Here is a 115,343-nt window from a genome sequence, read left to right as displayed (position 1 = left end):
CTTCGAAATCAACGAGGCTCTGTTCGCATTCGATCAGAGCCTGCTGGGCGGCTGAATGGATTTGTCGCCCACCAGGCGACCATGAAATGCTCAGATCCCCCTATACTGTGCTTGTAAACAAAACAACACAGCATAGGGGGAATTTTTATGAAGAACAATTTGACAGAGCTCGTTTTTATCCTGGATTGCAGCGGCTCCATGCAGGGGCTGGAAGGGGACACCATCGGCGGCTTCAACGCCATGATTGAAAAACAGAAGAAGGAGCCGGGCGAGGCCTTCGTCTCCACCGTCCTCTTTGACGATGAGACCGAGGTACTCCATGACCGGATGAAGTTGGGCGAGATTCGCCCCATCACCGAAAAAGAGTACTATGTCCGGGGCTGTACCGCCCTGCTGGACGCCATCGGCGGAGCCATCCATCATATTGGGAACATCCATAAGTACGCCCGGAGCGAGGATGTGCCGGAGCATACCCTGTTCGTCATCACCACCGACGGCATGGAGAATGCCAGCCGCCGCTATTCGGCGCAAAAGGTGAAGGAGATGATCCAGCGGCAGAAAGAAAAATACGGCTGGGAGTTTCTCTTCCTGGGGGCCAACATCGACGCAGTAGAGACGGCGAGCCATCTGGGCATTGCCCCCGACCGGGCGGTGAACTACCACTGCGACAGTGAGGGTACCCGCCTCAACTACGAGGTGGTGGGCCAGGCCGTGGCAGCCGTCCGGTGTAGCGCACCTTTGGATAAACACTGGAAAGACGCCATTGAGGAGGACTTTCAAAAGCGGCAGAAGAAGGGACGGCGGTAATTTGCCGTCAAAACGGATGAGGGACGGAGGCTACGCATCCGTCCCTCATCGATGCTTGGAATATGGGGAGCGGTTGCAACCAGAAATTAAAAAACTTTAGAATTTCCTCTTGACTCTGACGCTCCGTCAACTGGTACTATATTTCCAAGGAGGGATATCTATGGAGTATTCCATTCAGGAACTGTCGCGCCTGTCCGGGGTGACCACCCGCACCTTGCGCTGGTACGACCAGATCGGGCTGCTGAAGCCCAGCCGGGTAGCGGAGAGTGGCTACCGCTATTACGGCGGGGCGGAGGTGGACCGGTTGCAGGACATTCTCTATTACCGGGCCCTCGGGGTGGAGCTGGCCCGGATCAAGGAATGTCTGGACGATCCCTCCTTTGACCGTCTGGCTGTCCTGCGAAACCACCTGGCCGCTTTGGAGGCGGAGCGGGAGCGGCTGGAACAGCTCATCCGGTCGGTGAAAGACACCATCGGAGCAGAAGAAAGGAACGAGATCATGAGCGACGAGCAGAAATTTGAGGCGCTCAAGCAGCGCACGGTAGCCCATAACGAGGAAACTTACGGGGCGGAGATCCGCGCCAAGTATGGCGACCAAGAGGTGGATGAGGCCAACGCCACAGTGATGAACCTGACCCGGGAACAGTACCAGGAGTGGACGGACCTGGGCCGGGAGATTCAGGAGCGGCTGGAGGCCGCTGTTCAGGCCGGGGTGTCTCCGGAGAGCCAGGAGGGCAAGGAAATCTGTACTCTCCACCGCCGGTGGCTCACCACCACCGGAAACCGGTACGACCCGGTCAGACACCGGGGGATTGCGGAGCTGTATGTGATGGATGAGCGATTTACCGCCTACTATGACAAACAGGTACCCGGCTGCGCCCGCTTCCTGCGGAACGCCGTGGCCCATTGGGTAAAGTAAAACACGGTCAGAGGCCTCCGGCTATTCGCCGGGGGCCTCTGACTCTCTTATACCTTTTTCCGCGTCAGGAAAACGCCGACCGCAGCCGCAATCAGGACAAAGGGAGCCAGCCGGACAAAAAGCCATTCAAAGGCGTGATAGACTGTGCCTGCCACGGCGAGCTCCGGGTCATGAAAATCCCAGCCCAGGTAAGGACTGCTGACCGCCAGCATAGCCGCAAACAATACCACAATGATTCCGCATACTGCAATCAGCGACCAGTGCAGCGCAGATCTTCTGAGTGTCTTTCTCCGGGCAAACTGCAAATTGATGATCTCCAGCTTTTCCGAGAGGGCTTTGACGGTATCTGCATCCGACTCCACCACATTCTCTCCAAGCAGCGTGCTCACGGGTGTCTCCAGGGCCTCCGACAGGGCAATGAGCAGATCGGAGTCCGGGACGGACAATCCCTGCTCCCATTTTGAGATGGTCTGCCGCACTACATTCACCTTGACCGCCAGCTCCTGCTGGGAAAGCCCCTTAGATTTCCGGATGGCTTTGATGTTTTCATTGAGCATGTGGGCTCACTCCTTTCGGCCCCATTGTAGGGAAAACGGCCCGTTGCCGCAAGCAACGCAGAGTAACACGGCTTATTTTTGCAGTTCTCGCCGCAAATCGTCCAGATACAGCTTCTGCTGACGCTTTAGATAGCTGGGGACAAAGGGGCGCATCCACCAGTGCTTGGCGTTGACCGTCTCGGTGCAATGGAGCCGGGTACCGCCCTCTGCCGCTTCGAAGATCCCCTCCCAGGAGCCGGACATATTGCCGTTTTCCATGGTGAAGGCCCAGCGGCGAAGTAGCTCCCAGGCCGTGACGGTAAAGTCTGTGGCGTAGCCGCTCTTGGCGTGCTCCACGAAATGGATTTCGTCCAAGATTTCCACCTGGGCCAAATCGCTGCGCCAGGCGGTATTTGTGAGATCAGTTATCGTCTGCCACACCTGTTCCACCGGGCAGGGAAAATACTCTGTCACCCTGGAAGTTGCCATACCAATGCTCCTTTCAAAACCACAATGCCTGCTCTCTCCGGAACACCGGGGTGTCCCCTTGGGCGTAGGGGTCGTAGCGGTTCTCGTTGCAGCCGAATTCCTGCAAAAAGCAGATCTGTCCCGCCTCGTTCCAGCGGATGAGGGAAAGGCCGTCAAAGCTCTGGATGGTGCCGTCCGTCATGGCGCAACGGAAAGCCCACTCCACCACGGTCTGGTCTCCCTTGTGGAAATACTCTCGGATATCCCAGTGTTCCACGGTGCCCCGGGTGTTCCACTCGTCAAACCATAGTTTAATTTTTCTGCTGCCGTGGTACTCCGGCCCCCAGCTTTCGATGTAGACGGCATCGGGGGCAAAGAGTTCCTCAATCCCTGTGTCCTGCTTGTCCAGCCACATGGAAAACCAGCGGCGGACCTGTGCTTCCCTCTGTTCCTGCATATCCATAGCTGCCTCCAACTCCATGACACGCATTTCACCGGCTGTCGGATGACGGTTTTCATCTTTTCCGGCTGGCACCGCCGTACATCGCTCAGGTAGATCTCGTGGTGGAACCGGCCCTGACTGAAATCCAACGCATAGCCCTGTTCCGTGGCATACTCCTCCATGGCCGCCACAGTGGCGGGCTCGTTGTCATAGGGGCCGATGTGCATACACTGGACGCACAGCCCTTCCTCCCAGGAGAAGAACTCCGCTGCGGAGAAGTCCCGCTGCTTTTTCTCTGAGGCCTCCCGGACGGCCCAGCGGAAGGCCTCTTCCGTCACAAACTCCGGCAGGCGGATGAGAGAGATCCATTGGAAGTCCTTCTTGCGGGCGTAGTCCACGCCGTGAATGCCCTCCTGCCACCAAAGACCCTCCAGGGGCGGCACCACATAGTCGAAGTAACCCTCTAGCTGGTGCTTGCCCATCTTGCTCATTTTGATGGTATAGGCCAAGGTATAGAGTAATTCCAGGGCCTGTTTGTAGGCACCGTCCTCCTCATTTGGATCGCCCTGGCCACGCACGGCCAGGAAGTTCATGGCCGGTACCGTGACGATGCTCGGTGTCCTGGGGGGCAGATAAAATTCCTTGTACTCTTTCTTATAGTCAAAGGCCACGGCTATTTCCTACTCTTCTTTGGCTGGGCCTGAAGGGCCAGACAGGTGAGGCGGGTAAGAGCGGTTATGGTGTCCCGGTCGTCCACATCCTCCACCCAGATGTAGTCATTAGCCCCCTCATAGGGTGGAGCCTTGGGCAGATGGGGAAATGCCGCCTCCCCCGCCGGGGTGACCTTGACAAAAAGCTGGTCGTCACAGATGACGGCTAAGAACACCTCGTCGCAGTAGAGACCGTATTCCCCGAACATCTTCCGGCTGCGGATGGCTCCGGCTTCCCGTAGCTGCTCGGCCACATAGTCCACAAAATTCTTATGAGAGGCCATGATGATCCCCCTTTCGGTAACGATGGGCCAGTGTTTCGGTCAGTTCCCGTAGCTGCTCACGTAATTCTGCCGGCTCCAGCAGCTCCGCCTTATCTCCAAAGGTCAAAACCCAGCTGAGCACGCTGTCCCCATCGGGAAACCCGCCGGTGAAGCGCAGCCGTCCGTCTGGCTCTACGGTGAAACAGTCCGCCCCGTATTCCTCCACCAGCCGCCAGCGGCAGGATGGATCAAAGAGAACGGTGACCTGGTATTTTACCGGAAAGACCTGTTCCGGTTCCAGGTTGGGCAGGGGGGCGCAGCGAGGAGCAAAGGCTTCACCGCTGGTAAGCTCCGTCATACGGTTGAGCTTAAACAGGCGGAAATCCTCCCGCATTTGGCACCAGCCCCACACATACCAGGTGGACCAATGAAATACCAGATAGTAGGGTTCTATGGTGCGCACCGATTCCTCCTTGGGAGAGAAGTAGGTGAAACGGATGGTGCGGTGCTGCTCCATGGCCCATTGGATTCGCTCGATTTTTGGTGGCAGACTGGTCTTGTACCAGGAAGCCAGGTCAATGAGTATATGTGCGCCGTCGGCTACCAGTCCGCCTGTCCCAGCAGACAGCTTTTCCATCAGCTGGGCGTAACGCTGGGTGCCACAGACGCTGTCCAGGCTTCGCAGCCCCGCCAGAATAGCCTGCATCTCCGGGTCAGTGAGTACCGTGCGGTCCACCCGGTAGCCCTCCATGATGGAGATGCCGCCCCCAGAACCCTGTGTGGTGGCGATGGGAATGCCTGCCCGGCACAGGGACTCAATGTCACGCTGGATGGTCCGGCGGGACACCTCGAACTGCTCCGCCAGCTCCGGGGCGGTGACCTTCTCCCGCTGGAGTAGGATGGACAGGATACCGATAAGCCGCTCCATTTTCATGGGAACCACCGCCTTTCCTGGTTCTGACTGCATTATAGCACAAGAACACGACAACTGTGTGTCATGTTTCTCAAAGAATTGCAGCGGCTCATATCGTATGGTATCATAGTCCCACTAAGACCGTCGGGAAGAGGATGGATCATGCCATGAAAATCAGAAAAGTGGAAACCGACAAAAAGAGATACCTGGATTTGCTGCTGCTGGCCGACGAGCAGGAGAACATGATCGACCGCTATCTGGAGCGGGGAACCATGTATGTGTTGGAGGACGACGGCGTCAAGGCCGAATGTGTGGTGACAGATGAGGGAGACGGCATTCTGGAACTGAAAAACCTCGCCGTGGAGCCTGCCTTTCAGGGCAGGGGCTACGGAAAGAACATGGTGGACTTCCTTGTCCGTACTTACAAGGAGCAGTATACGGTGCTGCAGGTGGGCACCGGAGACAGCCCGTCCACGATTCCGTTTTATGAATCCTGCGGATTTCGTAGGCACCATCTGGTCAAGAACTTTTTTACTGACCACTACGACCACCCCATCTATGAGTGTGGGGTGCAGCTGGTAGACATGGTGTACCTGCAAAGGGAGCTGAGCCCGTAGGCGTATCAGTTTTTAACAAGCTATAAACAAAGAATAGCGCCTTCCGGAATCTGCGGGTTTCGGAAGGCGCTTCTTAGGCTTATTTTGCAATTTGATACTTGATGCGATTGCCGTATTTTGCAGAGCGCAGCAACCCAAGTTTTTCAAACTTGAGTACAAATCCACGGATGGTTGCGTAGGCCGCATTGCCAAAGTCCTTTTCCAGCTGCTTGGTGGAGAACTGGCCTTCCCCATAAGCGGTGAGGACAAACTGCCACAGGGCCTGTTCTTTTTCTGTGACATCGCCCCGGGACAAAGCGTTCTGGAAGGTTTCTGTGGTGTTGGGATCGGGCAAAGCCGAGACCAGCTTGTGGTACACATTTTCAATGAAATAGGTCAGACAAGGCGTCACATCCATGACTCCGCTGATCTTCGCATTCTGCTCTGCCAATGTGTAGGCGTTGTAGTAACCCCGGCGGCTCTTCTCCACATACTCAGACAGCGGAACAAACAGAGCGGAGGAATACCGCTGCTGCACCAGATACCACAGGTGTATCAGTCGGGCCATTCTGCCGTTGCCGTCAAACCAGGGATGCAGATAAGCAATGTAGAAGTGGATGAGCGCCGCTTTCAGCAGGTCGTTCATGGCGGATTCCTGATGGATAAACTCCACCAGATTCCCCATATACTCCGGAAGCATCTGCCAGGGAAGGCCGGTGTGCTCCACTTTGTCACCCACAATATACACGCTGTCATGGCGGTATTTATGGCCGGGCAGGAGCTGATCCTCCTCCGGTAAAAGCGCCCCAATGGTAAGCTCATAGAGCTGGTGGATGCTCTCCTCGCTGATCGTATGCTGAGGATTACTGATAAACTCCAGACCCTTCTTCATGCCGTAGATACGGTTTTCACTCTCGCTTATGGGGGCGTAGCCGGACAAAATCCTGCGGACGCTGTCCCGTGAGGTGTCGATCTGCTCGATGGAGAAGGTGGAGAGGATTTCGTCCTCCATAGCCTTTCTGCCATAGACCTGGCTGCTGCTCTGGGGTGTCAGCAGCACCTTGGCCGCCGACAGCTGAACCTGGGCAACAGAATCCAGATAGACCAGATTCTTGCCATTGAAATCCTTTAGCGGCAGAGGCTTATAAAAACCGCTGTCAAGCAGCGCCACAAATTCCTTCAGATCCGCCTGAGGGTATTTGTAGCCAAGTTTTTTCAGGTCGATGATGCTTTTGTCGGAGAGCATCTTGGCAAACAATCCGGCATCCATGGTGTTCACCTCTGATATGACATAGTATCAATTAGTATCAGTATAACAAAGGATCTCCACCGTTGCAAGCGTTTATACAAGCATTGTGCCGCTGGATCATCTGTTGATATTCAGCGGGCGGTTACTCGTCGTCATCCAAAATCATGCCGGCTGCCGCCGTTGGAACCCAGTGCCTCAAAGGCACAGACAATTTCCTCGATTTGTTGAAAGCATTCGCTGTCCGCCAATGTGTCATCCTCCAGGATGGCTTTAATTTTGCCCAGGGCCTTGTAGCATTCCAACTCCACAATCTTTGTTACGTCTGTATGGATGAGTTCCGGAAAGGAGACCTGGATTTTTTCGTTTGCCAACACATGACAAAGGATTTCCTGATACAGCTCCATGCAACCACCGCCTTAGTACTTATAAGTTCTACAATCGACATTGTAATGAAAATTTGCGGTATCGTCAATAGTATCAATCAGTACTAAAGGCGGTGGGCGGTATGTTATTTCAACGACTGAGAGATTTGCGGGAGGACAGGGATCTGCGGCAGGAGGATGTGGCGGAAATTTTAGGGATCACCCAGACGGTGTATTCCCGCTACGAGCGTGGCTTTCAGACCATTCCGGTGATTCATCTTCTGAAATTGGCGGACTACTATAAGGTGTCCACGGATTATATCCTCGGGCGAACCAACAACAGCAAGCCGTATGATGTAAAATGAATAATCCCAAATACAAGTTTGATAAAACGCAAAAAATCGCCTGAATAGGCGGCTTTTTAATTAAAATATGGGGTTTCAAACTTCGAATGTCGTCACGCCGAATTATCGTACTTGCTTCATCATTAGTCCGTGGCGATTGCAGTAGCAGTAGAGGTATCCTCTGCCTTGGAAGCGGAATCTGCATTCAGCATTTCCCTCCGGGTAAAGTTTCATCATCTGAAACTTGTTGGATGTCACGTAGGCCAAAAAAGATATGTAGTGGGATTTGTGCATGGGGTGATGGACGGTGATGAACTGCTCATCTTCCACCTGTTCTATCTGGATTTCATGGTGTTCATCCAACGGTTCAGCCTCAAAAGCCGGAAGGGAAACACCGCAGCAGCTGATCACGGTATCGCCCATGGAGTGAATGACGTTGCCGCAGATGGGGCAGACATACAGTTTGGAGCGGAGCAGATTGGCGGACTTATTTTGGTTGATGACGGCATCACCTTTCATCAGCTCCATGACGGAGACACCCAGGGCGGAGGAGAGAGGCTCGATGAGTGAGATGTCCGGCAGTCCTTTGGCAGTTTCCCACTTGGAAATGGTCTTGCTGCTGACATCGATCTTATCTGCAAGTTCTGCCTGCGTCATCTTTTTCTGCTCCCGCAGCTGCTTGATGGTGTTGCCGGTGACATATAAGTTCATGAGTTTGGTCTCCTGTACAAAGATTTTATCGAGATTATAACAGGAGAGGTGCGGCTCCACAACCTACGCAGCGTAGACATACAGCCAGGAACGGCAGAGAATGCCAGCGGCTTCATGGAAACGGCCACGGCCAAGCCGGAACCGCCTATAACGCACGAAAAAGCAAACCTCGCCATATTCAACCAGCAGTTCAATGACAATTGATCAAGTTTGGAGTATGCTTGACCCATCAAATCGTTCCGCCGGGGAGTGACATAGGGAGGTATGATCCATGAATATGAAAGATGCGTTTCGATTCCAGAATAAACTGAAAGGCCTGATGTGTGAGGCCACTGCCATCCTTCAGGACCGACGCAATATCGTCAAGGTCAAGACCACTCATCTTCGGAGCAAGGTCATGTCCGATGCCCAGGATGCTGTAGTGGAGGAAACTGCGCCCAGTGAGTATGCCGGCCATGCCAACCAGGTAGCCGCCTTCCTCATGTCCTTGCTGGAGGAGCGGGAGAAATTGTGCCGGGCTATCCATGCCGCCAAGAACGCATTGGATTTGGATATGGACAGCGAGGTGGGCCTGAACCGGCAGCGTCAGGAGTTGGCTGAGGTATTCCGCCACATGACCATGCTTCGCAACAGTGAAAAGACCATTGCCGGCGGAGGCTCCGGCTTCCGATTCAACGGCGAGGGAAACCAGGTCTCCTACCGCTGTGATGCCACGCAGGTCACCACCATCGACTTTGACCGGAACAAGATCCGAGGCATGGCCACGGCGCTCAGCAAGAGGGCCGACGAGATCTCCATGTCCCTGGACAAGTGTCTGGTCAACACCGAGGTATCCTATGAGCCGCCCTTTGACATGAATGACAGCTTTGAGGACATCCTCAGCGACTTCATCGAAAAGAGCACGGCTGCATAAATGCCGTCACCACACCTTCAGGTGTGGTGGGCGTGGCAGAATGGATAGGCAGTGATGATCGGTTCAGGCGCAGATGAATTATGATGCTGCGCATCCCCCGGCAAAGAATGGACTGCATCTGATGAATGCAACATGAGCTCATAACTCATTGTGAAAGGCTCGTCAGTCGACTCCATCCTCGTCCACCGAAATACTGTCATTTCTAACACACATCCATTGTCAAAAGCAGGATTCGACCTTACGCTTCTCTGATATTTGCCATAATGGCGTGATATTCTCTTTATGAAGTCGCTTGTTCACCCAAGGGCTGCGGCCGTCCGGCAGGATCGCGGCAGGCCTATGGACACAGGCGGATAAGGATCTAAGCGGTTTTGAAATTCTGCCATGCCCACTGTACCTGAAGAAATTTCCACATAAAAAGACCTGAGCAGCAGGCGGCTGCCTGCTGCTCCAAAGAAACGATATGAGAAGTGGAGATGATGATCTCGTTCATCGGCACCTGGAGCAAAGCGCTCAGTGCATAGAGGTTATCTACACTGGGAAGGCTCTGGCCCCGTTGCCATTTGTAGATGGCTTGCGGCTCCTCAAATCCGAAATAGTGCTGGAGATCTCGGACTGTCAGGCCGCGATCCTTCCGGAGTCGGCAGATATTCGCCCCGGTAGCCACAGGATCGATGACAGGAAACTGAATCATGGACATATGGATCGCCTCCATTCATTAGGATGTCTCCGCCTCAGCGGAGTATCTTAGCATACCTGATGTGCTCTGAAATAGCAAGTGATCTTTGCCATTTGTAATGAAATCGTTATAGAGGAGTCTGCTATGGGAACATTCACGGTGCCATCAGTATATCAGCCAGCTATTGCTGCGCTATGCCCTCTGGGGTGATCACACCAAGACAAAAAGAAGGAGATGATCAGCTGTGACGCAGTTGATTCCATTGGACAAACGCAGTAAGAATGCCCGGCGGGAATACCACGCAAAACAGCGTGGCTCCTGGCACGGGGTCAACCCTATCACCCGGACCGTACAGAGCAGGAAGACTTATGACAGAGCAAGAGTTAAACAAGCGGATCGCCGAGATCTTGGGATCTACTAAAAACGAGCCCGGATGTGGTCGACGTTCTGGCCGCCAATATCGCCGCACCCAGTGCGTCAGGCACTCAGACCATCTTCTGTTTTTGATTCAACACAGCAGGTATGCACCAAACATGGGGTATATCAAGGGAGACTATGAGAGATTAAGAACGTTACTTCATTCCGGACTGCACGTTCAGTATATGAAGTCCAGCAATTGTCAACGGTATCTGAAGCGAAGATCCAATCGAAAGGTCCGTAAGTATTTCGGCCTATCGAAGAAGGGCAACCAGTATCGCAAAGTGTTCGAATACTGGTGGACGCTCTATTGAATTTAAGATAGGTCAAAGATTGACTTATAGCAGGAGAAATCCTACTTCACGACCTACGCAGCGTAGACATACGATCAGGAGTAGCCGACAACGGCACCGATAGGAACGGCAAAATGCGGAAGTTTCCCCGTTAGGGATGGGTTAGGGATTTGGCTGTTTCGGCAGCCATCCTCGCTCATGTGCCTGCCGCTGTTTTGGCCCTTGAATCACCACGAAACAGCAAATAGAAAAACTGCAAAAATCGAACAAAAAACGCAGAAAAACCGAATAAATAGGCGGCTTTTCTGCGAAATTTGGTCCGAGTGACAGGATTCGAACCTGCGACATCCTGCTCCCAAAGCAGGCGCGCTACCAACTGCGCTACACCCGGATATGGATTTTTCCAGTTGTGGTCAAACATGTGGTCAACGCCGATTTTTGACCAGTTCCCGGCGAGGGGTAAAAATCCGTCAGTCTTAGCGTCCCAGAGCTTTCCGGGATTTTAAGAAAGTGCGGCTCGATCTCCGGCCTCACGCTCCCAAAGCAGGCGCGCTACCAACTGCGCTACACCCGGATATGGAATTTTCCAATTGTGGTCAAACATGTGGTCAACGCCGGTTTTTGACCAATGGCTTTGGCGGAAATGGTTCCCGCTTCTAGTAGTGTCCCAGCGGGTTGCGGGGTTGCGCTTTATCCCTCATGGATGAAGCCCGCACGCTCCCAAAGCAGGCGCGCTACCAACTGCGCTACACCCGGATATTTTGTTTTGGACGGATTTATATTATAGCGGATTTTCTTGCCCTTGGCAAGAGTTTATGATATGATTTTCTCGACTTTCTTTTCAGTATATGATGAGGTGAGCCCTATGAGAATGCGAAAGAAGAAGAATTTGGACCGGCGCATGGAATCTTGCGCCGAGTTGTGGATTAAAGACCCCACCGCCCAGCGTGGAAAGTGGCGGGAGTTGATGCCTCAGGCCCAGGGGCTGCGGCTGGAGCTGGGCTGCGGCAAGGGCCGGTTTACCGCAGAGACGGCAGCAGCCCACCCTGAGGACCTGTATGTGGCCGTGGAGCGGGTGCCGGATGCCATGGTGATTGCTATGGAACGGTGCCGGGAGAAGGGGCTGCACAACGTCTTTTTCATCGACGGAGACGCCGCCTGTCTCAGCGAATACTTTGCCCCCGACGAGGTAGACCTGCTCTACATCAACTTCTGTGACCCCTGGCCCTCTGTGAAGCACTCCCGCCGTCGCCTGACCCATGAGAACTTTTTGCGCGGCTACCGTCAGGTGCTGCGGGACGGGGGTCAGATCCACTTCAAATCGGACAACCGGGATCTGTACGAGTGGTCTCTGTTCCAGTTTCCTAAGGCAGGTTTTGAATTGTCTGAGGTCACCCGCAACCTGCACGAGCACGGGATTTGTGGCATCATGACCGACTACGAGGAGAAGTTCCACAACCTTGGTACCCCCATCAACCGGTGTGTGGGCACCAAGGTGGCACTGCCCGACGTGCCGGTGCTGGTTGCTTTGGGCCAGCGTCTGCCTCAGTTTGAGATTCACAGCGTGACAGAAGAAGAGTTGCCCGCTGTGTTGGCCCTGATGGAGGGGAATGCCTCTTATTACGACATCCAGGGCCAGGAGAAGCCCTCTCTGCGTAGCATCCGGGAGGATATGGCTTCTCTGCCTCCCCGGTGTGCCCAGCAGGACAAGCACTATGTGGGCCTGTGGAAGGATGGAAAGCTGCACGCTGTGCTGGACCTGGCGGAGGGCTATCCCCGGGAGCGCACCCTTTGGGTGGGCTTTTTCATGGTGGACGCCCAGTTGCATCGCCAGGGCGTCGGCCGTGCTGTGGCCCAGGCTCTGCCTGGAGCGGCAGCCGATGCAGGCATGGACAGCATCCGCTTGGGTTGCCTGAAGGGAAATGTCCAGGGACATGATTTCTGGCTGTCCATGGGCTTCCAGGACCTGCGAGAGGGTGAGGCCCAGGGTGGCAGCGCCGTTTGGATCATGGAACAGCTGGCAGAACATTAAAAAAGTGGCCTTTCCTTATTGGAAAGGCCACTTTTTATAGGATTACAGAGGAAGCAACACGTGATACACCATCATAAAGTGAGCCACCGAGCCCAGCACGATGAACACGTGGAAAATCTCGTGGCAGCCAAACCGGGGATTGTCCCGGGCGGGCCATTTCAGAGCGTACAGCACTCCGCCGATGGTGTACAGGATGCCACCGGACAACAGCCATGCTACTCCAGAAGCCCCCAAGGTGACATAGAGGGGATAAATGGCGATGACGGCCAGCCAACCCATGGCGATATACACCGTGGAGGTGAGCCACCGGGGGCAGTTGATCCACAACAGCGTCATCACCAGACCGGCGATGGCCAGAGCCCAGATGATGCCGAACATGGACCAGCCCCAGGGGCCACGCAGAGCTGTAAGACACACCGGGGTGTAGGTGCCGGCGATGAGAAAGTAGATGGAGGCGTGGTCATATTTGCGCAGGGCGATGCGTTTGCTGGCAGTGGTGTGTACCGAGTGGTAGAGGGTGGAGGCGGTATACAATCCGATCATGGACAGACCATAGATGGAGAAGGACACCAGCTTCCAAATGTCCCCGCCGGTGGCCACAGTCTGAACCAGAAGAATCACAGTGCCAAGGATGGCCAGGGCAGCCCCAATGCCGTGGGTGATGGCGGACCAAGGGCGCAGACCATCGAAGGGGGTGCGTCCGTGCTCCTGAGGGCGTCTCCGAGGACGAGGCAGGGCGTCGAAGGGATCGGGAGTGAGTGCGTGTTCCATAAAGACACCATCCTTTCTGAAGGGTATTATATCATGCCCACCTTAATATATCAAGAAGAATATCATTAAATGTAATGATAAAAATTATATTCCAAAAATAGGTTCGATTGAATTGAGGCGGCAAATGTGGTATCATAACTCTAGAGATGGCTATGATGCTCTGATTCTAGCCGCTTTTCTTGCCCCTTATGGGGCCGCCGAAGGAGGCGATGCTGGCTTGACTGGCATGGCGTCGGCAAAGCAAATTTCCAAGAGCGGGAGGCGAGACTATGGGAGAGTGCTTGGGGTTGTATGTGCACATTCCATTTTGCCGCAGCAAGTGTGATTACTGCGACTTTTATTCGCTGGCGGGTAAGGAAGATCGCATGGACGACTATCAGAAGGCTCTGTTGCGCCATATTGTGGAGAGTGGAGCCGTGGCCCGCAGCTATGCCCTCAACAGCATATACATTGGGGGCGGGACGCCTACCTGGTACGGAGAGAAGCGGCTGGTGGAGCTGTTACGCACCATCAAGCGGCGGTTTTGCCTGTCTAAGGACGTGGAGATCACCCTGGAGGCCAACCCGGACAGCGTGGACGTAAAGATGTTGCGCCACCTGCGGCGGGTGGGTGTGAACCGCATTTCCATGGGCATGCAATCGGGAAACGACCAAGAGCTGTGTGCCATACACCGACCCCACACCTATCAGCAGGTGGTGGAGGCCGTGGCGGCGGTGCGCCAAGCTAAAATTCAAAATTTAAATCTGGATTTGATTTACGGCCTGCCGGGCCAGACCCAGGAGAGCTGGGAGGAGACGGTGGAAAAGGCGTTGGATCTTGCCCCGGAACATCTTTCCTGCTATGGCTTGATGGTGGAAGAGGGTACGCCGCTGGCCCAGCGTGTGGCCCGGGGCGAGACTTTGCCCGATGAAGATCAACAGGCAGCCCTATACCTGTGGACGGTGGAGCGGCTGGCCAAAGCGGGATATGAACAGTACGAGATCTCCAATTTCGCCAAGTCCGGCCGTCAATCCCGGCATAATATGAAGTATTGGATGGGACATCCGTACATGGGGCTGGGGGCCGCGGCCCACTCCGACTTTGGCGGACGGCGCTACTCCTTTGTCTCCGACTTGGATTCCTATATCCAGGGGATGCTCCAAGGGGGCGAAGTGGTGGATGAATCGGAGGAGATCACTCGCCGGGAGCGGGGCAGCGAGTATTTGATGCTGCGCCTGCGTACCGTTCACGGCATTGATGAGTGGGAGTACCGCCGGGAGTACATGATGAATTTTGAGCCCCTTGCGGCCAAACTGGCAGAATTCGAACAACGGGGATGGGCCCGCCGTCGGGGACGCCGATGGCAGTTTACCCCGGAAGGGTTCCTGTTATCCAATCAGCTCATTGGGCAGCTGTTGGAGTTGCAGGAGAATGCCACTCTGGGGGGAACGCTGGAGCGCATTCGCAGACAAAAACAAGAGGAGACCTGATGAAGCGGGTGGACGGTAGAGACGTGTCGTCCACCCGTTTTGATGAATAGAACGGCAGCATCTGGACATACTGGAACGGAGGTGATGTGCCATGAACATGAGCAACGAAGAATATCAACGGTATGTGATGGCCCGGGCCAAATCTTCCCCCACCGGAAAGAATTTGGTTTGGGCGTTTTTGGTGGGCGGCGGCATCTGTGGAGTGGGCCAGGGGCTGAGCACTCTCTACGAGAGCTGGGGGGCTGGGGAAAATGCCCTGGCGTTTGTTTCTCTGACGTGGGTGTTTGTGGCAGCCTTCCTCACGGGAATCGGGGTGTTTGACGACATTGCCCGCCGGGCTGGCGCAGGTACCCTGGTGCCTATCACCGGTTTTTCCAACGCCATGGTGTCCCCGGCTCTGGAATTTCAAAGTGAGGGACGCATCACAGGCACTGGCGCCAAACTGTTTACCGTGGCGGGGCCGGTGCTGGCCTATGGCGTGTTTGCCAGCGTGGTGTACGGCTGTGTGCTGATGGTGTACCGCATGTTTTTCTAAGATGCCTCTTGCCATATTTCCTGGAATCGGGTACTCTGGTGATACGAGAATTTTGGAAGCACCAGAGAAAAGGCAGGGGAATACCCAATGAAACGACTGACCACGGGCATCTTGGCCCATGTGGATGCGGGAAAGACAACCTTAACAGAGGCCATGCTCTATGTCACGGGGAGCATCCGGCACTTGGGCCGGGTGGACCACGGGGACGCCTTTTTGGACACCCAGGAGTTGGAGCGGGAGCGAGGTATCACCATCTATGCCAAGCAGGCCATTCTGCGCCGGGGTGACCTGGAGCTGACTCTGGTGGACACCCCGGGACATGTGGACTTTTCTGCGGAGACAGAGCGGGTATTGCAAGTGCTGGACTGTGCCATTTTGGTGCTCAGCGCTGCCGACGGGGTGCAGGGCCACACGGAAACTCTGTGGCAGCTGCTCACCCAGGCGGGGGTTCCCACCTTTGTCTTTGTCAACAAAATGGACCAGCCCAATGGGGGAAAGACGGCTATCCTCCAGCAGTTGGAGGGACGGCTGGGCCATGGCTTTGTGGATATGGCCGACCCCCAGGCCCGGGGCGAGGGGGCAGCTATGTGCAGCGAGGAACTCATGGAGCGCTACCTGGCCGGGGAGGAATTTACCCAGGAGGAATTGGCGGCGCTGGTGACCCAGCGGCAGCTGTTCCCCGTGTACTTTGGCTCTGCCCTGCAAGTGGACGGGGTGGAAGCGCTGCTGGACGGGGTAGAGCGGTATACTCTGGAACCAGAGTGGCCGGAAGCCTTTGGAGCTCGGGTGTTCAAGATCACCCGGGACGAGAAGGGGGAGCGGCTGACCTGGCTGAAGGTGACGGGAGGGAGACTGCAGGTGCGGGAGGTCCTCCGGGGGAAGCAGTGGGAGGAGAAGGTCAACCAGATCCGGCTGTACTCCGGGGCCAAGTTTACCGCTGTGGATGTAGCCACCGCTGGAACGGTGTGCGCCGTCACCGGCCTGACCCACACCGCAGCCGGGGAAGGTTTGGGCTGTGAAGAGAACTGGAACGGCCCCCAACTGGAGCCGGTGCTGTCCTATCAGGTAATCCCGCCTCAGGGGGTGGACGCCACCACCCTGTTGGAGCGGCTGCGCCGTCTGGAGGAGGAAGATCCCCAGCTACAGGTGGAGTGGGAGCCCCATGGGGAGCAAGTGCGGGTGAAGCTCATGGGCCAGGTGCACCGGGAGGTGCTGGAGCGGGAGCTGTGCCGCCGCTTCGATCTGGACGTGACCTTTGGCCCGGGCAGCATCGTCTACCTGGAAACCCTGGCCAAACCGGTGGAAGGCGTGGGACACTTTGAGCCCCTGCGCCACTACGCCGAGGTACATTTGCTGCTGGAGCCCCTGGAACGGGGGGCGGGCATCCAAATTGATACCGTTTGCCCCGAGGATGTGCTGGACGGAAACTGGCAGCGGCTTATATTGACCCACCTGGTGGAGCGGCAGCATCTGGGGGTGCTCACCGGTTCCCCCATTACGGATGTGAAGTTGACTCTGCTCACCGGCATGGGACACTTGAAGCACACGGAAGGGGGCGACTTCCGCCAGGCCACCTATCGGGCCATCCGCCAGGGCCTGATGATGGGGGAGAGCATCCTGTTGGAGCCCTGGTACACCTTCCGTCTGGAGGTGCCCGGGGAGAGTGTGGGCCGGGCCATGACCGACGTGCAGCGTATGTGCGGCGAGTTTGAAGGTCCCCAGATGCAGGGGGACCGGGCGGTGCTCACGGGATCCCTGCCCGTGTCCGAAGTGGGGGACTACTGGAGCCAAGTGGCGGCCTACACCCAGGGCCGGGGCCGGTTCTCCTGCCGCCTGGACGGGTACCGCCCCTGTCACAACACGCCCCAAGTGGTGGAGGAGCGGGGCTATGACCCGGACCGGGATGTGGACAACCCCTCAGGCTCGGTGTTCTGCGACCATGGAGCGGGCGTGCATATCCCCTGGAACGAGGTGCGCTCCCACATGCACGTGGACAGCGGCTGGAGGCCAGAGGAGGAGCGGGCCCGAAAGGCACAGCCCACCACCCCACCGATGCAACGGGGCTACGCTTCTCAGGTGGCCTTGGATAAGGAGCTGGAGGAGATTTTTGCCCGTACCTATGGTGCGGTAAAGCCCCGGGCCTTTCAGCCGGTGAGAGCGGTGGCCAAACCCAAGGAACGCAAGTGGAAGGGGTTGAAACCCCGCACAGGCAAGGAGTATGTACTGGTGGATGGATACAACATCATCCACGCCTGGGACGACCTGTCCGCTTTGGCCCGAGAGGATTTGGACGGAGCCCGGGCCAAGCTCATTGACCTGCTGCGCAACTATCAGAGTTGGCGAGGCTGCCAGGTGATTGTAGTGTTTGATGCCTACAAAATCAAAGGCGGCAAGGGCTCGGTGGAGAAGTTGGGGGATTTGTACGTGGTGTACACCAAGGAGGCGGAGACCGCCGACATGTACATTGAGCGCACCACCTACCAGCTCAGCCGGGACAACCGGGTGCGGGTGGCCACCTCTGACGGCCTGGAGCAGATGATTATTCTGGGTCACGGAGCACAGCGGATGTCTGCTGCCGAATTAAAATATGAAGTGGATCAGGTGATGGCCCAGATTCGGGACGCCATCCGATAAGAAACACCCCCACAACCGGGCAACCGGTTGTGGGGGTGTTGATTCTTACAGGGACAGCACAAATTGCAGTGCTGTGCGGGGCGTAGTGGAGCCGTGATGCCGTTCCCAGGCAATGGCCTGCTGATGGAGTTGCTCAGGGGGCAAGGTGCACCCCTGCTGTGCGGCCAGCTGGTCCACCAGGGCCAGATACTCGTCCCGGCGCAGCCCTTCGTAAAGGATGCGGATGCCGAAGCGGTCGGCCAGGGAGGTTTTCTCCCGGATGGTCTCGTTGCGGTCCATCTCGTCCCCGGCTCGCTCCGAAATGGTTTGCCGCACCAGGTGGCGGCGGTTGGAGGTGGCGTATACCGCCACATTTTGGGGCCGACGTTCCACGCCGCCCTCCAGGATGGTTTTCAGCACCGAGTAGGTGGGGTCATCCCGGTCGAAGGTGAGGTCGTCAATGAAGATGATAAACTTCAAAGGATGGCCTTCCAAAGAGCGGATGAGAGCGGGAAGGCCGGACAGGTTCTCCTTGTCCGCCTCGATGAGCCGCAGCGGCTCCATTCCAGGCAGGGTGAGCAGGTGCTTGACGGTGGCGGACTTTCCGGTGCCGCTCTCGCCGTAGAGCAGCACGTTGTTGACGTATTTGCCAGCCAGCAGAGCCCGGGTGTTTTGCACCACCTGATCCCGGTGGCGGTCGTATCCCAGCAGCTGCTCACCCGTGGGACAGTCGGGGTTGGCCACGGGGATGAGGGAGCCGTCCTCCCATACAAAGGCTTTGTACCGGGCCAGCAGGCCGATGCCCTCCTGGCGGTAAGCGCGGCTCAAATCTGCAAAGTCAAAGGAGGCCTCCTGGGGCCAGCGGGGAAGGGAAGGTAGGATTTGGTTCGTCTGGGGGGAGAGCGCAAAATGGATGGACATGACCCAGGTGTCACAGGGGATATCCGCCAGCTGCTGAAGGGTGGAGATGTCCTCCTGGGCGGCTCGCTCCAAATGGGGGGGACAGTCTCCCCGGGCGACGGCGGTGGGGTAGGGGCCTTCGGACCAGCGCATAGCCTGGTACAGCCACTCCCCCAGGCTGGAACAGCCCTCCTGGTGTAGCTGGGAAAACAGCTGACAGTATGCGTTGACAGCTGTCAGCCCGTCTTTTTCTTGCAATGCCTGGGTCAGCTGGGACAACGTCACCATGACGGGCCGGTCCAACAAATCCCGATATGCAGACAGCGTGGATAGTTTGATGGAAACATGGGAGAGTTCCATGGTAGTCACCTCATTGCTTCTCTAGTGTGATAAAGTCATTATACAAGTTTTTCCCTCCTATGGCAATGGGGAGAAAAGTGTGCTATACTCAGGGAAACGACAAAGGAGGCTTTGTGGTATGGAACTGATGGAAAAGACACTCACCAGCAAGCTGGTGTATGACGGAGGGCTGTTGAAGGTCCATTATGACACGGTGGAGCTGGTCAACGGGCGCACTTCCTGGCGTGAGGTGATCCGCCACCCCGGGGCTGTGGTTATGGTGCCTGTGGACGATGAGGGTAATGTGTATCTTGTACGGCAGTACCGCTACCCCTATGCCAAGGTGCTCCTGGAGGTGCCCGCAGGCAAGCTGGAGTACGGCGAGGACCCCTTTGAGGCAGCCAAGCGGGAATTGAGCGAGGAGATCGGCGCCGAGGCGAAAGAGTGGATTTCCATGGGGGAGATGCTGCCCACCCCCGGTTTCTGCGATGAGTTGCAGCATGTGTATCTGGCCCGGGGGCTGACCTTCGGGGAGATGCACCCGGACGAGGACGAGTTTTTGGAGCGGGTGAAGATGCCCCTGTCCCAGGCGGTGGAGATGGCCATTGACGGCACTCTGGAGGACAGCAAGACGGTGGCTTCCATCCTGCGGGCAGCGGGACGACTCAAGAAATAATGGGATCTGTGGGCGCGTCGGGCAGTTGTCCGGTGCGCCTGCGGTATTGTATCAGTTCAAACTGGATGAGGGCGGCCAGCAAAATGAGTCCGGCGGCCATCACTTCCCACTGCGCGGCGCACATTTCGGGGGCGTTTGCGGGGTCTGCCTCTTTCAGTCCTTTCAGGGCCTGGGTGAGGAAGAATCCCGAGCTGCCCAGAGTGAGGGCGGACTCGCCGCAGCGCAGAAGATAAAACCCGGTGGTCTGTCCGCGCTCGGCCTGACACAGGGTGTGCAGAGCCATGAGGGCGGCTACAAGAACTGCTATCAGGAAGGAAAAGTCGGAATTGACACTCCAGTCTGGCCCGGTGGGCTGGTCCATGCAGCTACCCCCTTTTTGTCATACTATGCGGCGAAAATGCAAAAAGTTCACATGAAAAATCCCCCTTTCTCATAGGATGTCAATGCCATGAGGAAGGGGGATTTGCTTTTGAATGCCATGTGGACGGGAACGCTGGTTCTCACTGCCACCGGACTGTTTTCTCAACTGGTGGGCTTTTGTTATCGCCTCGTCCTCTCCCGTCTCATTGGGGCAGAGACCATGGGCCTTTACCAACTGGTGATGCCGGTGTACTCCATGTTCATGTCCGTGACTGCGGTAGGGCTGACGGTGGCGGTGTCCACCCGTTCCGCCCGCTGTCATGCCCTGGGGGATGAAGCGGGGGTAGGGCGGGTATTGGGGGCTGGTCTGCGCAGCTTCTTTCTCCTGGCCATTCCCTTGGGGGTGTTGGTGATTTGGTGCTCTGACCCCATTTCGGTCTACCTGCTGGGGGATGCCCGCACCCGGTTGGGGGTGGTGCTGCTGGTGCCGTGTATGCTGCTCACCGGAGTGGAGAACCTGCATAAGCACTGTTTTTACGGCACTGGACGGGTACGAATTCCCGCCACCGTGGAGACCATGGAGCAGCTTATCCGCACCGGGGCGGTGTTGGGGCTTCTCATCTGGTTGCTGCCCCAGAACCAGGAGCGCACCGTGGGGCTCATTGTGCTGGGCATGGTGATTTGCGAGGTGTTTTCGGCGGTGACTCTGGTGGTGCTCTTTCGTCGTACGCAAAGGGAACGTGAAACACGGCAGATACGAACGAGGCAGAAGGAAAAGAGCCTGTGGTCCATTGTCATTCCCGTGGGGCTTACTTCCGTGCTGGGTACGCTGCTGGGCTCAGCCAATGCGGTGCTCATCCCTGCTAAACTGGTGGAGGGAGGGATGGAGGCGGGGGAGGCCATGTCCGCCTTCGGCGTGCTGTGCGGCATGACCATGCCCCTATTGAGCCTGCCCACCGGGTTTATCGGGGCCATGTGTCTGACCATGGTACCCGCCCTGTCTCAGCGCACCGCCCGAGGAGACAGGGGAGCGTCAGCGGGACTTCTCAACCGCATCATGTCGGTGACCATGTTGCTCATGTCCCCAGCCATGGCATTGCTGGTGGTGCTGGGGCCAACTGTGGCCCGTCTGCTCTTCGGGCAGCCCCAGGCAGGGCAGTACATGCTGCTGTTGGCGGTGGGTACCCTGCTGACCTGTGTGCAGTCGGTGCTGGGGGGCGCGCTCAACGGCTTGGGGCTTCAAAGCAAGGGGGCGAGAAACGCCATTGCCAGTGACGTGGTGCAGCTGGGCTTTACCTATGGCACGGTGGCCATCTGGGGGCTGCGGGGCTTTGTGGTGGGCTTTGTTCTCTCCTCTCTGGTGGGGATGGGGCTGAACCTTGCCTCCATCTTGAAGGCCACCGGGCTGCGTCTGCGGCTGTTTGCCTGGTTTGTCCGGCCGGTGTTGTCGGCGGTGTTCACCGGAGTGTGGTGCAACCTGCTGTTTCAGACCATGATCCGGTCCGGAGTCTGGGTGTGGACGGCCTGCGGGGTGTGTCTGGGAGTGGGGGCTGTGTTGTATGTGGGGGTGCTGCTAATGCAGGGCCTATCGGTGTTTGGCTGGTTGTGGGGAAGGAGGAAACACGCGTGAAGGTATCCATTTTAATCTCCACTGGGGGTGGGGATGCCGCCCGGTATTTGGAGGCGGTGGAGCAGGCAGGGGGACAGGGGGACGCGGTGTATCTGCCCCACCCGGATGTGCGTTACGACGGCCTCATTTTGGCGGGAGGCGGAGATATGCACCCCCGGTTTTGGCGCAGTTTTCCCCGGGGCTCCCGCAACGTGGATCAGGCCAGAGACCGGGCGGAGCTGGCCCTTCTGGATGCCTTTGCCGCCGCCCATCGTCCCATTTTGGGCATCTGCCGAGGGCATCAAGTGGTCAATGTGTGGGCGGGGGGAACCCTCATTCAAGACCTAAAGCCCACCCTGGCCCCCTTCCACCAGCAACCTCAAGGGGATTGCTGGCATCCAGTGCGTACCAAAAGCTGCTCCCAGATGGGGGCGTGGTATGGGGAGGTGTGCGCCGTCAACTCCAACCACCACCAAGGGGTGGGCAAGGTGGGGCGTGGATTAGTGGCCACCGCCTGGTCGGAGGGCGGGGTGGTGGAGGCTATGGAGCACCGTACCCTCCCTCTGTGGACGGTGCAGTTTCACCCCGAGCGGATGGGAGAGGTGGGACAGGTGATCTTTTCCCAATTTATCCAGCTGTGTAGACGCTTGAGGGGAGACGGGGAAGTGTGATATACTGAAGGGGATTTTTTGACCTGGAGGTATCCCCATGCAGCCCTTGGAACAACTGCCCATCCCCCTTTTGGAGTGGTACCGGGACAACGCCCGCACTCTGCCCTGGCGAGAGGACCCCACCCCGTACCATGTGTGGGTGTCGGAAATCATGCTCCAGCAGACCCGTGTGGCGGCGGTGCTGGACTACTACACCCGCTTTATGGAGCAACTGCCCGATGTGGCGGCCCTGGCCTCGGTGGAGGAAGGGCGTTTGATGAAGCTGTGGCAGGGGTTGGGCTATTACAGTCGAGCCCGCAACCTTCAGACCGCCGCCCGCCAGATCATGGAGGAGTACGGCGGCGAGTTTCCCACCCAGTATGACCAGGTGCGCGCCTTGAAAGGGGTGGGAGACTACACCGCCGGGGCCATTTGCTCCATCGCCCTGGGCCAGCCCGTCCCGGCGGTGGACGGCAATGTGCTCCGGGTGGTGACCCGCATCAATGGGGACGAGCGGGACATCTTGGCCCAGTCCACCAAACGCGCCATCGCCGACCAGCTGCGGCCCATCATCCCTCTCCATGCTCCGGACAAGTTCACCCAGGCCATGATGGAACTGGGGGCCACGGTGTGCCTGCCCAATGGCGCGCCCCAGTGCCACCGCTGTCCCGCCCGGGACTTTTGCGTGGCCCGCGCCCAGGACAGCTGGAGCCGCATCCCGGTGAAGGCACCCAAACGCCCCCGACGCATGGAGGAGCGCAGAGTTTGGCTGCTGTTCCACCAGGGGCGGGTGGCTCTGCGTCAGCGTCCTTCCAAGGGGCTGTTGGCGGGGCTGTGGGAGTTCCCCAACGAGTTAGGCACCCAGCTGCCCCTGGAGTGGACATGGGACATGCCCCAAGGACATTTCGGCGGAGTGGCCAGGCATATTTTCTCCCATGTGGAGTGGCACCTCACCGCCCAGGTGGTGCACCTGGAGAAGGACGCACTGCCCAAGGGCTGGGTGTGGTGTACCTGGCAGGAACTTGCTGAGATTTACGCTGTGCCCAGCGCCTTTGCCGGAGTGCTGGACGTGGTGAAGGAGGAAATTCAGAGATGATTTGCAATCTGTGTCCCCGCCAGTGCGGGGCGGATCGCACCCCGGAGATGGGAAAGGGCTGGTGCCGCCTGCCCAGCGTGGCCCGTGTGGCCCGGGCGGAATTGCACCATTGGGAGGAGCCCTGCATTTCCGGCACCCGAGGCGCGGGGACGGTGTTTTTCTCCGGTTGCACCCTGGGGTGTGTGTTCTGCCAAAACGGGCCTATCAGCCACGAAAACCAGGGTAGGGATGTGACCGAGGATGAGCTGTACGCCCTGTTTGAAAAGCTGGCTGGGGAGGGAGCCCACAACATCGAACTGGTCACCCCCACCCAGTACATCCATGTGCTGCAAAGAGTGCTCTCCCGCCCCATACCTGGCCATCTGCCAGTGGTGTGGAACAGCGGTGGCTACGAGCGGGTGGAGATTTTAAAAAGCCTGGACGGGAAGGTGGATGTATATCTCCCAGACCTGAAATATGTGACGGAGGAGTTGGCTGAGAAGTACTCCGCTGCCCCGGACTATCCTTCCACCGCAAAGGCTGCCATTGTGGAGATGTTCCGCCAGACGGGCCCGGTGGTGTTGGAGGATGGCCTTTTGAAAAAAGGGGTGGTCATTCGCCATTTGATTCTACCCGGACGCCTCAGTGAGGCCAAGCGGGTGATGGACTGGGTGTCCCAGCAGTTTGCCCCTGGGGAAGTGCTGTTCTCTCTTATGGCCCAGTACACTCCATGTGGAAATCTGGAGCAGTTTCCGGAGTTGCAGCGCACCCTTCGCGCCTCGGAGCTGAAAGCCGCCCGCACCTACATGGATGCCTTGGGGATTCAGGGCTATGTACAGGAGTTGGAGTCGGTGGGGGAGAAGTTCATCCCCGACTGGAATATGAAATAAAAAGCTCCGCAGGATATTTCCTGCGGAGCTTTTTGCTCGAAGTGATTACATCAGGGAGCGATACAGCTGGGCGATCTCATCCACATTGGTGTCCTTGGGGTTGCCGGGGCAGCAGGCGTCGGCAAAGGCGGACTCGGCCAGGAACTGCACGTCTTCCTCCTTCAAGATGCCCTTCAGGTCGGCGGGGATACCCACGTCGGCGCTGAGCTTCTTGACGGCAGCGATGGTGGCGTCCACGGCCTCATCCTGGGTCATCTGATTGATGCCCTCCACGCCCATGGCCTCGCCCACGGCGCGGTAGCGATCACCGGCGGCGTGCTTGTTGTACTCCAGACCGGTGGGCAGGATGATGGCACAGGCCACACCGTGGGGCGTGTCGTACAGGGCGCTCAGGCCGTGAGCCATGGCGTGAACGATGCCCAGACCCACGTTGGAAAAGCCCATGCCGGCGATGTACTGGCCCAGAGCCATGCCTTCCCGGCCCTCATCGGTGTTCTCCACAGCCCCGCGCAGGTGGCGGCTGATGAGGCGGATGGCCTCCAGGTGGAACATGTCGGAAATGGTGCAGTGGCCCTTGGTGATATAGCCCTCAATGGCGTGGGTGAGGGCGTCCATACCGGTGGCGGCGGTGAGGCCGCGGGGCATGCTGCTCATCATGTCGGGGTCCACCACGGCCACTTCGGGGATGTCGTTGGTGTCCACGCACACGAACTTGCGGCGCTTCTCTACGTCGGTAATCACGTAGTTGATGGTGACCTCAGCGGCCGTACCGGCGGTGGTGGGGACGGCGATGGTAAACACGGCGTGGTGCTTGGTGGGGGCAACACCCTCCAGGGAGCGCACGTCGGCAAACTCAGGGTTGGTGATGATGATACCAATGGCCTTGGCGGTGTCCATGCTGGAGCCGCCGCCGATGGTGACGATACAGTCGGCCCCAGACTCCTGGAAGGCAGTCACACCGTGCTGCACGTTCTCAATGGTGGGGTTGGCCTTGATGTCGCTGTACAGAGCGTAAGGGAAGTTGGCAGCTTCCAACAGATCAGTGACCTTGGAGGCCACGCCGAACTTGACCAGATCGGGGTCGGTGCACACAAAGGCCTTTTTGTATCCACGAGCGGTGAGTTCGGGGACGATGTTCTCAATAGCGCCTTTTCCGTGATAGGAAATGGTGTTCAATACAATGCGACTTGCCATAATGAATCTTCCTTTCCGTGTTATGCGGCTGAATCCAGCCCATCTATTGTAGATTATAGCCAAAGGAGGAAGGAAAAGCAAGGAGGTGCGGGGGGAGATGTGCACAATTTTTGCACAGGGGGGAAGGGAGAACTTGGGCTTGACATGGCCGCTTTGGCTCCCTTCGGGATAGAGGGGGGTTATGAGTTTCAGAAAGAAGCCACAGCATAAGATAGCCTGTAAATCCTATGGAATGTTGGGTAGATTACCTTGAAATACATAGAATAGAATGGTAGAATATACAAAAATATTACTATAAGTAGGGAGGAAAATAGAGTGGCGGCACCAAGAGTTTTTATCAGTTCGACATATTACGATTTACGCCAAGTGCGAAACAATATAGGCAATTTTCTTGAAGGATTAGGGTATGAAATAGTAATGCATGAGCGTTCGGGCGTGGCATACACACAGAATCAAGATTTGGAAATAGATTGCTATCAAGAGTTATCTAGCTGTGATATCGTCGTTTGCATTATAGGTAATCACTTTGGGACTGCATCTGCCAGTAATGACGAACTGTCTATTACAATGCACGAAATTCAGGCGGCCATCCGAAATAAAAAGAAAGTGTATGTCTTTATATCACATGACGTGTCAATCGAAAATCGTACCTATGCATTGAACAAAGATAATGAAAATTTCAAATCTGCATATACGGACAATCCCAAAATTCATGAGTTTATCCTTGAACTCAAATCTGAAGTTAAAAATCATCCTATACTAGACTTTGGAACAACGGACGACATTATCAGTGTTCTTAAATCGCAATTTGCTGGACTATTCCAGAATTTGTTGGCTAGAGAGGCTAGTCTTACTGAAGCACAGACAGTGTATAATCTACAAGCTTCAGTGGAACAAATGAAACAGATGATGAATGATTTTTCTATTCAACACGATGACTTTTTTCGTAAGTTTAATGGTACTATATTAGCTTCAAATCGTGTAGTCAATCGTATTTCCAAACATCTAGGATTAGGAAGAGCGGTATTATTTGCAGAGAACATTAATGCATTGGATGATTTTATGACTGCGATGAAGTTTGAAAGCCAAGAAGTTGATGACACTCAGGACATCAGAAAGTATGTAAGAAATGAAATATTCAGTCGGTCAACGCTTGTACTTAAAAACTATCTGTTTGAAGAAAATGGAAGAATAAAGGATGTTCGCTCTAAAACTGAATTGAATGAAGGAATAGTATGGAAATATGAAGATGAATTAGAAAACGAATTGCCATTTTAAATTATGCATAGTGAGCACACTAGATGAAATATAGTTGGAGAGAAGGCATTTGGCATGGGGTTGTTTGGTCCAAGTAAGAAAGAAATAGCACTACAAAATGAGATTGATGAACTGAAACGTAGACTATCACCGGAACAACACGATATTCTCAACTTGCAAGAGCAGATTAACTTGTTGACAGCACAAAAAGAAGCTATTGAGGCTATACTGTCCCAGCAACAAAATGAAACTTTGCGTAGACAGCGTGAAATAGCTCAACTTGACCAAGAAATAGGTGCGAAAAACGGAAAAATCTATTCTTTGGACGAGGAAATCTCCATGCAAGAGTACGGAATCTATAGGCCAACGTATGAATTTGCAAATTCCGACCTGTATGCAGAGAAGTTGAAAGCCATTCGAGATGAGCAGAAGCAATGCATCAAATGTGGTGAAGCATGCCAAGGAAATATGAACTGGACAGTAAACGGGAGTTCCTCAAAGGGGCAGAAAATGCTGAAAGATATGCAAAAACTGTTGCTTAGAGCGTTTAATGTTGAATGTGATGATATTGTTGCTTCTGTGAGAATTTCCAATGTAGATAAGTCCAAAGAGCGTATCTATAGTATTAGCCGGCAAATTTCAAAACTGGGAAGTATGATGTCCATTGCCATCTCACAACGCTATATATCTTTGAAAATTCAGGAATTGTTACTTGCATTGGATTATCGCCAGAAAAAGCAAGAGGAAAAAGAGCGGATAGCAGAGCTAAAGAGACAAGAGAGAGAAGAAAAGAAAGTTCAAAAAGAGATTGAAGAGGCTAGAAAGAAACTAGAAAAAGAACAAGCCCATTACCAGAAAGCGTTGGAAGCGTTGTGCAAACAGATTCAAGCAAATGGTGAAGAACCTGACTTGATGGAAAAGAAACGAAATTTGGAATCGTTGATTACTGATACGAGCAAAGCCATTGCTGACGTTGATTACAGAGAAGCCAACAAAAAAGCGGGATATGTTTACATCATTAGCAATATTGGCGCATTTGGAAAAGATGTCTATAAAATTGGTATGACAAGACGGCTTGAACCGATGGATCGAATCAATGAATTAGGTGATGCATCTGTTCCGTTTAACTTTGATGTTCATGCCTTGATTTTTACTGAGGATGCACCAGCATTGGAAAGTGCCTTACATACTGCATTTGAATCTCAAAAAGTTAATAAGGTTAATAGACGTCGTGAATTTTTCCGAGTTAGCTTGGAGGAAATTAAACGTGTTGTACGCCAAAACTTCGATAAGACAGTTGAATGGGTAGATGTACCCGAAGCAGAACAATACAGACAGTCACTACTCCAAGAATAAACAATATGAACAGACACCCCCCGGACTTCCACAGTCCGGGGGGTGTCTTGTTGAATTTAAATTAAAACTCAGCGTTGCCCACGGTACGGGGATGCAGCTCCACGTCGCGGATGTTGCTGATGCCGGTGAGATACATCACCATGCGCTCGAAGCCCAGGCCGAAACCGGCGTGGCGGCAGGAGCCGTAGCGGCGCAGGTCCAGGTACCACCAGTAGTCCTTGGGGTCCAGGCCCAGCTGGTGCATGCGCTCCTCCAGCACCTCGATACGCTCCTCACGCTGGGAGCCGCCGATGATCTCGCCGATGCCGGGCACCAGGCAGTCGGCAGCGGCCACGGTCTTGCCGTCGTCGTTGAGGCGCATGTAGAAGGCCTTGATGTCCTTGGGATAGTCGGTGACGAACACGGGCTTCTTGTACACCTGCTCGGTGAGGTAACGCTCGTGCTCGGTCTGCAGATCGCAGCCCCACTCCACCTTGAAGTCGAACTTGTCGTTGTTCTTCTTCAGAATCTCGATGGCGTCGGTGTAGGTGATGCGGCCAAACTCGGAGTTTGCCACCAGTTCCAGACGCTCCTTCAGGCCCTTGTCCACAAAGGAGTTGAAGAAGTTGATCTCGTCGGGGCACTTCTCCAGCACGGTGCGGATGATATAGCGAATCATGTCCTCGGCCAGGTTCATGTCGTCGTTGAGGTCGGCAAAGGCGATCTCCGGTTCGATCATCCAGAACTCAGCGGCGTGGCGCTGGGTGTTGGAGTTCTCAGCCCGGAAGGTGGGGCCAAAGGTGTACACGGAGCCAAAGGCCATGGCGAAGTTCTCGGCGTTGAGCTGGCCAGACACGGTGAGGTTGGCCTTCTTGCCAAAGAAGTCCTGGGACCAATCCACGCTGCCGTCGGGCAGGCGGGGCGGGTTGTTCATGTCCAGAGTGGTGACCTGGAACATCTCACCGGCGCCCTCACAGTCGGAGGCGGTGATGATGGGGGTGTGGACATACACAAAGCCACGGTCCTGGAAGAAGCAGTGGATGGCGTGAGCGGCTACGCTACGCACCCGGAAGGCTGCAGAGAACAGGTTGGTGCGGGGGCGCAGGTGCTGAATGGTGCGCAGGTACTCCAAGGTGTGACGCTTCTTTTGCAGGGGGTAGTCGGGGGAGGAAGTACCCTCTACGGCCACAGAGGTGGCCTTGATCTCCAGAGGCTGCTTGGCCTCGGGGGTGAGCACCACAGTGCCGGTGACAATGAGGGCGGCGCCTACGTTCTGGCCGGTGATATCCTTATAATTGTCCAGAACGTTGGCATCCAGCACGATCTGGAGATTCTTAAAGCAAGAGCCGTCATTGAGCTCCACAAATCCAAAGGTTTTCATGTCACGGATGGTGCGGGCCCAACCCATGACGGTGACCGTCTGGCCGGAGAGCTTCTCGCTGTCGGCAAAGACGGAGGCGATGGTGATGCGATCCATACTACTTTCCCTCAATTCTCAAATGATATATCAGGACACAAATGAATTGTGCCAAAGGCGTTGATGGTAGTATACCATTTTCTGAAGATTTTGCAAGGGCTGAGGGAAAAAAGAGGGGAAGCTAGCGGGTATTTTTCCGTCTGGCCCACTTTTTCAGCAGGGTTCCCACCCCGTTGCCCAGCAGGGCGCACACCAGAGAGATGCCAGCGTGAAATAGAGCGGAGTCGTTGAACAACAGAAACACAGCTGCTAAAGAGAACAGGGTGCAGGCCACGGGATACAGGGGGGAGAAGCCATGGCGATGCCCCAGGGACAGACCCGAGCAGAAGGTGCCAATGGGTAGCAGTAGGAAGGGAAAAAACACCCCAGACAGGGCAGGTACGTCCTGAGGGTCTAACAGGCGCAGGAGAGCGGGAAGCCCCAAGCACAGCCCCAGGGCAAACACCAGATAGGGTAGACTTTCCCGCCAGTGAAGGAGAGAGGGCCCAGGGGCCAGTCCCAGCTTGGCCCGGATGGCGGCCACCTCCACATACCAGCCCACCCAGCGGCCAAGCCATATCAGCACATACGCCGAAGCCAGGAGGATAAGGCAGAACACAGCCCCTGATTTGCCGAAGTTCAGCCCGGCCCACAGGGCCACGGTGACCACCATGAGGGCAAAGTGGGCCGCAGTGCGCACGATCAGAGAAGGGCCGCTGTCTGCAAAGGGAAGGGTGGATACTCCAATTTCCGCTCCCAGGAGGGCAAATAGTAGATAGGACAGAAGAATTCCACAGCCCTCAAACGGGGGTGGGAAGGAACAGGTGGGGTAGGAAAACACGGCGGCTACCTCAGAGCCTAAAAAAGCCAGTGTCCCCAATACATACATCAACAGAAAATGAACCGCTATTCCAGCCAGGGCGCCCAGTGTGATGCGGCGCTGTGCTTGCTTTGTGTCGTCAAAGAGCATCCCTTTCCCTCCTCTCATAAATCCAGTGCCTGTTTGATCTTTTTTACATACCGCCGGGAGACGTATACCGTCGTGCCACCCTCCAAAGTCATTTTGATGGTGCCAGTGAGGGACAGGTCCAGGGCAGTGACTCGGTTTAGATTTACCACCTCGGAGTTGGACACCCGTACAAAGCGGGTCCCGGCCAGGTTTTCCTCCAATTCATACAGCCGCTCCCGCACCGTATAGGTCCCTGTGGTGGTCTGGCAGGACACCCCCTTGCCGTCGGCGTAGAAGCGGAGAATATCTGAGAGGGGAAGAAGCCGGGCTTCACCGTCACGGAAGGCGGTAAAAGTGGCGGGAGCGGCCAGTTCTTCCAACTGGCGTACCAACTGTTCCACCTGGGGGGAGCGGGCGGGGGCGTGAATGACCACCTTGGTCTGGGTCAGCTGGGGGTCAATATGCACTTCCACGTTCATGGCGTTCCCTCCCTTCTCTAGGTACTTTGAGTATACGAAAAAAACGAGGGGCTGTCTACAGAACAGAGACGGACGGTCACTTTGAAAGGATAGATGGAAAAACGGGCCGCAAGAACAACTTGCGGCCCGTTGGGGTCAGGATTCAAATGCGCTTGCTACCCGCTGCAACAGTTCCACCACCTCCAGATGCTGGGGACAGGCCCCCTCACACTGGCGGCAGGCCACACAGGCGGAGGCGGGGGCGCCTTGGGCGCACAGCTCCCGGTACTCCTTTTTGTGGGGAAGTCCAGGCTGGCCCAGGGTCCGGTTATACAGAGCAAACAGGGCGGGGATGGGAATGCGCTGGGGGCAGCCGTCGGTGCAGTAGCCACAGGCGGTGCAGGGAATGGTGCCGTCGGCTTGAATCTGCTGGGCGGCTCGTTCGGTTACCGCTACCTCCTCCGGGGAGAGGGGGCGGAAGTCTGCCATATACCCGGTGTTGTCCTCCACCTGCTCCAGGGAGGACATGCCGGAGAGCACCATGAACACATGCTCCAAAGAGGCGGCAAAGCGAATGGCAAAGGAGGAGGGGGAGGCGTTGGGGTCCAGAGCGGCGAACATCTCCCGTACAGTGGGGGAGGGATTGGCCAGCTTGCCGCCCTTCACCGGCTCCATCACCACCACCGGCTTGTGGTGGGCCAACGCCACCTCGTAGCAGCGGCGGGATTGGACCTTGGGATTTTCCCAGTCCAGGTAGTTGATTTGCAGCTGGACAAAATCCACTTCCGGGTGTTGGGTGAGCACTTCCTCCAGCAGTTCCGGGGTGCCGTGGAAGGAGAAGCCTGCCTGACGGATGTACCCTTCCGCCTTCTTCTGCTGGACAAAGGCGAAGCTGTCCAACCGCTGGGCGATCTCGTAGTTCTCGTCGTCGATACAGTGGAGCAGATAGTAGTCAAAAAACTCCACGCCGCACCGCTGCAGTTGCAGTTGGAACGTCTCCTCCTGTTCCTGGGCTGTGGCCTCTTTAAGCTTGACCAGGGGGAGTTTGGTGGCCAGGGTAAAGGAATCCCGGGGATGCCGCTGTACCAGGGCGCGCTTTACTGTTTCCTCGCTGGTGCCGCCGTGGTAGAAAAAAGCGGTGTCAAAGTAGGTAAAGTCCCGCTCCAGGAACAAGTCCACCATCTGGCACACCTGGGGAAAATCAATGGATGTGTTGTCCTCGGGATCGGTGAGGGGGAAACGCATACAGCCAAAACCAAGCTTTTTCATTTCGCGCCCTCCCTGTTACAGCAGAATGACGCCGGCATCCCGGCAGGCTTCCAAGGTCTGGGCGTCCCACACCGAGGCCTGAACTTCGCCAATGTGGGCCTTGCCCAGCAGGTACATGGACACCCGGCTCTGGCCGATACCGCCGCCGATGGTCAAAGGCAGCTTGCCTTCCAGCAGCATTTTGTGGAAGGGCAGCTCCCGGCGGTCGTCACAGCCAGCCATAGTGAGCTGGCGGTCCAGGGATTCAGGGCTGACCCGGATGCCCATGGAGGAAATTTCAAAGGCGCAGCCCAACACGGAGTTCCAAACCAGAAGATCCCCGTTGAGGTTCCAGTCGTCGTAGTCAGGGGCGCGTCCGTCGTGGGGCTTACCAGACTTCAAGGGGGCGCCAATGCCCATGAGGAAGGTGGTGGGGTGATCTTTGACCCAGGCGTTTTCCCGCTCCTTGGGGGAGAGATCCGGCCACAAGTCCTCCAGCTCCTGGGCGGTGACAAAGGACACCTCCCGCTCCAGCAGGGGCAGGGGGGTGAGCTGGGGATAGACCGCCCGGAGGGTGGACTGGGTGTCCGCCAGGGCTGCCACAATGGTGGATACCGTGTTTTTTAAATATGCCTCGTTGCGGTCCCGGGGGGCCAGTACCTTCTCCCAGTCCCACTGGTCCACGTAGACGGAGTGGATGTTGTCCAGATCCTCGTCCCGGCGGATGGCGTTCATATCGGTGTACAGACCCTCGCCCACGGAGAACTGATAGCGGTGCAGGGCCATGCGCTTCCACTTGGCCAGGGAGTGGACCACCTGGGCGTCCCGTCCGGCATCAGGGATGTCAAAGGACACCGCCCGCTCCACGCCGTTGAGGTCGTCGTTGAGGCCGGTGGAGGCCTCCACAAACAGAGGAGCGGACACCCGACGCAGATGCAGAGCCCCGCCCAGATTGTCCTCAAACAGACGCTTGAGCAGGCCGATGGCTTTTTGGGTATCGTACAGGTTCAGACAGGGGGAGTACCCTGGTGGAATGACAGTTTTCAACATGGTGCAAGCACCTCCAGACTTTAATATACAAAAGATTATACTTCATTGCGCTAAAAAATGCAATTTCCGATTTGTATTTTTTTCTGGACGATGTTATAATAAATAAAGTTTCTTGAAATCCCCTTTCTGGGGGAAATGCACAGCGAAAGGAGAACCAACCCTATGGTTCCTAATTTTAAGGAAAAATTGGAAGAATACGCCCATCTCCTGGTGGAAGTTGGGTTAAATATCCAGGCTGGACAGCTGGTGCGCCTGTCCGCTCCTGTGGAGTGTGCACCCCTGGCCCGCCTGTGTGCTCAGGCCGCCCTGGACCGGGGTGCCAAGGACGTGGTGATGGAGTGGACCGACGACTTTGTCACCCGGGAGCGCTACCTGAAGGCAGATGAACAGGTGTTTGAGGAGTTCCCCGCCTACTTGAAAGCCAAGTTTGACTGGATGCTGGAGGAGGGGTGCACCGCTCTGTCCATCATCGGATCGGACCCCGAGATGCTGCGGGGTGTGGACTCTGGCCGCATCCAGGCCTGGCAGCGGGTGTCCGGCGAGAACACCCGGGCCTGGCACGACGCTCTGAGCGCCAACCGCTTCCAGTGGTCTATTGGGGCCCACCCCACCCGTGCCTGGGCAGAGAAGGTGTTCCCCGACAAGAAGGGGGAGGAGGCCATTGACGCACTGTGGGAGGCCATCTTCTCCGTGTGCCGCATCACCGGAGACGGCAAGGGTGTGGAGCGTTGGCGGGAGCACGTGGACGCCACTGCCCGTCGGGCCAAGCTGCTCAACGAGTACAACTTCAAGTCCCTGCACTACACCAACTCTCTGGGTACCGACTTGACCATCACCCTCCCCGACAACCACGTGTGGATGGGCGGCAGTGAGGACACCCCCCGTGGCGTGGAGTTTGTGGCCAACATGCCCACCGAGGAGATTTTCACCGCTCCCCGCTGGGACGGTGTCAATGGCCGGGTGTACGCTGCCATGCCTCTGGCCCTCAACGGCAACTTGGTAAAGAATTTCTATATGGACTTTGAAAATGGCAAGATCGTGGGTGTCCACGCCGAGGAAGGGGAGGAGTACCTGCGCAACTCTGTGAACACCGATGAGGGTGCAGCCTATTTGGGCGAGGTGGCCCTGGTGCCCTACGATTCCCCCATTCGCAACAGCGGTATCCTGTTCTACAATACCCTGTTTGACGAAAACGCCTCTTGTCACCTGGCCTATGGTTCTGCCTATCCCAACTGCGTCAAGGGCGGCGAGGACATGGACGAGGCGGGCCAGAAGGCTGTGGGGCTCAACCAGTCCATGACCCATGTGGACTTCATGGTGGGTACTAAGGATCTGTCCATTGTGGGTACCACCCAGGATGGGAAAGAGATTCCCGTGTTTGTAGATGGCAACTTTGCCTTTTAAACATATACGCTCAATCTTGAGAATTTTGAGGAGGAGTTACTATGGATTACAAAGCTCAGTATCAGCGTTGGCTGGAAAGTCCGGCCCTGTCCCAGGAGGAGAAGGCGGAGCTGACCGCCATTGCCGGGGATGAGAAGGAAATTGAGTCCCGCTTTTTCTCTCAGCTCAGCTTCGGCACTGCCGGTCTCCGCGGTACTATGGGCGTGGGCCTGTATCGGATGAACGTACATGTGGTGCGCCACGCCACCCAGGCTTTTGCCCAGGTGATTTTGGAGGAAGGCCCCGAGGCTGTGGCCAAGGGCGTGGCTGTGTGCTACGACTGCCGCAACAACTCCGATGTGTTTGCCCGTGAGGCTGCCTGCGTCATGGCTGCCAACGGCATCCCCGTGCGTCTGTTTGAGTCCCTGCGCCCCACCCCCGAGCTGTCCTTCGCCATTCGTGAGTATGGCTGCATCGCCGGTATCAACGTCACCGCCAGCCACAACCCCAAGGAGTACAACGGCTACAAGGTGTACTGGTCCGACGGCGCTCAGCTGCCCCCCGCTCCCGCCGACAAGGTGGCGGCCAAGATGCAGGAGCTGGATGTGTTCGACAGCGTCAAGACCATGGATTACGACCAGGCTGTGGCCGAGGGCCGCATCACTATTATGGGTACCGAGACCGACGAGAAGTTCCTGGCCAACGTCATGGAGCAGGTCAACGACCAGGCTGCTGTGGACGCTGTGGCTGACACCTTCAAGATGGTGTTCACCCCCTTCCATGGCACTGGCTACAAGCTCATCCCCGAGGCCCTGCGCCGTCTGGGCATGAAGCACGTGATCTGCGTGCCTCAGCAGATGATCATTGACGGGGACTTCCCCACCGTGGTCTCCCCCAACCCTGAGAATCCCGAGGGCTTTGCTCTGGCTGTGGACATCGCCAAGCGGGAGGGCGCCGACTTTATTCTGGGCTCTGACCCCGATGCTGACCGTGTGGGCATCATGGTGCGCACCAAGGACGACGACTTTGTGGTCATCAGCGGCAACCAGACCGGCGTGCTGCTGCTGGACTACCTCATCGGCGCCAAGACCCGCACCGGCAAGATGCCCGCCAACCCTGTGGCCCTCAAGAGCCTGGTGACCACCGAGATGGCCCGCAAGGTGGCCGAGGACAACGGCCTGAAGTGCTACGATACCTTCACCGGCTTCAAGTTCCTGGCCGAGAAGAAGGATCAGCTGGAGAGCTCCGGCGAGGGCAATGTCATCATGTCCTATGAGGAGTCCTTCGGCTACATGCTGGGCAGCTTCGTCCGGGACAAGGACGCTGTCACTGCTTCTGTGGCCCTCACTGAGATGGCCGCCTGGTATGCCGGCCAGGGCATGACTCTGTACGATGCCCTCCAGGGCCTGTATGAGAAGTATGGCCACTTCGGTGAGCGCACCATGAACCTGGTGATGCCCGGTCTGGACGGCCTGAAGAAGATGGCTCAGCTCATGGCCGACCTGCGCGCCAATCCTCCCAAGAAAGTGGGCGGCACTGCCGTGGCTCAGTGGAAGGACTACCAGGACGGCAGTGTGGTGGATGCCAATACCGGCGCACGCACCACCATGGAGCTGTCCGGTTCCAACGTGCTGCGCTACGAACTGGTGGACGGCACCTCCGTCATCGTCCGTCCCTCTGGTACCGAGCCCAAGGTGAAGGTGTACATCCTGACCCGGGGCGAGAGCCAGGCCGACTGTGCTTCCAAGGTGGAGCGTTACGCCGCCTGGGCTGAGGGCCTGAAGGGCTAACAACATATGAAAAGCGTCCCGCTCCAACTACGGAGCGGGACGTTTTATCTTTGTTCATAGTTTGCGTGGTCGCATTCCTGAGCCGGAAGGGATGCGATTTATGTTACTTCTCGGGGGTGGCCACCAGGAAGCACATGTCGTTGGGCTCGCCGGTGGACGCGTCGAAGAAGTTGTAGAAGGTGAAGTTGTACAGGAAGCGCTCCGCGCCGTACACGCCGTATCCGTCCTGGTTGTGGTCGGTGGTGTCGTAGGCGTCGGCCACGATGATCACGTCGTCCTGGGTGGTCTCAGTGCCCATGGTGTCATAGCCGATGATGACCTGCCAGTGGCCGCCCCAGTCGTTCCAACCCACGATGATGGGCTTGCCTTCGGCCAGGGTCTCCTGGATGTAATCCAGGGTGAACACGTCGTAGACGGAATCCTCGCAGTCCAGGGTGGAGTACACGTCAAAGCCACCCACGCCATCGAAGATCTCCACCAGCTGACTCATGCTGGTGGCCTCGGGAGTCAGACCATTGCTGCGGAATGCAGCCAGGGTTTCCTCGTTGTAGTCGCCCAGAGCGTCGTACCAGTTCAGCACCATCAGGGCGCTGGTGACGCCGCAGCTCCATTCGCTGGTCTGCTGCTGGGTTTTGAAGTGGGAGAGGATGGTCAGGGTGTCGGTGGACTCCATGTTGTAGAAGTCCAGACGGGAGAAGTAGGGGCTTTCCTCATGGTCGCCCTGGCGCTCCACACTGTCGGCCCCGTCTGCTTCGCTCAGGTCGCAGGTGTGCTCAATCTTCATCTCGTCGGTATAGTTGCCGTGGGTGGTTTGCTCCTGGGAAGCGCTGGGATCAGCGGTGGGAGCTGCGCTGTTGTTGGGGGTTGCCTGGCTGGTGCAGCCAGTGAAGGTGAAGAGGCTCACAGAGAGCATCAGAAATACAATTAGTTTTTTCATCGTTGTTCACTCCAATAAAAAAGTAATTGTACTTGCAAACAAACTCGCCTTGAATTGTATTATTTATGCTTGGACAAAACTGTCCTCCCTTTATTTATCCAATGATCCGGTCGTCTTTTTTTGAGTCTATATAGTATGTTGTTCGATCGGGAATCAACAACCTCCACAGAACGGTCTACTTTTACTACTCTCAAGTTGTTTTATACAAGTACTGGCGGGGATGAATTTCCCCCAGGACCTACTCGGTGCAGGGCACCGAGCGCTATAAAAAGGTGAGCCTGCATACAGGCTCCAACAAGAGATCGCGTTCCGGCTCAAGCCTCCTTTCCACGCGCGGCTGCGCCAGTTTTTGGCGCAGTAACCCATATTATACAGGACTGGAGCGGGATCACAAGATGGGATTGTACCTAAATTAGAGAGGTGAAACTGGGAAAATTCCACAAATAAAACAAAAATTCCCGGGTGTGAGAACTCTCTCACACCCGGGAATGGGGAGAACCTTAGTTTAGGTGCCAGATATCGTGGTTGTACTGGGCGATGGTGCGGTCGCTGGAGAAGAAGCCACTCTTGGCGGTGTTCACCAGCATCTTCTTGGACCACTCGGTGCGGTTCTCGAAGTCCTGATACAGGCGGTTGCGCACGGCGGTGTACTCCTCCACATCCAGCAGAGCCATGAACCAATCCTTGTGGGTCATGTCCTGCCACAGAGCCCGCAGGCAGGTCTCGTCGCCGATGGCCAGCATGGTGGGGGAGATGATGAAGTCCACCACTTCCTTGACCCAGGGGCGGTTGTAAAACTCCTGGGGATAGTAGCTGTGGTTGGCGTACATCTGGATGACCCGGTCGCTGGAGGCGCCGAAGGTGTAGATATTCTCCCGGCCCACCAGCTGAGCGATCTCCACATTGGCACCGTCCATGGTGCCCAGGGTGACGGCGCCGTTGGCCATGAACTTCATGTTGCTGGTGCCGGAGGCCTCCTTGGAGGCCAGAGAAATCTGCTCGGAGATGTCGCAGGCGGGGATGAGCTTCTCAGCCCAGCTGACGTTGTAGTTCTCCACCATCACCACGCGCAGCCAGGGGCGCACCTGGGGATCGGATTCAATGAGCTGGCGCAGGCAGAGAATGAGGTGGATGATGTGCTTGGCCATGACATAGGCAGGGGCGGCCTTGGCACCGAAAATCACGGTAATGGGACGGGTGGGCAAGATGCCGCTCTTGATGTCCAGATACTTCTTGATGACAAACAGAGCGTTCATCTGCTGGCGCTTGTACTCGTGCAGACGCTTGACCTGGATGTCAAAGATGGACTGGGGGTCCACCTCCACGTTCTGACGCTGCTTGAGTACCTTGGCCAGCTGCTGCTTGTTCTCGTCCTTGATGTCCAGCACGGCGCTGAGCACCTTGGGGTCCCGGACGAAGGTGGCGAAGTTCTCCAGCTGGCTGGCATCCCGCCGCCAGCCGTCGCCAATGCACTGGTCGATGAGGTCGGCCAGCTTGGGGTTGCACACTTCCAGCCAGCGGCGGAAGGTAACGCCGTTGGTCTTGTTGTTGAACTTGTAGCTGTACACATCGGCAAAGTGCTTCAGCTCGGAGTTTTTTAGAATCTCGGTGTGCAGGGCAGCCACGCCATTGGTGGAGTAGGTGTAGTGAATGTCCATGTGGGCCATGTGCACGGTGTCGTTGTGGTCGATGATGGCCATACGGGGGTCAGGGAAGACGGACTTGGCGCGGGCATCCATCTCGCGGATGATGGGCACCAGCTGGGGAGCCACCCGCTCAATGTAACTCATGGGCCACTTCTCCAGAGCCTCGGCCAGGATGGTGTGGTTGGTGTAGGCACAGGCATGGGCCACCTGGTGGAGGGCGTCGTTCATGGACAGACCACGCTCCAGCAGCAGGCGAGTTAGCTCAGGCAGCACCATGGAGGGATGGGTGTCGTTGATCTGAATGGCCACGTGCTCACACAGATTCCAGGGGGAGATACCCTTCTCGTCCAACTCCTTCAAAATCAGCTGAGCGCCAGCGGAGACCATGAAGTACTGCTGATACACGCGCAGCAGACGACCGGCCTCGTCGCTGTCGTCGGGGTAGAGGAAGGAGGTGAGGTGGTGGGCGATATCACCCTTGTCAAAGTCAATGCCGTGGGAGGGAGCCGCGGCGGGCTTCTCCACGTCAAACAGGTGCAGGCGGTTGGCAATGTCGGTGTTGGCGCCGGGAATGGCGATGTCGTACATCACGGCGTTGAGGGTCTGGTTGCCGAACTGGACGGGGAAGGTGGTACCAGTGGGAATGAGCCAGCCCTCTTCCTCAATCCAGGGGTCGGCCTGCTCCTGCTGCTTGTTCTCCCGCAGGTACTGGTGGAACAGACCATAGTGGTAGTTCAGGCCCACGCCGTCGCCGGGCAGACCCAGAGCGGCCAGGGAGTCCAGGAAGCAGGCGGCCAGACGGCCCAAGCCGCCGTTACCCAGAGAGGGCTCGGGCTCCTGCTCCTCGATTTCCGCCAGAGTGAAGCCGTTTTTCTCCAGCAGCTGGGACACCTCGTTGAAGATGCCCAGAGCCAGCAGGTTGTTGGACAGCAGCTTGCCGATGAGGAACTCAGCGGAGAAGTAATATAGCTTGCGCCCGGTCTCGGGAGCCGGACGCTGAGCAGACAGCTCTTGGGTGAGCTGGAGCAAAGCGTGGTAAACCTGGCCCTTGGAGCACTTGGCCAGGGGCTTGTGATAACGCTGCTTGATGATTTCGTTCAGTCTTGCTTGAAATTCCATGGTGAGATTCGCTCCTTTTGAACTGTATGGTGCTTTTCAATCAACGTGATTTCTGATATGATGACCATAGCCATCACGGGAGGGGACGTTTTTATGGGAGAGAAAAAGGTTACCATGCGCCAGATCGCCAAGGCCTGTGGCTGTTCGCTGGCCACGGTGTCTTATGCGCTGAACCATTCCGGGCAGGGGAAAATCAGCAGCGCCACCCGGTTGCGTGTCATCAACACGGCCAAGCGGCTGAACTACCCCACCACACGGACCACACGGGGAAAGAAGAACCGGGCGGCCATCCTGGTCACCACCGTGGAGGGGGAATCCGCTGGACGGCGGGTCCACCTCACCGACCTGGCCATGCAGCTGGAGGCCGAACTTTTGGCGTTGGGCATCCCCTCGGTAATCCTACGTCTGCGGGATCTGGTGGAGGACTGGCGCAAGGTCTTGGCGGTATCCCCCAGTGTGATCTTCGTCCTGGATGGAGGCTGTCAGGCGGTGGCCCATGTCAATCCTCCCTGTGTCACGCCCATGATCTTCGTGGACTGTGACAACAACGACCCTCTCTATTATAAGATATTGCCTGATTATCCGTCCCTCTTTCTCCAGGCCAGGCAAAGACTGGAGCGGGAGGACCTCTTCCTGGTGGCTGAGCCGGTGCGCAGCGGTCAGCTCATGAGCCTGCTCACCCAGGACTTTGACCCCAGGGAAGTGTTCTTTCACAATGGAAAGAGCTCCCTTGCAGAGTTTCTGGCTTCCCGCCGCGGCCGGAAAGGCATCGTGGTGGGAGATCTCCTGGGGGTAGAGGTGTGCGGCCTGTTTCCTCCTGAGAACCTGGCCGTCATCTGCTCCCTGGACAGCCCGGGATTGCTCCCAACCTCGGCCATTCAACTGTTTGCACCCAACCGGGAAAAAGCCCGGGCGGCGGCGTCGGTGGCCTCGGATTTGCTGACACTGGATTATGACCCAGCCCAGGGCAACCGTATTCTGGTTTGCGGGGATTTTCCGGGGAACGGGTAAAGTTTACTACAGCTGGGCCAAAACGTCAAAGAAAACTGGTGAAAAATACTATACAAGAATGAAAAGTTCAAATTATCGAAAGTGAACAAAGATAGGTGAACAAAAAGTGTTCACCTGAATTTTTAAATAAAACCGTTGCGCTGCAATGGATAGCTGGTGCGAGAAAAAATGTTCACTTCTGGATTCGACTGAACAAAACAGAAAACGAGCTTGGACAAACCAGCCAAAAAGGTTCCAAAAATTCCAAGCGAAAACCTTGTGAAACTAAGAGATTGGTGCGAAGAGAGAAAAAGAGTGAAAAAGGACTTGACAAACTACAAAAGTTCGATATAATAAATGGGTCTGTCCTAGAGGGCAGTAACATCCTTGCCTCTGGCAAAGACCGGGGGCCATATGTCCGTAAGGAGGTGCAAAAAAATGGCAAAAGTGACTGAAAACTACGAGGTGCTCTACGTCATCAACCCCACCCTGGGTGAGGAGGAGACCGCCGCTCTGGTGGAGAAGTTCAAGGCTCTGGCTGAGAACAACGGCACTGTGACCGAGGTGGACGAGTGGGGCAAGCGCAAGCTGGCCTACCCCATCGAGGATCTCACCGAGGGCTACTATGTTCTGATGAGCTTTACCTCTGCTCCCCAGTTCCCCGCTGAGCTGGATCGTCTGATGCGCATCAACACCGGCATCATGCGTTCTCTCATCACCAAGAAGAACGCCTGAGGAGGAGTTGAACCATGCTCAACCGCATCATCCTCATGGGTCGTCTGACCCGAGATCCTGAGCTCCGTCACACCCAGAGTGGCACCGCTGTGGCATCTTTCTCTCTGGCTGTGGATCGGGACTTCAAGAATCGCGACAGTGGCGAGAAGGCTACCGACTTCATTGATGTCGTGGCTTGGCGCAACACTGCTGAGTTCGTTTCCAAGTACTTCACCAAGGGCCGCATGGCTGTGGTGGAGGGCCGCCTTCAGATTCGTGATTGGACGGATCGGGACGGCGGCAAGCGCCGCTCTGCTGAGGTGGTTGCCGACAACGTGTATTTCGGCGACTCCAAGCGTGACGGCGAGAGCGGCGGCAGCTTCAGCCGTCCCGCCGCCCCCGCTCCCGTGGATTACGGGATCCCTGCCGGCGCCGACCAGTTTGCAGAACTGGCCGATGACGACGGCGACCTGCCCTTCTAAACGAAGAGGCACATCATAAGTAAGGAGGTCTGCCATTATGGCTATGGATAATGTGAAGCCCCGCGGCAACCGTAAGCGCCGCAAGGTCTGCGCCTTCTGCGTGGACAAGGTGGAGCACATCGACTACAAGGACGCTGCCAAACTCAAGCGTTTTCTGTCCGAGCGCTCCAAGATCCTGCCCCGCCGCACCACCGGCACCTGCGCCATGCATCAGCGTCAGCTGACTGAGGCCATCAAGCGTGCCCGTCACGTGGCTCTGCTGCCCTACGTCACCGACTAATTTGCAGCTGCAAACCCCCGTCCAACTTGGACGGGGGCTTTTTTGCGTCTTAGAACTGTGATATACTAAATGGGATTTTGACAAGGAGGCGTGGAAGATGTACCGGATTTTAATTGTGGAGGATGACCGGGGGATTGCCGGGGCAGTGCAAACCCAGCTGGAAGCCTGGGGTCTGGAGGCGGCCTGCGTCACCGATTTTCGTAACGTGCTGGGGGAGTTTGCAAGCTATCAGCCCCACCTGGTGCTCATGGACATCGGCCTGCCCTTTTTCAACGGCTTTCACTGGTGCAGCCAGATTCGGACGGTGTCCCAGGTGCCCATCGTCTTTCTCTCCTCGGCCTCGGACAATATGAACCTGGTGATGGCCATGAATATGGGGGCGGACGACTTCATCGCCAAGCCCTTCGACCAAAGTGTGCTCATTGCCAAGGTGCAGGCCATGCTCCGCCGGGCCTACGACTATGCGGGGAGCGTGCCGGTGCTGGAGCACCGGGGGGCCATGCTCAACACCGGGGACGGTACCCTGACTTACCAGGGGCAGAACATTGACCTAACCAAAAATGAATACCGCATTTTGCTGGCCCTGATGAAGCAGAAGGGGACGGTGGTCAGCCGGGAGCGGCTGATGGAACTGCTGTGGGAAGGGGACTGCTTTGTGGATGAAAACACCCTGACGGTGAACGTCAACCGTCTGCGCAAAAAGCTGGACAGCGCGGGTCTTAAGTCCTTCATCACCACCAAATTTGGGGTGGGATACCTGATTTCCTAAGGGGGAAGCTTATGAAAATGGTTTGGACCTATCTCCGAGACCGGAGAAAAGCGGTGGGGATCTTTGTGCTGTTCTCCCTGATTTTCCTGGTGACCTTTTATCTGTATCGTCTGCCTTTGGGGGCGGTGCTCTATCCCATTGGGCTGTGTCTGGTGTTGGGAGGTGTGTTTGTGGGCCTGGATGTGCGGCGGGCCCGGGACAAGCACCGCCGCCTGGAGCAGCTTTCCCAACTGTCCGGGGCGGTGATGGGGGAGTTCCCCACTCCCTTGTGCCAGGATGATCGGGATTATCAGTGCATCATCGCTCACCTGCGCCAGGAGCAGCAGGAGCGGGAGCAGGTGATGCAGCACCGCTATGGGGACATGGTGGACTATTACACCGTATGGGCCCACCAGATCAAAACCCCCATTGCCTCCATGCGCCTGACCTTACAAAGCCAGGATTCCACTTTGGCCCGGCAGCAGTTGGAGGAACTCCAGCGCATTGAGCAGTATGTGGAGATGGTGCTGGCGTTTCTCCGCCTGGACTCCGATTCCACCGACTATCTCTTCCGAGAATATGAGCTGGACCACATGGTGCGGGGAGCGGTGCGCAAGTTTTCCACCCAGTTTATTCGCCGCCGTATGACGCTGCACTACCAGCCCTTAGTGGTGCGGGTGCTCACAGATGAAAAATGGCTGACCTTTGTCCTGGAGCAGGTGCTGTCCAACGCCTTGAAGTATAACCCTGACGGGGGAGAGGTGTGGATAGAACTGGAGGGGGCATCCACTCTGTGCATCCGGGACAACGGCATGGGCATTGCACCGGAAGATTTGCCCCGCATTTTCCAAAAGGGATATACGGGGTATCATGGCCGCCGGGATAAGAAGGCCAGCGGCCTGGGGCTGTACCTGTGTCAGCGCATTTGCACCAACCTGGGCCACACCATCACCGCCCAATCCACCCCAGGGGAGGGAACTACCATCCGCATTGGTTTGGAGCGAGAACAGCGGTGGGTGGAGTGACTTGTGACAAAAGTGTAAGAAGTGGACGGGAAAGTGTAAGGAAATCCCATGGAGAGCCACCGTTGCTCCCGGTATAATAAGCATGTAAACAGCAAAGGAGGAACGGCTCTATGAGTATTTTGAATGTGCAAGGTCTGCAAAAGATCTACACCACCCGCTTTGGCGGCAATCAGGTGCAGGCGTTGCGGGATGTGACCTTCCAGGTGGAGGAAGGGGAATATGTGGCTATCATGGGTGAGTCCGGCTCGGGCAAAACCACCCTGCTGAATATTTTGGCGGCGCTGGATAAGCCCACCAGCGGCAGCGTTAAGCTGGATGGACAGGAGCTGTCCAAAATCCGCGAGTCCGAAGTGGCGGCGTTCCGCCGGGACCACCTGGGCTTTGTGTTCCAGGACTTCAACCTGCTGGACACCTTTTCCTTGGAGGATAACATCTATCTGCCCTTGGTGCTCTCGGGCAAGCAGCCGGCGGAGATGAAGGCCCGCCTGACCCCTCTGGCGGCCCAGCTGGGCATTGCCAATCTGCTGAAGAAGTACCCCTATGAGGTGTCCGGCGGTCAGAAACAGCGGGCCGCCGTGGCCCGGGCTCTCATCACCAATCCACGCCTCATTTTGGCTGACGAGCCCACCGGCGCCTTGGATTCCAAGGCCACTGACGAGCTGCTGCGGCTGTTTGGCGACATCAACGCCCAGGGTCAGACCATTTTGATGGTCACCCACTCGGTGAAGGCAGCCAGCCACGCTGGGCGGGTGCTCTTTATCAAGGATGGCCAGGTGTTCCACCAGATCTACCGGGGACAGAGCACGGAAAACCAGTTCTATCAGAAGATTTCCGATGCTCTCACGCTGTTGACCACAGGTGGTGAGCGGGCATGAGACTGGGATTTTATCGCCGCCTGGCGTGGACGGGCATCCGGCAGAATAAAAAGCTGTATGTGCCCTATCTTCTGGCTTGTATCGGCGTGGTGATGGTGTGTTACATCGTCTCCTTCCTGGGCCAATCTCCGGTGCTGAAAGAAATGCCCGGAGGAGGAAGCGCCCAGAGCTTTTTGGGTATGGGCTTTGGGGTCATGTGTGTGTTCTCCCTCATTTTCCTGTTCTACACCAACTCCTTCTTGATTCGCAGACGGAAAAAGGAGTTCGGCCTGTACAATATCTTAGGCATGGGGAAACGCCATCTGGCTCTGGTGCTCTTGTGGGAGACGGTGATGATGCTGGCCATTGCTCTGGTGGGCGGCCTGTTCTTCGGGGTGCTCTTCTCCAAGGCGGCTGAGTTGGCCCTCACCCGTATTTTAGGTGGTGGGGTCACCTATACCATGACGGTGGGGCTAAGCTCTGTGACCCAGACTGTGATTCTGTTTCTGGTGATTTTTGGCCTTATCTACCTCAACACCCTGCGCCAAGTGCATCTCACCAGCCCCATCGCCCTGCTGCGCAGTGAAAACGCGGGGGAGAAGCCGCCTCGGGCCAACTGGATCATCGCCTTGCTGGGCCTGGTGGTGCTGGGCGGGGCCTACTACTGGGCCGTCTCGGTGGAAGACCCCATTACCGCCATGGTTGGCTTTTTCATCGCGGTGGCCATGGTGGTGGTGGGCACCTATCTGCTGTTTGTGGCGGGCTCGGTGACCTTGTGCCGCCTGCTGCAGCGAAACAAGCGGTATTATTACAAAACCAACCATTTCGTCTCCGTGTCCTCCATGGTCTACCGCATGAAGCGAAACGGAGCGGGTTTGGCCTCCATCTGTATCCTGTGCACCATGGTATTGGTGATGATTTCCTCCACTTCTTGTCTGTACATCGGGGTTGAGGACAGCATGCGCAGCCGGTACCCACGCCATTTCAACCTGGATGGCATGGTGGATACCGTGGATACCCTCACAGAGGATCGCCTGAGTCAGGTACGTGAGCTGGTGCAGGAGACCACAGAGAAGTATGGAGCCACCCCCAGCAATATTCTGGACTATCAAGTGGCAGGATTTGTGGGCATCCAGAAGGAGAATCAGATTGTCCTGGAGAACACCTTCCAAAACTCCTACAACGTGGAGGACATGGCCAACACCTGGCAGATCTTTGTGGTGCCTCTGGAGGACTACAACAAACTTATGGGAGAGCAGGAAGAGCTGGTGAACGGGGAGACCCTGGTGTTCACCACCAAGGAGGACAGCTACACCTACGACACGGTGAAGCTGGGCAACGACATCACCCTGTCGGTGGCGGGGCAGGTGGATGACTTTGCAGACAACGGCGTGGACGCCATGCAGATTGTCCCTTCCATGTATCTCTTTGTTTCGGACTTCGCCCACGTCATGGAGCAGTTGGGAGAGCTGTCCAAAGGCGGCGAGGAGTTCTCCATCAGCCCTCACTGGTTCTATGGCTTTGATCTGGACTGCGACGACGAGACCCAGAAGAACATTGCCAAGGACTTGCAAACGGAATTGCGAGACATGGAGATTGATGGGGGAGATGAGGAGTTTTTTCACGTGCTGATGGAAAGCGCAGCCCAGGAGCGGGCGGATACCTACGGTATTTATGGTGGCCTGTTCTTCCTGGGAATCCTACTGGGCGTGGTGTTCATTCTGGCGGCGGTGCTCATCATCTACTACAAGCAGATTTGCGAAGGATATGAGGACCAGTCCCGATTTGATATTATGCAGAAGGTGGGCATGACCAAGGTGGAAATTCGCCGCAGCATCAATTCCCAGGTGCTCACCGTGTTCTTCCTGCCCCTGCTCATGGCAGGCGTGCATTTGGCCTTTGCTTTCCCCCTCATCCGCAAGTTATTGCTGCTGTTTGGCTTGACCAACGTGTGGCTGTTTGCCGGGGTGACGGTGGTGTGCTTTGTGGCCTTCGCCCTGTTCTATGTGCTAGTTTATCGTTTGACTTCTCGATCCTATTTCCGTATTGTCAGCGGTATGAGAGACGAATAGAAAGAAAAAGGGCCGGGTGCTGATGCACCCGGCCCAAAGTTTTGATGTATTAGAAATACTTGCGCACACCTTCGCTGGCGGAGGACTCGTCCTCGCTGATGGAGACGGTGTACTTGATGCCGCACTTCTGGGAGAACGCTTCCAACCAATCCAGGAAGGCCTCGACATCTGCCTTATTCTCGGTGGAGACCAGCTTGTTCAAGCTGTCAATGAACACGTGGGTAATGTCGTAGTTGCTGGCGTACAGGCCATACAGGAAGCCCTTCAAAGTGTCATAGTTGGGGATGACATAGTCGGAAGTCTCAACCAGTCGGATCTTGTAATTAATATCAAAAGTCAGCTTGGAGTCGTGGGCGATGGCAACCACGTTACCATGCTCTGTCTCCACAGCTGTGTTGATCAAATCGATCATCTGCTTGGTCTTACCGGCACCCTTGGGGCCCATAATAACTTTGACCATAACAATCACTCCTTATTGGTTTCAAGGGGGAGTCCCCTTTTCTTGTACATCATGTTACCATCATTGGAGCGTAATTGCAAGAACCTCGTGCAAGTTTTCTAAAAAATTTAACAAAGAAAAGTTTAAAGCCCCAGGGCGTGGTGGGCGGCGATCTGTCCCTGACCCACGGCTTTGGCCAGCTGGAGCGGCTGTCCGGTGCAGTCGCCAGCGGCGTAAACCCCTGGTAAATTCGTGGCCATAAAGGCGTTGACCTTTACATAATTTCCATCCAGCTCCAGCCCCGGAACCATCTGCGTGGGGGCGATGGAGGCCCGCAGCAGGAACACGCCTTGGCAGGGAATTTCTTCACCCTTGGCGGTGCGAACCCCGCACACCTGGTCCTCACCCAAGATGTGCAGACCGGGCAGACGCACGGTGGTAACCTCACAGCCGATGGAGCGCAGGTACTCCGTCTCTTCTTCCAGGTCGGGGGCGTCACCTGCCACAACCACCTGCTTGCCTCGATAGAACATGCCGTCACAGGTGGCGCAATAGCTCACTCCTCGGCCCAGCAGTTTTTCCTCTCCGGGGAGAGCAGCGGCCCGGGCTACGCCGGGGGCCAGCACCACAGCGGAGGCCTGTTCCACCTGGTCGCCGATGGAAGCCATCACCGAATCCCCCAGGGGCATCAGGGACAGCACCCGGCCCTGCCGGAAATCAGCTCCCATCTCACGGGCCTGGGCCAGCATGTCCTCCACCAGCTGTTTGCCGGTGATGTGGGCAATACCGGGGTAGTTATCAATTTGATGGGCCTTGCACAGAGGGCTGGCGGTGGGCTCGTTGGACACCACCAGAACAGACTTGTTGCGGGCCCGGGCGTAAATGGCGGCGGACAGGCCGGCGGGGCCAGCACCTACCACCAACAGATCATATGACATAGGATGATCCTCCTTTGATTTTTTTACACAGTATACCAGGAAAACAGATTCCCGGCAACGGGTAGGATGCCCTTGAAAAGAAGAAATAAATTGGATATACTGGGATTCACAAAAAGAGATTCCCAGGGGGATAGACATGAAACGAATTTTGCTTTTGACCACCGGCGGCACCATCGCCTCCCGTATGACCGAGGAGGGGTTGGCCCCGGGGATGGACGGAGATATGTTGGCCCACTACATGGGGGCCTTGGCCAGCAGCTATGAGTTGACGGTGAAGGACATTCTCCATTTGGACTCCTCCAACATCCAACCCGAGGAGTGGAAGCTCATCGCCTCCCATGTGTACAAAGCCCGGGAGGAGTACGATGGGGTGGTCATTTCCCATGGTACCGATACCATGGCCTACACCGCCTCGGTGCTGTCCTACATGGTGCGTAACATTCCCATTCCCGTGGTGCTCACCGGAGCGCAGCTGCCCATTGAGCACCCCCTCACCGACGGGCTGGACAATTTGCGTACCGCGTTGGCCATGGCGGCCTCGGGGAAGTCGGGGGTGTTTGTGGCCTTTGACCGGAAGGTGATTCTGGGCTGCCGGTCGGTGAAAACCCACACCACCGACTTTGGAGCCTTTGAGAGCGTGAACTGGCCTCTGGTGGCCCAAGTCAGCGGGTCGGGCCTGACCATCAATGACGCCGCCATTCCGCCGGTGAAAGGTCCTTGCCGCCTGCGGGACCAGCTGTGCCGGGAGGTGTTCCTCATCAAGCTCACTCCAGGGCTGAATCCGGAGATCTTTGACATGCTCCTGGATATGCACTACCGGGGTGTGGTCATTGAGGCCTTTGGTGCCGGTGGCCTCCACTTCATCCGGCGCAATCTCATTGAGAAGCTGCAAAAGGCGGCTCAGGCTGGCATGTCGGTGGTGGTGTGCAGCCAGTGCTTGTATGAGAGCAGCAATTTCGCCCTGTATCAGGCGGGGCAGAAAGCTTTGGCGGAAGGGGTCATCCAGGGGTATGACATGACCACAGAGGCGGCTGTGACCAAGCTGATGTGGGCCCTGGGCCAGACCGATGATCCGGAGCAGGTGCGGGAGTACTTTGCCCACAGTCTGGCGGGAGAGCGAAAGGAAGGTTGAGGAAGATGAACCACCGGGAACGCATGTTGGCGGGGCTGCCCTATCTGGCCGATCAGGACGGCTTGTTGGAAGATCGTCTGAAATCCCAGGGGCTGTGCCATGCCTACAACCAGTTGCCCCCTGAGCGTTGGGGGGAACTTCGAGGGATGCTCCAGCAGCTGTTGGGCAGTGTGGGGGAGCACACCACCATGTTGCCGCCGCTGCGCTGTGACTATGGCAAGTACATCCATGTGGGTTCCCATGTGTTTACCAACTACAACCTCACCATTTTGGATATCTGCCAGGTGACCATTGGGGACCGGACCCTCATCGGACCCAACGTGTCCATCTACGCTGCTGGGCATCCCATTGCCCCGGAGGATCGGGCCACGGGTTGGGAATACGGGGCAGAGGTGCACATTGGCAAGGACGTTTGGATTGGGGGCAGCAGCGTGATTTTACCCGGGGTCACCATCGGGGATGGGGCCGTGGTGGGCGCTGGAAGTGTGGTCACCCGGGATGTGCCTCCCAACACCATCGCGGTGGGCAATCCTGCCCGGGTGCTGCGGGAGATCACACCCCAGGATCGCGAAGCCTGGAAGGAACAGATGGAGCGGTAAGAGAAGCATATGGGAAAGGAGTGCGGCTATGAACTACTGTGAGCGGTGTCACGTGGCAGTGGAGAATGAGCAATGCCCGGTGTGTGGGGAGACCCCGTTGCGATTGGTGCGAGGGGACGACTATTGTTTCTTGGTGGAAAAAGAAGATATGTGGGCGCGGATGCTCCTGGAGATTCTGGAGGACAACGGAGTACACCCCATCAGCCATGATGCCACGGATGTGGTGTGGGTGATGCGCGGCGGAGAGAAAAGCCGCCAGTGTATTTACGTTCCTTTCCGCCATTGGCAACTGGCGCAAGAGTTGATGCAGACGGCTTTCCCGGAATAAGATAAAACACGAGCCTCGGCAAAATGCCGAGGCTCGTGTTTTAACCTTGATTGAGTTGTGGATGCTTGCCGATGTGATCTTTCAGGGCCTGGAAGGTCTCCGGGCTCAGGTCGTGCTCAATTTTGCACGCGTCCTCAGCGGCGATCTCCGGGGGAACCCCCAGCCAGGTCAGCCACTGGGTGAGCAGGCGGTGGCGCTCGTAGATGGTCTCGGCAATCTCACGCCCAGCGGGGGTGAGGATGAGAAAACTGTTCTCGTCCATGGTCACATAGCCGTTATCCCGCAACAGGCTCATGGCACGGCTGACGCTGGGTTTGGAAAAGCCCAAGTGCTGGGCCACGTCAATGGAGCGCACCGAGCCCTTTTCGCTGAGAGCCAGAATGGCCTCCAGATAATTTTCTGCAGATTCATGGATTTCCATATGGATTCACCGTCTTTTCCACGCCGTCTGTGCGGCGGTAATGGGGTTTCGGCCATTATAGCATAATTTTCCCAAGGGGGCAAGAGACGGGAGAAGAGATTATTTCAGCTTCTCCTGATTGACAATGCCCTTGAAGGGAGTCATGAGTAGAATCTTGATGTCAAAGAAAATGCTCCAGTTTTCAATGTAGTAGATGTCGCAGCGGATACGATCCACAATGGAGGTGTCTCCCCGCAGGCCGTTGATCTGGGCCCAACCGGTGATGCCGGGGCGCACCTGATGCTTGACCATGTACAGGGGAATTTCATCCTTGAACTGCTCCACGAAATGGGGGATTTCCGGGCGGGGGCCCACCAGGCTCATATCCCCCTTGAGCACGTTGAACAGCTGGGGCAGCTCATCAATGGACAGTTTGCGGATGATGGCGCCAAACTTGGTTTTCCGGGGGTCCCGGTTGCGGCTCCAGCCGGTGTCCTGATCTGCATTGACCCGCATGGAGCGGAATTTGTACATATAGAAGGGCTTGTTGTGCAGACCCACCCGCTCTTGGCGGAAGATGATGGGGCCAGGGGAGGACAGGCGCACCCCCAAAGCGGCAAAGAGCAGGATGGGAGAGGTGAGGACAATGAGGCAGAGAGAGCCCACAATATCCATCAAACGCTTGGCCATGGCATGGGCGATGTTGTCCAGAGGGATGCGGCGGATGTTCATCACCGGTACCCCGTTGATGCTGTCAAACTGGGGATTGGAGGGCATGTATTCTGCGTAGAAGGGGATGATGGACAGCTTGATGCCCTCTTTTTCACAGCACTCGATGATGTGGGGAGTGCGTTCAAACTCCTGGGCGGATAGAGCGGTGACCACCTCGTCGGGCTGATAGCGGCTGAGCACATAGGCCAGATCGTCCAGGTTGCCCAGATAGCCCAGCTCGGGGAAGGATTCCTGGGTGGCGATGTAGCCGTCAATGAGATAGCCCAGGTTGGGGTCGTCGTGAATGGCCTGGATGTACCGCTGGGCCATGAAACCGCTGCCCACCAGCAGCACGTGCTTTTGGTTGTAGCCCAGCTTGCGGAAGCGGCGCAGGCACAGGCGCAGCACCAGTCGTTTGCCGCTGAGCACCACAAACACCAAAATGAAGTAGAGCACAAAGGTCAGGCGGGAGAAGTAGAACTGCTTGATGAGGAAGAGGATGGTCTGCAACACCACAAAGTTGATGGCACAGGCCCAGAACAGCCGCCCCACTTCCCAGTACAGCCTCCGGGCACGCAGGGAGTCGTAGAGGTTCATAGCGGCCAGGGTCACCAGAAAGATAGGTAACAGACACAGGGTGAGGACGAGGTAGTAAGGAAGGGTGATGCCTCGCTCATCAAAGGGAAAGAGGAGGAAACGAGCCCCATAGGCAATGGGCATGGACAAGAAAATGAGGATGGCGTCCAGAGCGATGTTGATATAATTTAAGGTGCGTTGATTTTCCTTAATCATAGCGTCAAAGTCCCTTTCTGGGAGAGTAGATCCCGATAGTGTCCCATGATTTCTCCTTCCACCTGGGGGAGAAGGTAGGGGGTTACCGCCTGTTGCGCAGCATGCCCCAAGGTGTGGGCCAACTCTGGCTGCTCCAGGAGTTGGGCAATGTGGTGGGCGCATTGGGCGGCATCCCCGTAGGGGTAGAGCAGCCCCACTTGTCCCGGCGCCAACAGATCATGATGTCCCTTTACGTTGCTGGCCACAATGGGGCGGGCGTAGTACATGGCCTCCATGAGGTTGAAGGGAAGTCCTTCGCTGCGGCTGGCAGATACCACCGCGTCACAGGCGGAGTACCACGTGGGCATGTCCGATACCTGCCCGGGAAACCGCACCCGGTGTTCCACTCCCAATTCCCGGCTGAGCTGACGGCAGGCCTCCAGCTCGCTGCCTTGGCCAGGGAGAAGCAGATGCACCCGCTCTGGCAGCTGGGCCAAAGCGTGTAAGAGCACTGGGTGGCTTTTGCGGTGAGAAAACTCGCCGGCAAAAAGGAGCACAAAGGCATCCTCAGGCAAATCCAGCTGGGCGTGCAAGTCAGCGGCCTGTTGGGGGGAGACGGCGGGCAACTTCTGAGGGTCGATGCCCATGCCGGGGATATACACCACCTGCTTGCCCAGCTTGTGAGCGGTGGCGTATTGGGTGTCCCACTGGTTCATGGTCATGAGCAGGTCGGTGACCGGGGCGGTGAGGCGCTCGGCGGTGCTGAGTACCAGCCGCTTGAGGGCGGGGGTGTCCTGGTCAAAGAGGTAGCCGTGGCAGGTACACGCCACCAAGGGGCGGCCTTTCATGCCCATTACCGCCAGACGGACGAAAAAGGAGGCCAAGGCGGTGTGACAGCTGATGAGGTCATAGCGGTTGTCCCGAATCAGACAGCGCAGCTGCCGGGTGGCGGAAAAATTTTTTGGAGAACCCATGCTCTTTTCCAGGGGAATGACGTAGCTGTTGTGGGCTTCTGGAATGTCCATGGCGCTGCCGCCACAGGCCACATCCACCTGCCACCCATGTGCGGCAAACTCTCGCAGATAGGGAAGGTGAAAGTTTCGAATGTGAGAAAATGTAGAAGCCACAAACAGAATACGACCCATGATCAACGCTCCTTGCCAGTGAAATGGTCAAAAATCGGAGAAATTTGCAATAAATATAGCACGCCGTGTATTATATCACGGGTTTGGTCAGAAAGAAAGAGTGGAAGACGGGTTTTCAAAAGAATCTTAAGAATTTCGATATAAAATCATTCGTTGGTTGTAGAATGCCACCGAATGTGGTATGATGATGGACAACACATGAGCAAGACATGTTATGAGGAGGTTCTGCAGTGTTTCAGCAAAAGCAGAAGTTTCAAAATTCTCTACTCATATTAGTGGATGCCGTCTGTCTAGTTACAGCGTTTTTATTTGCCAGTGTGGTTCGTCTGGAATTCCGCCCCGATCCGGTGAATCCCACCATGAACGGGGTCATTGCCAACCTGTGGTTGGTACTGGTCACCTATTTCTGTGTGTATGTCTTTTTTAATGCCAACCAAGACTTTGGACGCCGGGACGGATATGAGGAACTGGTGTATATTGTCAAGGTCAGTGCTTTTGTAGCTGGGGTGATTGCCCTGGTGTTTTTTGCTGCCCATAAACTGGAGTATCTGACCCGCACCGTGTGGGCGGTGACGGTGCTGAGCAACATGATTCTCATGTATCTGGGCCACATGCTGGTCAAACAGATTGTCCGGAAGCGTCGGGCCATGGGAGAAAAGCAGCACATGTACCTGGTGACCACCAGGGATCGGGTGGGATATATCCTGTCCCAGCTGAAAAGCGCCGAGGAGTTGGAAAACACCACCATCCGCATTGCCATTGTGGACGAGGACATGCGAGGCATGAAGGTGGGGGGCTATCCGGTGGTGGCCACCCTGGAGGACTTGATGGAGGATCCCCGGCGGGAAGTGGTGGACGAGGTGTACATGAACGTGCCCTATGCCAGCGGCAAATCTCTGGAGGAGTACATCGAGGGCTTTGAAGAGATGGGCATTCCCGTCAAGCTGAACATCAACATGCTGGAGGGCAAGGAAGGGTATAGCCGCTGCATCGACCTGCTGGGGGATGTGCCAGTGGTCAGCTTTGCGCCCCGGTTTTTCGACTACAACAAGCTTCTCATGAAGCGGGTCATTGATATTGTGGGCGCTTTGGTGGGGCTGGTGATCACGGCAGTGGCGGCCATTTTTGTGGTGCCTGCCATCAAGCTGGAGTCCCCCGGTCCGGCGGTGTTCCGCCAGAAACGGGTGGGCAAGAACGGACGTTACTTCTACATCTATAAGTTCCGCTCCATGTACCAGGACGCCGAGGAGCGCAAGGCGGAGCTGATGGAGAAAAACGAGATGAAGGGGCAGATGTTCAAGATGACCGATGACCCCCGGGTCACCAAGGTGGGCAAGTTCATCCGCTCCACCAGCATTGACGAGCTGCCCCAGTTCTGGAACATCCTCAAAGGTGAGATGAGCTTGGTGGGTACCCGCCCGCCCACGGTGGAGGAATTTAAGCACTATGAACCCCGACACAAGCGCAGACTGAGCATGAAGCCGGGTCTCACCGGCCTGTGGCAGGTGAGTGGGCGCAGCGACATCGAGGACTTTGAGGAAGTGGTGCGCCTGGATGTGGAGTACATCGATAACTGGAACTTGCAGTTGGATGCCAAGATCCTGCTCAAGACGGTGGTCGTGATTTTCAAAAAGGTTGGGGCCAAATAAGTGGTGTGCCCAACGCAAAGCTAAGGATGGAAATAGGAGTGAAGAAACATGAAGCAGTACGATTACATTTTGGTGGGCAGCGGCTTGTTCTCCGGTGTCATCAACTACCTGGCCCAGCAGCAGGGTAAGAAGTGTCTGGTGGTGGAGCGCCGGGATCACATGGGTGGCAACGTGTACTGTGAAGATGTGGAGGGCATCCACGTGCACAAGTACGGCGCCCACATCTTCCACACCAGCAACAAGAAGGTGTGGAACTTTGTCAACGATCTGGTGGAGTTCAACCGTTACACCAACTCTCCCATCGCCAACTACAAGGGCGAGATTTACAACATGCCCTTTAACATGAACACCTTCAGCAAGATGTGGGGCGTGCGCACCCCTCAGGAGGCCAAGGCCAAGATCGACGAGCAGCGTGCTGTCATTCAGGGCGAGCCTCGCAACCTGGAGGAGCAGGCCATCAGCCTGGTGGGAACTGACATCTATCAGAAGCTGGTCAAGGGCTACACCGAGAAGCAGTGGGGCCGTGACTGCAAGGAGCTGCCCAGCTTCATCATCAAGCGTCTGCCTGTGCGCTTTACCTACGACAACAACTATTTCAACGACGCCTACCAGGGCATTCCCATGGGCGGCTACAACGTGCTTATTGACAAGCTCTTTGAGGGCGCTGACGTGGAGTTGGGGGTGGACTTTCTCCAGAACCGTGAAAAGTACGAGGCTTTGGGTGAGACCATCATCTATACCGGCGCCATTGACGCCTACTATGACTACTGCTTCGGCAAGCTGGAGTACCGCACCGTGCGCTTTGAGACCGAGGTGCTGGACACCGACAACTACCAGGGCGTGGCCGTGGTCAACTATACCGACCGGGAGACTCCCTATACCCGTGTCATCGAGCACAAGCACTTTGAGTTTGGCACCCAGCCCAAGACCGTTATCTCCAAGGAGTACTCCACCGATTGGCAGGAGGGCATGGAGCCCTATTACCCCGTCAACGACGAGCGCAATCAGGATCTCTACCAGAAGTATGCCCAGAAGGCAGCCCAGGAGAGCCACGTCATCTTTGGCGGACGTCTGGGCGAGTACAAGTACTACGACATGGACAAGGTTATTGAGTCTGCCATGAATCTGTGGGAGCGCATCCAGAAATGACGTGCACCATTGTCGTAGCCACCCATAAAGCCTACCGGATGCCCCAGGATCCCTGCTATTTGCCCCTCCACGTGGGCAAGGCGGGGAAGGAGAGCATCGGCTTTGCCGGGGATGACACGGGAGCGAATATTTCCGCCAAGAATCCCTATTACTGCGAGCTCACCGGCCTGTACTGGCTGTGGAAAAACAACACCTCGGACTACAAGGGGCTGGTGCACTACCGCCGCCACCTGGGCGGCGGTACGGGGGGCAAAGACCCCTGGCAGCGCATTCTCACCCAGAAGCAGCTGGAGCAGATACTGGCGACCAGCGATGTGCTGCTGCCCAAAAAACGCCGCTATTACATTGAGAGCCTCTACTCTCACTATGCCCATACCCACTACGCAGAGCATTTGGATATCACTCGGCAGATTCTCCAAGAAAGCTGCCCGGAGTATGTGCCTGCCTTTGACCGAGTCATGCGCCGCACCTGGGGCCATATGTTCAACATGTTCGTCATGTCGCGGGAAAAGTGCGATGCCTATTGTGCCTGGCTGTTCCCCATTTTGGAGCAGCTGGAGGGGCGGGTGGATTACCGGAGCCTGGATTCCTTCCAGGCTCGCCTCTTTGGACGGGTCAGTGAGCTGCTGCTGGATGTGTGGCTGGAGACCCAGGGGTACGCCTACCGGGAGCTCCCGGTGGTGTCCATGGAGCCGGTAAACTGGTGGCGCAAGGGAACCTCCTTTTTGCGGGCCAAGTTTTCCGGCAAAAAGTACGGCTCCAGTTTTTAAACCCGTGGATGGAGAAATGGAATGGAAGAAAAACGGATACAAGTCAGCGTGGTGGTGCCGGTGTATCAGGTGCCGCTGGAGCTGCTGCAGCGGTGTCTGGACAGTTTGAAGGCTCAGACGCTGCATGAAATCGAAGTGTTGTTGGTCTTTGACGAGCCGGCCAGGAGCTATCTGCCTGTGGTGGAGAAGTACCGGGGGGTGTTGGACCTTCATGTGCTGGAACAGGCCCATGGGGGCGTGTCAGCGGCTCGAAACCTGGGAATGTCTCACGCCCGGGGAACCTGGGTTTCCTTTGTGGATTCCGACGACTGGATTAACCCGGACATGCTCTCTGGCATGGCTGGGGAAGGAGAGAGCCAGCAGGCGGACATCGTCATGGCCCAGCACGTCATGGAATATGGCACGGTGTCTCAGCCACGTACCTATCTGCCCCAGCCTCACCTGTTTGAAGGGGAGGAAAAGAGGCAGTTTGAGTGTGATGTGCTCAAGCCCCAGACCGGGGCGGGCTTTGTTACCGCAAAACTCTTCCGTCGCAACATGCTGGAGGAGGGGAATCTACGCTTCCGGGAGGACCTGTCCGCCGCGGAGGACGCGGAGTTCATGTTCCGCGCTGCGTGCCAAGCACGGCGCATCCTGTGCCTGCCCCAGAACGTATATCACTACTGGTTCAACACAGGGTCGGCGGTGCGGGCCTACCGTCCCGACTATGCCCAGCGGTACATGCGTTCCATGGAGGCCATCCAGGCGGACTTGGAGGCCATGGGAGATCGGGAGTATTGCCGGGACGCCTATGACAGCTGCGTGCTCTATCATTTGCTGCTCATTGCTGTCAACGACTCCTTCCACCCGGGCAATGGGCTCAGTGGCGCGGCTCAGCGGCGGGCTTTTCGGGCCATGGTGGCACAGCCCATCTTTGCCAAGGCATTGAAGCACATCCATTACGGAGATTTCTCCACCACTCGGAAAATCACCCTGTTGTGCTTGCAACTGCGGTGCTACTTTGGTGTGGAACTCATTGCCAAGGTGCGCCACTGGCAGTTCCACAGATACGCAGGGAAGTAAAGGACGAGACCATGAAGAAGGTATTGGTATTTGGTATGACGGAAAACCCCGGCGGGGTGGAGAGCGTCATCATGAATTACTATCGGGCCATCGACCGCAGTCAGGTGCAATTTGATTTCCTGTGCAATTCTCAGACGGTGGCCTATGAGGATGAAATTCGATCCCTGGGTGGCGAGATCTACAAGATTCCCGCCCGTCGGGACGGACGAGGGGCCTTTGCGCAGGCGTTGGACCAGTTGATGGCCGCTCACGCCAAGGAATATTGTTCCATTTGGGTCAATGTGTGCAGTCTGGCCAACATCGACTATTTGAAAGCAGCCAAGAAGTACGGCATCCCCAAGCGCATCATTCACTGCCACAACGCCGACAACGGAGATAGCTTCCTGCGGGGACTGCTGCACCGATACAACCGGGGTGTGGTGCGGAAGGTGGCCACGGATTTCTGGTCCTGTTCAGATGAGGCGTCCAAATGGTTTTTTGGCGCCGATATTGTGGGCCATCCCCGGTATCGGGTAATCCCCAACGCCATTGACGGCACACGGTACACTCCCAATGAGGCGCAACGAAAGGAATACCGCCGCTTGTTGGGGGTGGAAGACGCTCTGGTGGTGGGCCATGTGGGCCGCTTCCACTTCCAGAAAAACCACAATTTCCTGCTCCAGGTTGTGGCGGAAATGAAGCGCTTGGAGCCCAAAACCCGGCTGTTGCTGGTGGGGCAGGGCAGTGAGATGGAACCCATCCGAGCCTTGACGGCCCAACTTGGTTTGGAGGACACCGTCCAGTTCTTGGGGGTGCGCTCTGACCTGGAAGGGCTGTACCAGGCCATGGACGTATTTGTGTTCCCCTCCAAGTTTGAGGGGTTGGGCGTGGTGCTGCTGGAGGCTCAGGCCAACGGCCTACCCTGTGTCACCTCCGACGTGGTACCCCACCAAGTAAAAATCAATGACAACCTGCACTTTTTGCCCCTGGAGGACGGGGCCCAGAAGTGGGCGTCTTTCATTCTGAACCAGGCTGTGCGCCAGGGTAGGGTGGGGCAGGAGCAGTTCATGAACTCCCCCTATAACATGGCCCGACAGGCACGACTGGTGCAGGGGCTGTTGAGCGAATGAGGGAACGGACTATGAGACGATATTGCATTGTGGAGCGGGACTCCCATGAGTTCCACGCCGGGTCCAAGGCACGCAACGATGTGGGCCAGATCCTTACCCAACAGGGATGGACGGCCCTGCCGGTACACCGCAGCCAAGGCAAGGGGATTCCGGACAAACTGAAGATGGCAGCGGTGACTTGGATGGAGTGGAGGAAGGTGTCCCGCACCGTGGCGCAAGGGGATACCTTGCTGGTGCAGTACCCTTTGGACATGTATCCCAAGGTCAGCCGTCTGGCCATTCCCTTCCTGCGCAGCATGAAGGAGAATGGGGTTCAGATCATCATGCTCATTCACGACCTGGACAGCCTGCGGGGCATCGAGGGCAATGGAGAGCGTCAGTTTTTGGAGACGGCCGATGTGCTGGTGGCCCACAACCAGGTGATGGCGGAGTATTTGTGCGAGCGGGGCTACGGGGATAAAGCCATCCGAACCCTGGGCCTGTTTGACTATCTGGCCCAGGATGTCAGCGCAGCCTGCAACACCGGCGACCCCTGGGAGGTGGTGGTGGCAGGCAATCTGATGCCCAACAAGGCTGGATATGTCTACCGCCTGGATCAGCTGGACTCCAAGGTGCGCTTCCGCCTCTACGGCCCCAATTATCAGCAGGGTGCACCCCAGGCTGGGGTGAAATACTGCGGCCAGTTTCCCCCTGAGCAGCTGCCCCAGGTACTGCGGGGAGGCTTTGGACTGGTGTGGGACGGTGATCGGATTGAGACCTGTTCCGGTGTGTACGGCCAGTATCTGGAGTATAACAACCCCCATAAGACGTCGTTGTACTTGGCTTGCGGTCTGCCGGTGATTGTATGGGATCGCTCTGCCATTGCCACCTACGTGGTGGAGCATCGCTTGGGAATCGCGGTGGGTAGCTTGGCAGAGTTGCCTCGGCGGCTGCAACACATGAGCCGGGAGGAGTACGCTGCTCTGTGCCAGGGAGCCCGGGAGATGGGAGAGCGGCTGCGCCGGGGCGATATGCTCCGCCGTGCCCTTCGAGGCCATCCTGGCGCCGAGGATGAGGTGAGTGGATGAAGACCAAGGACGTTGTGCGCCCAAATCTGTTCTGGTGCGCTTTTTTGCTCTATTTGGTGGCGACTACCCTGCAATTTAGCATGATTACGGAGCTGTCGGCTGTGGCTAAGGTGCTCACCTTGGCTCGCTATCTTTCCTTTGCTCTGGCAGGGGTGAAAATTTTGTGGGACTGGGTGCTGCTGGGCCTGGGAGAGGGGAAACGGTGGTCCCTCACCCGTGAGGCCATAGGCTGTGCTTTGAAATACGCATTTCTAGGCGGGATTGTGCTGGTGGCAGTGGTTACTTCCAAGGATACGCTTCCCTTGTTTGTGCTAGCTCTTCTGCTGGCCTCCAAAGATGTGGAACTGGACCGGATTTTTGCGTTGGCGCTGCCGGCCCAGATGGCCGCTCTCGCGCTGGTATTTGTCTTGACTCTGCTGGGGGTGCTCCCGGACTTGACCTATGTGCGGGAGGATGCCACCGTGCGCCACTCCCTGGGATTTACCTATCCCACGGTGGTGATGACCTACTTCTTTTTCCTGTTGGTGTGGGCCATGTGGCGGCGCAAGAAAGGCATTTCGCCTCTGGTGGGCGTGGTGCTGCTGGCTGTCAACGGAGGACTGTACTACCTCACCGATGCCCGCAATGGGTTTTTGATCTCCTGTGTGGTGATTGTGGTGGAGATGATCCTGGGGCAGCGCCACCGATGGGAGAACTGGGCCAAGTGCCTGAGAGAGACTCGGGCGTGCCAAGTGGTGTGCCGGGTGGTGCGGTTTGGCTATGAATACTGCGCGGTGATCCTGTGCGTTTTGTTGGCGGGGCTGTGTATCCTCTATCCCGCTCAGCCGGCGGCGATGCTCAACACACTGCTCTCCGACCGCATTCGGCTCACCGCCCAGGCGGCTGCCAACTATGGCATCCACGTTTTGGGCAACTCCATCCAGTGGGTGGGATATGGCGGACGTATAGATTGGGAGTCCATTGGCTCCAGCTACAATTTTGTGGACTGCTCCTATTCTTTGACGTTGTTCAACTATGGCGTGATCTTCTCTGCCTTGGTGCTGGTGTTGCTGGTGCTGTTGGGCAAACGGCTGTACAAACAGGGGAACTGGAACCACTGCTTCCTCTATCTCATGGTGTTGGGATGTTGCTTCATTGAGCCGCGACTGCTGGAAATTCACCTGAATCTCATTTTGTTTGCAGCGGCTCCTCTGCTGTACACCTGTCCCAAGTGGCTGGGAGGGAAAAGGTAAGTATGGCCCGCATACAGTCGGTAAAATTTAATTTTGTCATGAACAGCATCCTCACGGTGTCTGCCATGATTTTCCCCATCATCACCTACCCCTATGTCACTGGTATTCTGGGGCCCCAGGGGATTGGTACGGTGTCCTTTGCCAACTCGGTGGTGACCTATTTCTCTATGTTTGCCCAGCTTGGCATTCCCACCTATGGCATTCGGGCCTGCGCCAAAGTGCGAGACAACCGGGAGGAGCTGTCCCGGGTGACCCAGGAGATTTTGATCATCAACCTGATTACCTGTGTCATCTCGTATGTACTGTTTTTCATCACTGTGCAGGCTGTTCCCCAGTTGCGGGAGGAGAAGACCCTGTATCTGGTGATGAGCACCATGATCTTCTTCAACAGCATTGGGGCAGAGTGGCTGTATAAAGGCATGGAGCAATACCACTACATCACCCTGCGCTCGGTGCTGTTCAAGTTCATCGCCCTGGTGGGCATGTTTCTGCTCATTCACCAACCGGGGGACTACGTCATCTACGGCGGCATTACCATTTTTGCCTCTGTGGGCTCCAACCTCCTGAACCTGATCAATTTGAAGTGGCTGGTGGATGTGCGCCCTGTGGGGAACTACAACTTCCGCCGCCACCTGCGACCCATCTTCGTGTTTTTCGCCATGTCGATTGCCACCACGGTGTACACCAACATGGACAACGTGATGTTGGGATTTCTCAAAGGCACCACGGAAAATGGCTACTATGATGCTGCGGTGAAAATCAAGAACATTCTGGTGGGCGTGGTGGCATCGTTGGGCACAGTGTTGCTGCCCCGAGTGTCCTACTACGTGGAGCAGGGGGCAAAACAGGCCTTTGCCCGCATGACGGAGCGGGCGTTGCGCTTTGTCTTTTTGGTGTCGGTGCCTCTGTGCCTGTACTTTATTCTCTTTGCCCGCCCGTCTATTTACCTGTTGTCAGGTGAGGCCTTTGAAGCTTCCATTTTGCCCATGCAGCTGATCATGCCTACCCTGGTGTTCATTGGCCTGAGCAACATCATGGGAATTCAGATTCTGGTGCCTACCGGCCGGGAAAAACAGGTGCTGTATTCGGAGATCGCCGGAGCGGTGGTGAATGTGATTGTCAACTCCATGCTTATTCCCAACTTGGGCGCTGCGGGAGCTGCCATTGGCACAGTGCTGGCGGAAATTACGGTGCTGGCGGTACAGGTCATGGCTCTGAAAGGGGAGATTCTCCCCGCTTTGGGAAAAATCCCATATCTTCGCACCTGTGTAGCCGTGGCTGGTGCCACGGCAGCGGTGTGGTGGCTGATGGGAAGTTCGCTGCACCCACTGGTGGTGCTCATGGCCTCTGCAGTACTTTTTTTCTCCGCCTATGGGGTGCTTTTGTTGCTCATGGGGGAGCGGATGGCACGGGAAATCTGGTCCCAGGTGTGGGAAAAGACCGTGGGAAAAGTGTTGAAAAAGTAAATAGAATCTGGTATAATTCGTTGGATAAATACCAGCGAGGACAAAAGGAAGCTGGCGCATCCCGCCAGCTTCTCTTTTTTGGGAGGGAACCCAGTGTCTGAGATCAAATTATTTGTATGCTGTCACCAGGCCGGCCAGCGAGTTCCGGCCCATCCCCTTCTGTGCCCGGTTCAGGTGGGGGCGGCATTGGCACAAGAGCATTTTCCCGGCTTTGCCCACGACGACGAAGGGGAGAACATTTCGCAGAAAAACCGCTCCTATTGTGAACTCACCGCCCATTACTGGGCGTGGAAAAATGTGCAGGCGGGCTACTACGGATTTTTCCACTACCGCCGCTACCTGTATCTGGACGAGCACGCCAAGCGGCCCTATCGTCTGGCAGGGGAGCTGACGGCGGAAACCCTGGAGCCTCTGGGCTTGGACCAGCTGGGAAGCTGGCTGGAGGGGAAGGACTGCGTGGTGCCTCTGGGGGAGGACATGCACATCTCGGTGCGGGAGCATTACGCCAAGGCCCCCTATCACCACGGCAAGGATTTGAAGCTGGTGGAGGAGATCGTGGCGGAGCAGCATCCGGACTATGTGCCCGCCATGGAGGAGTACTTCTCCGGCACAATGTGCTATTTTGGCAATATCTTTATCATGAAAAAGCCCCTGTTTGACCAGTATTGCGGGTGGCTTTTCTCCATTCTGGAGGAATTTGACCGCCGAGCGGACACCACCGGATATTCCACCCAGGAGTTGCGGGTGGACGGGTACCTGGCCGAGCGGCTGCTGGGGGTATACGTCACCCATCTGCGAAGCACACACCAGACCCAGGTGTTTGAGTTGCCTCGTGTGCAGTTTGAACCCGACCAAACCAAGCTGCGCAAGCGGCAGCTGCTCAACGCCCTGCTTCCCCCGGGAAGCCGTCGGCGGGCATGGGTGAAAAAGGGGAGAGGATGAGATACCATGGAACCCTGTGTGATTTCTGTGATTATCCCGGTATATAACATTCAGCAGCACCTGAGAGAGTGTTTGGACAGCGTGCTGGGGCAGAGTTATGCCAAGCTGCAGGTGATCTGCGTGGACGACGGCTCCACCGATGAGAGCCCTGCCATTTTGGAGGAATACGCCCGGAAGGACCCTCGGGTGCAGGTGATTCGGCAGGCAAACGCCGGACCTGGCGCGGCCCGTAACACCGGACTGGAGGCCGCAACGGGAGAATATCTGATTTTCTTGGACTCGGACGACTGGTTCGAGCCCCATTTTCTCCAGCGCATGGTGGACACAGCCCGGGAGACCGGGGCGGAAGTGACCATCTGTCGAGCGGTGGAGTTTGACACCAACTCCGGGCGGGAACTGCCCTCCGAGTGGATGATGAAAAAGCAGTACCTCCCCGGCAAGCTGGCCTTTGCGCCCCAGGAGATGGCCGACCACCTGTTTCAGTTCACCTATGGCATGCCCTGGGACAAGTTCTACCGCCGGGAGCTGCTGACCACTTCGGGCATCCGCTACCCGGCCTTGAAAAACTCCGAGGACCTGGCCTTTGTCTACCCCACTCTGTTGGCGGCAAAGCGGCTGGCCGTGGTGGATGAGGTGCTCATTCATCACCGTATCAACCGCATGGCCTCGGTGTCCAACAGCCGCTGCGGCCAGCCAGAGGCCCCCTATGAGGCTTTCCAGATCGTCAAGGAGTATCTGGAACAGCACCAGCTCATGGACACCTACCGCCGCAGTTTCCTCAACTGGGCCATGGAGTTTTTGGTCTGGCACATCAGCAACATGTCCCAGCGGGACATTCAAAAGCAATATCTCAACACCCTGCGCCACCAGTGGCTGCCCCAGCTGCATTTTGAGGAGCATCCCGCCAGCTACTACGAGAGCAAGAGCTGCTACGCCAAGTATCTATTGGCCCGGTATGCCCCTTATCCCGTGTTTGCTGCTGTGGTGAAGGTCTACAAAAAAGCCAAAAGTGGGGTGCAGTAAGCATGGAGAACATTCAAATTTCCGTGATTATTCCGGTCTATAATACGGAAGCCCACTTAAACACCTGTCTGGACGGGGTTTTGAGCCAAAATATCCCCCACCTGGAGGTCATCTGTGTGGACGATGGTTCCACCGACCGCAGTCTGGAGGTACTCCGCGCATACGCCGCCCGTGACAGCCGGGTGGTGGTACTCACCCAGCAAAATTCCTTTGCAGGGGTGGCACGCAACCACGGCCTGGAGATGGCAAAGGGGGAGTACGTGGCCTTTTTGGACTCGGATGACCAATTTCTGCCCGGAGCCTTGGAGGGGCTGTATGCCCAGGCCAAGGAACATGACCTGGACGTGATCAAGGCGGGCTTTTCCTATGTGGAGCCAGGGGGAGAGCCCTACACCACCCTGTACTCCACCTTGAGCTGCATCGGCAAGGGTCAGGCCAAGCGTGTGATGCGCTTTGCTGACTTGCCCCTGCGGCTACTGCAAGTGCCCGACGTGCCCTGGAATGGCCTATACCGCCGGGCATTTTTGGAGCAAAACCACATCCGCTTCAACAACCTCCGGTGCATCAACGACCACTCCTTCTGGATTGCCTGTCTCATCCACGCTCAGCGGCTCATGGTGACCCACACCCCCGTAGCCTGCTACCGAGTGGAGCAGAGCACTTCTCTGGTGGGGCGCAAGGCGGCCCATTTTCACTGCCAGCTGGAGTCCTATGGAATCGTCCGGGAGATGGTGAAGAATCTGCCGGACAAGCTGCGCCGCGCCGTCATGCGCAACGAGCTCAACGGCATGTTTGGCTGGTATGAGCGGCTGCGCCCCCAGGCCCCCGACGTGGAGGGGCTGGACCGACAGGTGGCGGAGTTTTTGAAGCAGTTGGACGAGGAAGAGGTGGGGGTGAAGTTCCTCCGCTCCTTCTCCTATAGCGGTTCCTATTTCTCCCTGCGCTACGGCCAGTCTGCCCCCAAGCGCCCCAACCCCCTGGTGCGGGCGGTGAGCTGCTGGCAGGACCACGGGTGGAAATACACCTGGGAGAAGCTGCGCTCGAAAGGAGAACAGACATGGGTGCGATAAAAAATGCTATGAAAAAGATTTTACCGCCTCCGGTATCTGCATTCAATCGGGAAGTGGAGCGGCTGCTGGAAGCTCAGGAGAAAAGTGCACAGCTGGTGGCCCAGTTGTCCTTGCAACTGGAAGAACAGAAACGGCAAATCGCCCATTTGGAGGCCCAGGTGGAGAAGTGCGCGTCCCTGTCTGCCTCCATCCAATGGAAGCAGACCAAGACCCTGGAAAAGGTGGAGCGGGTGCGCAAGACGGTGTCCCAAGTGCATGGCAGTGTGGAAAATTACCAGTACTACGCCAATCTGAGCCCGGAAGCCTATCGCTCTGAGCTGCAAGAGTGGTTTTTCGATTTGATGGGCCGGAAGTTGAACCTGGACAATCCCAAGACCTACAACGAGAAAATTCAGTGGCTCAAGTTGTATGACAGCACACCCTTGAAAACCCGTTTGGCGGACAAATACCTGGTGCGGGATTGGGTGAAGGAGAAGATCGGAGAGCAGTATCTGGTGCCCCTGCTGGGAGTGTGGGACTCTTTTGACGAAATCGACTTTGATGCTCTGCCCCAGCGCTTTGTCCTCAAGGCCAATCATGGCTGTGGATGGAACCTGATCGTCAAGGACAAAAGCCAGCTGGACCTGGAGGATGCGCGGGAGAAGTTCAACACCTGGATGGGCCTCAACTACGCCTTCTGCAACGGGTTTGAGCTGCACTACATGAACATTCCCCCCAAGATCATTGCAGAGGAGTATCTGGAAAACAACGACCAGGACCTGTACGACTATAAGGTGTTTTGCTTTGCAGGAAAGGCCCTGCACGTGATGCATGTGACAGATCGAAGCGTGGGGAGAAAAATGACCTTCTACGACACCCAGTGGCAGATGCAGACCTTTGCCCAGGGCAGTCTCATCGGCCATGAGGCGGCGCCTCGGCCCCAGCGCCTGGAGGAGCTGATAGAGGTGGCAGAAAAGCTGGCACAGGGGTTTGCCCATGCGCGGGTGGACTTCTATGTGCTCAACGATGGGACACTGAAGTTTGGAGAACTGACTTTCACCCCGGCCAGCGGCACCTGCCAGTGGAATCCGCCCCAGCTGTACGGCGATTTGATCGTGTTGCCGGAGAAAAGCCCGGTGCCGGTGCTGAAACCGTGACCGGATGCAGCATGGAATGAACAAAGAAGAATGGAGAAGAGAAATGGAACCTAAGGTTTCGGTGATTATCCCGGTATATAACGTGGAGCAGTACCTGGGGGAGTGCCTGGACAGCGTGCTGGAGCAGACCCTTCGGGACATCGAGGTCATCTGCGTGGACGACGGCTCCACCGACCGCTCTTTGGAGATTTTGCGGGAGTACGAGAAGCGCGACTCCCGGGTGAAGGTACTCACTCAACCTAACACCAATGCCGGAGCAGCCCGCAATCACGGCTTGAAGTACGCCAAGGGCAAGTACCTGTCCTTTTTGGATTCGGACGACTTCTTTGAAGCGAACATGCTGGAAAAGGCATACCAGCGATGTGAGCGGGATGACCTGGAGATTGTGGTGTTCCGCTCGGACCAATACGTGCAGCAGACCAAGAAGTACCAGCCTGCGCCCTGGACCATTCGCAAGGAGCTAATCCCGGCCAAAGACGTGTTTTCTTTCCGAGAGATTCCCAAAGACCGTCTGAAATGCTTTGTGGGCTGGGCCTGGGATAAGCTGTTTTTGCGCAGCTTTGTGGAGGAGCACCAGTTGACATACCAGGAGCAGCGCACCACCAACGATATGTTCTTTGTCTTTGCCGCCCTGAGCCAGGCCCAGCGGATCGGCACCATGGAGGACATCCTGGCCCACCAGCGGAAAAACTCCACCGGCACTCTGTCGGTGACCCGGGAAAAATCTTGGGACTGCTTTTACCATGCCCTCAACATGGTCTCCGACTTTTTGAAAAAGACGGGGACCTGGGAGTGGATGGAGCAGGATTTTGCCAACTATACCCTCAACGCCACATCGTGGAATCTGTCCACCATTGCAGAGCCGGCCCGGAAAAAGCTGTACGACAAATTGCAGAAGGAGTGGCTGTTCGAGTTTGGTGTCCATATCCACCCGGCGGAGGACTATTACAACCAGACGGAATATCAAACGGCGTTGCGGGTTATGGCCCTGCCCTATGATACTTACTTCGAGAAAGAGCCGGAGGAATCTATGGCTGTGGCTCCCTTGGCGGAGAAGACTGTGGTATCTGTGCTCGTTCCCTCGTGCTTGGGGGCCGGATCCGTGGAGGAGACCTTGAAGAGCCTGTGCGCCCAGACCATGGAGGGTGTGGAAATTCTCTATGTGGACGGGGGCAAGGACCAGGCCGCTGTGGAAGCGGTGGTGGCGGTGGCGGCCCTGGACCCCAGAGTGAAGGTGATCCACGGGGGTCAGGATTTGGAAAGCCAGTTCAAGGCTGGCCTCCAGGCTGCCGCAGGCGCCTACGTCGGAATGGTACGCCCTGGCGATTGGGTCAAACCCAATATGTATGAGGAACTCTGGGAGGCTATGAAAGCTGCCGATGTTCCGGTGATTTTGGCCGATTGCTTCCAGTTCCAGGGGGATAAGGGAAAGCCCACGCTGGAATATTGCAGAATGAGCACCCATGGGGAGGCCTACGGGACGGTACTCAGTCCCAGCCAGTACCCACAGGTGTTTTGGCAGGGCCAGGATATCTGCTGTGGCATGATGGACCGGACGCTGCTGGACAAGGCCCTGGAGGGCCAGGTGCAGCAGTATCGGGATCTGTGGCTGCAGGTCTATGTCCAAGCCCAACGTCTGTTTGTCATGCGCAAGCCCTACTACTTGTGCCGCAGCCAGAATGGCAGCGGCGCCCAGCCAAGTAACAGCCAGCAGGTGAGCAACCTGCAAAAACAGGTGCGCCAGTTGCAACAGGAGATTCGAGACGTGCAGAGCTCTTGCTCCTATCGGATTGGACGGCTTCTCACCTTCCTTCCCCGCAAACTCCGAGGCGGGATGCGGTGTGTCCGGGAAAACGGCGTGGCATACACCTTGGGAAGATTCAAACAGAAGCTATTGGGCTAAGAGCAGTTGGTAGGAGAAGATAGAAAAGAAAGGTTGGATGACTCCCCGCAGCAACGGGGGAGTGTATGGTGAAGAACATGAGTGACGAATTGCAAAGAGTTTCCAAGACAGAGCAAGGCGGGGAAACCTCCGCTCCGGTGCTGTCGGTGATTATGCCCTCCCTCAACGTGGGAGCATACATCGAGGAATGCGTGGAAAGCGTGTGTCGGCAGACCTTGCAGGATATCGAGATTCTGTGCGTGGATGCCGGCTCCACCGACGGTACCCTGGAGAAGATCCAGGCTTTTGCCCAGAAAGATCCCCGGGTTCGCATCATCCATTCGGACAAGAAAAGCTACGGCTATCAGATGAACCTGGGCCTGGATGCAGCCAGAGGCGCGTACATCGGTATCGTGGAGACGGACGACTGGATCGAACCGGATATGTTTGAATCCATGTACCGGGCTGCCAAAGAGCACAACGCAGATGTGGTCAAGTGCAATTACTACTGGTACACGACCCAACAGGGCAAGCAGTCCAAACCCTTTGAGAATCTGGCCAAGTGCACATACGGGAAGGTATTTTGTCCCCGCACCGACGACCGGACTATTTTTACCACCACCCCCGCCATCTGGAGCGGTATCTATGCCAAGGACATGCTGACCCAGCAAGGCATCCGGTTCCACGAGACGCCCGGGGCTTCCTTCCAGGACACATCGTTCCACTTTATGGTGTGCACGGTGTCCCAACGGTGCTTGCTGCTGGATCGCTACCTCCACCACTACCGCAAGGACAATGCCGGGTCTTCGGTGCACTCCAAGGGCAAGGTGTTCTGCGTCAGTGATGAGATGCACTACTATGAGCGGTTTTTGGAGGAGCATCCCCAGTACAAGGAGGACATTTATTCCTTCTACCTGGCTCTCAAGTACGAGAAGTACCGCTGGAACTACTCCAGACTGATGCCGGAAAATCAGTGGGAGTTTATGTACCTGATGCACACGGAGTTTGAGGCCGCGTGGAAGGCGGGACTGCTGGATCGCAACCAGTTCTCCGCCGAAACATGGGAGCAGGTCAGCACCTTGGCCACCACTCCGGTGCGGTATTACCGCAACACCTGCAAGGTGTACTCCGCACGCCCGGAATTTCATCAGATTTTCCAGGATGAGCTGTTGGTGGAAAGCCAGATCAAGCACCCCAAGGTGTCTGTGATTGTGCCTATTTACAACACGGAGGACTACATTGGGGAGACGTTGGACAGTGTGTTGAACCAGACCTTTCCCGAGGTGGAAGTGGTGTGCGTCAATGACGGCTCCACCGACGGGACCATGGACATTCTCACCGCTTACGCCAAACGAGACCCCCGCATCACCCTCATCAGTCAGGCCAACCAAGGACAGTCCACCGCGCGCAATGCCGCCCTGCGCCATGCCAAGGGTGAGTACGTGATGTTTTTGGACAGCGACGATATGCTGGACCTGAGCGGGGCAGAGGTGCTCTACCACAGAGCCCAGCGAGATGGGTTGGATGTGTTGTACTATGATGGAAGATCCATCTACGAAACGGAAACCCTGAAGAAGAACCATCCCTTCTATGAGACGGCTTACGAGTACGATGCCGATGTGCCCGATGTGCTCACAGGGCGTGATCTGTTTTTGATGATGAGGAGGGACCGGAAGTACCGGGTGTCCCCGTGTCTGGGCCTGTACCGCCGGGAATACTTGATGGAGCATCAGGTTACGTTCAAAGAGGGCATTGTGCATGAGGACAACCTGTTCAGCATGGTGACCATTCTTCCGGCGCAGCGGGTGTCCCATGTCCGGGATCAGATTCTCATCCGTCGGGTGCGGGAGGGATCTACCATGACGGTGCAGAAAAACTTCATGCACCTGTATGGCTACCTGGTTTGCTTGCAGGAAATCACCCGGTTTATTCAGGCCCAGCCCTATGATGAGGAACTGTACACCGCAGTGTCCGAGGAATTGGACAACATTATGCGGTGTATGCGCGGGGACTTTGCCAAGATTGCCGACACCCAAGCGTGTATCAAGAAGTTCTCTGCGGTGGAACGGCTGATGCTGGACAGCATCCTGTACGGCAAGAACGCGCCCAAGCAGGTGGATGGAGAAGCGGCTCTCATCCGCGCCTCCATGACCTATCGCATCGGCAGCTTCTTCACCTTTATTCCTCGCAAGATTCGGGGTGGCATCCGCTGCTTCCAGGAGCATGGCATGGACTACACCGTCCGCCGTTTCAAGGAAAAAATTGCACATAAGTTTGGGAGATGACAGGAATGAACATTGCCATTGCCGGAACCGGCTATGTAGGTCTGGCAAACGCCATTTTGTTGGCCCAGCATCACCACGTCACTGCGGTGGATTTGGTGCAGGACAAAGTGGACGCCATCAATGCCAAAATCTCTCCGCTGGTGGATGCGGAGATTGAGGACTATCTCAAAAATAAGAACTTGGACTTGACCGCCACCACCGACGGAGAGGCAGCGTACGCCCAGGCGGATTACGTCATTGTCTCCACCCCCACCAACTACGACCCGGTGAAAAACTACTTTGACACCTCTTCGGTGGAGAGCGTGGTGCGCCTGGTGATGCAGGTCAATCCCAACGCCATCATTGTGGTGAAATCCACCGTGCCGGTGGGCTTTACCCTGGGCCTGCGAGAAAAGCTGGGGTGTGAGAACCTGATTTTCTCTCCGGAGTTTCTCCGGGAAGGTCGGGCCCTCTACGACAATCTGTACCCCTCTCGCATCATCGTGGGTGCGCCTTTGGACGATTCTCGCTTGAAGCAGGCGGCGGAGACCTTTGCCGGACTGCTGGCGGAGGGAGCGGAGAAAGAGGATATTCCCATCCTCATCACCAACCCCACTGAGGCGGAGGCGGTGAAACTGTTTGCCAACACCTATCTGGCTCTTCGCGTGTCTTTCTTCAACGAGCTGGACACCTACGCTGAGGTGCGTGGGCTGGACAGCCGCCAGATCATTGAGGGCATCGGTTATGACCCCCGCATCGGCAACTACTACAACAACCCCTCCTTTGGTTACGGTGGTTACTGCCTGCCCAAGGACACCAAGCAGCTGCGGGCCAATTACGACCAGGTGCCCAACAACATCATTTCCGCCATCGTGGATGCCAACCACACCCGCAAAGACTTCATTGCCGAGCGGATCCTGGAGAAGGCGGGCTACTACGGCCCCCACGGAGAGGGGAGAGACGGCACCCCCGGCAACCCCTGTGTGGTGGGCGTGTACCGTCTGACCATGAAGGCCAATTCGGACAATTTCCGCCAGTCCAGCATCCAGGGCGTGATGAAGCGGCTGAAGGCCAAGGGGGCTGAGGTGGTCATCTATGAGCCCACCTTGAAGGAGGACACCTTCTTCGGCAGTCGGGTCATTCGTGACTGGCAAGAGTTTGTGGACATGAGCCACGTCATTGTGGCCAATCGCTACACCAAGGATTTGGAGCCGGTGATGGACAAGGTGTACACCCGGGATCTCTACTTCCGAGACTAGGAGTTGCTATGATAGAAAAGCTGAAACGCCACCAGTTCCTCTTTGAGGAACTGGTGAAGCGAGATTTTATGAAGAAGTATAAGCGCACCGTGTTGGGCATGGCCTGGAGTGTGCTCTCGCCGTTGATGATGCTGTTGGTGATGCGCCTGGTGTTTACCCAGTTCTTTGGCCGGGGCATGGAGCATTACACCACCTATCTGTTTTGCGGCAACCTGATTTTTTCCTGCTTCAATGAGTCCACCAGCCAGGGCATGACCTCTCTGATGGGCAATGCCAACATCTTTACCAAGGTCAATGTGCCCAAGTACCTGTTTTTGCTGTCCAAAAACGTGCAGACCCTTATCAACTTTGGCTTGACGTTGGCGGTGTTCTTTGTCTTTTGTATCTTGGACCAGATTACCTTTACCTGGAAGTTCATCTTGCTGCTCTATCCGGTGCTGTGTCTGGTGCTGTTCAACATCGGCGTGGGTATGGTGCTGTCCGCTCTGTTCGTCTTCTTCCGGGACGTACAGTACCTGTGGACCATTTTCACCCAGCTTCTGATGTACATGTCCGCCATCTTCTACACCGTGGACATCTACTCTCCCCTGATGCAGAAGCTGTTTTACCTCAACCCGGTGTACACCTTCATCTCTTATTTCCGTAAGATCGTCATCTATGGGACCATCCCCACTCCGTGGCATCATGGGTTGATGCTGCTGTATGTGGTGTTGGCTCTGGGGATTGGATGCTTCATTTACAGGAAGTATAACACCCGGTTCCTGTACTACGTATGACAGAGCAAAGGAGTATCGAGATGAGGAAAACGGGAAAAAAGCAGTATGTGGTGTGGCTGGCGCTGGCGGTGGTGCTGCTGGTCCAGACTGTGATGATGGTGTATTTCGGCACACAAAAGTCGGGATATCACTTGGATGAAATGCTTACCTATGAGCTGTCCAATTACCCGGAGATGTATTTTTCCAGAACCGAAGGATTTGTGGGCAGTTGGGTGGATGGGCAGTTCTTCCAAGATGCCCTGACTGTGGACGGCCTGGGGGATTTGGACTACTCCATTGCCTATCGAAACCAGCAGAAGGATGTCCATCCTCCGCTGTATTACTTTATCATCCACACTGTATCTGCTCTGTTTGATGGCAGGTTGAGCAAGTGGGCCGGGATTCTTCCTAATATGCTGTGTTGTCTGCTGGCCACAGTGTTGCTCTATGCGGCGGCCAACCGATTGATGAAAAATCGGGCATTGGCTTTGATTACTGCAGCAGTGTGGGCGTGGAGCGTGGGCGGGATGAGCACAGCGGTATTCATTCGCATGTACGCCCTGCTCACATGTATCATCATGGCGTTGGTGTTGCTTCACTTGGAGGCCTTTGACAACGTGCGCCAAGGTGTGCTGAAGAAAACCACCATGGCGGGACTGTTTTTGGTCACCCTGATGGGAATTTTGACCCAATACTACTTTTTGATCATTTGCTTTTTCTTGTGCGGAAGCTTTTTCTTGTACCTGTGTATCAGCCGCAGATGGAAGTTGGTGCTGCAGTATGCAGTGGTGGAAGTGGCGGCCCTGTGCGCTGCGGTGGTGCTGTTTCCCACCATGCTCTACCACATCTTTGGCGGCTACCGAGGCGAAGAAGCGTTCAGCAACATGGTAGAGGGCGGGAACTTTCTGACCAGTATCAAAACCATTGGCACCGCCATCAGCAGACAGGTGTTGAACGGTTGGCTCAAAGAGGGCGTGTTGGTTTTGCTCCTCTTGCTGGTGGCCTATCTGGTGCGGAGCCGCATTGCGCCTCCCCGGCGAGGCCGCAGAGACAGCCAGGGCGAAAAGAAGGTGCCCCAGGGATGGACGGTCACGGATGGACTGGTGGCCACGGTGGCCGTGGTGGCCTTGGGATACTTTGCCATTGTGGCCAAGGTAGCCCCTTACAAGACGGATCGTTATTTCTTCGGTATCTACCCCTTGTTTGCGCTGTGCCTGGTGTACCTGACCTACCGGGTTTTGCTTCTGTGGGTAAAGAAGCCCCAGTGGTGCGTACTGGCTGTGGCTGTGTTGAGCTTGGGTATCACGGTGGCGTCTTATCAGATGCAGACGGTAAACTACATCTACGCCCCTTATCAGCAGCGCCAGGAGGCACTGGCCCCCTATGAAGGGTACCCGGTGGTGACCCTGACCATCTATGCGTCGGGGGATTACTCTGCGGATGTGTTTGCCATGGAGTTCCCCATGTTTTCTCAGGTCTATCGCTGTAAAAACGGGGATTATGCCGGCGTAAAACAGGCAGCGCAGACCCGAGATATCGGGGATGGATTCCTGCTATATGTACAAGACTACAAGAATATGACCCATGAAGCCATTCGCGAAGCGTTGGAACAGCAGGTGAAGCTGGATCAATTCGAACTTTTGACAGAGGCAGGATGCCGTGTCTATTTCTGCACTCTGGAGGAGGCCACACCATGACAATCACTGTAATCGTTCCTTGTTACAACGAGGAACAAGCGCTGCCATATTTCCTCCCTGAAATTCAGCGTGTGGCTCAGATCATGAGGGAGCAGTACGCCGCAGAGTTGGAGGTGTTGCTGGTCAACGATGGATCCAGAGACGGCACTCTGTCCCTGTTGCGCACCTATGCTCAGCAGTATGAAAATGTCCGTTATCTGTCCTTCTCCCGGAACTTCGGCAAGGAGGCGGCCATCTATGCAGGGCTGGAACACGCCAAGGGGGACTATGTGGCCATTATGGATGCGGACATGCAGGATCCCCCGGCGCTGCTGCCCCAGATGTATGAAATTCTCCAGAACGAGCCCTATGACTCCGTGGCCACCCGCCGGGTGGACCGGGCCGGGGAGCCTCCCATTCGCAGCTTTTTTGCCCGCGCCTTCTACAAGCTCATCAACCGCATTTCGGATGCGGACATTGTGGACGGCGCCCGAGACTATCGCCTGATGAAGCGGGCCATGGTGGATGCCATTTTGTCCATGAAGGAGTACAACCGTTTCTCCAAGGGCATTTTCGGCTGGGTGGGCTTCCGTACCAAATGGTTGCCTTATGAAAACGTGCAGCGGGTGGCGGGGGAGACCAAGTGGTCTTTCTGGAAGTTGTTTCTCTACTCCATTGAGGGTATTGTGGCCTTTTCCACCGCACCTCTGGCCATGGCCTCGGTATTCGGAATTCTCACCTGCCTGTGTGCCGCTCTGGCCCTGTGCTTTATCCTGGTGCGTACCATTCTGTTTGGAGACCCGGTGAGTGGATGGCCCAGCATGATGTGCGTGATGCTCTTTTTGGGAGGAATCCAGTTGTTGTCCATCGGTGTGATTGGTCAGTACCTGGCGAAGACCTATCTGGAAACCAAGCGTCGCCCCATCTACATCCTGCAAGAGAGCAGCGATGAGAACCAAGAGGATGAAGAGGTGTAACGATGAGTATTTTGGAAGTGAACAACGTCTCCATCCGGTATATGACGGGGGATTTCAAAGATATCGGCATCAAGGAGTACATCACCCGTCGTCTGCGAGGCAAGTACGAGGTGAAAAAGTTCTGGGCGGACAAGAATGTCACGTTTACCCTGGAAAAGGGAGATATGCTAGGCATCATTGGCACCAACGGAGCGGGAAAATCCACTCTCTTGAAAGCCATTTCCGGCATTATGGAGCCCACCGAAGGCTACGTTAAGCGGGAGGGCACCATTGCCGCCCTGTTGGAGCTGGCCAGCGGCTTCGATGGTGATTTGACGGTACGAGAGAACACCTATCTCCGTGGAGCCATGCTGGGCTACACCCGCAAGTTTATGAACGAGATGTACGACCAGATCATTGCGTTTGCCGATCTCAAGGAGTTTGAGGATCGCCCGTTCAAGCAGCTATCCTCGGGCATGAAGTCCCGTCTGGCCTTCTCCATTGCCTGTCTGGTTCAGCCGGACATCCTCATTCTGGACGAGGTTCTGTCTGTGGGTGACGGCGCCTTCCGGAAAAAGAGCGAGGAGAAAATGAAGGAGATCATCTATGGCGGGGCTACCTCCATTCTGGTCTCCCACTCTCTGGATCAGGTACGGGAGATGTGTACCAAGATTTTGTGGCTGCACAAAGGTCACCAGATTGAATTTGGCGACGATGTGCAGGGCATCTGCGACCGATACCAGGAGATGCTGGACGGAAAACGAAAGATTGAAGTCCCCGCCGATTAAGGCGGGGAGGAAATGGGCTGCGTCGTATGGCGTGGCCCGTTTTTTCTAGAATGTACCCAGAGAACATAGGGGAGTGAAAATTTACAATCTATACAAAATTTGGGCTACACAAAAACGATTCCATATGGTATAATCCCAGCAAGACAGGGAGAAACCCCTGGCTGACAGACCTACCAATCGCATCCTCTTCGGCCAGAAGGGGGTAGCACCCACATGTATGGAGGTATTATTTTATGCGTTTTACACTTCCTCGTGACCTGTATCACGGCAAAGGCTCTCTGGAAGAGCTGAAGAATCTGAAGGGCACCAAGGCTTTTGTGGTCACCGGCGGCGGCAGCATGAAGCGGTTCGGCTTCCTTGCCCGGGTGGAGAATGCCCTGAAGGAAGCGGGCATGGAAGTACATATTTTTGAGGGCGTGGAGCCCGATCCCAGCGTCACCACCGTGATGCGTGGTGCCGAGGAGATGCGCCAGTTCCAGCCCGACTGGATCGTGGCCATCGGCGGCGGCAGCCCCATTGACGCAGCCAAGGCTATGTGGGCCTTCTATGAGTACCCCGATGTCACCTTCGAGGATCTCATCGTCCCCTTCAATTTCCCCACCCTGCGCCAGAAGGCTCACTTCTGCGCCATTCCCTCCACCTCCGGCACCGCCACCGAGGTCACTGCCTTCTCCGTCATCACCGACTATGACAAGGGCATCAAGTACCCCCTGGCCGACTTTAACATTACCCCCGATGTGGCCATCGTGGACCCCGATCTGGCTGAGAAGATGCCTGCCAAGCTTACCGCCCACACCGGTATGGACGCCATGACTCACGCCATCGAGGCCTATGTGTCCACCGTCCACTGTGACTACACCGATCCTCTGGCTCTCCACGCCATCAAGATGATCCACAACGATCTGAAGAAGTCCTATGAGGGTGACATGGATGCCCGTGACCGGATGCACAACGCTCAGTGTCTGGCCGGTATGGCTTTCTCCAACGCTCTGCTGGGCATCGTCCACTCCATGGCCCACAAGACTGGCGCTGTGTTTGAGGGCGGCCACATCATCCACGGCGCTGCCAACGCCATGTACCTGCCCAAGGTCATCCAGTACAACGCCAAGAACGAAGAGGCTGCCCAGCGTTACGCTGACATTGCCCGCTTCATGGGTCTGGAAGGCAGCGACACCAAGTCCCTGGTGGAAGCTCTGGTGGCCGAGCTGCGCCGCATGAACGACGAGTTGAACATTCCCCAGTGCATCCAGCACTACGGTGAGGGCGGCGTGATCGCTGAGACCGGCTTTGTGAGTGAGGAGGAGTTCCTCTCCAAGCTCTCTGAGATCGCCACCAACGCCATCGGCGATGCCTGCACCGGCTCCAACCCCCGTCAGCCTGATCAGGCCGACATGGAGAAGCTGCTGCGCGCCTGCTATTACGACCTGGACGTTGACTTTTAATCCTTTAGCGTGTAAAATAAGGGGAGGGGAAAGTCCCTCCCCTTATTTTGTGTGTGGAATTCCCCAGGGAAGGAGATCATTATGTTTCGAATTGCGGAAAAAACCCCGCTGAACCCCACCGTCACCAAGATGGTCATTGAGGCCCCTCTGGTGGCAAAGAAGGCACAGCCGGGTCAGTTTATCATTGTGCGCCCCTTTGAGGACTCGGAGCGCATTCCCTTGACCATTGCCGATTTTGACCGGGAAGCCGGTACGGTGACCATTATTTTTCAGATTGTGGGCGGCACCACCATGGAGCTCAACCAGCTGGAGGCTGGCCAGTCCGTCCATGACTTTGTGGGCCCCCTGGGTCGCGCCAGTGAATTGGATGGCCTGAAGAAGGTGGCCGTGGTGGGCGGCGGCGTGGGCTGCGCCATTGCTTACCCCACGGCCAAGCGTCTGCACGAGCTGGGCGCTGAGGTGCACTCCATCGTGGGTTTCCGCTCCAAGGATCTGGTGATTCTGGAGCAGGAGTTTGAGGCGGTGTCTGACCACATGGCCAAGATGAGCGATGACGGCACTTGGGGAGAGAAGGGCTTGGTGACCAATGCCCTGGAGGCCCTCATCCAGGCGGGCAACCAGTACGACGAGGTCATTGCCATCGGCCCCCTCATCATGATGAAGTTTGTGTGCAAGCTCACCGAGAAGTACGGTATCAAGACCACTGTGTCCATGAACCCCATCATGATCGACGGCACCGGCATGTGCGGTGGCTGCCGCCTCACCGTGGGCGGTGTGACCAAGTTCGCCTGTGTGGACGGCCCCGACTTTGACGGCCACCAGGTGGACTTTGACGAGGCCATGCACCGGGGTTCCACCTACCGGGAGTTTGAGACCCACGCCCGGGAGGCCTCTTGTAATCTGCTCAACAAGGAGGTGCAGTGAGCATGGCACACCAGATCAACATGGACCCCTGCAAGTGCCCCATGCCCAGCCAGGAGCCCCAGGTGAGAAACCATAACTTTGACGAGGTGGCTCTGGGGTATACCGCGGAAATGGCGGTGAACGAGGCCAAACGCTGCCTGAACTGTAAGAATAAGCCCTGCCAGAGCGGTTGCCCTGTGGGCATTGACATCCCCGCCTTCATTGGCAAGGTGGCAGAGGAGGACTTTGAGGGAGCCTATCAGGTGCTCTCTGCCTCCAGTGCTTTGCCCGCTGTATGTGGTCGTGTCTGCCCCCAGGAGAACCAGTGTGAGGGCAAGTGTGTGCGCGGCATCAAGGGGGAGAGTGTGGGCATTGGCCGTTTGGAGCGGTTTGTGGCTGACTGGCACCGGGAGCATGTGAAAGAGGCCCCTGTCAAGCCCCAGCCCAACGGACACAAAGTGGCCATCATCGGCGCTGGCCCCTCTGGCCTCACCGCTGCCGGCGATCTGGCCAAGCTGGGCTATGAAGTGACCATCTATGAGGCCCTTCATCTGGCTGGTGGCGTGCTGGTGTACGGCATCCCTGAGTTCCGTCTGCCCAAGGCCATTGTCCAGCAGGAGATTGACGGCTTGAAAGCCCTGGGTGTCACCATCGAGACCAACATGGTCATCGGCAAGGTGCTCACCATTGACGAGCTCATGGGCGAGTATGGCTTTGAGGCGGTGTACATCGCCAGCGGCGCAGGTCTGCCCCGGTTTATGGGCATTCCCGGCGAGAGCCTCAAGGGTGTGTACTCTGCCAACGAGTACCTCACCCGTATCAACCTCATGAAGGCCTACCAGCCCGGCAGCAAGACCCCCATCATGCACAGCCACAAGGTGGCCGTGGTGGGCGGCGGCAACGTGGCCATGGATGCCGCCCGCTGCGCCAAGCGCATGGGCGCCGAAGAGGTGTACATCGTCTACCGCCGGGGCATGGAGGAGCTCCCCGCCCGTAAGGAAGAGGTGGAGCACGCCCAGGAGGAGGGCATCATCTTCAAGACCCTCACCAATCCCGTGGAGGTGCTGGGCGACGAGGATGGCCGTGTCCGTGGCATGGCGTGCATCGAGATGGAGCTGGGCGAGCCCGACGCCTCCGGCCGCCGCCGTCCCGTGGAGAAGCCGGACAGCCGCTTTGAGCTGGACGTGGACACCATGATTATGTCCATCGGTACCAGCCCCAACCCCCTCATCCGGTCCACCACCCCCGGTCTGGAGACCAACCGCCACGGCTGCATCGTCACCAACGGGGACGACGGCCTCACCAGCCGAGAGGGCGTGTACGCCGGCGGCGACGCCGTCACCGGTGCTGCCACTGTCATCTTGGCCATGGGTGCGGGTAAACAGGCCGCAGCTGCCATTGACCAGTACATCCAAAACAAATAATGGAAAATCCCCCGGCCACCGGCCGGGGGATTTTTTTACGACGGTTGGGAAATGACGAACTCCGGCCGTCCGGCAGCGCCACAGGCCAGTTCGTATTTGTCAAAGACCACCACAGCCTGTCCGTCCTCGTTGAGATAGAAGCTGCGCTGTTCGGTAATTAGGTCTTCCAGGCTGATGTCTGTCCACAGTTCTCGTCGATCTTCCGGAGACCAAGTGAGAATGGTGTTGCGGATGCTGTCGGCGACAATCTGCTTGTAGTCATTGCCGAACCAGTCTTTGAGGGTGAGCACTTTCTCGCTCTCCAGATCCAGGGTATAATAGTAATCGGTCTGATAGGCGGCGATGGCCGTCTCGTAGTGATAGATGTGCAGCGAGACATACTGTGAGGTGAGGTACTTCACCTCGTAGTCAATGGTGATGCCGATGGGGTGGAAGTCGGCGGGGTCACCCCCTGTGGCCACAAAGGCATCGTAGTACTCCTTGGCCCGGGCTTCGCTCTCATCCAGGCAGTTTTGAATGAGCTGCTGGATGTACAGGTTGACCCGTTGCTCCAACTGGGTTTTGCCGGTGTTTTCGATTTGCGGGATCACAGCGTCAATGTATTTGATCTCGTCCTGGGTGTGATACTCCCGAAAGACAAAGATGCGGCATACATCTCCCACCACCGGCAGGCTGCATGCTCCGGCGGCAAAGGAGGGGGAGAGGTTGAGCAGAAGTACCAGACAGGCGGCCATGGTGGCGGGAACACAGGCTGCCACAGCCTTCCATGGACGACGACGGTGTTTTCCTGTGCCGCATGCAATGGCGTTCTCCACCACATTGGACAGCTGCTGGGGGATCTGGATATTATCATATGGAGAGTGATCGATCATCTTCCATACCTCCCAAGTCTAGTTTCAAAAGCTCCAGTGCTTTGTACAGGCGTGATTTCGTGGTGCTGAGATTGGTGGACGTAATTTCTGCAATGGTGGATAGCTTTAGATCCTCGAAATAGCGTAAAATGATGATGGTTTTCAGCTGAGAAGGCAGCTGATCAATGGCGGAATACAGGTCCAGATAGGTGTCCTGCCCATGAGGCTGGGCAGAGGTTTCCAGCAACTTGTCACCTATATCCGCCAGATAAATGAGACGGGATTTTTTGCGGAAATAGGTCATACACTCGTTGACCAGAATGCGGTAAAACCAGGTGCGTACACATTCCTGGTTGCGCAGGGTATGCTGTTTTTGCAAGGCCTTGACGATGGAGGAGTGGACCAGGTCCAGGGCGTCGTCCTGATTTTTTACATGGGCATAGGCGATGCGGTATAGTTTTTCCTGATTCTCCTGGATAAAGGAGATCAGAGGGGAATCTTGGGTGGCGTCCATAGGCGTAGTTCCTTTCCATGGCCGGAATTCTGCGTTAGGGGGACACGGTATGACAGAGCAGGTAGTCCAGCCACTTCTGACAGTACGAGGGGGAGAGATGGATGCCGTCGGAGGCCGCCTCCTCAGGCAAACATCCCTGGCTGTCTGCCACGGCCTGGGAGACCTGGAGGTAATAGACATCCTTCTCCTGGGTCATATCCGCTAGCATTTGGTTGTACTGGGAGATTTTTTCGTTGGTGATATAGCTGTGGGTTTCGGACACTTTTTGCGTGACGGGGAGAATTTCCTGTACATAGATGATGGCATTGGGGTTGATCTCCCGGATGGTGTCAATGATCTCTTTATACTTTTCGATGAACAGGTCTGGATATGCCCAACCCAGCTCGTTGATGCCCAGCATGATATACACCTTGGAAAACTGGGTGGAGCGCAGGGCATCCATGACCGTGACCATCTGGCCGTTTTGATTGATGACGGGCTTGGTGAATGCCGTGTCCACCATCAGACCTTTGTAGGTGTACCCTGTGGTATTGGTCAGCCCCGTATATAATAACAGACCTTCGGTGCGGGAGTCACCAATAAAAACCGCGTCATCCATATAATTTTCTTCCACAGGGGCGCTTTCCGGCACCGACTGAGAGAAATCCGGGGTGGGAGCCACTGTGGGAGAAGGGGAAGGGGTGGCCGGCTCCTGGGTTTGTACGGGAGTGGGGCTGGGCTGTACATCCTGGTTGGTTTTCTGGGCAAAGCTGCGAGACAGATAGAGCAGGATGAGAACCAGAGCTGCGGCGGCTATGAGGCAGGCCAGAATGGCTTTGACGGGGAGTGTGTCATGGCGCCGTCTTCTGCGACGACGGGGTTGATCGGTCATGGGGATACCTCCAGTGAAACAGGATAAGAACGATGAGAGAATGTTCTGTTAGGATAGACGCATCAGGAGAGAAAAAAGTTGTAGGAAGAAAAAATTTTTTATGTGCAACCAACGCCGGGGATTTTCGGGATATAGGGCGAGGGAGTCAAAGGGAGGTGCACCCTATGGAGGACAAACAAATCGTGGAGTTATTTTGGCAGCGGGACCCGGAGGCCATTGCCCAGAGCCAGGGGAAATACCACTCCTATCTGAGCAAAATTGCCTATAACGTATTATCCGATGAGGAGGATAGCCAAGAGGTGGTCAACGACACCTATTTCAGGGCTTGGAATTCCATACCGCCCCAGCGGCCCAGTCGCTTGTCGGTGTATTTGGGGCGGCTCACCCGCCATGGGGCCATTGACCGGTATCGGAAGCGGACCAGTCAAAAGCGTCAGGGGGATGCCTACACGCTGTGCCTGGAAGAGTTAGAGGCGTGTTGTGGGACGGCCCATGATCCCCAGCAGATCCTGGATGCACAGCAGTTGGCGCAGGCCATCAACCAATTTCTCCACACTCTGAAGCCTCAGACACGGGCTATGTTTTTGGGCCGGTACTATTTCTTCGATTCCCTCAAGGAAGTGGCACGGTACTGTGGGGTAAGCGAGAGCAAAGCCAAGAGCACCTTGTATCGTGTGCGAAAAGACCTGAAAGAATACCTGAAGCAGGAGGGATTTGACCTATGAATGGGGAACAGTTGTTAGATGCTCTGGAACAGGTGGACGAGGAACTGTTGGTGGAGGCGGATCGGGTGCGTCAGAGGAGGAAAAAGGCTCGTTGGCCCTTCATTCCTTTGGCGGCCTGTCTGTGCCTGGTGGTGGCTGGAGCCATGATTGCCCAGCCCTGGCGCAGTGTCCCCCAGAGCAACAGTTTGCCCGGCAAAGCGGAATCCAACCAGGCGGAAACGGAAAATGGGAGTGTGGGGGTGTATGTCCCGCCTATGGAGGTACCAATGGAGGGAGATGCACAAATTGAGGCGGATTTGCTCTCCTTTTTCATTTACCAGGGCCGCCTCTATGTGGAATGCAGCCGAGCCCAAAATGGCGCTGGCTTGGTAGGGGAAAAGTTGGGGACATCCAATGGCCGTATCGACGAGTGGACCCCGGACAGCGGCTATGTGGAGGGCAGCGGCACCGCCTGGGGCGACTTCTACGCCGTCAACGGCTATGACCCTGCCCACCTGCTGTGTATGACCTGGGAGGATGGTACGGTGGCACTGTATTGGAACAACAACGACATCACGGTGGAAACCGCTGGGGATGTGCTGGATGAGGTGTTCCATATGTCTGGCCAAGTGGTCAAGGCCACCATGCGGGGAGCTGACGTGGAGGATGTCGCGGAGATTTCCCGCCTAGATGATCTCAACGCCTGGGTGGAGGAACTGTGCGCCACTCCGGCCCAGTGGGATGGAGATTCTCCTTCTGAGGTTCTGGGATACCTCTACCTGGAAAATCAGGACGGGGTGACCGTGGAGTTGGCCCTACATGAAGGGGGCAAGGCAGGAATCTACGGGCTGGGTGAAGTATCCTTCCAGCTGGATTGGATGCCCCTGACCCACTGGAAGGCGTGACGGGGAAAGGAGAAGAAGATGAAAGGAATGCAGCGTATGGCAGCGGGGGTGTTGGCCGCGTGCTGCCTGCCTCTGAGCGGCTGTGGAAGTCCCAAAGTAAGTGACCAGATGGAAGGGGTGAAGGCTCAACCGCTGACCTTGGCCCAGACCACCCAAGAGGAGTGGAATCATGTGGCAGACTTTGGGGTGAGACTGCTGCAGGAGACCATGGCAGAGGGGGAGAGTACCCTCATTTCCCCTTTGTCCGTGTTGTGTGCCCTGGCCATGACGGCCAATGGGGCCAAAGGGGAGACGTTGGCCCAGATGGAGCAGGTGCTGGGTGCGCCTGTGGATCGGCTCAATCAGGCGGTCCACGCCCTGATGGGAGAGGAGAGCGAGACCCTCCACCTGGCCAATTCTGTCTGGTTTACGCAACAGGAGTCTTTCACCGTCAATCAGGATTTTCTCCAGACCAATGCCAACTACTATGGGGCTGGGGTATATGAAGCTCCCTTTGATGCCTCTACCGTGAAAGCCATCAACCGCTGGGTGAAGGAGGAGACCCATGGGATGATTGGGGAGATCTTAGACGAAATTCCTCCGGATACTGTGATGTATTTGGTCAACGCCTTGGCGTTTGAGGCGGAGTGGGATCAAGTCTACACCAAATCGGATGTACAGTCGGGGACCTTTACCACCCATACCGGAGATACGCAGAGTGTGGAGCTGATGTACAGCCACGAGGGAATCTTTTTACAGGATGAACAGACCAAGGGGTTTGTGAAACCTTATGCAGGGGGGAAATACGCCTTTGTGGCTCTGTTGCCGGAGGAGGGGGTATCGGTGGAGGCGTATGTGGACAGCCTTACGGGAGAACGTCTGAGAGAGATTCTGCAACAGGGGCAGGAGACCACAGTGAAGGCGGCCATCCCCAAATTTGAGTGCGGCTCGGATGTCCAACTTACCCAAGCTCTGGAGAATATGGGCATGACGTTAGCCTTTCACGGGGATCAGGCAGATTTGTCTGGGATAGGCACCTATGCCGGTGGAAATTTGTTTGTCAATCGGGTGCTCCACAAGACCTATATTTCCGTGGCTGAGCAGGGAACCCGAGCAGGGGCCGCCACGGTGGTGGAGGTCAACGGGGAGGGGGCCATGGACCCCGGACAGATGCAAGAGGTCATTTTGAACCGGCCCTTCGTCTACCTGCTGGTGGATCTGGAACACCAGATGCCTCTGTTTTTAGGCACTGTGATGGCGGTGAAATCAGGGGCTTGAAGCATCTGGATGGTGAAAATTCCCTCCAAGCCAGGACCAATGGAACATAGAAAAATATCGGTGAGGTACACAGGCGATGAGGCGTGTACCTCACCTGTTTTTGTGTGATACGTATATAGAAAATCGGGCCAAGCCTATGGGAAAATGAGGACATGACAATGCATCTTTGGGCTCTTCTGACCAGGCAAGGCGAGAAAGCTGATGTGTCGGAGAATGTTTGTTAAAAACGAAAAATATATAAAAATAGAAGGAATGAAAAAGAAATAAGTACACAAGAAAGATGTCGAATTTTATGGAAAATTCATTGAAAAAAGATTGAGTACAATTTTGCACACCGGTCTCCATGTAAATTGTGCCAAAATAGACTTGGAAAAATGGGAGGACTATACTACAATTTACACATACAAAGCATGTGCACGTGCCAAGCGATACGACAGAGAGGAGTGTTGGGAGAACGTATGAAAAAAGACATGATTTTTAAAGAACTGATCCAGCTGGATTGGGAGGTTAAGGATCAGGGAGAGTTCTTCGACAAGATGGTGGACAAGCTGTATGACCTGGGCTTTGTCAAGGATACATACAAGGAGGCCATCAAGGTTCGCGAGGCCAACTATCCCACGGCCCTTCCTGTAGAGCCGTATCCGGTGGCTATCCCCCACGCGGAGATTCAGCATCTCAACAAGCCCTTCATCGCCTGCACCAGATTGAAAAATCCGGTGGACTGGTGTGAAATGGGTACGGACGACGTGATCCATCCAGTGAAATTTGTATTTATGCTGGGCTTCATGAAGTCGGACGAGCACATCGACCTGCTGCAGGTGCTGATGGAGAACTTCCAGAATCCGGAGCTGATGAAACAGCTGCTGGAGGCTAAGACGGAAGAAGAGTATTACAACATTGTGTGTGGAATGGAAGGCATGGACATCTGACCCTGTGTGTCGGTCATGCATTCAAAAATAAAAAAGGAGGAGTCAATCATGGCAGTACGAGTGGTTGTAGCATGTGGTAGTGGGGTGGCAACATCTCAGACTGTGGCCAGTAAGGTCAACCGTATGCTCAAGGAAAAGGGCGTGGACGCCGCGGTGGAGGCGGTGGATCTGAAGTCTGTGGACCGTTACATTGACGGCAGCGCAGCTTATATCACCATCGTGAAGAACACCAAAGAGTATCCCATTCCCGTCATCAATGGCATTGCCTTCCTGACAGGTGTAGGCAAGGACAAGGAGTTTGAGAAGCTGTTGAAAGCCATTGAGGACTTTAAGGTCCGTTAACGATTGTTTGCTTGAAAGACGAATAAGGAGGAAACTTGTATGCAATATTTGGCGAGTATTGTTAACTTTCTCTTAGGCCTCGGAGCCGCTGTATTTGTCCCCATCATCATCATCATCGCTGGTTTGATCGTCCGCATGAAGGTCAAGGACGCCATTTCTTCCGGTATCACCCTGGGCGTTGCCTTTACCGGCATGACCATGCTGATCAACTTCATGACCGGCGCCATTACCCCCGCTGCTGAGGCCATGTTGGAAACCACCGGCATCAGCCTTCCCATCACCGACGGTGGCTGGACCACCATGTCCACCATTTCCTGGTCTTGGCCCTATGCCTTCCTGATGTTCCCCCTGGTCATCGTCATCAACATCATCATGCTGGTGCTGAAGAAGACCGACACCTTTAACGCTGACCTTTGGAACGTTTGGGGCAAGATCTTTACCGCTGTGGCCGCTTACTACATCACCAACAGCGTCATCATTGCCTTCATCATCGCCGGTATCCAGGTGATCTTCGAGCTCAAGAGCGCTGACTTCCATCAGCACCGCGTGGAGAAGATGTCCGGCATCCCTGGCGTTACTTGCACCCACAAGATGTGCTTCCTGGCCGCTCCCATGTACCCCGTGGACTGGGTGCTGCGCAAGATCCCCGCTCTGAACAAGTCCTTCAACGCCAGCGATCTGAAGGATAAGGTTGGTATCTTTGCTGAGAACCACATCCTGGGCTTCATTCTGGGCGTGCTCTTCGGTCTGTTGGCCCGCTATGATGTGGCTGGCATCCTGACCCTGGGCGTGCAGTGCGCCACCGCTCTGACTCTGTTCCCCGTGATCTCCAAGTACTTCATGCAGGCTCTGGAGCCCATCTCCAACGCCGTGTCCGAGTTCATGCAGACCAAGTTCTCCGACCGCGATCTGTACGTCGGTCTGGACTGGCCCTTCCTGGGCGGCGCCAACGAGATCTGGCTGGCCGTTATCTGGACCGTGCCCGTGACCCTGATTATGGCCTTCTTCCTGCCCGGCAACCAGATTCTGCCCTTCGCCGGCATCATCAACATCGCTATCGCCGTGCCCGCTTACTTTGTCACCAAGGGCAACGTGATTCGTATGCTCATCCTGTGCGTGATCTTCGAGCCCGCCTTCCTGTGGGTCGGTACCGCATTCGCTCCCTTCATGACCGAACTGGCCAACACCACCAAGGCTGTGGAGCTGGCTGCTGGTCAGATGATCTCCTGCTCCAGCATTGATGGCCCCATCCAGACCTATGCTTTCTCTCACGTGATGCAGTTTATGGATGGTAACTTCATTCCTCTGGGCATCCTGGTGGTGTGGGTGGTCTGCTTCGTGTTCTACGCCAAGAGCCTGATCAAGGAGAAGAAGGAAGACGAGGCTCTGGCCAAGTAATTTCATTACCCCTTACCTCGGGAGATAATCATGGAAATTGGAAATCGTAACTTTTTAATTCTCAAAGACATCATTGAACATGGAGATACGATTACCGGGAAGGAGCTGGAAGACAAGTTCCACCTTTCACGTAAGCAACTCAGCTATGGTCTGGGGAAGATCAACCAGTTCCTTCGTGAACATGATTACCCCGAGATTACGCGGCTTGCCAACGGGAAGATGAATGTCCCCAGCCAGTTGGAGGATGTATTGGACCAGGATTGGTTCGAGGGGGAGAATCAGGAACTCTGGTTTTCCAAGGAAGAACGGGTGGATATCATCCGCCTCATGGTTCTAACCGCCAAGGAAGAACTATCGCTGCAACATTTTGTTTCCGAGCTGAAGGTCAGCCGAAACACGGTGCTCACCGACCTGAAGAAGGTGGATTCCGAGCTGAAAAGCGGTGGGTTGACCCTGAACTACGGACGGAAGACCGGTTACTGTGTGATCGGATCGGAATATGATAAGCGGCAGATGATCTTCGTGGTGCTCAACCGCCTGCTCATGCAATACCGGCACAGTTTTCTGGCAAGAAAACTGTGCCGGATCTCCCGGGAAGACGTACAAAGCGCAAAGAATATGCTTTTGGAAATCGAAGGCGAATTGCAAGTGCGGTTTGCCGGAGAGATGATCGAAAGTAACAGCTGCTTCTTTGCCATCGTCTTCGATCGGATCACACATGGTTTGGTGCTCGATGAGATTCCTGACAGCTTCCGACATGTTGCCGGAACCAAAGAGTATTCTGTTATGCGGATGTTGGCGGATCAGCGCAACGTCCAAAATGCCTTTGAAATCATGTACCTGACGGCGCATGTGCAAAGTATGAAGGTAGAGGCCGTTCCCATGGGAAGGGACATGGACGAGACGTTGGAAATTCAGGAAGCGGTGGAAGAGACCATTCAGAATTATGAACGGCTGTCCTGTGTCAACATCCGGGAGCGGGAGGAACTGAAGAAACTGCTGATCCACCACTGTGAGCCGGCTCTGTATCGGATTCGGTATGACTTCCATGTGGGACTGGACATCACAGACTATATCCTTCCGGCCTATCAGGATCTCCACAATCTGGTCCGCAAGTCGGTGGCACCGCTGGAGCGTTTGGCTGGAAAGAAGATCCCGGAAAAGGAACTGGCATATATCTCCTTGATCATCGGAACCTACGTGACCAAGGAGGGGCAGCTGGAAGGTGGGAGTACCCGCCCGGAGGCTGTGGTGGTCTGTCAAAACGGGATTACGGTATCCCGGTTTCTCCAGTCTTCCCTGACGGAGATGTTTCCTGAAATTCAATTTACCAAATGTATGTCCGCAGACCAGTTTGGTAAATTCCAAGAACCTTTTGATATGGTGTTCTCCACCATCCCCCTGAAGACAGAGAAGAAGCTCTTTGTGGTGGAACCTCTGATGAACGACAAGCAGCGAAAAACGTTGCGGGAGACGGTGGTGAAGGTACTGCGGGAGAAAGGTGTCATGCTCTCCCAGCAGGACCTGATTATGCACCTGGTGCGAAAGCACACCAGCCCCAACCTGTATCATAAGCTCTGCATGGAACTTGAGGCGTATACCTCGCCCCAGGCCCAAGGGGAGTTTGTGGAGGATCGGAGCGAGCTCCACCTCAAACAGCTGCTGTTGGGGATGAATGTTCGGGTGGCTGAGGCAAAAATGGGCTGGAAAGAGGCCATCGAGTTTGCGGCTATGCCGCTGCTCTATGACGGTGCCATTTCCATCCCCTATGTCCAGGCCATCATCAGCAACATTGTGGAAAAAAGACCCCATTTGGAAGTAGCCGAAGGAGTCATCATTGCCCACGCAGGCGTGGACCAAGGGGTCAACGACGTGGGAATGTCCATCTTGGTGTTTCCAGAACCCATTGAGATTTACGATTATATCCAAGCTCAAGTGATCGTGGTTCTGGCCACACCCGATTATGAGAGTCATCTTCCGGCACTGAACGAGTTGATCGAAATTCTGGAAGATGAAGAGAAGGTAGCCAAAATCAAGCAGGCCAAAGAGCCTGGAGACATTTTACAATTACTGTGATTAGGAGGAGAGAGCCATGCTCGAAACTTTGAAAAAGGATGTATGTGCCATTGCTAAGCGCGCTCAGAAGGATGGCCTGTGCAAGCATAAGTCTGGTAACTTCAGCGCCCGTGATCCTGAGACCGGTTATGTGGTCATCACTCCCACCAGCGTGGATCGTGAGCTGCTGACCCCCAGAGATATGGTGGTCATGGACTTGGATGCCAACGTTCTGGAGAACCTGTCCGGCTTTAAGCCCACCAGCGAGTCCCTGATGCACCTGATGATTTATCGTCAGAAGCCCGACGCCGTGGCCATTGCCCACACCCACTCCGCCTTTGCCACCACCTTCGCTCTGCTCAACAAGCCCATTCCCGCCATCGTCTACGAGGTGGCCAATCTGGGTCTGAGCAAGGCAAGAATTCCTGTGGCTCCCTATGGCCGTCCCGGCACTCCCGACCTGGCCAACAGCGTCATCGAGAGCTGCAAGGAGGCCGACTGCTTCCTGCTGGAGAAGCACGGCGCCGTGGCTGTGGACAACCGTGACATCTACGAGGCCTATCTGAAGGCCGCTTATATCGAGGAGCTGGCCGAGCTGTATCACCACGCCCTCACCGCCAACAATGGCAAGGAGCCCGACTGCTTCCCCCAGGAGGAGCTGCAGAAGTGGGAGTACCCCGCTGAGATCAAGTTCCCCAACAAGTAAATAAATCCAAACTTTGGAAAGGAATCAGAGAACTTGAAGATTTATCTGATCAGACATGGGCGACAGTGTGATACCCGCTGTAACGTAGATGTCGCCCTTTCAGAAGCAGGATTTCGTCAGGCAGACCTCGTGGGGCTGCGTATGAAAGACTGGGGTATTCAGAAGGTATACTCCAGTGATATGATCCGTGCCCGTCAAACGGCGGAGACCGCCAACAAGCACTGGAATGTGGAGCATGAGATTGTACCTCAGTTTCGGGAGTTGAATTTTGGCGATATGGAAGGCTACGAGACCAACGAGCTCAACACCATATTCGCAGACTTCAAAGCCCGGCAGGATCTGATGGTGGAGGATCTGCGCCACCCAGGCGGAGAGTCGGCGGGAGATCTGGTGGCCCGGGGCATGCCAGCGTTGCAGAAGGTGGCAGAAAGCGGATTGGAGTGTGTGGCCATTGCTACCCACGGAGTATGGATTCGCGCCATTGTCTGCCATGTGCTGGGCATCGACTTGGCCAAGTGGAAGTTGCTGGGTACCACCTTTGAGAACGGGAGCATTACCCAGTTGGATTATCATCCTGAGACCGGACGTTTTACGTTGGAGCGGTTCAATGATTTTGCACACCTGGAACCCTACCCGGAGTTGTTGCGAAAGGCATGGGGAGTTAACGAAAACTAAACCAGATGGCAAGACGTTTAGGAGGACACTATGAGAAAAATCATCAACAGTGCGGATACATTCGTACAGGACACCATGGAAGGCATCATTGCCGCTTATGGTGATAAGGTTAAGCTTTTGAACGACGATTTCCGGGTCCTGCTGTCCAATTATCCCACCCAGGACGGCAAGGTGGGTATCGTCACCGCCGGTGGCAGCGGCCACCTGCCGGTGTTCCTGGGCTATGTGGGCAAGGGCCTGCTGGACGGCTGCGCCGTGGGCGAGGTGTTTGCCTCTCCCGCCTCGGAGAAGATGGCGGACATGATCCGAGCCTGTGACCGGGGCAACGGCGTTCTGTGCCTGTTCGGCAATTACAATGGCGACATTTTCAATTTCCGTATGGCCTGTGACGAGGTGGAGTTTGACGACATCGAGACCCGTCAGGTTCTGGTTCGGGATGACGTGGCCAGCTCCCCCAAGGAGAACGCGGACAAGCGCCGCGGCGTGGCTGGCATGGTGTACGCCTTCAAGGTGGCGGGTGCCGCTGCCGATAAGATGATGAGTCTGGACGAGGTGGCCGCTGTGGCGGAGAAGGCTCTGGCCAATATCCGCACCATGGGCGTGGCTCTGTCTCCCTGCATCGTACCCAAGGTGGGCAAGCCCACCTTCACCATTGCCGATGACGAGATCGAGATCGGCATGGGCATCCACGGTGAGGCTGGCATTGAGGTCAAGAAGATGATGACTGCCGACGAGATCGCCGAGACCCTGGTGAGCACCATCACCAAGGACATGCCTCTGAGCAGTGGCGACGAGGTCTCCGTTATGGTCAACGGCCTGGGTGGCACCCCCATGGAAGAGCAGCTGATCGTGTATCGCAGAGTCCATCAGCTCCTGAAGGATATGGGCGTGACCGTGGTTATGCCTCACATCGGCGAGTACGCCACCTCCATGGAAATGGCCGGCCTGTCTGTGACCATTTTCAAGCTGGATGCTGAGCTGAAGGAGCTGCTCCAGGCTCCCGCCGAGAGCCCCTTCTACACCAATTCCAATAAGTGAATAGGGCGGTGCGCTATGAACAAAGAATCGGTAAAAGGAATCATTTCCGCCATCAGCGCGGAGATTGCACAAAATCGTGACTATCTGGTGGAACTGGATCAGGTCAACGGCGACGGCGATCTGGGCATTTCCATGGACGACGGCTACAAGGCAGTCGTGGAGTTTTTGAAGACCGCCGAGGAGACCGATCTGGGCAAGCTGATCTTGGCTTGCGGCAAGGTGTTCAACGCCTCTGCCCCCTCTTCTCTGGGCACCATCACCGCCTTTGGTTTTATGGGTATTGCCAAGGCTCTGAAGGGCAAGGAAGAGGCCACCTTTGAGGAGGCTGCCGCTGCGGTGAAGGCCGGTGTGGAGAACATCATGGCCAAGGCTGGGTCTCAGCCCGGTCAAAAGACCATCATTGATGCCATCTATCCCGGCGCAGAGGCCCTGGTAGCCAATGCTCAGGACCCCGCTGCGGCGGTGGAGGCTGCGGCCAAGGCAGCTGCCGATGGCTCGGAGGCCACCAAGCAGATGAAGGCCGTGCATGGCCGCGCCGCCTACTCCGCAGAGCGGAGCATCGGCATTCTGGATGGCGGCTCTGTGGTGGGCATGCTCATCTTCAAGGGTATCAAGGAGTACTATACGGCCAACCACTGATGTGGGATGATTGATATTGCACAAGAAAAGCGGAGGAGATCGGGACACCGATCTCCTCCGCTTTTTTCATAGGAAAACATAAGTGTAAATGCGGGCATATGCTGTGATTTGCACAGGCTTTTTCCATATGTTACAATACAAATAGTTAGACAGAATCTGAGAAAGAAACCTGCGGGACAAATGGCAGCGACGGGAGAGAGGGAATGTTATGTACTGTACAGATCATTTGGTTGACGTTATTTCCGATGACATCTATGCCCAGACACGCATCTTCAATCTTGTGGGTGAAAAGGGTGTGGGAAAAAGTCACATGGTGGCAGAGCTGATGGAGGAGCGAAGAAAGAGGGGAGCTCCTTGTGGGTATTTGGACTTTGAGGAGTACAAGGGTGTGGGCAAACACACGACGCTGAACGCGCTCTATCAGATCTGCGATTATTTGACCATCAAACATGGTATGGCACTGACCAAGTTTGAAATTGTGGATGAAGTCAACAGTGAGCGGTGGGGCAAGATCCCGTATTGCCAGCGAAAGAAAGAGGTGGTGGCTTCTGCCATCGACCAGGCCTCTGACCTGTCCGAACTGGTGGTAGATGTGATTTCAGAATTTCGAGATCTGCCTTATGTGGGGGTGGGGATCAGTCTGTTTCAGCGGGCCTCCAAGCTTGCCTATGCGGTCTATCATAGCCACTCGCCAGCCTATCAGTCTTATAAAGAATTTCGGACCGCATGTCGGAACATGAGCGATTCGGAACTGATGCAGCAGCTTCCTCTTTCTTTGGCCAGCGATGTGGAACGTGAAGCAAAGGGAGATTGTCTGGGCCACTCGATTCTGGTGGTGGTGGACAATGTTCCGGCAGAGTCTATTCATTACGGTTGGCTGGACGCTTTGATTTCCCATACGGAACACGTCACCTGGGTCTTTGTCTCCCACACACCCATTCACTACACCAACTGTCCTGTGGTGACCATTCCCATCCAGCCCATGGACAAAGAGCAACTGAAAATCTATCTTGAGGGGAAACAGAAAGGCTGGACAGAGTGTGTGGTGGACGTCCTGTTCCGGATCAGCCATGGACTTCCTCTGCGTGTGGAGCGCATGTTGGAGTATGCCGCACAGAAGGGCGGAGAGCGGGAGATTGACTGGGAACAGATGGAGAAGTTGGGGTACCAAAGCATTGCCCGGGAGTCCCTGAATGGCCTGTCCCTGCATGAGAAGGAGATTCTCTTTCAGCTGAATTTTGCCCAGAGCTTTGATGAAGATCTCTTTTCCCGCATGTTTCCAGGGCGACTGTTCGGCCTTTATCGAAATTGGTTCCGATCTTCCTTGTTTTCTGAGATGGAACCCGGGCGATACAAGGTGCAACCAGCGCTCAAAGAGGAAATTGCAGCCTACATGCGTCAACTGGATGGTGATTTGGAGCGCGTGTGCCGAGAGAAGTTGTATCGTGCAGAATACGCATGGTTTCAGGAGTTGGATGTCTCTTCCCCGTGTGACATGTCCCAATGCGACTATCACTTACGCAATTTGCTGGCCTATGGGATGGATCAGCCATCCCCAGATGGGTATGCCCGTGACCTCATAGGACTGAGAGGGATTTTGTTGGAATTGGGGTATACCACGGAGTATTGCGATACCCTTGCGGGATTGGCGGATCGCGTTGGCAAATCGGTTCGCATTGCTGTGTACCGAGAAATGGCCATGATTTATCTGGGAATCTCTCAGTTTGAGGAATCCCGGGGTGCCATTCAACAAGGGATGAAGCTTCTGAAGCAGCACGATGCGGAGAACTGGATCACATTTTCCTTTATCCTCATGGAATTGGAGTATATCAGTCCATCGGATGAACAAAATGCCGTTCAACACTGTGTGGACATTGCAGAACAACTGCTGGATGTTTTAAAGAAAAATATGGAGAAGATCCCCTTTAAGCACTACATCAACAGCATGGTCAAGACCCATCTGTATTTGGCGAAGGCTTATATCGTCAAAAATGAGTACGAGAAAGGGGCTTCACATGCCCAATATGTGTTGGACCTGTGTGCTAAGCCAGAGTTGTGCAGCGTCCTTGCGCTCCATGCCAGCTACGCCAAAGCGCAGGAGTACATGGGGGAAATTCACAGTATGAAAGGCGAGCAGGAAGCGGCTTTGAACTGCTATCGCAGCGCAGTCAAAAATTATGGTGTGGCAGAGGTTGTACAACCCTATTGGGATGCCTCCTTCTGTTTGAATGTGGGCATGATCTATAAGCGAATGGGAGAGGCCTGTCTGGACTTGGCCAAGGAGCAGAGCGAAAGGGAGCGACGAGGCGACTTGGAGGCGGAGGCTTTGACCAGCATGGATCATGCGTGGAAGAAGTACAAGGAAGTGCGCACCAAGCACCCAGAACTGGCAGATACGTATTGCAAAATTGGTTTTGCCTGCAATACCCTATTGGAGTATTTCTGGTCCACGGACGATCATGGGGCTGATGTGGAGAAATATCTGGAGCAGGGCCATGAAAATTTGCAAATGGCATTTCAGATGCTTGGCGGGAGCCAAACAAATCGCGAGTTGGCCAACATTGCCTGTACCTTGAACCGTCTGGAGGGGTGTTATTTTGCCAGAATCGGGCAGGATGCACGAGCCCAGGAGGCTTTTGCTCAAAGTGAAACGTGGGGACGCACTGCCATCTCTGTGGCGCCCAGGCATCCCTATGGTTATTTGGTTTTGGCCGAGTGCTGTCTGGCGCTGGGGAGGTTTTTGCAAGATGAAGGGAAGCAATCGGATGGAATATTGACGCTGCAAGAGGGATTGAAGCAGATCCGTATTGCCAAAGAATACGCCGGAAATAGTAACCGGCACTTTCAGTCTGTGGAGGATCAGCTTCTTTGCCGTCTCAACGGTTGATGGAGCATCATAGCGTTTCGAGAGAGATGGAAAACTGTGCATAACTGCCTGGAAATTGCCCATAATAATGGACAAAACAGGTAATAACTTGTAAGACCTGTAACTTTTCAAATACAGAGGAGTGGCAAGGATGAAAGCAACCGGCATTGTGCGCAGAATTGACGACTTAGGTCGTGTGGTGATACCGAAGGAAATCCGAAGAACCATGCGTATTCGAGAGGGTGACCCGTCACAGACAACATGGACACGGTGGGAAATGTTCTGCTTCGGAATGCTGAATCTGGCAAAACGGACTGGCATCGATGGTACATCATGACGAAACCTGTGGGCTCTACCGTGGGAATCCGGGAGGGGGTCTAGAGGGTATATATACCAGGGAAACACCCTGGATTTTCCACAGACGTTATGATAAAATGAAAAACACAACCGTGGAGGTACATACACATGGATGAGAAGATGCAGAACGATCAAATCCAACTTTTTGAGGATCAGCGCATTCGCACCGCTTGGGATGCCCAGCAGGAGGAGTGGTACTTCTCTGTGGTGGACGTGGTGGGGGTACTTACAGACAGCAAAGACCCTACGGCCTATTGGCGCAAGCTGAAGCAACGCCTGAAAGAGGAGGGGAATCAAACCGTGACAAATTGTCACGGTTTGAAGATGACTGCAGCGGACGGAAAAAAACGAATGACCGATGTGGCCAACACCGAGCAGCTTCTGCGCATCATCCAGTCCATCCCGTCCCCCAAGGCAGAGCCGTTCAAGGTGTGGCTGGCCCAGGTGGGCCGGGAGCGAATCGAGGAGACCATCGACCCGGAACAGGCCATTGACCGGGCTTTGGAGACTTACCTGAAAAAGGGGTACTCGGAAGAATGGGTGCATCAGCGTCTGTTGTCCATCCGCATTCGCAACGAGCTCACCGATGAGTGGCAGAAGCGTGGCGTGGAAAAGGGGCGGGAATATGCCATTCTCACCGACGAGATTTCCCGTGCCTGGTCTGGGATGACCACCAGGCAGTACAAGCAGCTCAAGGGGCTGAAGAAAGAGAACCTACGGGACAACATGAGCGATTTGGAGCTGGTGCTCAATATGTTGGCCGAGGCATCCACCACCAGCATCTCCCGGTCGGAGCAACCCCAGGGGCTGGAGGAAAACCGTAAGGTGGCCCAACGGGGCGGCCGCATTGCCGGAAATGCCCGCAAGGAATTGGAGCAGGAGACCGGCGGGCCGGTGGTGACCCATGAGAACGCCCACACCCTCCAGGCTTTGATCACTGGTGTGGTGGAGGACGCGGCAGAATGGACAGAAGAAAAAACATAAAAATAGTGCAGGTGACAAGGAAGGATACCCTGCCAAAAGAAAGTAAACTGTGACAATATTTCACGCTTTGAACATCGGAGCAGCCTGGTTGCCTGTGCAACTGGGCTGCTTGTATTTTGTGTAAAATCAGGAGTATGGCATTCGGGGAGAAGAATGGTGTGTTTACCTTTGCTTTACCGAAAACACCTGAAACCGTGGTGGAACGTGGGGAAAATCAGATGATATACTGATGGACGGAATTCGGACGGGACACGTCAACAAGGAGAGAATATATCAATATGTCAGGGAAACAACAGACCATACAGGCCAGAGAAACTCCACAGTGCGGCAGAGATGAGCAGGCACACAATCGGGCTCATCTGCTGCCTCGTATTTTTTTAGGGGTGATGGTGCTGGCGCTGCTGGTGGCAGCGGGGGTGTGGCTCAACCGCCCGGTGAGCGGCCAGCCCACAGCGTCCAGCCAGCTGGTGTTTGTACCGGCCAAGGTGACGGCGGTGCTGGAGGACGATGCTGCCCCCGACTGGAAGCAGGGTGAGGGTCGCCGTGTGGGTACCCAGGAGCTGGAGATTCAGCTGCTCTCGGGGAGCCATAAGGGGGAAGTGCTGCCATTGACCAACTACCTCAGTGCACTGTTCAACGTGGATGTGCAGGAGGGGGATCGGGTTATTGTACGTCTCATCACCCAGGAAGACGGCTCCTACTATGCTGCTATGTTCAACTATGACCGAGGCTTTGTGATGGGGGGCGCACTGCTCATTTTCTGTGCCGTATTGGTGATTCTGGGGGGCAAAAAGGGCCTGAGAGCCTTGCTGGGGCTGGTATTTACCCTGCTGTGTCTGTGGTGTTTGCTTTTGCCCGGTCTCGTTCGTGGTCTACCCGCCATACCTCTCACCATTGGCATCGTGGCGGTGACTGCAGTGGCCTCTCTGGTGTTGTTGGATGGGCTGACCCGGAAATGCCTGTGTGCCAGTCTGGGCTGTGTGTGCGGGGTGTCTGTGGCCGGACTGTTTGCCTGGATGGCGGGGATGATCACGCCGCTGAATGGATTTAACATGACTGAGGCAGAGAATCTGATGCTCTACGGCAGCGAGTATGGACTGACCATCCAGGGGCTGCTGGTGTGTGGGGTGCTGGTGGCAGCCCTGGGGGCTGTGATGGATGTGGCCATGTCCATTGCCTCAGCGGTGTGGGAGCTGCGGGAGCAAAATCATGATCTTTCGGCGCAGGCTCTCTTCCGCTCCGGCATGAACATTGGCCGGGACGCCATGGGAACCATGGCTAATACACTGATTTTGGCTTTTGCTGGCTCCTCCTTCAATATGTTATTGCTCATCCAGGTCTATGATATCCCATTTCTTCAGTTGGTGAATACGGATTTTCTGTGTATTGAGGTGCTACAGAGTGTGGCAGGCTCCCTGGGCATCCTGTTGACAGTTCCTCTGGTGGCAGGCATCAGTGCCTATTTGATGTCCCGCCCGTCCAGAGTTCTTGATAGATGAAACCTCATGAGAGAAAGGAACGGATACTTATGTATCAAAGATTCAAAAGCTGGGGCAAGCGTGGATTGGCTCTGCTGATGGTACTGGTTCTGTGCTTGGGCATGCTTCCTGTCATGTCCCATGCCCAGGAGAACACCTACACCCAGGTCACGTCGGCGGCACAACTCCAGGCAGGCGGCAGCTTCGTGCTGGTGGCCAACACCGACCGTGGCGCCCAAGCTCTAGGCTCCACCATTGACAGCAAAATTGACGGGGTACCTGTGACGGTGAACGGGACGAACCTCAGCGGCACCGACGTGCCGGTGTGGATGGCAGCGGCTTCGGGAACCGGAATCAGCCTGTCCAATGGCACCAACTATCTGGGCTATGGCAGCTCAGGTACCAACTTTACCAAGCCTCAGGAAGCCTACACCTGGAATGTGACCGATAACGGGGACGGCACCTTCCGTTTTGTGGCCTCTGGAAGCAGCACCCGGGCCATTGCATGGCAAACCTCCGGGGCACGTTTTGGTGCATATTCCACCACCAATTCCAGCGGATACGTGTTTGACCTGCTGGTGTTCCAGGTGGACAGTGGGGACGCAGGGATTACAGTGGCCGCACCCCAGGCACAGCCCCAGGGTGGGGAGGTGGCCTCTGGCACCGCCATTACTCTGACATGCGCCACCCAAGAAGCGGCCATCTACTACACCACCGACGGCAGTGACCCCAGCGACACCAGCACCCTCTATACCGACGAGACTAAGCCGGTGATCACCGGTGAGGCAGGGGCTCAGGTGACCTTAAAGGCGGTGGCCGTGCTGGATGGCACCCAGAGCGCCATCCAGACCATCCGCTACACCATTCAGGCGCCGGCCACTGCCCAGCGGGTGGAGACAATCGCAGAGGGTGACGTGGTGACCATCTACTATCCCGAAGCCAACAAAGTTATGAGCAGCCAGGGCTATACCTACACCAGCAGCTCCGGCAGCACCAAGGATGAGCTGGTGGCCCTGGACGCCCAGGTCAGCGATGCCACTCTGACAATTCCCGAGGGTACGGCTCAGTTCAAGGTCTATGAGCAGGACGGCCACTATATCCTCAAAAGCGACAAGGGTTTCCTCTATCTGGACGGCACCAACGTCCGACTGGTGGAGGAGCAGGGGGAATACACCCTCTTTGACCTGGAGAAGGCCGAAAACGGCTCCTATGTCAAGGGAACCAATGCGGTAGCTTATAACAAACCCCAGTACCTGGAGTACTACGGCGGCTATTTTACCTGCTATAGCATGAATACCAGCAAGCCCCAGATCTACACCTTCCAGTTCTACCGCAGCGGCAGCTTTGATGTGAACGAGGAGCCTCTGGTGCCTGATGATGGGCAGGAGGGAGAGACACCTATTGCTGCTGGTGACCAGGTGGTTATTTATGCTCTGGACACCATGCTGGCCCTGTCCGCCACCGTAAAGAACACTTACTACCCCGTGGGTGTGACGGTGGAGCTGTCCGATGGAACTCTCACCGGGTATGAGGCCACCGAGGTGTGGACGGTGGGGGGAGATGCCGAAACTGGCTTTACCTTCACCAATGGAGGTAAGACTCTGAGTATGGCGGGAAGCTATTCCAGCGTGTACCCCGGTGCAGGGGAGAACGAGACCTGGACGCTGGAAGCCAGTGATACCACAGGAGTATACTATGTGAAAAACCAGGGTCGGGGCAACTACCTGCTTTGGGATGACAAGTATGACGATTGGACCACCAGCAAAAACGACAAAACCGGTGTGGTCTTCCAGGTGGTGGAGGGTGTGCCCGAACCTGAGCCGGAACCCACCCAGCTGGAGGTGCGGGCTACCCCGGCCAGCGGAGCCTCTCTGACCGAGGGTGCTACCATTGAACTGATGAGCGTGGAGGGTGCCACCATCTACTACACCACCGACGGCTCCCAGCCCACCACCAACAGCGAAGCCTACACCAAGGCTCTCAAGGTGGGGGAGGATGTGGCGGTGCCCACTGTGGATCAGCCTCTGACCCTCAAGGCCATCGCCTATCTGCCCGTCGATGAAGAGGCTGGCACCCAGGCTCAGATCAGCCCGGTGGCGGAGTTTACTTATCAGGCTCCTGTGTCTCTGAATGACTACAACCTCTACTTTGGACAGCTTCACTCCCATACCAACATCTCCGACGGTGCGGGCAGCGTGGAGGAGGCCTTTGACCATGCCTCTCAGGTGGACAATCTGGACTTCCTGGCGGTCACTGACCACTCCAACTCCTTCGACAATGAGAGTGCCGACGGGGTGGGCCTGGAAAATGACTGCACCACCATCAGCAGCGAGTGGGCCCAGGGCCACGAGGCAGCTGCCAATGCCACCACTGAGAACTTTGTGGGTCTCTATGGCTTTGAGATGACTTGGTCGGATGGGTTCGGTCACATCAACACCTTCAACACCCCAGGTTTTGAAAGCCGTAGCAACAGCGAGTTCGGCAATAAGTCCGGCAGCACCGAAGGCTATCAGAACTACTATAATATGCTGGTGCAGGTCAGTTCCTCTCTGTCCCAGTTCAACCATCCCGGCACCACCTTTGGTGATTTCCAGGACTTTGCGTTCTACTCCGCCGCACTGGATCAGCGCATCACCCTCATTGAGGTGGGCAACGGCGAAGGAGCCATTGGCTCCAGCGGCTACTTCCCCAGCTATGAGTACTACACCCGTGCTTTGGACAAGGGGTGGCATGTGGCCCCCACAAACAACCAGGACAACCACAAGGGTAACTGGGGCGACTCCAACACCGCCCGCAGTGTGGTGCTGGCCTCTGACTTGACTGAGCAGGGCATTTACGATGCCATTGCCAACTACCGGGTGTACGCCACCGAGGACAACGATCTGTCCATCCTGTATTCTCTCAACGGCAACGCTATGGGCTCCATCCTGCCCAAGCAGGAGCAGGGGGTCACTATACAGGCCCAGATCAGCGACCCCACCGACTCCGGCGATGCCAAGGTGGAGGTAATCGTCAACGGTGGTCTGGTTGCAGCCAGCAAGACCCTGTCCGGCTGCAACGGTACTGTGACCTTTGCCTTTGACAGCAACGACTACTCCTACTACTATCTGCGCATCACTCAGGCCGACCAGAACATCGCCGTTACCGCTCCCGTGTGGACTGGTGAGGGGGTCAATGCCGGTATCTCCAGCACAGTGTGCGATCAGGAGTTGGTGGTGCGTGGCGAGGCGGTCAACCTCTCCAGCGAGATCTACAACAACGCCGGCAGCGATATGACCGTCCAGTCCATGACCTATTCCGTGGACGGTGAGGTGATTCACACCGTGAACGTCCAGGAAATCGGAAGCAATGGCGTGTTGACCTCTGGAACTACGGCACAGATTTCTTTCCCCTGCACCTTTGACATGGCAGGTAAGACCACTGTGGATGTGTCCCTGGTCTCCACCATCGGCGGAACCGAGTACACCTTTACCGGGGTGCTCCAACTTAACGTCACCGATCCCTCTCTGGTCACCCGTATCCTGGTGGACGGCACCCACTACAACGACTATGTCACCGGCTACTATTCCGGGAACATGGGGAACTTCACCGCCCTGGCCGCCGAGATGAACGCCCAGGTGACCATCAAACAGCCCGGGGAGACTATCACCGCGGAGGACTTGGAGAATGTCTCTCTGTTGGTGGTATCTGCCCCCCTGAAGAAAGAGCAAAATGGCGTGACCCCCACAGAGGAGACCAACTTCTCGGAGGAATACATCCAGCTGGTGGCGGACTATGCCAAGAATGGCGGTACCGTCATTCTCTGCGGCTTGGCGGACTATCAGGATAGCTTCAGCGGCGCTCCCTTCTGTTCCACCGAGCAGGTCAACCCCATTTTGGAGGCCATGGGATCTACTCTGCGCCTCAATGACGACGAGGTGCTGGACGACGACACCAATTACAACGGAGGCGCCACCCAGACCTACCGCGTGTATATGGATAAATTTAACACACAGGATTTTCCTCAGCTCTTTGCTGGGCTGCAGGAGGGCCAGGTGTACAGCGCCTACTCCGGCTGTTCTGTGGATCTGGGCGAAAATGGTCAGGCTCTGGTGATGGGTTCTTCCAACTGCTATTCCATCAACTCCAACGTCCGCCCCGAGGGCAGTGAAGGAAAATGGGACAGCGGCAAGGAAAAGGGCAGCACCACCAGCGGCTCTTACGATGCCAGCACCGCTGTCGTGCAAAAGGGAGATGTGGTCACTCTGGCCACTGAGGCCGTGGGCCGGGGCCGGGTGTATGTGGCCGGTACAGTGTTCCTGTCCAACTTTGAAATCTCCGACAGCTCCAGCGTGGACTACGGCGATGCCAGCTATGCCAACAAGGTCATTGTCCAGAACATCGTCTCCTCTATTCTGGAGGAGCGGGAGATTAGCACCATTGCCGAGGCCCGTCAGGGTGAGGTGGGTGACATCTTTACCGTGGAGGGTGTGGTTACCGCTGGCAATGTGGAACCCAACGCCTTCTTTGACACCATCTACATCCAGGACGAAACCGGAGGCATTGACCTCTATCCTGTCTCCAGCGCTGACGGCACTTTCCTGGTGGGCCAGACTGTCCGGGTCACCGGCAGCTGGGATCAGTACCAGGGCGATGTGGAGCTACGAGTCATTGACATCGAGTTGGTGGACAGCACCATCCAGCCTGTGGAGCCGAAAGAACTGACCCTGGAGCAGGCCAACGACTACGACACCTACGGTGGCTGGCTGGCCAAGGTCAGCGGTACCGTGACTTCGGTGGAGCTGGTCAGCGAGCAGGTCAGTGAGGTCATGCTCAGTGACGGTACCCATGAGTTCCGCCTGCTGTTCAACAACTACATTGGCTACTCCCAAGACGGCAGTACCCCCCTGGAGACCTTTGTGAAGGTGGGGGCCGACATCTCCGCTGTGGGTGTGGTGTACTATGACCCCGACGGGGCCTGCCTGCGCATCCGGGACCGTTCCGAGGTGGAGCTGGTGGATGATCAGCAGCCCGAAGAGGATGACACCACCAAGCCCGGTGACGGTACCACCACCCAGCCGGACGACGATGTCAACAAGCCTGGTCAGAGCACCGATGATTCCGGAAACAATACCGGCAACACCACAGACACCACTGCTAAGCCCGATGGGGACAAGAATCCCCAGACCGGCGACACCAATCAGATGATGGCTTATGTGGTGGTTCTGGTTGTGGCCATGGGAGCCCTGCGCGGCGTGGTGACTCTGCGCAAGCGGGTATGGCGATAAGTAGGTATCCAGCTGATCTAAAAAGATTCGCAATATAACAGAAAAAACGAGAAACCCGCTGCAGGAGTTTCAATTCTGCGGCGGGTTCTGTGTTCATGGAAAAAGCAGCAGAGCCACATTCCGCAGATGGAATGATGTTCTGCTGCTTTTGATTATCGGAGATGCTGTTGAATCCATTTGCTCAAATCGGTTTCATTGGCGGCTCCGCTGGCAATGGAAATGAACATATCCGCCAGTTCTCCTTCTCGTAGTTGGAGGGCATATCCATTCCATTTGAGAAGCAGCTGTACCACCATAGCCCCGATGCGTTTGTTTCCGTCCAGAAAGGCGTGGTTGGAGGCTAGTCCAAAGCCGATACGGGCAATTTTATCGATGTCACCGGGGAATAGGTCTGTACCGCCAAAGGATTGCAGGGGAGCGGAGACGGCGGATTCCAAAACGGAACGATCCCTTAAGCCGTCAATACCGCCGATCTTTTTGATCACTTAAGAATGAAGGGCGATCACATCATCTGCGGTAATCCAAATCATTCTGCCATCCTCTTATAGTCGGCGGAAAAAGCATCCAGCAGTTCACTGGCGTCATCCAGCATTTGTGCACGGCTGACTTTAGCGGGGGGAGCCAACTTCACCGCAAAGGGCATACCGCCGGAGCGTACAAAGGCGTTGGCGAAGATATTGAAGGCAGTGGATGGGGTCATGCCTAACTGGGCGCAGATTTCCGTCATTTGTGCCTTGGTCTGGCTGTCCATGCGAAAGGTCATGTTGGTGTCCATAGAGAGTCCCTCCTTGCGCTACAATTATAGTGCTTATTATGTGCATTGTCAATACAACGGCGGATGCATGAGGGCGGAGCAGAGCAAGTAATTACAAACTGTAAGCAGTTGAAAGTATTTACAGGAAAGGCATTCATGTTTATACAAAGCGGGGACATAAACTCGTTGCAGTATTTGCATCAAAACAGCAAAAACTCCTTTCACTTTTTGTTCTGGCCTTGGATCGCATAGGGTGTGCTCGGTCATTCCTCATAAAAATCACCATACGAATCCAGAAAACGCTCAACCTGCCACTCCGGCCCTGTGAACAGAAGATCCAGCAGTGCCGTCTGGAGTTCCGATTTCTTCATGCGATGCACACGGTGGAGCAAACGATCCTCCAGTTGCTCCTGTGCCTGTTCTTGTTCGTTCCAATATGCCTCCACCTCTGCGATATACTGTGCAGCTTCTTCGGGAAAAACGGTGAGGTAGAGGGCGACCATGTGTTTGCAGATGATCCGTCGTCCGGCGGCGTGGGGACAGGTGCATTGACTTTTCCGAGGGTGGGACAAGTCGATGGTCACGTCATATTGTGCGCCGTTGCTGCCGGACACAGTGCCGTGGTAGGAGGTGTCGCCGCACGGCTCCACACGCAAGACCTTTTTGTTCTGGAAATATTCATAGCCACGGTAGGCAGACTGCCCACTGGCAAGGGATAAAATACTCATATGATTGCCTCCTATCGGTCTATCTGGGGTTAACACAAACTTCCCGCACTGCCTTCCGAATGGCTTTCTGCCTAGCAATCCACTGCCCATAGGCACCGCCATTGAGCTGCTGTTTTAATTTGCGGATGGCACTTTTATAGGCCTTCTCTGCACCGCTGGGGCCGTTGTAGTTCAAGCGAATGGCCAACTCCTGAAAGGTCATGCCCCGTCCGTCCGCCTGATCCAGGCCCAGATAGTTGCGCACCAGATTTAACTCCCGGGGATTCAGTACTTCCTCCATGCGCTGGAGAAGTAGCGTCCGGCGCATAAATCGGTCATAGGCCTTGGCGGGATCACCGCCATAGCTTACATCAAAGACACGGTCGCCCAAGGATTCCGTGTGGAAAAAGGTGCGGTATTCCTCCAGCATCCGTTTGGCCACCAGGGCAGAGACCGATAGCTTTTTCTGGATTGCAGCGAGAAGCTCGTCTTCGGTTTCCTGTTCATGGGCAGCACAGAGAAAAGCCACCTGGCGCAATTGCTGATAACGCTCTGCTGGGAAAGACAGGGGGCAGGAGCTTTGTGCGGCAAAGTCCTGCATGGCGGTCTCTATGGCAGAGGTAGCATAGGTCAGAAGTTTGGTCCCCCTGGACGGGTCAAACCGCTGTGCCGCCTCCAGAAGAGCCAGCGCACCCTCCTGTTTCAAATCCTCCATCAGGGAGGGTTGGGAAAGCTGCTTGGCATACGTGGTGGCCAGTTTCGTGAGGTATCCCTCGTTCTGGGAGAGTAATTGAGAAGCCGCCTGAGGGTCGCCCTCTTGGATTAGGCGGGCAAGCTCTTCGTTGCTGCAAGATGGGGTGGAACAATCGTACATCTTCATGACTGTTTCCCTCGTTCCAAACGGCGTTGGGCCTGGGCATAGAGTGCCTCCAACTCCATGTCCTGTGCGTACCCGTGGGCGGCGTAGTCGTTGTCCATAAGGGCCTTGTCCCGGCAGACTGCTGCCAAATGGAGTGCCTCTTGCCGCAGTTCGTCCGAAATTTTGCGCCGCTGGTGATGTTTGCGGATGGTGCCGGTGCGGGTATTGAACAGACTGTAAATGGGGTGGTGTTTGTTTTGCTCCTTCTGGTGCATCATAGCTCCGTACTGCCTGCAGGTCATGCGGCTGTCCTGGGGAGCTATGCCGTCGCAGTATTTGGGGACATGGGCGTTGGTGGTGAGAAAATAATACCCACAGTTTTGGCACTGGCTGGGGGCATGGCCGTGGTGTAACCCGTTCAACAAATCGAAGATGTAAAAGTGAATGAGGGTGGGGAATTCTATCCGCTGGACAAACACCATGTCTGTTTCGTGTTTGGGATTGCGGGCAAAGGTATAAGTGGAGGATATAGTGGGGGAGATGGTGAAGGGCTCGATTTCTGCATAGGAGAGCTTATGCATCATGGCCCAGAAGTCCTCACTGTTGAAACAGTCGCGGGCGGCGGTGGCAAAGAAGGTCTCGTTGCGTTTCTTGAGCCTGCGCAGGTACTCGACCTCGAAATATAGACCTGCCACAGAAAAGTGGTAGATGCCCAGGGGGATGCTGAATGCGGCAGTGAGGTAGCGGAAGAAGAATTGCCGGACAGGGGAGGCCGGATGCAGCAAATCGTTGTGAGAGGCTGGAGAAAACAACACGTCCACGGCATGAAGCTCCTGCGCCTTGTCCAGGAAGCAGTAGGGTGGACAACGCCACAGGATGTCCAGGAGTGGTTCCAGGGTGGGACGAGTTTCCTGCAACAGATGGACAAACCGAGAAGGCTCCGCAAAGGCCAGCGCTTCCACCTGGTGGCTGATGGTGCCGCCCAGAGTGAGTAATTCCTGCAACATCTCTGGGCTGACGTTTAACAGGTCGGCGGCAAAGTGTCCGGCTGGATAAGCGATCTCGTTGAAAAAGACTTGATCCTGCCAGATATCCAGGGTCAGGTGTAAGAGATTGTTGGTCTGCTGGATTCCCATTGGCATAGTCTCACCCCACTGTCCTATATCCTTTTTTGTGGTGTCTTGCGATACTCTCATTTTATCAAAACAACCAGAATAATCAAGTGAAAGGACAATCCCTTTCCTCAAAGCGCTCACGTCAAGTGGGCGCTTATTTTATATTCGGAGGTGTTGATTATGAATGAACCAATCCCAAAACTTCGCACTGTGGACGGAGCTGCACTGATGAGCCAGCCGCTGCGTCCGCCCAACTTTGTGGTGGACACGCTGCTGTCCCAAGGGCTGCATATCCTGGCAGGCTCTCCTAAAGTGGGCAAGTCCTGGTTGGCCCTGTGGCTTGCGGTGACGGTGGCCAAAGGAGAATCCATCTGGGGAATGCCTGTGCGGCAGGGGACGACCCTGTATCTCTGCCTGGAAGACTCGGTCCTCCGCATCCAGAATCGTCTCTTTGAGATCACCGAGGACGCACCAGACAGTGTCCACTTCTGTACGGACTGTGCCCCCATCGGGCAGGGGCTGGAGGAGCAAGTGGAACACTTTCTGGCTCAGCATCCTGACACGGTGCTGGTGATTGTGGACACCCTGCAAATGATTCGCCCAGTCCACGGTGCCACCTACGCCAACGACTACCGGGACCTGTCGGTTCTGAAACGAATGGCAGATCGGCACGGCATTGCCGTTCTGCTCATCCACCACCTGCGCAAAGAAAAGGCGGCGGATGTGTTCTGCCGAATCTCTGGCACCACAGCCATCAGCGGAGCCGTGGACTCCAGCTTCACGCTGGTGGAGGAGCGGCGGGGCACTGCCAGAGCAAAGCTCACCTGCATCGGGCGAGACATTGAATACCGGGAACTTGAGCTGCAACGGAATGGAGAAAACGTGTGGGAACTGGTTTCGGACAGCCGGGAACAGCTCTCACTGGGAGAGAGACGGATCGTGTGTCTTCTCTCTGAACTGATGGGGAGACAGAAAACATTTATCGGCACTCCCACGGAGCTTTCCAAACAGATTGACCCTGATGGGGCAGCAGGGATCACACCGAAAAAGGTGTCCCGGATGATCCTGCAAAGCCTTGACGCTCTAAGGGAAAGGGGAATTACGGCGGTGGTTCGCCGCAGCAACGGGAAACGGATTGTGGAGCTGCACCGTGCCGAAAGTGCCGATGCAGAGGGTGTTCCGGACATCGACCCTATCGACCCTGCCGCCGCTACGCTGTCAGCTAACAATGGTGAGACGGGGGCCGGGGACGGGGGACCGGACCGCAAAATGGGGTCCCCAGCGAAACCCAGCGCAGAGGTTTCGCTGGGGAAAGGACGAGCGATGGAGTGAGCGAGCCTTGCTGTACGCAGCGAGGCGAGGGATGCGGAGTCCGCGAGGACGCGGGCAAGCAGAGCCTTCGTCCGACGTTGTCGGACTTGGCAGCGCCGGAAAACCGGCGCATTCCGGGCAGGAGCCCGGACCCACTTTAGAACTGGAGGGCTAAATGAAAGAGAAAAAAGAACGACGGATCACGCTCAGGCTGACACAGGAGCAGTATGACAGCATTGCGGCAAAGGCGGAGTTAGCTCAAATGTCTGTGGGGGCCTATGTGCGTGGGGCGGCCCTGCGGCACAAGGTCGTGGTTGTGGATGGACTGAAAGAGATCACCCACGAACTCAAAGGCATTGGCCGCAGCGTCAATCAGCTGGCCGTGCTGGCCAACATGGGGCGCATCAAAGAAGTACATCTGGTGGACACGTGGGAAGCCCTCAGCCAAATCTACTGGAAGCTGCAAGAGCTGTCAGGACAGGAGAAGCGCTGATGGCTACGGTTACATTTATCAAATATCAAAAGCAGTCCGCTGGGGCGTTGCGTGGGGTGGCGGGATATGTGTCTCAGGCGCAGAAAACCAGAGAGGAGGACGGCTGGTTGGTCAGTGGCCAAAACTGTACGACCCAATTGGCGGTGCAGGAGTTTATGGCCACCCGACAGATGCACCACAAGGATAGCCCAGTGTGGTTCTACCACTATGTCCAGTCCTTCCATCCCCAGGAATCGGTCACTGGGAAAGAGGCGCACCAGTTGGCCCAGGACTTTGCTCGGCAGGCTTGGCCGGACAGCGAGGTGATCATTGCTACCCACACCGATGCCCAGCACATTCATTCCCATTTCATTGTCAATGCGGTGTGTTACCAGTCGGGGAAGATGCTTCGCCAGGGGCCCAATACATTGAAACATCTTCGCGCTCTGTCCGATGCACTCTGTGAGGAACATGGCCTTTCTGTGTTGCCCAAACAGCAGGAGCCAAAGAGCAAGGGCATGAGCAGCCGGGAATATCGTTCGGCAGCAAAGGGGGAAAGTTGGAAGTTCCGCCTTGTGAACACCATTGATCAATGTATGCGGTATGCTGCCAGCCGGGAAGAGTTCATCTCCCTGATGAAAAGCGAAGGCTATCAGGTGCGTTGGACGGATGGCCGGAAGAGCATTACCTACACCACACCCCAGGGTTTGAAGTGCCGGGATGACCGGCTCCACAAAGAAAAGTACACCAAGGAGGTTATGGAACATGAATTCGCAATCCGAGCAGCGCTTGTCGCTGGAGGAATTGAAACAACGCAACGCCCCACCGCCTACGAGAGAAATGTCCCATCCTACCCAGGAGGAGTGGGAGGAACTGCTGAACATCCTCAGCGCCCTGTATCGGCTGGAGACAGAACAGAGGAATGTGCTGGACGACCTGGAGCGGCGCACAGCGGCCCACACAGCCCTTCTGCAGGAACTTTCCGGCTGGAGGGGGTGGTACCTCATCCAGGAGAAGATAGAGGCACTGACGGGCGATGTGGCCCAAATGCGGAGGATGCTGCAACAGGCTGGGAAAAAGAAAGAGCGGCGTTTTTCTCTGCCCTCCATACACCTGCCCAGACCACATTTGCCCCATCTGGATGGGCCGACCTGGGCCACGCTGTTGATGATTCTGGCGGGGTTGCTGCTTCTCTGGTTGGCCTGGGGCGGAGGTTGGAGCAAACTCAGTCTGCTGCTCCCGTAAGGGATGCCACCACTACGCCTTCCCACACCGACCGAAAAACCCGGCGCAGACAACAGGAAAAGAAAATCGCCTTGGGACACAAGGCGGATGATCATGAGGATAAACCCACATGGGAACCATCCATGTGAATATTTTTCAGGCAAACAGAGGAAAATGTTGGATAGGAGATGATAGCCCATTGCAAATGAACGTACGTGAAAAAAGTAAAGTAGTAGAGCTGTGGCTGACCCGAGAGGAAAAGAATGACCCGGAGTTCCGGGAATCCTTAAAACCCATCTACCAGCAGTACAAGGCGCAAAAGTATCTGGTAGCAGTGTTCCTGTCGGGAGAGGAGAACCTGTACGAGCAGACCCGAGATCTTCTGCTCTACAACCGTCGGCGGTCAGCGGAGAAAGAGGTGCAGAGGCAAAAGGAAATACAAATGCAAATGGAACCGGTGATGACTCAGTGAGACATGGGGGAGGCAGTGCGAACTGCCTCCCCCGCTTCAGTTATTTTCCCCTTGCAATTTCGGAAAAATCAATATACAATGTTATCTACAATGGCTATAAAAATGGATGTCTATATTGTTGAAAGGAAAACGATATGAATCAGGAACCTATGCAGCAGGGGGAAATCTTGCTCTACGACAACGGCGACAAAAGTAGTTTGTCAGTGTGATATTCCGATGTGAGACCTTCTGGCTGACGCAAAAGGTAATGGTGCAACCGTTTCCAAAATGGAAACAGTTCAGGAGGAGGGCGGACGAAGGATTCGCCGCACATTGGCTCACTACAAGCTGGATGCAATCATTGGGGTAGGATAGCGAGTTCAAGCAATATAAAGTTAAGATAGGAAGAGGTGAAGCAAATGGGAATCGCCTTTCGACATTCGGCAGGCTTCGGCAAACGAATGGAATACTATTTGATTGGTAAAATGCTGATGGAAGGGCTGGATTGTTATGTACCACTGGTAGACGACCATGGGGTGGACTGTGTCATCAAAAAGAGCGACGGCACCTTCATCGAGGTGCAGATCAAGGCTCGTTCCAGCAGTGTAACAGACGGGGATGCAGCACTATTCTCGGCCATTACCCATGAGTTCAGGCCAAACTTCTACTTCGTGTTCTTCTCGGAGCGGTTGGACAATACGATGTGGATCTTGTCTTCTGAGGAATTTCTCAAAGAGTGTGTCACCAATAAGACCGGCAAGAATGCGGGAAAGCGGAGCATCTGGTTCAATGGCAACCGCATAGACAAGGAAACTGGAGAAAAGAAGGAATATTGCAAAGAGCAATTCAAGAAATACATAGCAACGGATTTCTCAAGATTCTACTGATGGAAGGATGTGAGGTATCACATGATCGAAACCTATGACATTGCTGGCTACTGCCGTATCTCGGTGGACGAGGAACTGGACCGGGACAACGTGTCCATCGAAAACCAAAAGGCCATCATCCAGGACTTTGTAAAGCAGAAATTTCCGGGCAGCACTCTCACCTTCTATGAGGACCGGGACCGCTCCGGCTACACCTTCGAGCAGCGAGAGGGATACCAGGCCATGCGAAAGGGACTGGTGAGCCACAAATACGACATCCTGGTGGTCAAGGATTTCTCCCGCTTCTCCCGCCGCAACAGTCGGGGACTGGTGGAGCTGGAGGACTTGCGGGATGCCGGGGCACGAATCATCTCCATAGGGGACGGCATCGACTTCCCCAACGACGATGACTGGCTGAAAATCCAGTTCCAATTCCTCATCAATGAAATGCCCGTCACCGACACCAGCAAAAAGGTGAAGAACGTTATCAAGCGTCGGCAGGCGGACGGGAAATGGATCTGTGCCGCTCCTTATGGCTACATTGTCAACAAACAGCAGGCCTTTGAGGTGGTTCCCACCGAGGCAGACGTGGTGCGTACCATCTTCCGTCTCTACAACGAGGAGGGGTGGGGGTATAAGAAGATCGCCAACTACCTCACCGACCAAGGGATTCCCACCCCTCGCATGGCGGAGCAGGCCCGGAAGGAGGCGGCCGGGGAGGAGTATCGCCGGACGGTGAAGCGTGACTGGGCGCTGGTGACGGTGCAGGGCATTCTGGACAATGATTTCTACATTGGCACCCTGCGCCAGGGGAAATATACCCGCAAGAAGATCAACGGCAAGGATGTGCGCCAGGATGAGGGGGAGCATATCGTCATTGAGAACCACCACCAGGCCATCATCGACTACCGCACCTTTGCCACCACCCGGGCCCTGCGGGAAATGCGTACCACCTCCAACTACCGTGGGGTGAAAAAGTACGACAATGTATATTCCGGGTTCCTGGTGTGCGGGGACTGCGGCAGTCCCATGTTTGCCATGAGCCGCAAGGATTTGAAAAACGCCTACACCTGTGGCACCTACCACCGCCGGGGGCGGTCGGGATGTACGTCCCATCACATCCGGGTGGACAAGCTGGACGAGCTTCTGAAAAGCTATGTCCGACAGGTGATGGATCACTCCTCGGATATGCTACAGCGGCTCAATGAGGACTTAGCCCGGGAGCAGGAGGATGTAGCGGAGACGGAGCAGAGCGCCGACCACCTGGCCGAGGTGCTGGTGGATCTCCAGGAAGAGTTGAAGATCACTAAACGCCAGCGCATCCGGGACTTGATGAAGCACCCGGAGCAGGAAGAACTGCTGGAGCAGACCTACGACGAGCTGGAGACAGACCTGCAAAAGCGAATTGAGGGCATCACCCACCAGATTGAAATGCTGTCTGATAAGCGAAATACCATCATCCAGGTCAACCGAGCCGCCCGCACCGCTATGGAGGTCTTTCACGACGTTCTGAGCAAGGACACCTTGGAGCGCAACGACTTGGAGCTGATCATTCGGCAGATCAAGGTCTACGAGGACCATCTGGAGATTCAGCTGCAATCGGACGTGGACGCCATACTCCGCTCGGGGACCCTGGAGGGCGCCGTAAATTTTAAGCAGGGCATGGGGCATATCTCATCGGTCACCATCGTTCAGGAGTCTAACAAGCATCTGAACAAGGTGTTCCATGCCAATGTTATCAGTGACGGTGACCCCCTGGAAATCTATACGGATCGAGAAGGCAGTGTGATTTTTCGTAAGTACTCTCAGCTGGAGGACATGACAGAGTTGGCCGCCGAGCTGTGTGAGACCATGTACCGGATGATGAGCGTACCGGTGGTGGTCACGGATCGGGATTGCTGCATTGCCTCTGGCGGTGCGCCTCGCAAAGACTTGCTGGAGCGCAACGTGTCCGCCCAGCTGGGGATGGTCATGGAGGGAAGAAAACCCTTCCAAGGTGAGGGAGAAGAGGTGACACTGCTGGATGGGGACACCCGCTACCGGGTGGAACTGGCATATCCCATCGTCAGTCACGGAGATGTGCTGGGCAGTGTGTTGCTGCTCCATGGAGATGTTCCGGTGGGAGAGCCTGAGCAAAAGGTAGCCCAGACCGCAGCTGCCTTTTTGGGGCGTCATATGGAGAGCTAAAAAACCGGGATGCACGAAGGTTTTCTCGTGCATCCCGGTTTTTTATCATTGGCCCAGATAAGTTTCTGGATTGATGGCATCGCTGCCTTGGTACATGGCAAAGTGCAGATGGGGATCCTTTCCGCTCTCGGCCGCGGCGGTATCGCCAATTTCGCCGATGACGGTGTCTGAGGCAACGGCATCGCCTACGGCTACGGGGGGATTGTCTGCCAGGTTGGAATAGACGCTGAACAGCTCATTGCCGTGATCTACCACCACGGTCACGCCCATCAGGTCGTCGTTGTAGACGGCGCTGACCACGCCCTTGGCGGTGGCCTGTACACGGGTGCCCAGAGAAGAGGCAATGTCCAACCCATCGTGGGTGCGCCAGTCACCCATGGTCTCATTGTAGGCCAGCACTTCCACCGAGAAGGGGGAGATCACCGTTCCGCTCACAGGCCAAGAATACTGGGCCACGGTCTCCTGGGGAGCAGCAGAGGGAACGGGAGTAGGCTGGACGGTGGGAGACGGAGTGGGAGCGGGAGTAGCGGTGGGGCGGGGGGTGAC

Annotated in this window: 108 protein-coding genes, 1 tRNA gene and 2 pseudogenes (1 of these 111 running past the window's edge); 75 read left to right on the top strand and 36 right to left on the bottom strand. The window is 55.9% G+C overall.

All coding sequences use genetic code 11. The features are described 5' to 3' along the window. The 3 genes from B5G37_RS02900 to B5G37_RS02890 form a co-directional block, all read left to right on the top strand. Positions 1-55, top strand: the end of a protein-coding gene (locus B5G37_RS02900; RefSeq protein ID WP_087253619.1) for an O-acetyl-ADP-ribose deacetylase. Its footprint begins 944 nt before the window's first position; only the last 55 of its 999 coding nucleotides appear in the window; its start codon lies beyond the left edge, outside the window; its stop codon occupies positions 53-55. A gap of 92 nt (positions 56-147) precedes the next feature. Then, on the top strand, positions 148-807 hold the full coding sequence (locus B5G37_RS02895) for a vWA domain-containing protein (RefSeq protein WP_087253616.1): 660 nt from the start codon (positions 148-150) through the stop codon (positions 805-807). Between the two features lie 160 nt (positions 808-967). Continuing rightward, positions 968-1,726, top strand: coding sequence for a MerR family transcriptional regulator (locus tag B5G37_RS02890; protein WP_087253615.1), 759 nt, complete (start codon positions 968-970; stop codon positions 1,724-1,726). A gap of 47 nt (positions 1,727-1,773) precedes the next feature. Here B5G37_RS02890 and B5G37_RS02885 read toward each other — a convergent pair whose 3' ends face one another. The 6 genes and pseudogenes from B5G37_RS02885 to B5G37_RS02860 all read right to left on the bottom strand — a co-directional run bounded on the left by B5G37_RS02885 (position 1,774) and on the right by B5G37_RS02860 (position 5,079). Further along, positions 1,774-2,283, bottom strand: coding sequence for a helix-turn-helix transcriptional regulator (locus B5G37_RS02885; protein ID WP_087253614.1), 510 nt, complete (start codon positions 2,281-2,283; stop codon positions 1,774-1,776). A 72-nt stretch (positions 2,284-2,355) separates the two neighbouring features. Then, complete coding sequence (locus B5G37_RS02880) at positions 2,356-2,751, bottom strand: SRPBCC family protein (RefSeq protein ID WP_087253612.1); 396 nt, start codon at positions 2,749-2,751, stop codon at positions 2,356-2,358. Between the two features lie 13 nt (positions 2,752-2,764). Beyond that, positions 2,765-3,187, bottom strand: a complete 423-nt coding sequence (locus B5G37_RS02875) for a nuclear transport factor 2 family protein (RefSeq protein ID WP_087253609.1) — start codon at positions 3,185-3,187, stop codon at positions 2,765-2,767. A 32-nt stretch (positions 3,188-3,219) separates the two neighbouring features. Continuing rightward, positions 3,220-3,843 (bottom strand): annotated as a pseudogene (locus B5G37_RS02870) (GyrI-like domain-containing protein); the annotation flags it as partial. 2 nt (positions 3,844-3,845) lie between these two features. Beyond that, the gene (locus tag B5G37_RS02865) at positions 3,846-4,166 is read right to left on the bottom strand and encodes a TfoX/Sxy family protein (RefSeq protein ID WP_087253607.1); all 321 of its coding nucleotides are present in this window, start codon (positions 4,164-4,166) and stop codon (positions 3,846-3,848) included. Then, on the bottom strand, positions 4,153-5,079 hold the full coding sequence (locus B5G37_RS02860) for a YafY family protein (RefSeq protein WP_087253604.1): 927 nt from the start codon (positions 5,077-5,079) through the stop codon (positions 4,153-4,155). The genes B5G37_RS02865 and B5G37_RS02860 overlap by 14 nt, the downstream gene beginning before the upstream one ends. Positions 5,080-5,225: 146 nt before the next feature. Between B5G37_RS02860 and B5G37_RS02855 the strand changes: the two genes are divergently transcribed. Beyond that, complete coding sequence (locus B5G37_RS02855; RefSeq protein ID WP_087253600.1) at positions 5,226-5,675, top strand: GNAT family N-acetyltransferase; 450 nt, start codon at positions 5,226-5,228, stop codon at positions 5,673-5,675. A 79-nt stretch (positions 5,676-5,754) separates the two neighbouring features. Here B5G37_RS02855 and B5G37_RS02850 read toward each other — a convergent pair whose 3' ends face one another. Together B5G37_RS02850 and B5G37_RS02845 are read right to left on the bottom strand one after the other, a co-directional pair. Then, entirely contained in the window at positions 5,755-6,924 is a 1,170-nt protein-coding gene (locus B5G37_RS02850) for a Fic family protein (RefSeq protein ID WP_087253596.1), read from the bottom strand. A 131-nt stretch (positions 6,925-7,055) separates the two neighbouring features. After that, on the bottom strand, positions 7,056-7,307 hold the full coding sequence (locus B5G37_RS02845; protein ID WP_087253594.1) for a hypothetical protein: 252 nt from the start codon (positions 7,305-7,307) through the stop codon (positions 7,056-7,058). A gap of 101 nt (positions 7,308-7,408) precedes the next feature. Between B5G37_RS02845 and B5G37_RS02840 the strand changes: the two genes are divergently transcribed. Next, a complete protein-coding gene (locus tag B5G37_RS02840) occupies positions 7,409-7,630 on the top strand; it encodes a helix-turn-helix transcriptional regulator (RefSeq protein ID WP_087253591.1) in 222 nt (73 codons plus the stop codon). Between the two features lie 102 nt (positions 7,631-7,732). On the opposite strand, the gene B5G37_RS02835 is transcribed toward B5G37_RS02840, so the two are convergent. After that, the gene (locus tag B5G37_RS02835) at positions 7,733-8,320 is read right to left on the bottom strand and encodes a helix-turn-helix domain-containing protein (protein ID WP_087253588.1); all 588 of its coding nucleotides are present in this window, start codon (positions 8,318-8,320) and stop codon (positions 7,733-7,735) included. A gap of 271 nt (positions 8,321-8,591) precedes the next feature. Here B5G37_RS02835 and B5G37_RS02830 point away from each other — a divergent pair, with 271 nt between their 5' ends. Beyond that, positions 8,592-9,233, top strand: coding sequence for a hypothetical protein (locus B5G37_RS02830; protein WP_087242577.1), 642 nt, complete (start codon positions 8,592-8,594; stop codon positions 9,231-9,233). Positions 9,234-9,594: 361 nt separating this feature from the next. Here the strand turns inward: B5G37_RS02830 and B5G37_RS15905 are convergent, their stop codons facing one another. Beyond that, the gene (locus B5G37_RS15905; protein WP_334260211.1) at positions 9,595-9,933 is read right to left on the bottom strand and encodes a helix-turn-helix transcriptional regulator; all 339 of its coding nucleotides are present in this window, start codon (positions 9,931-9,933) and stop codon (positions 9,595-9,597) included. 1,004 nt (positions 9,934-10,937) lie between these two features. After that, positions 10,938-11,013: transfer RNA gene (locus tag B5G37_RS02815), tRNA-Pro, on the bottom strand. Positions 11,014-11,487: 474 nt separating this feature from the next. Here B5G37_RS02815 and trmB point away from each other — a divergent pair. Further along, on the top strand, positions 11,488-12,654 hold the full coding sequence (gene trmB / locus B5G37_RS02810) for a tRNA (guanosine(46)-N7)-methyltransferase TrmB (protein WP_087253583.1): 1,167 nt from the start codon (positions 11,488-11,490) through the stop codon (positions 12,652-12,654). Between the two features lie 42 nt (positions 12,655-12,696). Here trmB and B5G37_RS02805 read toward each other — a convergent pair whose 3' ends face one another. Beyond that, positions 12,697-13,425 (bottom strand): hemolysin III family protein, encoded by a 729-nt coding sequence (locus tag B5G37_RS02805; RefSeq protein ID WP_087253580.1) that lies wholly within the window; start codon positions 13,423-13,425, stop codon positions 12,697-12,699. 269 nt (positions 13,426-13,694) lie between these two features. On the opposite strand from B5G37_RS02805, the gene hemW reads away from it, so the two are divergent. The 3 genes from hemW to B5G37_RS02790 all read left to right on the top strand — a co-directional run bounded on the left by hemW (position 13,695) and on the right by B5G37_RS02790 (position 18,063). Beyond that, positions 13,695-14,894, top strand: coding sequence for a radical SAM family heme chaperone HemW (gene hemW, locus B5G37_RS02800; RefSeq protein ID WP_087253578.1), 1,200 nt, complete (start codon positions 13,695-13,697; stop codon positions 14,892-14,894). 91 nt (positions 14,895-14,985) lie between these two features. Then, entirely contained in the window at positions 14,986-15,429 is a 444-nt protein-coding gene (locus tag B5G37_RS02795) for a SpoVA/SpoVAEb family sporulation membrane protein (protein ID WP_087253575.1), read from the top strand. 87 nt (positions 15,430-15,516) lie between these two features. Beyond that, positions 15,517-18,063, top strand: a complete 2,547-nt coding sequence (locus B5G37_RS02790; protein ID WP_087253572.1) for a TetM/TetW/TetO/TetS family tetracycline resistance ribosomal protection protein — start codon at positions 15,517-15,519, stop codon at positions 18,061-18,063. Between the two features lie 45 nt (positions 18,064-18,108). Here B5G37_RS02790 and B5G37_RS02785 read toward each other — a convergent pair whose 3' ends face one another. Further along, positions 18,109-19,302 (bottom strand): ATP-binding protein, encoded by a 1,194-nt coding sequence (locus B5G37_RS02785; RefSeq protein WP_087253570.1) that lies wholly within the window; start codon positions 19,300-19,302, stop codon positions 18,109-18,111. Between the two features lie 118 nt (positions 19,303-19,420). Here B5G37_RS02785 and B5G37_RS02780 point away from each other — a divergent pair, with 118 nt between their 5' ends. Further along, complete coding sequence (locus tag B5G37_RS02780) at positions 19,421-19,957, top strand: NUDIX hydrolase (protein ID WP_087253567.1); 537 nt, start codon at positions 19,421-19,423, stop codon at positions 19,955-19,957. Here the strand turns inward: B5G37_RS02780 and B5G37_RS02775 are convergent. Continuing rightward, a complete protein-coding gene (locus B5G37_RS02775) occupies positions 19,947-20,318 on the bottom strand; it encodes a hypothetical protein (protein ID WP_087253564.1) in 372 nt (123 codons plus the stop codon). The genes B5G37_RS02780 and B5G37_RS02775 overlap by 11 nt on opposite strands. Positions 20,319-20,405: 87 nt before the next feature. On the opposite strand from B5G37_RS02775, the gene B5G37_RS02770 reads away from it, so the two are divergent. From B5G37_RS02770 to B5G37_RS02755, 4 genes are read left to right on the top strand one after another with little or no spacing between them, the layout of a single operon-like run. Further along, complete coding sequence (locus tag B5G37_RS02770; protein WP_242962738.1) at positions 20,406-21,947, top strand: oligosaccharide flippase family protein; 1,542 nt, start codon at positions 20,406-20,408, stop codon at positions 21,945-21,947. After that, a complete protein-coding gene (locus B5G37_RS02765; protein WP_242962737.1) occupies positions 21,944-22,597 on the top strand; it encodes a gamma-glutamyl-gamma-aminobutyrate hydrolase family protein in 654 nt (217 codons plus the stop codon). Before B5G37_RS02770 ends, B5G37_RS02765 begins: the two co-directional genes overlap by 4 nt. Positions 22,598-22,634: 37 nt before the next feature. Next, complete coding sequence (gene mutY, locus B5G37_RS02760; protein WP_087253562.1) at positions 22,635-23,672, top strand: A/G-specific adenine glycosylase; 1,038 nt, start codon at positions 22,635-22,637, stop codon at positions 23,670-23,672. Further along, complete coding sequence (locus tag B5G37_RS02755; RefSeq protein WP_087253560.1) at positions 23,669-24,541, top strand: radical SAM protein; 873 nt, start codon at positions 23,669-23,671, stop codon at positions 24,539-24,541. The genes mutY and B5G37_RS02755 overlap by 4 nt, the downstream gene beginning before the upstream one ends. Before the next feature lie 45 nt (positions 24,542-24,586). Here B5G37_RS02755 and fucO read toward each other — a convergent pair whose 3' ends face one another. Beyond that, positions 24,587-25,735 carry a lactaldehyde reductase gene (fucO, locus tag B5G37_RS02750; RefSeq protein ID WP_087253557.1) on the bottom strand — a complete coding sequence of 383 codons (1,149 nt, stop codon included), beginning with the start codon at positions 25,733-25,735 and terminating at the stop codon, positions 24,587-24,589. Positions 25,736-26,050: 315 nt separating this feature from the next. Between fucO and B5G37_RS02745 the strand changes: the two genes are divergently transcribed. Together B5G37_RS02745 and B5G37_RS02740 are read left to right on the top strand one after the other, a co-directional pair. Further along, on the top strand, positions 26,051-27,013 hold the full coding sequence (locus B5G37_RS02745; protein ID WP_158099336.1) for a DUF4062 domain-containing protein: 963 nt from the start codon (positions 26,051-26,053) through the stop codon (positions 27,011-27,013). 54 nt (positions 27,014-27,067) lie between these two features. Then, complete coding sequence (locus B5G37_RS02740) at positions 27,068-28,348, top strand: DUF4041 domain-containing protein (protein ID WP_087253552.1); 1,281 nt, start codon at positions 27,068-27,070, stop codon at positions 28,346-28,348. A gap of 61 nt (positions 28,349-28,409) precedes the next feature. On the opposite strand, the gene asnS is transcribed toward B5G37_RS02740, so the two are convergent. The 5 genes from asnS to asnA form a co-directional block, all read right to left on the bottom strand. Continuing rightward, a complete protein-coding gene (gene asnS, locus B5G37_RS02735; RefSeq protein WP_087253551.1) occupies positions 28,410-29,804 on the bottom strand; it encodes an asparagine--tRNA ligase in 1,395 nt (464 codons plus the stop codon). A gap of 121 nt (positions 29,805-29,925) precedes the next feature. After that, complete coding sequence (locus B5G37_RS02730; RefSeq protein ID WP_087253548.1) at positions 29,926-30,753, bottom strand: DUF3021 family protein; 828 nt, start codon at positions 30,751-30,753, stop codon at positions 29,926-29,928. 14 nt (positions 30,754-30,767) lie between these two features. Continuing rightward, positions 30,768-31,211, bottom strand: a complete 444-nt coding sequence (locus B5G37_RS02725; protein ID WP_087253545.1) for a LytTR family DNA-binding domain-containing protein — start codon at positions 31,209-31,211, stop codon at positions 30,768-30,770. A 135-nt stretch (positions 31,212-31,346) separates the two neighbouring features. Then, positions 31,347-32,459 carry an aldo/keto reductase gene (locus B5G37_RS02720; RefSeq protein WP_087253542.1) on the bottom strand — a complete coding sequence of 371 codons (1,113 nt, stop codon included), beginning with the start codon at positions 32,457-32,459 and terminating at the stop codon, positions 31,347-31,349. 15 nt (positions 32,460-32,474) lie between these two features. Next, positions 32,475-33,488: an aspartate--ammonia ligase gene (gene asnA / locus B5G37_RS02715; RefSeq protein ID WP_087253539.1), complete on the bottom strand. Its 1,014-nt coding sequence runs from the start codon at positions 33,486-33,488 to the stop codon at positions 32,475-32,477. 162 nt (positions 33,489-33,650) lie between these two features. Between asnA and B5G37_RS02710 the strand changes: the two genes are divergently transcribed. Beyond that, on the top strand, positions 33,651-34,892 hold the full coding sequence (locus B5G37_RS02710; protein ID WP_087253536.1) for an aminopeptidase: 1,242 nt from the start codon (positions 33,651-33,653) through the stop codon (positions 34,890-34,892). 41 nt (positions 34,893-34,933) lie between these two features. Then, on the top strand, positions 34,934-36,661 hold the full coding sequence (locus B5G37_RS02705; RefSeq protein ID WP_087253532.1) for a phospho-sugar mutase: 1,728 nt from the start codon (positions 34,934-34,936) through the stop codon (positions 36,659-36,661). Between the two features lie 103 nt (positions 36,662-36,764). On the opposite strand, the gene B5G37_RS02700 is transcribed toward B5G37_RS02705, so the two are convergent. After that, a complete protein-coding gene (locus B5G37_RS02700) occupies positions 36,765-37,598 on the bottom strand; it encodes a papain-like cysteine protease family protein (RefSeq protein ID WP_242962736.1) in 834 nt (277 codons plus the stop codon). Positions 37,599-38,098: 500 nt separating this feature from the next. Then, positions 38,099-40,363, bottom strand: coding sequence for a glycogen/starch/alpha-glucan phosphorylase (locus tag B5G37_RS02695; protein WP_087253530.1), 2,265 nt, complete (start codon positions 40,361-40,363; stop codon positions 38,099-38,101). 93 nt (positions 40,364-40,456) lie between these two features. On the opposite strand from B5G37_RS02695, the gene B5G37_RS02690 reads away from it, so the two are divergent. The 9 genes from B5G37_RS02690 to B5G37_RS02655 all read left to right on the top strand — a co-directional run bounded on the left by B5G37_RS02690 (position 40,457) and on the right by B5G37_RS02655 (position 47,528). Further along, entirely contained in the window at positions 40,457-41,374 is a 918-nt protein-coding gene (locus B5G37_RS02690) for a LacI family DNA-binding transcriptional regulator (RefSeq protein ID WP_158099335.1), read from the top strand. Positions 41,375-41,469: 95 nt separating this feature from the next. Next, entirely contained in the window at positions 41,470-41,808 is a 339-nt protein-coding gene (locus tag B5G37_RS14920) for a hypothetical protein (protein ID WP_143482859.1), read from the top strand. Further along, a complete protein-coding gene (gene rpsF, locus B5G37_RS02685) occupies positions 41,792-42,088 on the top strand; it encodes a 30S ribosomal protein S6 (protein ID WP_087253524.1) in 297 nt (98 codons plus the stop codon). Before B5G37_RS14920 ends, rpsF begins: the two co-directional genes overlap by 17 nt. Before the next feature lie 14 nt (positions 42,089-42,102). Then, entirely contained in the window at positions 42,103-42,549 is a 447-nt protein-coding gene (ssb, locus tag B5G37_RS02680) for a single-stranded DNA-binding protein (RefSeq protein ID WP_087253520.1), read from the top strand. A 37-nt stretch (positions 42,550-42,586) separates the two neighbouring features. Next, the gene (rpsR, locus tag B5G37_RS02675; RefSeq protein WP_087231883.1) at positions 42,587-42,829 is read left to right on the top strand and encodes a 30S ribosomal protein S18; all 243 of its coding nucleotides are present in this window, start codon (positions 42,587-42,589) and stop codon (positions 42,827-42,829) included. Positions 42,830-42,926: 97 nt separating this feature from the next. Then, complete coding sequence (locus B5G37_RS02670) at positions 42,927-43,598, top strand: response regulator transcription factor (RefSeq protein ID WP_087253516.1); 672 nt, start codon at positions 42,927-42,929, stop codon at positions 43,596-43,598. Between the two features lie 11 nt (positions 43,599-43,609). After that, a complete protein-coding gene (locus B5G37_RS02665) occupies positions 43,610-44,602 on the top strand; it encodes a sensor histidine kinase (protein ID WP_087253512.1) in 993 nt (330 codons plus the stop codon). 110 nt (positions 44,603-44,712) lie between these two features. Next, positions 44,713-45,477: an ABC transporter ATP-binding protein gene (locus B5G37_RS02660; RefSeq protein ID WP_087253509.1), complete on the top strand. Its 765-nt coding sequence runs from the start codon at positions 44,713-44,715 to the stop codon at positions 45,475-45,477. Then, on the top strand, positions 45,474-47,528 hold the full coding sequence (locus tag B5G37_RS02655; RefSeq protein WP_087253506.1) for an FtsX-like permease family protein: 2,055 nt from the start codon (positions 45,474-45,476) through the stop codon (positions 47,526-47,528). Before B5G37_RS02660 ends, B5G37_RS02655 begins: the two co-directional genes overlap by 4 nt. A gap of 49 nt (positions 47,529-47,577) precedes the next feature. Here B5G37_RS02655 and B5G37_RS02650 read toward each other — a convergent pair whose 3' ends face one another. Together B5G37_RS02650 and B5G37_RS02645 are read right to left on the bottom strand one after the other, a co-directional pair. After that, a complete protein-coding gene (locus tag B5G37_RS02650) occupies positions 47,578-47,988 on the bottom strand; it encodes a hypothetical protein (RefSeq protein ID WP_087253503.1) in 411 nt (136 codons plus the stop codon). A gap of 122 nt (positions 47,989-48,110) precedes the next feature. Further along, the gene (locus B5G37_RS02645) at positions 48,111-48,905 is read right to left on the bottom strand and encodes an FAD-dependent oxidoreductase (protein ID WP_087253500.1); all 795 of its coding nucleotides are present in this window, start codon (positions 48,903-48,905) and stop codon (positions 48,111-48,113) included. Positions 48,906-49,041: 136 nt separating this feature from the next. Between B5G37_RS02645 and B5G37_RS02640 the strand changes: the two genes are divergently transcribed. Genes B5G37_RS02640 through B5G37_RS02630 form a run of 3 tightly spaced genes read left to right on the top strand, consistent with a single transcriptional unit; the run spans position 49,042 to position 50,964 of the window. After that, entirely contained in the window at positions 49,042-50,037 is a 996-nt protein-coding gene (locus tag B5G37_RS02640; protein ID WP_087253498.1) for an asparaginase, read from the top strand. A gap of 5 nt (positions 50,038-50,042) precedes the next feature. Beyond that, positions 50,043-50,636, top strand: a complete 594-nt coding sequence (locus B5G37_RS02635) for a sugar O-acetyltransferase (protein ID WP_087253495.1) — start codon at positions 50,043-50,045, stop codon at positions 50,634-50,636. A gap of 28 nt (positions 50,637-50,664) precedes the next feature. Further along, entirely contained in the window at positions 50,665-50,964 is a 300-nt protein-coding gene (locus tag B5G37_RS02630) for a hypothetical protein (RefSeq protein ID WP_087253492.1), read from the top strand. 40 nt (positions 50,965-51,004) lie between these two features. Here the strand turns inward: B5G37_RS02630 and B5G37_RS02625 are convergent, their stop codons facing one another. From B5G37_RS02625 to B5G37_RS02615, 3 genes are all read right to left on the bottom strand, one after another. Continuing rightward, complete coding sequence (locus tag B5G37_RS02625) at positions 51,005-51,385, bottom strand: metal-dependent transcriptional regulator (RefSeq protein ID WP_087253489.1); 381 nt, start codon at positions 51,383-51,385, stop codon at positions 51,005-51,007. Positions 51,386-51,484: 99 nt separating this feature from the next. Then, positions 51,485-52,867 (bottom strand): undecaprenyl-phosphate glucose phosphotransferase, encoded by a 1,383-nt coding sequence (locus B5G37_RS02620; protein WP_087253486.1) that lies wholly within the window; start codon positions 52,865-52,867, stop codon positions 51,485-51,487. Further along, on the bottom strand, positions 52,864-53,991 hold the full coding sequence (locus tag B5G37_RS02615) for a glycosyltransferase family 4 protein (RefSeq protein ID WP_087253483.1): 1,128 nt from the start codon (positions 53,989-53,991) through the stop codon (positions 52,864-52,866). Before B5G37_RS02615 ends, B5G37_RS02620 begins: the two co-directional genes overlap by 4 nt. Positions 53,992-54,221: 230 nt before the next feature. Between B5G37_RS02615 and B5G37_RS02610 the strand changes: the two genes are divergently transcribed. From B5G37_RS02610 to gltA, 22 genes are all read left to right on the top strand, one after another. Beyond that, positions 54,222-55,640 carry a sugar transferase gene (locus tag B5G37_RS02610; protein ID WP_087253480.1) on the top strand — a complete coding sequence of 473 codons (1,419 nt, stop codon included), beginning with the start codon at positions 54,222-54,224 and terminating at the stop codon, positions 55,638-55,640. A 48-nt stretch (positions 55,641-55,688) separates the two neighbouring features. Then, the gene (glf, locus tag B5G37_RS02605) at positions 55,689-56,789 is read left to right on the top strand and encodes a UDP-galactopyranose mutase (RefSeq protein ID WP_087253478.1); all 1,101 of its coding nucleotides are present in this window, start codon (positions 55,689-55,691) and stop codon (positions 56,787-56,789) included. Next, positions 56,786-57,559, top strand: coding sequence for a DUF4422 domain-containing protein (locus B5G37_RS02600; protein ID WP_087253476.1), 774 nt, complete (start codon positions 56,786-56,788; stop codon positions 57,557-57,559). The genes glf and B5G37_RS02600 overlap by 4 nt, the downstream gene beginning before the upstream one ends. 21 nt (positions 57,560-57,580) lie before the next feature. After that, positions 57,581-58,621, top strand: coding sequence for a glycosyltransferase family 2 protein (locus B5G37_RS02595; RefSeq protein ID WP_087253473.1), 1,041 nt, complete (start codon positions 57,581-57,583; stop codon positions 58,619-58,621). An 11-nt stretch (positions 58,622-58,632) separates the two neighbouring features. Then, positions 58,633-59,730 (top strand): glycosyltransferase family 1 protein, encoded by a 1,098-nt coding sequence (locus B5G37_RS02590; protein ID WP_087253471.1) that lies wholly within the window; start codon positions 58,633-58,635, stop codon positions 59,728-59,730. 11 nt (positions 59,731-59,741) lie between these two features. Then, entirely contained in the window at positions 59,742-60,797 is a 1,056-nt protein-coding gene (locus tag B5G37_RS02585) for a sugar transferase (protein WP_087253469.1), read from the top strand. Beyond that, positions 60,794-62,029 (top strand): hypothetical protein, encoded by a 1,236-nt coding sequence (locus tag B5G37_RS02580; RefSeq protein ID WP_087253468.1) that lies wholly within the window; start codon positions 60,794-60,796, stop codon positions 62,027-62,029. The genes B5G37_RS02585 and B5G37_RS02580 overlap by 4 nt, the downstream gene beginning before the upstream one ends. Positions 62,030-62,031: 2 nt before the next feature. After that, on the top strand, positions 62,032-63,495 hold the full coding sequence (locus B5G37_RS02575; RefSeq protein WP_087253466.1) for a flippase: 1,464 nt from the start codon (positions 62,032-62,034) through the stop codon (positions 63,493-63,495). Positions 63,496-63,588: 93 nt separating this feature from the next. Continuing rightward, entirely contained in the window at positions 63,589-64,437 is an 849-nt protein-coding gene (locus tag B5G37_RS02570; RefSeq protein ID WP_158099334.1) for a DUF4422 domain-containing protein, read from the top strand. Between the two features lie 6 nt (positions 64,438-64,443). Continuing rightward, on the top strand, positions 64,444-65,460 hold the full coding sequence (locus B5G37_RS02565; protein ID WP_087253463.1) for a glycosyltransferase family 2 protein: 1,017 nt from the start codon (positions 64,444-64,446) through the stop codon (positions 65,458-65,460). Between the two features lie 2 nt (positions 65,461-65,462). Beyond that, the gene (locus tag B5G37_RS02560) at positions 65,463-66,530 is read left to right on the top strand and encodes a glycosyltransferase (RefSeq protein WP_087253462.1); all 1,068 of its coding nucleotides are present in this window, start codon (positions 65,463-65,465) and stop codon (positions 66,528-66,530) included. Then, positions 66,518-67,666, top strand: a complete 1,149-nt coding sequence (locus B5G37_RS02555) for an ATP-grasp fold amidoligase family protein (RefSeq protein ID WP_087253460.1) — start codon at positions 66,518-66,520, stop codon at positions 67,664-67,666. The genes B5G37_RS02560 and B5G37_RS02555 overlap by 13 nt, the downstream gene beginning before the upstream one ends. 43 nt (positions 67,667-67,709) lie before the next feature. Next, complete coding sequence (locus B5G37_RS02550) at positions 67,710-69,569, top strand: glycosyltransferase family 2 protein (RefSeq protein WP_087253458.1); 1,860 nt, start codon at positions 67,710-67,712, stop codon at positions 69,567-69,569. 77 nt (positions 69,570-69,646) lie between these two features. Further along, the gene (locus tag B5G37_RS02545; RefSeq protein ID WP_158099333.1) at positions 69,647-71,833 is read left to right on the top strand and encodes a glycosyltransferase; all 2,187 of its coding nucleotides are present in this window, start codon (positions 69,647-69,649) and stop codon (positions 71,831-71,833) included. A 5-nt stretch (positions 71,834-71,838) separates the two neighbouring features. Beyond that, a complete protein-coding gene (locus B5G37_RS02540; RefSeq protein WP_087253454.1) occupies positions 71,839-73,071 on the top strand; it encodes a nucleotide sugar dehydrogenase in 1,233 nt (410 codons plus the stop codon). Positions 73,072-73,079: 8 nt separating this feature from the next. After that, positions 73,080-73,847, top strand: coding sequence for an ABC transporter permease (locus B5G37_RS02535; RefSeq protein ID WP_087253453.1), 768 nt, complete (start codon positions 73,080-73,082; stop codon positions 73,845-73,847). 20 nt (positions 73,848-73,867) lie between these two features. Then, the gene (locus B5G37_RS02530) at positions 73,868-75,523 is read left to right on the top strand and encodes a glycosyltransferase family 39 protein (protein WP_158099332.1); all 1,656 of its coding nucleotides are present in this window, start codon (positions 73,868-73,870) and stop codon (positions 75,521-75,523) included. After that, positions 75,520-76,479: a glycosyltransferase family 2 protein gene (locus tag B5G37_RS02525; RefSeq protein WP_087253448.1), complete on the top strand. Its 960-nt coding sequence runs from the start codon at positions 75,520-75,522 to the stop codon at positions 76,477-76,479. Before B5G37_RS02530 ends, B5G37_RS02525 begins: the two co-directional genes overlap by 4 nt. 2 nt (positions 76,480-76,481) lie before the next feature. Beyond that, positions 76,482-77,246: an ABC transporter ATP-binding protein gene (locus tag B5G37_RS02520; protein ID WP_087253446.1), complete on the top strand. Its 765-nt coding sequence runs from the start codon at positions 76,482-76,484 to the stop codon at positions 77,244-77,246. A gap of 233 nt (positions 77,247-77,479) precedes the next feature. Beyond that, complete coding sequence (locus B5G37_RS02515) at positions 77,480-78,688, top strand: iron-containing alcohol dehydrogenase (RefSeq protein WP_087253444.1); 1,209 nt, start codon at positions 77,480-77,482, stop codon at positions 78,686-78,688. An 81-nt stretch (positions 78,689-78,769) separates the two neighbouring features. Beyond that, positions 78,770-79,612, top strand: a complete 843-nt coding sequence (locus tag B5G37_RS02510; RefSeq protein WP_087253442.1) for a sulfide/dihydroorotate dehydrogenase-like FAD/NAD-binding protein — start codon at positions 78,770-78,772, stop codon at positions 79,610-79,612. A 2-nt stretch (positions 79,613-79,614) separates the two neighbouring features. After that, complete coding sequence (gltA, locus tag B5G37_RS02505; protein ID WP_087253440.1) at positions 79,615-81,015, top strand: NADPH-dependent glutamate synthase; 1,401 nt, start codon at positions 79,615-79,617, stop codon at positions 81,013-81,015. Between the two features lie 35 nt (positions 81,016-81,050). On the opposite strand, the gene B5G37_RS02500 is transcribed toward gltA, so the two are convergent. The 3 genes from B5G37_RS02500 to B5G37_RS02490 are packed head-to-tail and all read right to left on the bottom strand — an operon-like array spanning position 81,051 to position 83,251. Beyond that, the gene (locus B5G37_RS02500; protein ID WP_087253438.1) at positions 81,051-81,887 is read right to left on the bottom strand and encodes a DUF3298 and DUF4163 domain-containing protein; all 837 of its coding nucleotides are present in this window, start codon (positions 81,885-81,887) and stop codon (positions 81,051-81,053) included. Beyond that, the gene (locus B5G37_RS02495) at positions 81,865-82,380 is read right to left on the bottom strand and encodes a sigma-70 family RNA polymerase sigma factor (RefSeq protein WP_087253436.1); all 516 of its coding nucleotides are present in this window, start codon (positions 82,378-82,380) and stop codon (positions 81,865-81,867) included. Before B5G37_RS02495 ends, B5G37_RS02500 begins: the two co-directional genes overlap by 23 nt. A gap of 34 nt (positions 82,381-82,414) precedes the next feature. Continuing rightward, positions 82,415-83,251, bottom strand: coding sequence for a GDSL-type esterase/lipase family protein (locus B5G37_RS02490; RefSeq protein WP_087253434.1), 837 nt, complete (start codon positions 83,249-83,251; stop codon positions 82,415-82,417). Positions 83,252-83,415: 164 nt separating this feature from the next. On the opposite strand from B5G37_RS02490, the gene B5G37_RS02485 reads away from it, so the two are divergent. The 16 genes and pseudogenes from B5G37_RS02485 (at position 83,416) to B5G37_RS02410 (ending at position 104,851) form a co-directional block, all read left to right on the top strand. Next, entirely contained in the window at positions 83,416-83,976 is a 561-nt protein-coding gene (locus B5G37_RS02485) for an RNA polymerase sigma factor (protein ID WP_158099331.1), read from the top strand. Beyond that, positions 83,973-84,860 (top strand): hypothetical protein, encoded by an 888-nt coding sequence (locus tag B5G37_RS02480; RefSeq protein WP_087253430.1) that lies wholly within the window; start codon positions 83,973-83,975, stop codon positions 84,858-84,860. Before B5G37_RS02485 ends, B5G37_RS02480 begins: the two co-directional genes overlap by 4 nt. 18 nt (positions 84,861-84,878) lie before the next feature. Then, the gene (locus tag B5G37_RS02475) at positions 84,879-86,117 is read left to right on the top strand and encodes a serpin family protein (RefSeq protein WP_087253428.1); all 1,239 of its coding nucleotides are present in this window, start codon (positions 84,879-84,881) and stop codon (positions 86,115-86,117) included. A 458-nt stretch (positions 86,118-86,575) separates the two neighbouring features. Beyond that, a complete protein-coding gene (locus B5G37_RS02470) occupies positions 86,576-87,046 on the top strand; it encodes a PTS sugar transporter subunit IIA (RefSeq protein WP_087253426.1) in 471 nt (156 codons plus the stop codon). Between the two features lie 48 nt (positions 87,047-87,094). Beyond that, positions 87,095-87,388: a PTS sugar transporter subunit IIB gene (locus B5G37_RS02465; protein ID WP_087253425.1), complete on the top strand. Its 294-nt coding sequence runs from the start codon at positions 87,095-87,097 to the stop codon at positions 87,386-87,388. Between the two features lie 39 nt (positions 87,389-87,427). Continuing rightward, on the top strand, positions 87,428-88,786 hold the full coding sequence (locus B5G37_RS02460) for a PTS transporter subunit IIC (protein WP_087253423.1): 1,359 nt from the start codon (positions 87,428-87,430) through the stop codon (positions 88,784-88,786). Positions 88,787-88,816: 30 nt separating this feature from the next. Then, positions 88,817-90,862, top strand: a complete 2,046-nt coding sequence (locus tag B5G37_RS02455) for a BglG family transcription antiterminator (protein WP_087253421.1) — start codon at positions 88,817-88,819, stop codon at positions 90,860-90,862. A 16-nt stretch (positions 90,863-90,878) separates the two neighbouring features. After that, positions 90,879-91,547: a class II aldolase/adducin family protein gene (locus B5G37_RS02450; RefSeq protein WP_087253420.1), complete on the top strand. Its 669-nt coding sequence runs from the start codon at positions 90,879-90,881 to the stop codon at positions 91,545-91,547. A gap of 33 nt (positions 91,548-91,580) precedes the next feature. Further along, a complete protein-coding gene (locus B5G37_RS02445) occupies positions 91,581-92,222 on the top strand; it encodes a histidine phosphatase family protein (RefSeq protein ID WP_087253418.1) in 642 nt (213 codons plus the stop codon). 30 nt (positions 92,223-92,252) lie between these two features. Beyond that, positions 92,253-93,260: a dihydroxyacetone kinase subunit DhaK gene (locus B5G37_RS02440; protein ID WP_087253417.1), complete on the top strand. Its 1,008-nt coding sequence runs from the start codon at positions 92,253-92,255 to the stop codon at positions 93,258-93,260. Between the two features lie 15 nt (positions 93,261-93,275). Next, the gene (locus B5G37_RS02435) at positions 93,276-93,899 is read left to right on the top strand and encodes a dihydroxyacetone kinase subunit L (RefSeq protein WP_087253415.1); all 624 of its coding nucleotides are present in this window, start codon (positions 93,276-93,278) and stop codon (positions 93,897-93,899) included. Between the two features lie 208 nt (positions 93,900-94,107). Next, the gene (locus B5G37_RS02430; RefSeq protein WP_087253413.1) at positions 94,108-96,786 is read left to right on the top strand and encodes an ATP-binding protein; all 2,679 of its coding nucleotides are present in this window, start codon (positions 94,108-94,110) and stop codon (positions 96,784-96,786) included. A 130-nt stretch (positions 96,787-96,916) separates the two neighbouring features. Beyond that, positions 96,917-97,021: pseudogene (locus B5G37_RS15675) on the top strand (AbrB/MazE/SpoVT family DNA-binding domain-containing protein); the annotation flags it as partial. Between the two features lie 209 nt (positions 97,022-97,230). Next, the gene (locus tag B5G37_RS02420) at positions 97,231-98,106 is read left to right on the top strand and encodes a Bro-N domain-containing protein (RefSeq protein ID WP_087253409.1); all 876 of its coding nucleotides are present in this window, start codon (positions 97,231-97,233) and stop codon (positions 98,104-98,106) included. A 278-nt stretch (positions 98,107-98,384) separates the two neighbouring features. Continuing rightward, positions 98,385-99,605 carry a YibE/F family protein gene (locus B5G37_RS02415; protein WP_087253407.1) on the top strand — a complete coding sequence of 407 codons (1,221 nt, stop codon included), beginning with the start codon at positions 98,385-98,387 and terminating at the stop codon, positions 99,603-99,605. 29 nt (positions 99,606-99,634) lie between these two features. Continuing rightward, positions 99,635-104,851: a CehA/McbA family metallohydrolase gene (locus B5G37_RS02410; protein WP_158099330.1), complete on the top strand. Its 5,217-nt coding sequence runs from the start codon at positions 99,635-99,637 to the stop codon at positions 104,849-104,851. 152 nt (positions 104,852-105,003) lie between these two features. Here the strand turns inward: B5G37_RS02410 and B5G37_RS02405 are convergent, their stop codons facing one another. The 5 genes from B5G37_RS02405 to B5G37_RS02385 all read right to left on the bottom strand — a co-directional run bounded on the left by B5G37_RS02405 (position 105,004) and on the right by B5G37_RS02385 (position 108,313). Continuing rightward, positions 105,004-105,336, bottom strand: a complete 333-nt coding sequence (locus B5G37_RS02405) for a type II toxin-antitoxin system death-on-curing family toxin (RefSeq protein ID WP_087253403.1) — start codon at positions 105,334-105,336, stop codon at positions 105,004-105,006. A 41-nt stretch (positions 105,337-105,377) separates the two neighbouring features. Beyond that, entirely contained in the window at positions 105,378-105,626 is a 249-nt protein-coding gene (locus B5G37_RS02400; protein ID WP_087232004.1) for a type II toxin-antitoxin system RelB/DinJ family antitoxin, read from the bottom strand. A gap of 242 nt (positions 105,627-105,868) precedes the next feature. Beyond that, positions 105,869-106,333, bottom strand: a complete 465-nt coding sequence (locus tag B5G37_RS02395; protein ID WP_158096766.1) for an SWIM zinc finger family protein — start codon at positions 106,331-106,333, stop codon at positions 105,869-105,871. Between the two features lie 19 nt (positions 106,334-106,352). Then, complete coding sequence (locus B5G37_RS02390) at positions 106,353-107,192, bottom strand: sigma-70 family RNA polymerase sigma factor (RefSeq protein WP_087253400.1); 840 nt, start codon at positions 107,190-107,192, stop codon at positions 106,353-106,355. Continuing rightward, positions 107,189-108,313 carry a DUF6076 domain-containing protein gene (locus B5G37_RS02385; protein ID WP_143482858.1) on the bottom strand — a complete coding sequence of 375 codons (1,125 nt, stop codon included), beginning with the start codon at positions 108,311-108,313 and terminating at the stop codon, positions 107,189-107,191. The genes B5G37_RS02390 and B5G37_RS02385 overlap by 4 nt, the downstream gene beginning before the upstream one ends. Before the next feature lie 153 nt (positions 108,314-108,466). On the opposite strand from B5G37_RS02385, the gene B5G37_RS02380 reads away from it, so the two are divergent. The 6 genes from B5G37_RS02380 to B5G37_RS02355 all read left to right on the top strand — a co-directional run bounded on the left by B5G37_RS02380 (position 108,467) and on the right by B5G37_RS02355 (position 114,797). After that, positions 108,467-109,618: an AAA family ATPase gene (locus B5G37_RS02380; RefSeq protein ID WP_087253395.1), complete on the top strand. Its 1,152-nt coding sequence runs from the start codon at positions 108,467-108,469 to the stop codon at positions 109,616-109,618. A 154-nt stretch (positions 109,619-109,772) separates the two neighbouring features. Continuing rightward, positions 109,773-110,090 (top strand): plasmid mobilization relaxosome protein MobC, encoded by a 318-nt coding sequence (gene mobC, locus B5G37_RS02375; RefSeq protein WP_087253393.1) that lies wholly within the window; start codon positions 109,773-109,775, stop codon positions 110,088-110,090. Beyond that, positions 110,090-111,442: a relaxase/mobilization nuclease domain-containing protein gene (locus tag B5G37_RS02370; RefSeq protein ID WP_087253390.1), complete on the top strand. Its 1,353-nt coding sequence runs from the start codon at positions 110,090-110,092 to the stop codon at positions 111,440-111,442. The genes mobC and B5G37_RS02370 overlap by 1 nt, the downstream gene beginning before the upstream one ends. 50 nt (positions 111,443-111,492) lie before the next feature. Further along, positions 111,493-111,765: a hypothetical protein gene (locus tag B5G37_RS02365; protein WP_087231056.1), complete on the top strand. Its 273-nt coding sequence runs from the start codon at positions 111,493-111,495 to the stop codon at positions 111,763-111,765. 398 nt (positions 111,766-112,163) lie between these two features. Further along, on the top strand, positions 112,164-112,631 hold the full coding sequence (locus B5G37_RS02360) for a hypothetical protein (protein ID WP_087231053.1): 468 nt from the start codon (positions 112,164-112,166) through the stop codon (positions 112,629-112,631). Positions 112,632-112,652: 21 nt separating this feature from the next. Further along, positions 112,653-114,797, top strand: a complete 2,145-nt coding sequence (locus B5G37_RS02355; protein ID WP_087253387.1) for a stage V sporulation T C-terminal domain-containing protein — start codon at positions 112,653-112,655, stop codon at positions 114,795-114,797. 45 nt (positions 114,798-114,842) lie between these two features. Here the strand turns inward: B5G37_RS02355 and B5G37_RS02350 are convergent. Then, on the bottom strand, positions 114,843-115,343 hold a 501-nt coding region (locus B5G37_RS02350; protein WP_087253384.1), incomplete at its 5' end, for a M23 family metallopeptidase.

Origin of the sequence: Pseudoflavonifractor sp. An85 (assembly GCF_002161235.1) — a bacterium.
GTDB lineage: Bacteria > Bacillota > Clostridia > Oscillospirales > Oscillospiraceae > Enterenecus.
This window is presented reverse-complemented; position numbering and strand designations above follow the sequence as displayed.

Bases quoted from the DNA above. Each gene is read 5' to 3' on its own strand.
- B5G37_RS02895 (WP_087253616.1), top strand. From the start codon at position 148: ATGAAGAACAATTTGACAGAGCTCGTTTTTATCCTGGATTGCAGCGGC.
- B5G37_RS02890 (WP_087253615.1), top strand. From the start codon at position 968: ATGGAGTATTCCATTCAGGAACTGTCGCGCCTGTCCGGGGTGACCACC.
- B5G37_RS02885 (WP_087253614.1), bottom strand. From the start codon at position 2,283: ATGCTCAATGAAAACATCAAAGCCATCCGGAAATCTAAGGGGCTTTCC.
- B5G37_RS02880 (WP_087253612.1), bottom strand. From the start codon at position 2,751: ATGGCAACTTCCAGGGTGACAGAGTATTTTCCCTGCCCGGTGGAACAG.
- B5G37_RS02875 (WP_087253609.1), bottom strand. From the start codon at position 3,187: ATGCAGGAACAGAGGGAAGCACAGGTCCGCCGCTGGTTTTCCATGTGG.
- B5G37_RS02865 (WP_087253607.1), bottom strand. From the start codon at position 4,166: ATGGCCTCTCATAAGAATTTTGTGGACTATGTGGCCGAGCAGCTACGG.
- B5G37_RS02860 (WP_087253604.1), bottom strand. From the start codon at position 5,079: ATGAAAATGGAGCGGCTTATCGGTATCCTGTCCATCCTACTCCAGCGG.
- B5G37_RS02855 (WP_087253600.1), top strand. From the start codon at position 5,226: ATGAAAATCAGAAAAGTGGAAACCGACAAAAAGAGATACCTGGATTTG.
- B5G37_RS02850 (WP_087253596.1), bottom strand. From the start codon at position 6,924: ATGGATGCCGGATTGTTTGCCAAGATGCTCTCCGACAAAAGCATCATC.
- B5G37_RS02845 (WP_087253594.1), bottom strand. From the start codon at position 7,307: ATGGAGCTGTATCAGGAAATCCTTTGTCATGTGTTGGCAAACGAAAAA.
- B5G37_RS02840 (WP_087253591.1), top strand. From the start codon at position 7,409: ATGTTATTTCAACGACTGAGAGATTTGCGGGAGGACAGGGATCTGCGG.
- B5G37_RS02835 (WP_087253588.1), bottom strand. From the start codon at position 8,320: ATGAACTTATATGTCACCGGCAACACCATCAAGCAGCTGCGGGAGCAG.
- B5G37_RS02830 (WP_087242577.1), top strand. From the start codon at position 8,592: ATGAATATGAAAGATGCGTTTCGATTCCAGAATAAACTGAAAGGCCTG.
- B5G37_RS15905 (WP_334260211.1), bottom strand. From the start codon at position 9,933: ATGTCCATGATTCAGTTTCCTGTCATCGATCCTGTGGCTACCGGGGCG.
- trmB (WP_087253583.1), top strand. From the start codon at position 11,488: ATGAGAATGCGAAAGAAGAAGAATTTGGACCGGCGCATGGAATCTTGC.
- B5G37_RS02805 (WP_087253580.1), bottom strand. From the start codon at position 13,425: ATGGAACACGCACTCACTCCCGATCCCTTCGACGCCCTGCCTCGTCCT.
- hemW (WP_087253578.1), top strand. From the start codon at position 13,695: ATGGGAGAGTGCTTGGGGTTGTATGTGCACATTCCATTTTGCCGCAGC.
- B5G37_RS02795 (WP_087253575.1), top strand. From the start codon at position 14,986: ATGAACATGAGCAACGAAGAATATCAACGGTATGTGATGGCCCGGGCC.
- B5G37_RS02790 (WP_087253572.1), top strand. From the start codon at position 15,517: ATGAAACGACTGACCACGGGCATCTTGGCCCATGTGGATGCGGGAAAG.
- B5G37_RS02785 (WP_087253570.1), bottom strand. From the start codon at position 19,302: ATGGAACTCTCCCATGTTTCCATCAAACTATCCACGCTGTCTGCATAT.
- B5G37_RS02780 (WP_087253567.1), top strand. From the start codon at position 19,421: ATGGAACTGATGGAAAAGACACTCACCAGCAAGCTGGTGTATGACGGA.
- B5G37_RS02775 (WP_087253564.1), bottom strand. From the start codon at position 20,318: ATGGACCAGCCCACCGGGCCAGACTGGAGTGTCAATTCCGACTTTTCC.
- B5G37_RS02770 (WP_242962738.1), top strand. From the start codon at position 20,406: ATGAGGAAGGGGGATTTGCTTTTGAATGCCATGTGGACGGGAACGCTG.
- mutY (WP_087253562.1), top strand. From the start codon at position 22,635: ATGCAGCCCTTGGAACAACTGCCCATCCCCCTTTTGGAGTGGTACCGG.
- B5G37_RS02755 (WP_087253560.1), top strand. From the start codon at position 23,669: ATGATTTGCAATCTGTGTCCCCGCCAGTGCGGGGCGGATCGCACCCCG.
- fucO (WP_087253557.1), bottom strand. From the start codon at position 25,735: ATGGCAAGTCGCATTGTATTGAACACCATTTCCTATCACGGAAAAGGC.
- B5G37_RS02740 (WP_087253552.1), top strand. From the start codon at position 27,068: ATGGGGTTGTTTGGTCCAAGTAAGAAAGAAATAGCACTACAAAATGAG.
- asnS (WP_087253551.1), bottom strand. From the start codon at position 29,804: ATGGATCGCATCACCATCGCCTCCGTCTTTGCCGACAGCGAGAAGCTC.
- B5G37_RS02730 (WP_087253548.1), bottom strand. From the start codon at position 30,753: ATGCTCTTTGACGACACAAAGCAAGCACAGCGCCGCATCACACTGGGC.
- B5G37_RS02725 (WP_087253545.1), bottom strand. From the start codon at position 31,211: ATGAACGTGGAAGTGCATATTGACCCCCAGCTGACCCAGACCAAGGTG.
- B5G37_RS02720 (WP_087253542.1), bottom strand. From the start codon at position 32,459: ATGAAAAAGCTTGGTTTTGGCTGTATGCGTTTCCCCCTCACCGATCCC.
- asnA (WP_087253539.1), bottom strand. From the start codon at position 33,488: ATGTTGAAAACTGTCATTCCACCAGGGTACTCCCCCTGTCTGAACCTG.
- B5G37_RS02710 (WP_087253536.1), top strand. From the start codon at position 33,651: ATGGTTCCTAATTTTAAGGAAAAATTGGAAGAATACGCCCATCTCCTG.
- B5G37_RS02705 (WP_087253532.1), top strand. From the start codon at position 34,934: ATGGATTACAAAGCTCAGTATCAGCGTTGGCTGGAAAGTCCGGCCCTG.
- B5G37_RS02700 (WP_242962736.1), bottom strand. From the start codon at position 37,598: ATGAAAAAACTAATTGTATTTCTGATGCTCTCTGTGAGCCTCTTCACC.
- B5G37_RS02695 (WP_087253530.1), bottom strand. From the start codon at position 40,363: ATGGAATTTCAAGCAAGACTGAACGAAATCATCAAGCAGCGTTATCAC.
- B5G37_RS02690 (WP_158099335.1), top strand. From the start codon at position 40,457: ATGGGAGAGAAAAAGGTTACCATGCGCCAGATCGCCAAGGCCTGTGGC.
- rpsF (WP_087253524.1), top strand. From the start codon at position 41,792: ATGGCAAAAGTGACTGAAAACTACGAGGTGCTCTACGTCATCAACCCC.
- ssb (WP_087253520.1), top strand. From the start codon at position 42,103: ATGCTCAACCGCATCATCCTCATGGGTCGTCTGACCCGAGATCCTGAG.
- rpsR (WP_087231883.1), top strand. From the start codon at position 42,587: ATGGCTATGGATAATGTGAAGCCCCGCGGCAACCGTAAGCGCCGCAAG.
- B5G37_RS02670 (WP_087253516.1), top strand. From the start codon at position 42,927: ATGTACCGGATTTTAATTGTGGAGGATGACCGGGGGATTGCCGGGGCA.
- B5G37_RS02665 (WP_087253512.1), top strand. From the start codon at position 43,610: ATGAAAATGGTTTGGACCTATCTCCGAGACCGGAGAAAAGCGGTGGGG.
- B5G37_RS02660 (WP_087253509.1), top strand. From the start codon at position 44,713: ATGAGTATTTTGAATGTGCAAGGTCTGCAAAAGATCTACACCACCCGC.
- B5G37_RS02655 (WP_087253506.1), top strand. From the start codon at position 45,474: ATGAGACTGGGATTTTATCGCCGCCTGGCGTGGACGGGCATCCGGCAG.
- B5G37_RS02650 (WP_087253503.1), bottom strand. From the start codon at position 47,988: ATGGTCAAAGTTATTATGGGCCCCAAGGGTGCCGGTAAGACCAAGCAG.
- B5G37_RS02645 (WP_087253500.1), bottom strand. From the start codon at position 48,905: ATGTCATATGATCTGTTGGTGGTAGGTGCTGGCCCCGCCGGCCTGTCC.
- B5G37_RS02640 (WP_087253498.1), top strand. From the start codon at position 49,042: ATGAAACGAATTTTGCTTTTGACCACCGGCGGCACCATCGCCTCCCGT.
- B5G37_RS02635 (WP_087253495.1), top strand. From the start codon at position 50,043: ATGAACCACCGGGAACGCATGTTGGCGGGGCTGCCCTATCTGGCCGAT.
- B5G37_RS02630 (WP_087253492.1), top strand. From the start codon at position 50,665: ATGAACTACTGTGAGCGGTGTCACGTGGCAGTGGAGAATGAGCAATGC.
- B5G37_RS02625 (WP_087253489.1), bottom strand. From the start codon at position 51,385: ATGGAAATCCATGAATCTGCAGAAAATTATCTGGAGGCCATTCTGGCT.
- B5G37_RS02620 (WP_087253486.1), bottom strand. From the start codon at position 52,867: ATGATTAAGGAAAATCAACGCACCTTAAATTATATCAACATCGCTCTG.
- B5G37_RS02615 (WP_087253483.1), bottom strand. From the start codon at position 53,991: ATGGGTCGTATTCTGTTTGTGGCTTCTACATTTTCTCACATTCGAAAC.
- glf (WP_087253478.1), top strand. From the start codon at position 55,689: ATGAAGCAGTACGATTACATTTTGGTGGGCAGCGGCTTGTTCTCCGGT.
- B5G37_RS02600 (WP_087253476.1), top strand. From the start codon at position 56,786: ATGACGTGCACCATTGTCGTAGCCACCCATAAAGCCTACCGGATGCCC.
- B5G37_RS02595 (WP_087253473.1), top strand. From the start codon at position 57,581: ATGGAAGAAAAACGGATACAAGTCAGCGTGGTGGTGCCGGTGTATCAG.
- B5G37_RS02590 (WP_087253471.1), top strand. From the start codon at position 58,633: ATGAAGAAGGTATTGGTATTTGGTATGACGGAAAACCCCGGCGGGGTG.
- B5G37_RS02585 (WP_087253469.1), top strand. From the start codon at position 59,742: ATGAGACGATATTGCATTGTGGAGCGGGACTCCCATGAGTTCCACGCC.
- B5G37_RS02580 (WP_087253468.1), top strand. From the start codon at position 60,794: ATGAAGACCAAGGACGTTGTGCGCCCAAATCTGTTCTGGTGCGCTTTT.
- B5G37_RS02575 (WP_087253466.1), top strand. From the start codon at position 62,032: ATGGCCCGCATACAGTCGGTAAAATTTAATTTTGTCATGAACAGCATC.
- B5G37_RS02565 (WP_087253463.1), top strand. From the start codon at position 64,444: ATGGAACCCTGTGTGATTTCTGTGATTATCCCGGTATATAACATTCAG.
- B5G37_RS02560 (WP_087253462.1), top strand. From the start codon at position 65,463: ATGGAGAACATTCAAATTTCCGTGATTATTCCGGTCTATAATACGGAA.
- B5G37_RS02555 (WP_087253460.1), top strand. From the start codon at position 66,518: ATGGGTGCGATAAAAAATGCTATGAAAAAGATTTTACCGCCTCCGGTA.
- B5G37_RS02550 (WP_087253458.1), top strand. From the start codon at position 67,710: ATGGAACCTAAGGTTTCGGTGATTATCCCGGTATATAACGTGGAGCAG.
- B5G37_RS02545 (WP_158099333.1), top strand. From the start codon at position 69,647: ATGAGTGACGAATTGCAAAGAGTTTCCAAGACAGAGCAAGGCGGGGAA.
- B5G37_RS02540 (WP_087253454.1), top strand. From the start codon at position 71,839: ATGAACATTGCCATTGCCGGAACCGGCTATGTAGGTCTGGCAAACGCC.
- B5G37_RS02535 (WP_087253453.1), top strand. From the start codon at position 73,080: ATGATAGAAAAGCTGAAACGCCACCAGTTCCTCTTTGAGGAACTGGTG.
- B5G37_RS02530 (WP_158099332.1), top strand. From the start codon at position 73,868: ATGAGGAAAACGGGAAAAAAGCAGTATGTGGTGTGGCTGGCGCTGGCG.
- B5G37_RS02525 (WP_087253448.1), top strand. From the start codon at position 75,520: ATGACAATCACTGTAATCGTTCCTTGTTACAACGAGGAACAAGCGCTG.
- B5G37_RS02520 (WP_087253446.1), top strand. From the start codon at position 76,482: ATGAGTATTTTGGAAGTGAACAACGTCTCCATCCGGTATATGACGGGG.
- B5G37_RS02515 (WP_087253444.1), top strand. From the start codon at position 77,480: ATGCGTTTTACACTTCCTCGTGACCTGTATCACGGCAAAGGCTCTCTG.
- B5G37_RS02510 (WP_087253442.1), top strand. From the start codon at position 78,770: ATGTTTCGAATTGCGGAAAAAACCCCGCTGAACCCCACCGTCACCAAG.
- gltA (WP_087253440.1), top strand. From the start codon at position 79,615: ATGGCACACCAGATCAACATGGACCCCTGCAAGTGCCCCATGCCCAGC.
- B5G37_RS02500 (WP_087253438.1), bottom strand. From the start codon at position 81,887: ATGATCGATCACTCTCCATATGATAATATCCAGATCCCCCAGCAGCTG.
- B5G37_RS02495 (WP_087253436.1), bottom strand. From the start codon at position 82,380: ATGGACGCCACCCAAGATTCCCCTCTGATCTCCTTTATCCAGGAGAAT.
- B5G37_RS02490 (WP_087253434.1), bottom strand. From the start codon at position 83,251: ATGACCGATCAACCCCGTCGTCGCAGAAGACGGCGCCATGACACACTC.
- B5G37_RS02485 (WP_158099331.1), top strand. From the start codon at position 83,416: ATGGAGGACAAACAAATCGTGGAGTTATTTTGGCAGCGGGACCCGGAG.
- B5G37_RS02480 (WP_087253430.1), top strand. From the start codon at position 83,973: ATGAATGGGGAACAGTTGTTAGATGCTCTGGAACAGGTGGACGAGGAA.
- B5G37_RS02475 (WP_087253428.1), top strand. From the start codon at position 84,879: ATGAAAGGAATGCAGCGTATGGCAGCGGGGGTGTTGGCCGCGTGCTGC.
- B5G37_RS02470 (WP_087253426.1), top strand. From the start codon at position 86,576: ATGAAAAAAGACATGATTTTTAAAGAACTGATCCAGCTGGATTGGGAG.
- B5G37_RS02465 (WP_087253425.1), top strand. From the start codon at position 87,095: ATGGCAGTACGAGTGGTTGTAGCATGTGGTAGTGGGGTGGCAACATCT.
- B5G37_RS02460 (WP_087253423.1), top strand. From the start codon at position 87,428: ATGCAATATTTGGCGAGTATTGTTAACTTTCTCTTAGGCCTCGGAGCC.
- B5G37_RS02455 (WP_087253421.1), top strand. From the start codon at position 88,817: ATGGAAATTGGAAATCGTAACTTTTTAATTCTCAAAGACATCATTGAA.
- B5G37_RS02450 (WP_087253420.1), top strand. From the start codon at position 90,879: ATGCTCGAAACTTTGAAAAAGGATGTATGTGCCATTGCTAAGCGCGCT.
- B5G37_RS02440 (WP_087253417.1), top strand. From the start codon at position 92,253: ATGAGAAAAATCATCAACAGTGCGGATACATTCGTACAGGACACCATG.
- B5G37_RS02435 (WP_087253415.1), top strand. From the start codon at position 93,276: ATGAACAAAGAATCGGTAAAAGGAATCATTTCCGCCATCAGCGCGGAG.
- B5G37_RS02430 (WP_087253413.1), top strand. From the start codon at position 94,108: ATGTACTGTACAGATCATTTGGTTGACGTTATTTCCGATGACATCTAT.
- B5G37_RS02420 (WP_087253409.1), top strand. From the start codon at position 97,231: ATGGATGAGAAGATGCAGAACGATCAAATCCAACTTTTTGAGGATCAG.
- B5G37_RS02415 (WP_087253407.1), top strand. From the start codon at position 98,385: ATGTCAGGGAAACAACAGACCATACAGGCCAGAGAAACTCCACAGTGC.
- B5G37_RS02410 (WP_158099330.1), top strand. From the start codon at position 99,635: ATGTATCAAAGATTCAAAAGCTGGGGCAAGCGTGGATTGGCTCTGCTG.
- B5G37_RS02400 (WP_087232004.1), bottom strand. From the start codon at position 105,626: ATGGACACCAACATGACCTTTCGCATGGACAGCCAGACCAAGGCACAA.
- B5G37_RS02395 (WP_158096766.1), bottom strand. From the start codon at position 106,333: ATGAGTATTTTATCCCTTGCCAGTGGGCAGTCTGCCTACCGTGGCTAT.
- B5G37_RS02390 (WP_087253400.1), bottom strand. From the start codon at position 107,192: ATGAAGATGTACGATTGTTCCACCCCATCTTGCAGCAACGAAGAGCTT.
- B5G37_RS02385 (WP_143482858.1), bottom strand. From the start codon at position 108,313: ATGCCAATGGGAATCCAGCAGACCAACAATCTCTTACACCTGACCCTG.
- B5G37_RS02380 (WP_087253395.1), top strand. From the start codon at position 108,467: ATGAATGAACCAATCCCAAAACTTCGCACTGTGGACGGAGCTGCACTG.
- mobC (WP_087253393.1), top strand. From the start codon at position 109,773: ATGAAAGAGAAAAAAGAACGACGGATCACGCTCAGGCTGACACAGGAG.
- B5G37_RS02370 (WP_087253390.1), top strand. From the start codon at position 110,090: ATGGCTACGGTTACATTTATCAAATATCAAAAGCAGTCCGCTGGGGCG.
- B5G37_RS02360 (WP_087231053.1), top strand. From the start codon at position 112,164: ATGGGAATCGCCTTTCGACATTCGGCAGGCTTCGGCAAACGAATGGAA.
- B5G37_RS02355 (WP_087253387.1), top strand. From the start codon at position 112,653: ATGATCGAAACCTATGACATTGCTGGCTACTGCCGTATCTCGGTGGAC.